The 111,577-nt window shown below is 72.0% G+C and carries 102 protein-coding genes (2 of these 102 only partly in view); 60 read left to right on the forward strand and 42 right to left on the reverse strand.

Annotated features, from left to right (window positions below):
* Positions 1-87: the 3' portion of a hypothetical protein gene (locus tag ACWXWW_RS04730; RefSeq protein WP_455969167.1), read on the forward strand. It extends 687 nt beyond the left edge of the window; 87 of the gene's 774 nt are visible here — the last part of the coding sequence; the start codon falls outside the window, past its left edge; it ends in the stop codon at positions 85-87.
* Between the two features lies 1 nt (position 88).
* Here ACWXWW_RS04730 and ACWXWW_RS04735 read toward each other — a convergent pair whose 3' ends face one another.
* On the reverse strand, positions 89-457 hold the full coding sequence (locus ACWXWW_RS04735) for a YchJ family protein (protein WP_455969038.1): 369 nt from the start codon (positions 455-457) through the stop codon (positions 89-91).
* A gap of 52 nt (positions 458-509) precedes the next feature.
* Positions 510-1,121, reverse strand: a complete 612-nt coding sequence (locus ACWXWW_RS04740) for a hypothetical protein (protein ID WP_455969039.1) — start codon at positions 1,119-1,121, stop codon at positions 510-512.
* A gap of 88 nt (positions 1,122-1,209) precedes the next feature.
* Between ACWXWW_RS04740 and ACWXWW_RS04745 the strand changes: the two genes are divergently transcribed.
* The gene (locus ACWXWW_RS04745) at positions 1,210-1,776 is read left to right on the forward strand and encodes a MarR family winged helix-turn-helix transcriptional regulator (RefSeq protein ID WP_421074939.1); all 567 of its coding nucleotides are present in this window, start codon (positions 1,210-1,212) and stop codon (positions 1,774-1,776) included.
* A 213-nt stretch (positions 1,777-1,989) separates the two neighbouring features.
* Here ACWXWW_RS04745 and ACWXWW_RS04750 read toward each other — a convergent pair whose 3' ends face one another.
* On the reverse strand, positions 1,990-4,308 hold the full coding sequence (locus ACWXWW_RS04750; RefSeq protein WP_455969041.1) for an immune inhibitor A domain-containing protein: 2,319 nt from the start codon (positions 4,306-4,308) through the stop codon (positions 1,990-1,992).
* Between the two features lie 269 nt (positions 4,309-4,577).
* Between ACWXWW_RS04750 and ACWXWW_RS04755 the strand changes: the two genes are divergently transcribed.
* Positions 4,578-5,789 (forward strand): MFS transporter, encoded by a 1,212-nt coding sequence (locus ACWXWW_RS04755; protein ID WP_282980385.1) that lies wholly within the window; start codon positions 4,578-4,580, stop codon positions 5,787-5,789.
* A gap of 12 nt (positions 5,790-5,801) precedes the next feature.
* On the opposite strand, the gene ACWXWW_RS04760 is transcribed toward ACWXWW_RS04755, so the two are convergent.
* The 3 genes from ACWXWW_RS04760 to ACWXWW_RS04770 are packed head-to-tail and all read right to left on the reverse strand — an operon-like array spanning position 5,802 to position 8,981.
* Positions 5,802-6,686: a helix-turn-helix transcriptional regulator gene (locus ACWXWW_RS04760; RefSeq protein WP_455969043.1), complete on the reverse strand. Its 885-nt coding sequence runs from the start codon at positions 6,684-6,686 to the stop codon at positions 5,802-5,804.
* Between the two features lie 42 nt (positions 6,687-6,728).
* Complete coding sequence (locus ACWXWW_RS04765; RefSeq protein ID WP_455969045.1) at positions 6,729-7,559, reverse strand: Cof-type HAD-IIB family hydrolase; 831 nt, start codon at positions 7,557-7,559, stop codon at positions 6,729-6,731.
* Positions 7,560-7,583: 24 nt separating this feature from the next.
* A complete protein-coding gene (locus ACWXWW_RS04770; RefSeq protein ID WP_455969169.1) occupies positions 7,584-8,981 on the reverse strand; it encodes an MFS transporter in 1,398 nt (465 codons plus the stop codon).
* 351 nt (positions 8,982-9,332) lie between these two features.
* Here ACWXWW_RS04770 and dnaK point away from each other — a divergent pair, with 351 nt between their 5' ends.
* The 4 genes from dnaK to ACWXWW_RS04790 all read left to right on the forward strand — a co-directional run bounded on the left by dnaK (position 9,333) and on the right by ACWXWW_RS04790 (position 13,353).
* Entirely contained in the window at positions 9,333-11,192 is a 1,860-nt protein-coding gene (gene dnaK / locus ACWXWW_RS04775; protein ID WP_271174608.1) for a molecular chaperone DnaK, read from the forward strand.
* On the forward strand, positions 11,192-11,812 hold the full coding sequence (locus ACWXWW_RS04780) for a nucleotide exchange factor GrpE (protein WP_282980380.1): 621 nt from the start codon (positions 11,192-11,194) through the stop codon (positions 11,810-11,812). The genes dnaK and ACWXWW_RS04780 overlap by 1 nt, the downstream gene beginning before the upstream one ends.
* Before the next feature lie 77 nt (positions 11,813-11,889).
* Positions 11,890-12,870: a DnaJ C-terminal domain-containing protein gene (locus ACWXWW_RS04785; RefSeq protein ID WP_282980379.1), complete on the forward strand. Its 981-nt coding sequence runs from the start codon at positions 11,890-11,892 to the stop codon at positions 12,868-12,870.
* Between the two features lie 45 nt (positions 12,871-12,915).
* Positions 12,916-13,353, forward strand: coding sequence for a heat shock protein transcriptional repressor HspR (locus ACWXWW_RS04790; protein ID WP_282980413.1), 438 nt, complete (start codon positions 12,916-12,918; stop codon positions 13,351-13,353).
* 26 nt (positions 13,354-13,379) lie between these two features.
* Here the strand turns inward: ACWXWW_RS04790 and ACWXWW_RS04795 are convergent, their stop codons facing one another.
* A complete protein-coding gene (locus tag ACWXWW_RS04795; RefSeq protein WP_455969046.1) occupies positions 13,380-14,045 on the reverse strand; it encodes a DUF998 domain-containing protein in 666 nt (221 codons plus the stop codon).
* 80 nt (positions 14,046-14,125) lie between these two features.
* Here ACWXWW_RS04795 and ACWXWW_RS04800 point away from each other — a divergent pair, with 80 nt between their 5' ends.
* Positions 14,126-14,599, forward strand: coding sequence for a MarR family winged helix-turn-helix transcriptional regulator (locus tag ACWXWW_RS04800; RefSeq protein ID WP_455969047.1), 474 nt, complete (start codon positions 14,126-14,128; stop codon positions 14,597-14,599).
* A 65-nt stretch (positions 14,600-14,664) separates the two neighbouring features.
* On the opposite strand, the gene ACWXWW_RS04805 is transcribed toward ACWXWW_RS04800, so the two are convergent.
* Genes ACWXWW_RS04805 through ACWXWW_RS04815 form a run of 3 tightly spaced genes read right to left on the reverse strand, consistent with a single transcriptional unit; the run spans position 14,665 to position 17,280 of the window.
* Positions 14,665-15,243: a flavin reductase family protein gene (locus ACWXWW_RS04805; protein WP_455969049.1), complete on the reverse strand. Its 579-nt coding sequence runs from the start codon at positions 15,241-15,243 to the stop codon at positions 14,665-14,667.
* Positions 15,230-16,270, reverse strand: a complete 1,041-nt coding sequence (locus tag ACWXWW_RS04810; protein WP_455969051.1) for a methionine synthase — start codon at positions 16,268-16,270, stop codon at positions 15,230-15,232. The genes ACWXWW_RS04805 and ACWXWW_RS04810 overlap by 14 nt, the downstream gene beginning before the upstream one ends.
* A gap of 17 nt (positions 16,271-16,287) precedes the next feature.
* Positions 16,288-17,280, reverse strand: a complete 993-nt coding sequence (locus ACWXWW_RS04815) for a DUF1852 domain-containing protein (protein WP_455969053.1) — start codon at positions 17,278-17,280, stop codon at positions 16,288-16,290.
* Positions 17,281-17,400: 120 nt separating this feature from the next.
* On the opposite strand from ACWXWW_RS04815, the gene ACWXWW_RS04820 reads away from it, so the two are divergent.
* The 5 genes from ACWXWW_RS04820 to glgX all read left to right on the forward strand — a co-directional run bounded on the left by ACWXWW_RS04820 (position 17,401) and on the right by glgX (position 23,033).
* Complete coding sequence (locus ACWXWW_RS04820) at positions 17,401-18,342, forward strand: LysR family transcriptional regulator (RefSeq protein WP_271174602.1); 942 nt, start codon at positions 17,401-17,403, stop codon at positions 18,340-18,342.
* Positions 18,343-18,401: 59 nt separating this feature from the next.
* On the forward strand, positions 18,402-18,761 hold the full coding sequence (locus tag ACWXWW_RS04825; RefSeq protein ID WP_455969054.1) for an ArsR/SmtB family transcription factor: 360 nt from the start codon (positions 18,402-18,404) through the stop codon (positions 18,759-18,761).
* 1 nt (position 18,762) lies between these two features.
* A complete protein-coding gene (locus ACWXWW_RS04830; RefSeq protein WP_455969056.1) occupies positions 18,763-19,752 on the forward strand; it encodes an SRPBCC family protein in 990 nt (329 codons plus the stop codon).
* Between the two features lie 154 nt (positions 19,753-19,906).
* Complete coding sequence (locus ACWXWW_RS04835) at positions 19,907-20,794, forward strand: ribokinase (RefSeq protein WP_455969058.1); 888 nt, start codon at positions 19,907-19,909, stop codon at positions 20,792-20,794.
* A gap of 82 nt (positions 20,795-20,876) precedes the next feature.
* A complete protein-coding gene (gene glgX / locus ACWXWW_RS04840) occupies positions 20,877-23,033 on the forward strand; it encodes a glycogen debranching protein GlgX (RefSeq protein ID WP_455969059.1) in 2,157 nt (718 codons plus the stop codon).
* 21 nt (positions 23,034-23,054) lie between these two features.
* Here the strand turns inward: glgX and glgP are convergent, their stop codons facing one another.
* Positions 23,055-25,625: an alpha-glucan family phosphorylase gene (gene glgP, locus ACWXWW_RS04845; RefSeq protein WP_455969060.1), complete on the reverse strand. Its 2,571-nt coding sequence runs from the start codon at positions 25,623-25,625 to the stop codon at positions 23,055-23,057.
* A gap of 226 nt (positions 25,626-25,851) precedes the next feature.
* Here glgP and ACWXWW_RS04850 point away from each other — a divergent pair, with 226 nt between their 5' ends.
* The 11 genes from ACWXWW_RS04850 to glgB all read left to right on the forward strand — a co-directional run bounded on the left by ACWXWW_RS04850 (position 25,852) and on the right by glgB (position 39,678).
* Complete coding sequence (locus ACWXWW_RS04850) at positions 25,852-27,585, forward strand: dihydroxyacetone kinase family protein (RefSeq protein ID WP_455969061.1); 1,734 nt, start codon at positions 25,852-25,854, stop codon at positions 27,583-27,585.
* 25 nt (positions 27,586-27,610) lie between these two features.
* Positions 27,611-28,066, forward strand: a complete 456-nt coding sequence (locus ACWXWW_RS04855) for a ribose-5-phosphate isomerase (protein WP_374727757.1) — start codon at positions 27,611-27,613, stop codon at positions 28,064-28,066.
* 3 nt (positions 28,067-28,069) lie between these two features.
* Positions 28,070-28,864 (forward strand): triose-phosphate isomerase family protein, encoded by a 795-nt coding sequence (locus ACWXWW_RS04860; protein ID WP_455969063.1) that lies wholly within the window; start codon positions 28,070-28,072, stop codon positions 28,862-28,864.
* Positions 28,865-28,883: 19 nt separating this feature from the next.
* On the forward strand, positions 28,884-29,594 hold the full coding sequence (locus tag ACWXWW_RS04865; protein WP_455969065.1) for a GntR family transcriptional regulator: 711 nt from the start codon (positions 28,884-28,886) through the stop codon (positions 29,592-29,594).
* Between the two features lie 154 nt (positions 29,595-29,748).
* Positions 29,749-30,705 (forward strand): sugar phosphate isomerase/epimerase family protein, encoded by a 957-nt coding sequence (locus ACWXWW_RS04870; RefSeq protein WP_455969067.1) that lies wholly within the window; start codon positions 29,749-29,751, stop codon positions 30,703-30,705.
* A complete protein-coding gene (locus tag ACWXWW_RS04875) occupies positions 30,702-31,679 on the forward strand; it encodes a 3-hydroxyacyl-CoA dehydrogenase family protein (RefSeq protein ID WP_324012965.1) in 978 nt (325 codons plus the stop codon). Before ACWXWW_RS04870 ends, ACWXWW_RS04875 begins: the two co-directional genes overlap by 4 nt.
* Positions 31,676-32,443 carry an SDR family NAD(P)-dependent oxidoreductase gene (locus ACWXWW_RS04880; RefSeq protein ID WP_421074971.1) on the forward strand — a complete coding sequence of 256 codons (768 nt, stop codon included), beginning with the start codon at positions 31,676-31,678 and terminating at the stop codon, positions 32,441-32,443. Before ACWXWW_RS04875 ends, ACWXWW_RS04880 begins: the two co-directional genes overlap by 4 nt.
* A gap of 175 nt (positions 32,444-32,618) precedes the next feature.
* Complete coding sequence (locus ACWXWW_RS04885) at positions 32,619-33,977, forward strand: MFS transporter (RefSeq protein ID WP_271173409.1); 1,359 nt, start codon at positions 32,619-32,621, stop codon at positions 33,975-33,977.
* A 25-nt stretch (positions 33,978-34,002) separates the two neighbouring features.
* On the forward strand, positions 34,003-35,334 hold the full coding sequence (locus tag ACWXWW_RS04890; RefSeq protein ID WP_455969171.1) for a four-carbon acid sugar kinase family protein: 1,332 nt from the start codon (positions 34,003-34,005) through the stop codon (positions 35,332-35,334).
* A 94-nt stretch (positions 35,335-35,428) separates the two neighbouring features.
* Positions 35,429-37,459 carry a maltotransferase domain-containing protein gene (locus ACWXWW_RS04895; protein WP_455969068.1) on the forward strand — a complete coding sequence of 677 codons (2,031 nt, stop codon included), beginning with the start codon at positions 35,429-35,431 and terminating at the stop codon, positions 37,457-37,459.
* Positions 37,456-39,678 carry a 1,4-alpha-glucan branching protein GlgB gene (glgB, locus tag ACWXWW_RS04900; RefSeq protein WP_455969070.1) on the forward strand — a complete coding sequence of 741 codons (2,223 nt, stop codon included), beginning with the start codon at positions 37,456-37,458 and terminating at the stop codon, positions 39,676-39,678. Before ACWXWW_RS04895 ends, glgB begins: the two co-directional genes overlap by 4 nt.
* A 324-nt stretch (positions 39,679-40,002) precedes the next feature.
* Here the strand turns inward: glgB and ACWXWW_RS04905 are convergent, their stop codons facing one another.
* The 5 genes from ACWXWW_RS04905 to ACWXWW_RS04925 form a co-directional block, all read right to left on the reverse strand.
* The gene (locus ACWXWW_RS04905; RefSeq protein WP_455969072.1) at positions 40,003-41,688 is read right to left on the reverse strand and encodes a glycoside hydrolase family 13 protein; all 1,686 of its coding nucleotides are present in this window, start codon (positions 41,686-41,688) and stop codon (positions 40,003-40,005) included.
* A gap of 58 nt (positions 41,689-41,746) precedes the next feature.
* The gene (locus ACWXWW_RS04910) at positions 41,747-43,420 is read right to left on the reverse strand and encodes a glycoside hydrolase family 13 protein (RefSeq protein ID WP_455969074.1); all 1,674 of its coding nucleotides are present in this window, start codon (positions 43,418-43,420) and stop codon (positions 41,747-41,749) included.
* 77 nt (positions 43,421-43,497) lie between these two features.
* Positions 43,498-44,397, reverse strand: a complete 900-nt coding sequence (locus tag ACWXWW_RS04915; RefSeq protein ID WP_455969076.1) for a carbohydrate ABC transporter permease — start codon at positions 44,395-44,397, stop codon at positions 43,498-43,500.
* Positions 44,397-45,308, reverse strand: coding sequence for a carbohydrate ABC transporter permease (locus tag ACWXWW_RS04920; RefSeq protein ID WP_271173414.1), 912 nt, complete (start codon positions 45,306-45,308; stop codon positions 44,397-44,399). The genes ACWXWW_RS04915 and ACWXWW_RS04920 overlap by 1 nt, the downstream gene beginning before the upstream one ends.
* Positions 45,305-46,603, reverse strand: coding sequence for an ABC transporter substrate-binding protein (locus tag ACWXWW_RS04925; RefSeq protein ID WP_455969078.1), 1,299 nt, complete (start codon positions 46,601-46,603; stop codon positions 45,305-45,307). Before ACWXWW_RS04925 ends, ACWXWW_RS04920 begins: the two co-directional genes overlap by 4 nt.
* Positions 46,604-46,720: 117 nt before the next feature.
* Between ACWXWW_RS04925 and ACWXWW_RS04930 the strand changes: the two genes are divergently transcribed.
* On the forward strand, positions 46,721-47,950 hold the full coding sequence (locus tag ACWXWW_RS04930) for an ROK family protein (RefSeq protein ID WP_455969079.1): 1,230 nt from the start codon (positions 46,721-46,723) through the stop codon (positions 47,948-47,950).
* A gap of 87 nt (positions 47,951-48,037) precedes the next feature.
* On the opposite strand, the gene ACWXWW_RS04935 is transcribed toward ACWXWW_RS04930, so the two are convergent.
* The 3 genes from ACWXWW_RS04935 to ACWXWW_RS04945 form a co-directional block, all read right to left on the reverse strand.
* On the reverse strand, positions 48,038-48,304 hold the full coding sequence (locus ACWXWW_RS04935) for a GlsB/YeaQ/YmgE family stress response membrane protein (RefSeq protein ID WP_271173417.1): 267 nt from the start codon (positions 48,302-48,304) through the stop codon (positions 48,038-48,040).
* 115 nt (positions 48,305-48,419) lie between these two features.
* Positions 48,420-49,274, reverse strand: a complete 855-nt coding sequence (locus tag ACWXWW_RS04940) for an endo alpha-1,4 polygalactosaminidase (RefSeq protein WP_455969080.1) — start codon at positions 49,272-49,274, stop codon at positions 48,420-48,422.
* The gene (locus tag ACWXWW_RS04945) at positions 49,274-49,852 is read right to left on the reverse strand and encodes a hypothetical protein (RefSeq protein ID WP_271173419.1); all 579 of its coding nucleotides are present in this window, start codon (positions 49,850-49,852) and stop codon (positions 49,274-49,276) included. The genes ACWXWW_RS04940 and ACWXWW_RS04945 overlap by 1 nt, the downstream gene beginning before the upstream one ends.
* 30 nt (positions 49,853-49,882) lie before the next feature.
* Here ACWXWW_RS04945 and ACWXWW_RS04950 point away from each other — a divergent pair, with 30 nt between their 5' ends.
* Positions 49,883-50,944 (forward strand): VanZ family protein, encoded by a 1,062-nt coding sequence (locus tag ACWXWW_RS04950; protein WP_455969082.1) that lies wholly within the window; start codon positions 49,883-49,885, stop codon positions 50,942-50,944.
* A 13-nt stretch (positions 50,945-50,957) separates the two neighbouring features.
* Here ACWXWW_RS04950 and ACWXWW_RS04955 read toward each other — a convergent pair whose 3' ends face one another.
* The gene (locus ACWXWW_RS04955) at positions 50,958-51,092 is read right to left on the reverse strand and encodes an LAETG motif-containing sortase-dependent surface protein (protein WP_271173421.1); all 135 of its coding nucleotides are present in this window, start codon (positions 51,090-51,092) and stop codon (positions 50,958-50,960) included.
* 81 nt (positions 51,093-51,173) lie between these two features.
* Here ACWXWW_RS04955 and ACWXWW_RS04960 point away from each other — a divergent pair, with 81 nt between their 5' ends.
* Positions 51,174-51,701, forward strand: coding sequence for an adenine phosphoribosyltransferase (locus tag ACWXWW_RS04960; protein ID WP_282979267.1), 528 nt, complete (start codon positions 51,174-51,176; stop codon positions 51,699-51,701).
* A gap of 78 nt (positions 51,702-51,779) precedes the next feature.
* Complete coding sequence (locus tag ACWXWW_RS04965; RefSeq protein ID WP_455969084.1) at positions 51,780-53,288, forward strand: nucleobase:cation symporter-2 family protein; 1,509 nt, start codon at positions 51,780-51,782, stop codon at positions 53,286-53,288.
* A 253-nt stretch (positions 53,289-53,541) separates the two neighbouring features.
* On the opposite strand, the gene pucL is transcribed toward ACWXWW_RS04965, so the two are convergent.
* The 4 genes from pucL to ACWXWW_RS04985 are packed head-to-tail and all read right to left on the reverse strand — an operon-like array spanning position 53,542 to position 56,004.
* Positions 53,542-54,459, reverse strand: coding sequence for a factor-independent urate hydroxylase (pucL, locus tag ACWXWW_RS04970; protein ID WP_455969086.1), 918 nt, complete (start codon positions 54,457-54,459; stop codon positions 53,542-53,544).
* A gap of 3 nt (positions 54,460-54,462) precedes the next feature.
* On the reverse strand, positions 54,463-54,774 hold the full coding sequence (gene uraH / locus ACWXWW_RS04975) for a hydroxyisourate hydrolase (protein WP_455969088.1): 312 nt from the start codon (positions 54,772-54,774) through the stop codon (positions 54,463-54,465).
* Positions 54,774-55,328 carry a 2-oxo-4-hydroxy-4-carboxy-5-ureidoimidazoline decarboxylase gene (uraD, locus tag ACWXWW_RS04980; RefSeq protein ID WP_455969089.1) on the reverse strand — a complete coding sequence of 185 codons (555 nt, stop codon included), beginning with the start codon at positions 55,326-55,328 and terminating at the stop codon, positions 54,774-54,776. Before uraD ends, uraH begins: the two co-directional genes overlap by 1 nt.
* Positions 55,329-55,380: 52 nt before the next feature.
* A complete protein-coding gene (locus ACWXWW_RS04985) occupies positions 55,381-56,004 on the reverse strand; it encodes a helix-turn-helix domain-containing protein (RefSeq protein WP_324012930.1) in 624 nt (207 codons plus the stop codon).
* A gap of 176 nt (positions 56,005-56,180) precedes the next feature.
* Here ACWXWW_RS04985 and ACWXWW_RS04990 point away from each other — a divergent pair, with 176 nt between their 5' ends.
* From ACWXWW_RS04990 to ACWXWW_RS05030, 9 genes are all read left to right on the forward strand, one after another.
* On the forward strand, positions 56,181-57,854 hold the full coding sequence (locus ACWXWW_RS04990) for an NCS1 family nucleobase:cation symporter-1 (RefSeq protein WP_455969090.1): 1,674 nt from the start codon (positions 56,181-56,183) through the stop codon (positions 57,852-57,854).
* Positions 57,854-58,606, forward strand: a complete 753-nt coding sequence (locus ACWXWW_RS04995; RefSeq protein ID WP_324012927.1) for an aspartate/glutamate racemase family protein — start codon at positions 57,854-57,856, stop codon at positions 58,604-58,606. The genes ACWXWW_RS04990 and ACWXWW_RS04995 overlap by 1 nt, the downstream gene beginning before the upstream one ends.
* Complete coding sequence (gene allB, locus ACWXWW_RS05000; protein WP_455969092.1) at positions 58,603-59,955, forward strand: allantoinase AllB; 1,353 nt, start codon at positions 58,603-58,605, stop codon at positions 59,953-59,955. Before ACWXWW_RS04995 ends, allB begins: the two co-directional genes overlap by 4 nt.
* Complete coding sequence (locus tag ACWXWW_RS05005; protein WP_455969093.1) at positions 59,952-61,109, forward strand: acetamidase/formamidase family protein; 1,158 nt, start codon at positions 59,952-59,954, stop codon at positions 61,107-61,109. Before allB ends, ACWXWW_RS05005 begins: the two co-directional genes overlap by 4 nt.
* On the forward strand, positions 61,102-62,679 hold the full coding sequence (locus ACWXWW_RS05010; protein WP_455969095.1) for an AtzH-like domain-containing protein: 1,578 nt from the start codon (positions 61,102-61,104) through the stop codon (positions 62,677-62,679). Before ACWXWW_RS05005 ends, ACWXWW_RS05010 begins: the two co-directional genes overlap by 8 nt.
* Positions 62,680-62,725: 46 nt before the next feature.
* Positions 62,726-63,970: a pyridoxal-phosphate-dependent aminotransferase family protein gene (locus tag ACWXWW_RS05015; protein WP_455969097.1), complete on the forward strand. Its 1,245-nt coding sequence runs from the start codon at positions 62,726-62,728 to the stop codon at positions 63,968-63,970.
* Positions 63,967-65,259, forward strand: coding sequence for an allantoate amidohydrolase (locus tag ACWXWW_RS05020; RefSeq protein ID WP_455969099.1), 1,293 nt, complete (start codon positions 63,967-63,969; stop codon positions 65,257-65,259). Before ACWXWW_RS05015 ends, ACWXWW_RS05020 begins: the two co-directional genes overlap by 4 nt.
* A 97-nt stretch (positions 65,260-65,356) precedes the next feature.
* A complete protein-coding gene (locus tag ACWXWW_RS05025; RefSeq protein ID WP_455969100.1) occupies positions 65,357-65,542 on the forward strand; it encodes a hypothetical protein in 186 nt (61 codons plus the stop codon).
* Positions 65,539-66,255 (forward strand): hypothetical protein, encoded by a 717-nt coding sequence (locus tag ACWXWW_RS05030; protein WP_455969102.1) that lies wholly within the window; start codon positions 65,539-65,541, stop codon positions 66,253-66,255. Before ACWXWW_RS05025 ends, ACWXWW_RS05030 begins: the two co-directional genes overlap by 4 nt.
* A 50-nt stretch (positions 66,256-66,305) precedes the next feature.
* Here ACWXWW_RS05030 and ACWXWW_RS05035 read toward each other — a convergent pair whose 3' ends face one another.
* Positions 66,306-67,739 (reverse strand): NCS2 family permease, encoded by a 1,434-nt coding sequence (locus tag ACWXWW_RS05035; protein WP_374727779.1) that lies wholly within the window; start codon positions 67,737-67,739, stop codon positions 66,306-66,308.
* 172 nt (positions 67,740-67,911) lie between these two features.
* On the opposite strand from ACWXWW_RS05035, the gene ACWXWW_RS05040 reads away from it, so the two are divergent.
* Positions 67,912-68,664 (forward strand): SDR family NAD(P)-dependent oxidoreductase, encoded by a 753-nt coding sequence (locus ACWXWW_RS05040; protein ID WP_374727761.1) that lies wholly within the window; start codon positions 67,912-67,914, stop codon positions 68,662-68,664.
* Here the strand turns inward: ACWXWW_RS05040 and ACWXWW_RS05045 are convergent.
* Genes ACWXWW_RS05045 through ACWXWW_RS05055 form a run of 3 tightly spaced genes read right to left on the reverse strand, consistent with a single transcriptional unit; the run spans position 68,649 to position 73,308 of the window.
* The gene (locus ACWXWW_RS05045; RefSeq protein WP_455969104.1) at positions 68,649-71,375 is read right to left on the reverse strand and encodes a molybdopterin-dependent oxidoreductase; all 2,727 of its coding nucleotides are present in this window, start codon (positions 71,373-71,375) and stop codon (positions 68,649-68,651) included. The two genes, ACWXWW_RS05040 and ACWXWW_RS05045, sit on opposite strands and share 16 nt — an antisense overlap.
* Positions 71,372-72,208: an FAD binding domain-containing protein gene (locus tag ACWXWW_RS05050; protein WP_455969106.1), complete on the reverse strand. Its 837-nt coding sequence runs from the start codon at positions 72,206-72,208 to the stop codon at positions 71,372-71,374. Before ACWXWW_RS05050 ends, ACWXWW_RS05045 begins: the two co-directional genes overlap by 4 nt.
* Positions 72,199-73,308: an XdhC family protein gene (locus tag ACWXWW_RS05055; RefSeq protein WP_455969108.1), complete on the reverse strand. Its 1,110-nt coding sequence runs from the start codon at positions 73,306-73,308 to the stop codon at positions 72,199-72,201. Before ACWXWW_RS05055 ends, ACWXWW_RS05050 begins: the two co-directional genes overlap by 10 nt.
* Positions 73,309-73,382: 74 nt before the next feature.
* Here ACWXWW_RS05055 and ACWXWW_RS05060 point away from each other — a divergent pair, with 74 nt between their 5' ends.
* Positions 73,383-73,937: a nucleotidyltransferase family protein gene (locus ACWXWW_RS05060; protein WP_271173445.1), complete on the forward strand. Its 555-nt coding sequence runs from the start codon at positions 73,383-73,385 to the stop codon at positions 73,935-73,937.
* A gap of 63 nt (positions 73,938-74,000) precedes the next feature.
* Here the strand turns inward: ACWXWW_RS05060 and ACWXWW_RS05065 are convergent, their stop codons facing one another.
* The 5 genes from ACWXWW_RS05065 to ACWXWW_RS05085 form a co-directional block, all read right to left on the reverse strand.
* Positions 74,001-78,809, reverse strand: coding sequence for a lamin tail domain-containing protein (locus ACWXWW_RS05065; protein ID WP_455969109.1), 4,809 nt, complete (start codon positions 78,807-78,809; stop codon positions 74,001-74,003).
* Positions 78,810-78,962: 153 nt separating this feature from the next.
* Positions 78,963-79,892 (reverse strand): 2-hydroxyacid dehydrogenase, encoded by a 930-nt coding sequence (locus ACWXWW_RS05070; protein WP_455969110.1) that lies wholly within the window; start codon positions 79,890-79,892, stop codon positions 78,963-78,965.
* A 66-nt stretch (positions 79,893-79,958) separates the two neighbouring features.
* Positions 79,959-80,666, reverse strand: coding sequence for a phosphoribosylformylglycinamidine synthase subunit PurQ (gene purQ / locus ACWXWW_RS05075; protein ID WP_271173448.1), 708 nt, complete (start codon positions 80,664-80,666; stop codon positions 79,959-79,961).
* Positions 80,663-80,911: a phosphoribosylformylglycinamidine synthase subunit PurS gene (gene purS / locus ACWXWW_RS05080; protein ID WP_282979291.1), complete on the reverse strand. Its 249-nt coding sequence runs from the start codon at positions 80,909-80,911 to the stop codon at positions 80,663-80,665. Before purS ends, purQ begins: the two co-directional genes overlap by 4 nt.
* Before the next feature lie 104 nt (positions 80,912-81,015).
* On the reverse strand, positions 81,016-82,842 hold the full coding sequence (locus tag ACWXWW_RS05085; protein ID WP_455969112.1) for a gamma-glutamyltransferase family protein: 1,827 nt from the start codon (positions 82,840-82,842) through the stop codon (positions 81,016-81,018).
* A 142-nt stretch (positions 82,843-82,984) separates the two neighbouring features.
* Between ACWXWW_RS05085 and ACWXWW_RS05090 the strand changes: the two genes are divergently transcribed.
* From ACWXWW_RS05090 to ACWXWW_RS05120, 7 genes are all read left to right on the forward strand, one after another.
* Positions 82,985-84,256 carry an ABC transporter substrate-binding protein gene (locus tag ACWXWW_RS05090; RefSeq protein ID WP_271173451.1) on the forward strand — a complete coding sequence of 424 codons (1,272 nt, stop codon included), beginning with the start codon at positions 82,985-82,987 and terminating at the stop codon, positions 84,254-84,256.
* 109 nt (positions 84,257-84,365) lie between these two features.
* Complete coding sequence (locus ACWXWW_RS05095; protein ID WP_271173452.1) at positions 84,366-85,400, forward strand: carbohydrate ABC transporter permease; 1,035 nt, start codon at positions 84,366-84,368, stop codon at positions 85,398-85,400.
* Positions 85,397-86,278, forward strand: coding sequence for a carbohydrate ABC transporter permease (locus tag ACWXWW_RS05100; RefSeq protein WP_455969114.1), 882 nt, complete (start codon positions 85,397-85,399; stop codon positions 86,276-86,278). Before ACWXWW_RS05095 ends, ACWXWW_RS05100 begins: the two co-directional genes overlap by 4 nt.
* Positions 86,279-86,286: 8 nt before the next feature.
* Positions 86,287-87,702, forward strand: coding sequence for a GH1 family beta-glucosidase (locus ACWXWW_RS05105; protein ID WP_455969115.1), 1,416 nt, complete (start codon positions 86,287-86,289; stop codon positions 87,700-87,702).
* A 120-nt stretch (positions 87,703-87,822) separates the two neighbouring features.
* Positions 87,823-88,857: a LacI family DNA-binding transcriptional regulator gene (locus tag ACWXWW_RS05110; protein WP_455969117.1), complete on the forward strand. Its 1,035-nt coding sequence runs from the start codon at positions 87,823-87,825 to the stop codon at positions 88,855-88,857.
* A gap of 38 nt (positions 88,858-88,895) precedes the next feature.
* A complete protein-coding gene (locus ACWXWW_RS05115) occupies positions 88,896-89,501 on the forward strand; it encodes a GNAT family N-acetyltransferase (protein ID WP_282979297.1) in 606 nt (201 codons plus the stop codon).
* Positions 89,502-89,516: 15 nt separating this feature from the next.
* Positions 89,517-89,870, forward strand: coding sequence for a PLD nuclease N-terminal domain-containing protein (locus tag ACWXWW_RS05120; protein WP_309299969.1), 354 nt, complete (start codon positions 89,517-89,519; stop codon positions 89,868-89,870).
* A gap of 3 nt (positions 89,871-89,873) precedes the next feature.
* Here the strand turns inward: ACWXWW_RS05120 and ACWXWW_RS05125 are convergent, their stop codons facing one another.
* Complete coding sequence (locus ACWXWW_RS05125) at positions 89,874-90,263, reverse strand: VOC family protein (RefSeq protein WP_271173458.1); 390 nt, start codon at positions 90,261-90,263, stop codon at positions 89,874-89,876.
* A complete protein-coding gene (locus ACWXWW_RS05130) occupies positions 90,260-90,676 on the reverse strand; it encodes an MmcQ/YjbR family DNA-binding protein (protein ID WP_455969119.1) in 417 nt (138 codons plus the stop codon). The genes ACWXWW_RS05125 and ACWXWW_RS05130 overlap by 4 nt, the downstream gene beginning before the upstream one ends.
* Before the next feature lie 81 nt (positions 90,677-90,757).
* Between ACWXWW_RS05130 and ACWXWW_RS05135 the strand changes: the two genes are divergently transcribed.
* A complete protein-coding gene (locus tag ACWXWW_RS05135; protein WP_455969121.1) occupies positions 90,758-91,183 on the forward strand; it encodes a GNAT family N-acetyltransferase in 426 nt (141 codons plus the stop codon).
* 3 nt (positions 91,184-91,186) lie between these two features.
* Here ACWXWW_RS05135 and ACWXWW_RS05140 read toward each other — a convergent pair whose 3' ends face one another.
* The 3 genes from ACWXWW_RS05140 to ACWXWW_RS05150 form a co-directional block, all read right to left on the reverse strand.
* Complete coding sequence (locus ACWXWW_RS05140) at positions 91,187-92,140, reverse strand: squalene cyclase (RefSeq protein ID WP_455969122.1); 954 nt, start codon at positions 92,138-92,140, stop codon at positions 91,187-91,189.
* Between the two features lie 54 nt (positions 92,141-92,194).
* On the reverse strand, positions 92,195-92,668 hold the full coding sequence (locus ACWXWW_RS05145) for a hemerythrin domain-containing protein (protein ID WP_455969124.1): 474 nt from the start codon (positions 92,666-92,668) through the stop codon (positions 92,195-92,197).
* 147 nt (positions 92,669-92,815) lie between these two features.
* Positions 92,816-94,201, reverse strand: a complete 1,386-nt coding sequence (locus ACWXWW_RS05150) for a uracil-xanthine permease family protein (RefSeq protein WP_271173461.1) — start codon at positions 94,199-94,201, stop codon at positions 92,816-92,818.
* 230 nt (positions 94,202-94,431) lie between these two features.
* Between ACWXWW_RS05150 and ACWXWW_RS05155 the strand changes: the two genes are divergently transcribed.
* A complete protein-coding gene (locus ACWXWW_RS05155; RefSeq protein ID WP_455969126.1) occupies positions 94,432-96,405 on the forward strand; it encodes a BCCT family transporter in 1,974 nt (657 codons plus the stop codon).
* Between the two features lie 15 nt (positions 96,406-96,420).
* Here the strand turns inward: ACWXWW_RS05155 and ACWXWW_RS05160 are convergent, their stop codons facing one another.
* Positions 96,421-97,314, reverse strand: a complete 894-nt coding sequence (locus ACWXWW_RS05160; RefSeq protein WP_455969128.1) for a phosphoribosylaminoimidazolesuccinocarboxamide synthase — start codon at positions 97,312-97,314, stop codon at positions 96,421-96,423.
* 51 nt (positions 97,315-97,365) lie between these two features.
* Positions 97,366-98,301: a hypothetical protein gene (locus ACWXWW_RS05165; protein WP_455969129.1), complete on the reverse strand. Its 936-nt coding sequence runs from the start codon at positions 98,299-98,301 to the stop codon at positions 97,366-97,368.
* Positions 98,302-98,475: 174 nt separating this feature from the next.
* Between ACWXWW_RS05165 and ACWXWW_RS05170 the strand changes: the two genes are divergently transcribed.
* The 5 genes from ACWXWW_RS05170 (at position 98,476) to ACWXWW_RS05190 (ending at position 104,226) form a co-directional block, all read left to right on the forward strand.
* On the forward strand, positions 98,476-99,732 hold the full coding sequence (locus ACWXWW_RS05170) for a sensor histidine kinase (RefSeq protein WP_455969131.1): 1,257 nt from the start codon (positions 98,476-98,478) through the stop codon (positions 99,730-99,732).
* Between the two features lie 25 nt (positions 99,733-99,757).
* A complete protein-coding gene (locus ACWXWW_RS05175) occupies positions 99,758-100,459 on the forward strand; it encodes a response regulator transcription factor (RefSeq protein WP_455969133.1) in 702 nt (233 codons plus the stop codon).
* Positions 100,460-100,548: 89 nt separating this feature from the next.
* Positions 100,549-102,408: a DEAD/DEAH box helicase gene (locus tag ACWXWW_RS05180; protein ID WP_455969135.1), complete on the forward strand. Its 1,860-nt coding sequence runs from the start codon at positions 100,549-100,551 to the stop codon at positions 102,406-102,408.
* Positions 102,409-102,706: 298 nt separating this feature from the next.
* Positions 102,707-103,765 carry a DUF998 domain-containing protein gene (locus ACWXWW_RS05185; RefSeq protein WP_455969136.1) on the forward strand — a complete coding sequence of 353 codons (1,059 nt, stop codon included), beginning with the start codon at positions 102,707-102,709 and terminating at the stop codon, positions 103,763-103,765.
* Positions 103,766-103,809: 44 nt separating this feature from the next.
* On the forward strand, positions 103,810-104,226 hold the full coding sequence (locus tag ACWXWW_RS05190; RefSeq protein ID WP_455969138.1) for a DUF2695 domain-containing protein: 417 nt from the start codon (positions 103,810-103,812) through the stop codon (positions 104,224-104,226).
* A 64-nt stretch (positions 104,227-104,290) separates the two neighbouring features.
* On the opposite strand, the gene purD is transcribed toward ACWXWW_RS05190, so the two are convergent.
* Both purD and ACWXWW_RS05200 read right to left on the reverse strand, forming a co-directional pair.
* Positions 104,291-105,562, reverse strand: a complete 1,272-nt coding sequence (purD, locus tag ACWXWW_RS05195; RefSeq protein ID WP_455969139.1) for a phosphoribosylamine--glycine ligase — start codon at positions 105,560-105,562, stop codon at positions 104,291-104,293.
* A 48-nt stretch (positions 105,563-105,610) separates the two neighbouring features.
* Positions 105,611-106,363 (reverse strand): helix-turn-helix domain-containing protein, encoded by a 753-nt coding sequence (locus ACWXWW_RS05200; RefSeq protein ID WP_455969141.1) that lies wholly within the window; start codon positions 106,361-106,363, stop codon positions 105,611-105,613.
* Positions 106,364-106,424: 61 nt separating this feature from the next.
* Between ACWXWW_RS05200 and ACWXWW_RS05205 the strand changes: the two genes are divergently transcribed.
* The 7 genes from ACWXWW_RS05205 to ACWXWW_RS05235 form a co-directional block, all read left to right on the forward strand.
* Positions 106,425-106,955, forward strand: coding sequence for a VOC family protein (locus ACWXWW_RS05205; RefSeq protein WP_455969143.1), 531 nt, complete (start codon positions 106,425-106,427; stop codon positions 106,953-106,955).
* Between the two features lie 4 nt (positions 106,956-106,959).
* Complete coding sequence (locus ACWXWW_RS05210; RefSeq protein ID WP_282979309.1) at positions 106,960-107,328, forward strand: sterol carrier family protein; 369 nt, start codon at positions 106,960-106,962, stop codon at positions 107,326-107,328.
* A gap of 62 nt (positions 107,329-107,390) precedes the next feature.
* Positions 107,391-107,714 (forward strand): potassium transporter Trk, encoded by a 324-nt coding sequence (locus ACWXWW_RS05215; protein ID WP_271173472.1) that lies wholly within the window; start codon positions 107,391-107,393, stop codon positions 107,712-107,714.
* Between the two features lie 35 nt (positions 107,715-107,749).
* Positions 107,750-108,889 (forward strand): phosphoribosylformylglycinamidine cyclo-ligase, encoded by a 1,140-nt coding sequence (purM, locus tag ACWXWW_RS05220; RefSeq protein ID WP_421075017.1) that lies wholly within the window; start codon positions 107,750-107,752, stop codon positions 108,887-108,889.
* A 6-nt stretch (positions 108,890-108,895) separates the two neighbouring features.
* On the forward strand, positions 108,896-110,368 hold the full coding sequence (purF, locus tag ACWXWW_RS05225; RefSeq protein WP_271173474.1) for an amidophosphoribosyltransferase: 1,473 nt from the start codon (positions 108,896-108,898) through the stop codon (positions 110,366-110,368).
* Between the two features lie 41 nt (positions 110,369-110,409).
* The gene (locus tag ACWXWW_RS05230; RefSeq protein ID WP_282979311.1) at positions 110,410-110,772 is read left to right on the forward strand and encodes a TIGR02611 family protein; all 363 of its coding nucleotides are present in this window, start codon (positions 110,410-110,412) and stop codon (positions 110,770-110,772) included.
* 79 nt (positions 110,773-110,851) lie between these two features.
* Positions 110,852-111,577, forward strand: the 5' portion of a protein-coding gene (locus ACWXWW_RS05235; RefSeq protein ID WP_455969145.1) for a CPBP family intramembrane glutamic endopeptidase. The gene runs 189 nt beyond the window's last position; only the first 726 of its 915 coding nucleotides appear in the window; the start codon lies at positions 110,852-110,854; the stop codon falls past the right edge of the window.

Here is a 111,577-nt window from a genome sequence, read left to right on the forward strand (position 1 = left end):
GTCGACCTGTTCGAGGTCGGCGGGCGCGGCGGCTCCTACCCGAAGACGGCGCGGCTGCACCGCGTGCGCGGCTGGAGCGGCGCGTGACTCAGCCGGCGACGTCGCCGTCGACGTAGACCCAGCGGCCGCCGCGGCGCGCGAAACGGGAGCGCTCCTCGAGCCGGCCGGGGCCATCCGCCGTCGTGAAGTGCGCGACGAACGCGACCTCGTCGCCCGCAGCCTCGAGGATCTCGAGGCGCGTCCATGTCGTGCTGTCGTCGAGGGCGAGGTCGGCGGGGCGTGTGCGCGGGTGCCAGGTGCGCGCGAGGTAGTCGACATCGCCCTTCGCGAAGGCGCTGTATCGCGAGCGCATGAGCTCTTCCGGGGTATCCGCGAGGCGCGCGCCGGAGTGGAGGGCGCCGCAGCACGACGGATACGGCCGCCCGCTCCCGCACGGGCAGGTCTCGGCGAAGCTCATGACTCGAGCCTACGGTCCGGGGCCGAGACCGCCCGTGCGCGGGGAGACCGCGTCACGACGCGTCGCGGTGGTCGTGGTGGAAGCCGCGCGCGCCGAAGCGGTGGGGCCCGAAGCCGTGGCCGTGGCCGTGGGGCCCGAACCCGTGGCCGTGGGGCCCGAACCCGTGGGGCCCGAAGCCGTGGCCGTGCGGGCCGAAGCCGTGGCCGTGTCGGCCGCGGGGACGCTTGCGGCGGGGCAGGGGCTTGCCCTCCTCCCAGCCGAGCTCGCGCGCGATGGCCTCGAGTGAGGCGAGGGTCGTGGCGAAGTCCTCGGGAGAGACCGCGGCGGCGACGCGCTCGCGCACGGCGGCGACCCGGGGCGCGAGCTGATCGAGCGTCGTGCGCCCCTCGTCGGTCAGGGTCCATTCGCCGTCGACGAGCTCGACCCATCCGTGCTCGGCGAGCATCGTGACGCGGTGGGGCTTGCGGGCGAGTCGGTCGTGCAGACCCGGCGCGTCGGCCGTGCCCGCGAGTGCGTTCAGCAGCCGCCAGTCGCGGTGGTCGATGCCCTCGCTCTCGAGCGCGGCGTCGATCTGCTGGGAGAGCAGGGAGTCGACGGCCTTCAGCCAGAAGCCGAGGGGGCGGCCGTCGTCCTGCGGGGTGCGGTGTGTGGTGTCGGTGTTCATGGAGGTCTCCAAATCAATGTCATCGTGCATGTATATGCAGGATGACATGCATCGGATCTCCATGTCAAGTGTCATGTACTTTAGAGGGGTGGCAGAGCCGACCGATCCCGCAGCCCGCATCGCCGCCGCCCTCGCGCGGCTGCGGCTCGGGCGCCGCGGCGGGGAGGGGCCGTTCGAGCACGGGCATCCGCTTCACGGCGGCCCGTTCGGAGGCCCCCACGCCGGGCCGCACGGCGGTCCGCTCGGTGCGCACCACGGGCACGGCGGCCCGCACGGCGATCACCCGCGCGGTCCGTTCGGACGCTCGATCGCACGTCTGCGGCTGCTGGAGATCCTCGCCACGGCGGATGGTCCGCTGTCGGTCGGGCAGATCGGCGAGCGCCTCGGCGTCGATCAGCCTCGCGCGAGCCGGCTCGTGCAGGCCGTCGTGGAATCGGGACACGCTCGCCGGGAGGCCGATCCTGCCGATGCGCGTCGGACGCTCATCGCGCTCACCGACGAGGGCCGCGCGATCGCGGCGCGCACGCACGGCGCGCGCACGGAGGCCGTCGAGCAGGCACTGGCCGGCTTCACCGCCGAGGAGCGCGCGCAGCTCGCGGATCTCCTGGGGCGCCTCGCCGACGCGTGGCCCGACCCGCGCCGTCCGCAGGGCTGAGCCGGCCCGGGCTCCGAGCCGAGCCATCCCGCTCCCGCCCCGGGACACACCGCAGGAGTTCCTTGCCACCGCGCGCTGACCATCCGCGGGATCACGCGCCTCGGGCGCGCACGCGTGCGAGATTCTCCTGCGTCGTGTCCCGCTCGCAGCCCCGCTGACGCGGAGAGGCCGGGCCGCCCGGAGGGGCGACCCGGCCTCGGTGTCGTGCCGTCGTCAGGACCCGGCGTTGACCTCGATGGTCATCGTGCCCTCGCGGCGGTCAGCGCCCACGACCTGGATGGTCGTGCCCGTGCCGCCGACGATGACCGAGTTCTGCGGGTTGGCCTCGTCGTAGTAGGCGTACGGGTCGGAGTCGTCGAAGAGCGACACCGGCTTCTGCTTCTTGAGCTCGAGGGTGGTCATGCCCTCCTCGGTCTCGCGGTGCAGCGACAGCTTGTCGGTCTTGTCGAGCCCGAACGTCGCGTCGAACGTCTGGATGCGGTTGCGCGCGATCGTCCCGTCCGTCCAGGTCAGCGCCTGCGCACGCGCGTCGACCGGCAGGGCCTGGCCGCCGCCCGGGTGCGCCGAGGTGTTGTTGTCCTCGTAGAGCCCGTTCACGTACCAGATGAGCAGGCCGTCCTGGAACGGGAAGTGCTCGACCCGGTTCGGGTTGGTCTGCGACCAGCCGAAGTTGTACGGGCCCTCGGCGAGCGTCGCGTCGTAGCCGCCGTACACGCGGTTCTCCGCGATGTAGCGGTGGTCGTACTGCACGGTGTACCCGCCGTCCTCGATGAGCTCGAAGCCCGCGCGCTCCCAGTCCGCTGCGCCGTCCTCGACGTCGGTCGACAGCGCGTCGCCCACGGCGATGTCGTCGACCTTGAAGCCGGGGTTGTTGACCGCGCCGTCGGTGACGTACCGGAAGCGGATCTGCGCGGTCTGCCCCGCGTAGGCCGCAAGGTCGGCGGTGAGGGCCGTCCAGCCCTCGGTCGCGCCCGTGATGCCGTTGCCGAGGTTCGCCCCGTTCGGGTCCTCGGTCGTCGAGTGGTCGGTCGCGAGCGGCGTCCAGCTGGCCCCTGCGTCGGTCGAGATCTCGGCGTAGGCGTAGTCCCAGTCGGCTTCGATGTCGTAGTCGACCTGTGCGGTCAGCGCGGCGCCTGCCGGCACCTCGAACGCAGGGCTCGTGACGGTGCTGTCGAGCCCAGCGCCGCTGCCCGAGAAGAAGTACTTCGTGCCGGATGCCGCGGGCCCGGTCTCGACGAACTGCTCGCCGGGAGGCAGATTGACGATCACGGCCTGCGGGCGCGTCGTCGCGTGGAAGGCCGGTCCGAGGTTGACGGTCGCCGACCCGCCCGCCTCGACCGTCTCGTAGTCGAGCCAGCCGAGGAACAGCTTCTCGGTCGCGCCCATGTGGTTCGGGGTCGTGCCGATCGTGCCGTCGCCGTGCCCGAGCCACGAGCCCGAGCTCATCAGCGTCCAGAAGGCGGTGCCGTTGTCGCCGCCGTCGGTGTCGTAGTAGTCGGGAAGGCCCAGGTCGTGCCCGAACTCATGGGCGAAGACGCCGAGGCCGCCGTTCTCGGGCTCGGTCGTGTAGTCGCGGATCCAGATGTCCGTGTCGCCGATGCGGACGCCGCCCGCCTTCGGGTGGTCGGCCGGTCCGTCGACGCCGAGGCCTGCCTGGTTCGCCGCCCAGCGGTGCGACCAGATCGCCCACTCGGGAGCGCCCGCCTCCTCGCCCTCGCCGGCGTGGATCGCCTGGAAGTGGTCGATGTAGCCGTCGGGCTCGTTCGTGATGCCGTCGCCGTCGAGGTCGTACCGGTCCCACACGTCGAACGTCTGGAGGTACGCCACGATCTCGTCGTGCGTCTTGCCCTGTGCGAGCTGGTCGGCGTACCAGGCGTCCGCGGAGTCCTGGATGAAGCGCGTCATGTCGTCCTGCGACTCGGTCTGCCCGTACGACGCCTCCGCGTACGGCACGGTGACCCAGTCGGACACGTCGCCCTGCAGATCGAAGCGGCCGGACGACATCTCGTCGTAGACGCCGCGGAACGACTCCCCGCCCTGGTCCTCGAGGCCCGTGAAGAACATCTCGAGGAAGTGCTCGCGCGAGAAGTCCTCCTCCCAGTAGGTCGAGTTGTCGTCGGCGGCGGGCTCCGGGATCTCGTTGTGCAGCGGACCCGCGGCCGGCGCCTCGGGGAACCGCTCGTCGGGGGTGTCGCCGAACTCCACGAGGATCGAGAACAGCTGGGCCGTCTCCTCGACGCCGTACTCCACCCAGTCATCGGGGGCGATCTCCACGACGCGGGTCTTGTTCTTGCCCTTGCCGCGCTCGGTGACCTCGGCCTGGCCCGTCGCGACCAGCTCGGCCGCCCGCATCTTCTCCGCCGTGCGCTTCTCGGCGAGCGGATCGGGGCGGTCGTCCTGCTGTGCGGGGACGGTCGGGTCGAGCGGCGGAGCCGTGTCGGTGTCGCTCGGTGCCGCGGTGGCGGCCGTCGGTGCGAGCGCCCCGGCGAGCAGGATCGCTGCTCCCAGTGCGCATGCGGTGCGTGACTTCACTCTTCCTCCAGGTTTCACGCGTCGACCGCGAGGTCGGCGCCCGGATGCCTGCGACACGGCGTCGTCGCCGTGCGCAGACGGATGAACCCAACCTAGAGACCCAGGTGTTTCACAGAAATGACATTCTGTAGAACCGCGATGGGGAGTTCTGCCCATGAGGTGCCCATTCGGTGCGTCGTTCCGCTCATCCACGCGGATGCGGACGATCGGTCGGATGGCCCGGACGCGCGGTCGGGCAGCGAGCGCCGGGCCCCGCGACGCTGGAGGGCATGACGAACACCGCCTCGCTTCCGACCGTCGACGAACGCCTCTCACCTCCGCGCGAGCGCCTCCGCTACGGCGCGCTCGTGACGATGATGGTCATGAGCTTCGTGCTGGTGACCGCGGAGTTCCTTCCGAACGGCGTGCTCACCGAGTTCGCGCGCGACCTCGGTGTGACGGCGGGCCAGGCGGGACAGGCGGTCACCGTGACCGCCCTCGTCGGATTCCTCGTCGCCCCGACGATCGGCCTCCTCGTGCCGCGCCTCGACCGCAGGGACCTGCTCGTGTGGCTCGCGGTCGCGGCCGCCGTGTCGAACCTGCTCGTCGCGCTCGCGCCGTCCCTGGGCATCGTGCTCGCGTCGCGGGTGCTGCTCGGCGCGGCGCTCAGCGGGTTCTGGTCGATGTCGCTCACGGTGGCGTCGCGCATCGCCGGCCCGGAGCGGCTCGGGCGCGCGGTCATGTTCACGACCGCCGGGACGTCGCTGGCGACAGTGCTCGGGGTTCCGCTCGGCGTGCTCCTCAGCACGTTCGCCGACTGGCGCGCCGTCTTCGCGGGCGCCGCCGTCGTCACGGCCGCCGTCGCCGTCGCGCTCCGCGTGCTCCTGCCGAAGGTGCCGGCGCAGAGCGCAGCGAGCCTCGCCATCCTCGGCAGCACGCTCCGCCGACCCGGGATCGCACTGGGCCTCGCCGGCCACGTGCTCACGGTTCTCGGCCACTTCACCGCGTACACCTACATCCGGCTCGCACTCGAGCGGATCACGGAGGGCCCCCAGCGCACGCCGCTCGACGAGGGGGCGATCGTGCTCCTCCTCGCCCTCTTCGGCGTCGGCGGGCTCGTCGGCAACGTCGTCACCGGCGTGATCGTCGACCGCCACCTCGGCCTGCTCTCGGCTGCCGTGCCGGTGCTCGTCGGCGCGCCGATCGTCGCGGTCATCCTGTGGCCGACCTCGCTCGCGGTCGTCGGCGTCGCCGTGGTCGTGTGGGGTGTCGCGTTCTCGGCGTGGCTCATCGTGCTGAACGCCTGGATCGGCCGCCGCCTGCCCGACCGCCTCGAGGCCGGCGGAGGCCTGGTCGTCGCGGGATTCCAGCTCGCGATCATGCTCGCGGCCGGCATCGGCGGGGTGCTCGTCGACGCCGCGGGAGTCGACGCGGCCTACATCACGGGAGCCGTCGCGGTCGCCCTCGGCGCCGTGCTGTTCGGCCTCGCCGGTCGCCGGTAGGGCCGGTCGCGGCTACGCGCGGACGAGCGCTCGCGCACGCCACGCCGACGGCGTGACACCCGTGTGGCGCCGGAATGCGCGGCTGAAGCCCTCGTCCGACGCGTAGCCGAGGCGGCGGGAGACCTCGGAGACCCCGGCACCGCCCGCGAGCAGGTCCTGCGCGGCCGCCATGCGCACCTCCGTCAGGTATCCGAGCGGCGACCGTCCGACGACCGAGCGGAACCGCTCGGCGAAGACCGAGCGAGACATGGCCGCGATCGCGGCCATCCGCTCGACCGTCCAGTCGCGCCCGGGCTCCGCGTGGATGGCCTCGATCACGCGCGCGAGGAACGGATCCGCGGTGCGCGCGGGCCATCCGTCGGGTGCGCAGCCGGCGACGGCCCACGCGCGCAGCGTCGCGAGAGCGAGCGTCGTCGCCATGAGGCGGCAGATCACGGGAGCCGCCCCGGCGTACGGGCTCGTCACCGCGGGGAGGCCGAGGTGGGCTGCGAGCGCCGCGGCGGCGGGCTCGATGCGCGAGAATCCGCTGACCGACACGAGATCCGGCACGATCGCGAGCTGCCGCTGGACGGACTCGGATGCGCTCAGCCGCGAGACGATCACGAAGGCTCCGTCGCCGCGGATCCGCATCGGCTCGCGGCCCAGGGAGAGAAGCGTGTCGCCCGCGACGAGCTCCGTCGGCGGGGCTCCGTCGCGCGCACCGCAGTCGTAGGCGCGCGGCGGCAGGGCCAGTGCCCCCTCGAGCACGTACACGAGCGCGGCATCGCCCGTGCCGAGGGCGATCTCCCGCTCGATGCGGAGCCGGTCGGTGCTGCGCACCTCCCACTCGAGCGACGACAGCAGGCGCTCGAGCGCATCGCCGTCGCGCAGTGCGGGGAGCGGGGTCAGCAGCGTCACACCGGCGTGAACCGCGGTCGGCGCGCCCCTATTCCGTCTGCGTCAGAGGAGACCGTGCCGCGCGAAGGCCTTCGCGAGGCCGTCCTCGTCGATCGGAGCGGTCACCTCGTCTGCCGCCTCCTTCGCCTGCAGCGTGCCGTTGCCCATCGCGATGCCGACGCCCGCGAGCTCGAGCATCTCGAGATCGTTGTTGTTGTCGCCGATCGCGATCGCGTCGGCGAGGTCCATCCCGATCCGATCGACCAGCTCGCGGATCGCGCTGCCCTTGGTCACCGCGGGCATCGACACCTCCCCGCTCGCCGTGCCCATGCCGGGGATCGTGCCCGTGATGACCGTGAACTCGGCGCCCACGGCACGCTGCACGGCGTCGTAGGCCCCGAGGTCGTCGCCCGAGAACACGGCCTTCGCCGTGCGGTCGTGGCGCAGCGGCGGGATCTCGCCGAGGTACCGGCCGAGCCCGCGATCCGAGACGCCCTCGCCATCCGAGACGCCGAGCTGACGGCGCAGGTGCCGCTGCATGCCCGTGGTGGCATAGAAGTACTCGCGCCCCTGGAGCACGTAGTCCAGCCCGAGCGCGTCGAACTCCTCGCGCAGCCTCCGGCAGGACGCCTCGGGCATGAGGCGCTCGATGATCCACTCGCCGTCGTACTCGACGAACGCGCCGGCGCCCGCGACGATGCCGTCGAACCCGATGTCGGTCACCTGCACGTCGACCTCGTACGGCGTCCGCCCCGTCGCGAGCAGCACGAGGTGGCCGTTGGCGCGAGCGCGGCGGATGGCATCGGGCGTCGAGGGCGGGATGGTCCCATCGTGGTCGAGGATCGTCCCGTCGATGTCGAGGAACACGATGCGACGGCGGGCGGTGCGGGGCATGCTCCCGACGCTACCCGCCCCGGATCACCGCGCGGCCTTCACGGGCAGCAGCAGGAGGAATCCGAGCAGGAGGACGAGCACGAGGCCGAGGATGCCGAACGTCGTCTGGTGCGTGACGGTGATGAGGAGCGCCCACGCGGCCGAGGCCATCCAGCTCGCGGCGCGCCCCGTCGTCGCGTAGAGGCCGAAGATCTCGCCCTCGCGGCCCGCGGGCGTGACCCGGGCGAGGAACGACCTCGACGCCGCCTGGGCCGGTCCGACGAACACGCACAGGATGAGCCCGCCGATCCAGAACACGGTGCGCCCGGCATCGGCGAGTGCGAAGACCGCGAGCCCCGCGAGGGTCATCGCGCCGAGCGAGAAGAGGATGATGCGCTTGGGCCCGAACCGGTCGTCGAGGCGACCCGAGATGATCGTCGAGACGCCCGCGATGACGTTAGCGGCGACGCCGAAGATCATGAGCTCGAGCGTGCCGAAGCCGAAGACGGTCGCAGCGATCACCGCGCCGAACGTGAACACCCCGGCGAGGCCGTCGCGGAAGACCGCGCTCGCGAGGAGGAACCAGAAGGTCGGGCGCGTGGCGGGGGAGCGGTAGAGGCCGGCGACATCCTTCACGAGCAGCGCGTACGACTGCACGAAGCCCACGCGGCGCTCGGGGCGCCCGAGCGAGGGCTCGGGCACCTTCACGAAGATCGGGATGGCGAACGCGATCGTCCACAGCGCGCAGCCGACCGCGATGACGCGGAACGGGAGGCCGCCCTCCGACGAGAGCCCGAACCAGTCGCCCAGGTAGAAGACGATGACGAGAGCGAGGGCGACGATGCCGCCGAGGTACCCGAACCCCCAGCCGAGGCCCGAGATGCGCCCGATCGTCTTCGGCGTCGCGATGCCGACGAGGATGGCGTTGGAGTTGACGGCCGCGATCTCGCCGAACACCATGCCCGCTGAGATCAGCGCGACCCCCAGCCAGAACAGGGTCGGGGTGGGCTCGACGAACCACAGGCCGAGCATGCAGACGATGAGCGCCCCCGTGCCGATCCCGAGCCACAGCTTCTGCCGGCCCGCGGCATCCGCCTGCTGTCCGAGAACCGGCGCGAGCAGGAGGATGAGGAGGCCCGCGACCGTGGTGCCCCATCCGAGGCCCGACGCGAGGTCGGCGAGAGCCGCGACCTTGACCGGGTCCTCGTCGGCGAGACCCTGCACATCGGGCGGAAGGAAGGCGTCTGTCGTCAGGTAGAGCGCCGTGAAGATGAACGTGAGGATGACCGTGTTGAACGGCTGGGTCGCCCAGTCCCAGAGCGCCCAGGCGAAGACGGTGCCGCGCGATGCGGGAGCGCGCTGAGGGAGCTCGAGCCCCATCACGGTCAGCGCGGCGGTGTCGGCGGCCGCGGGCGGCGCGGAGGGGCGGGCGGGCTCGGGCATGTCGGTCACGCTAGGCCTCCTCGGTGAACGCGCGGTGGCGCGCCGTCGCGCCGTCTGCCGCCCGTTCTCCCGCTGAGACTAGTGTCCGGCGTCGAGACCTGTGTTCCCGACACCGGTCTCGACGACCGGCGCTAGTCTCGGACGCCCGCTACACCGGTCTCGACGACCGGCGCTAGTCTCGGACGCCCGCTACACCGGTCTCGACGACCGGCGCTAGTCTCGAGGGCGCGGGGTGAAGTTGAGTCGGGCTGTATCAAGTTTCTTGACTTCCCCCGGCTGTCGCCGTACGCTTGAGTCAGCGCGACTCAAGATCGCGCGCAGACTTCAGGCAGCGACAGAAGGAGAAGCAACATGGCACGTGCTGTGGGTATCGACCTCGGGACGACCAACTCGGTCGTCTCGGTCCTCGAGGGCGGCGAGCCGAAGGTCATCGCCAACGCCGAGGGCTTCCGCACGACCCCGTCGGTCGTCGCGTTCACCAAGGACGGCGAGGTGCTCGTCGGCGAGACCGCGAAGCGCCAGGCCGTCACCAACGTCGACCGCACCCTCGCGTCGGTCAAGCGCCACATGGGCACCGACTGGACGTTCAAGGTGGACGACAAGTCGTACACGCCGCAGGAGATCTCGGCGCGCATCCTCCAGAAGCTGAAGCGCGACGCCGAGCAGTACCTGGGCGACACGGTGACCGACGCCGTCATCACCGTGCCCGCGTACTTCAACGACGCCGAGCGCCAGGCCACGAAGGAGGCCGGCGAGATCGCGGGCCTCAACGTCCTGCGCATCATCAACGAGCCCACGGCCGCCGCCCTCGCGTACGGTCTCGACAAGGGCAAGGAGGACGAGCTCATCCTCGTCTTCGACCTCGGCGGCGGAACCTTCGACGTCTCGCTGCTCGAGGTGGGCAAGGACGACGACTTCTCGACCATCCAAGTGCGTGCCACGGCGGGCGACAACCGCCTCGGTGGCGACGACTGGGACCAGCGCCTCGTCGACTACCTCATCAAGCAGTTCAAGGACTCCACGGGCGTCGACGTCTCGAACGACAAGATCGCCCTGCAGCGCCTCAAGGAGGCTGCGGAGCAGGCGAAGAAGGAGCTCTCGAGCTCGACGTCGACGAGCGTCAACCTGCCGTACCTGTCGCTCACGGAGAACGGCCCCGTGTCGCTGTCCGAGACGATCTCGCGCGCGAAGTTCGAGGACCTCACGAAGGACCTCCTCGAGCGCACGAAGAAGCCGTTCCAGGACGTCATCCGCGAGGCGGGCATCAAGGTCTCCGACATCGCGCACGTCGTGCTCGTCGGCGGCTCGACCCGCATGCCCGCGGTCAGCGAGCTCGTGAAGAGCGAGACGAACCAGGAGCCCAACAAGGGCGTCAACCCGGACGAGGTCGTCGCCGTCGGCGCCGCCATCCAGGCGGGCGTGCTGAAGGGCGAGCGCAAGGACGTCCTCCTCATCGACGTCACCCCGCTGAGCCTCGGCATCGAGACCAAGGGCGGCGTGATGACCAAGCTCATCGAGCGCAACACGGCCATCCCGACCAAGCGCAGCGAGACTTTCACGACCGCAGACGACAACCAGCCGTCGGTGGCCATCCAGGTCTTCCAGGGCGAGCGCGAGTTCACCCGCGACAACAAGCCGCTCGGCACCTTCGAGCTCACCGGCATCGCGCCGGCGCCCCGCGGCGTGCCGCAGGTCGAGGTCACGTTCGACATCGACGCGAATGGCATCGTGCACGTGTCCGCCAAGGACAAGGGCACGGGCAAGGAGCAGTCGATGACCATCACGGGCGGCTCGTCGCTCTCGAAGGAGGACATCGAGCGGATGGTCCGCGACGCCGAGGAGCACGCGGCCGAGGACAAGAAGCGCCGCGAGGCTGCGGATGTCCGCAACCAGGCCGAGACGCTCGCGTACTCGATCGAGAAGCTCATCTCGGAGAACGACGACAAGCTCCCCGCCGACGTGAAGGACTCGGTCAAGGCCGACGTCGACGCGCTCAAGACCGCGCTCGCGGGCGAGGACGACGACGCCGTGAAGGCCGCGTTCGAGAAGCTCAACGAGAGCCAGACCAAGCTCGGCGAGGCGATCTACCAGCAGGCTCAGGCCGCGCAGGAGCAGGCGCCGCAGGACGCCCCGGCCGGCGAGCAGAGCTCGGCGGATGAGGACGTCATCGACGCCGAGGTCGTGGACGACGAGGACGAGAAGAAGAGCTGATGACGGACAAGGACTTCGAGGAGCCCCAGGGCGAGCAGCCCGACGGCGACGAGGTCCAGCCGGACGCCGAGGGGTCGGAAGCCGCCGCTTCCGACCCCGCGGCGCAGCCGGCTGAGACCGCGGAGGAGGGCGACGGCCTGACGGTCGACGACATCCTCGGCGCCGAGCAGACCGACGAGGCGGCGGAGGCGGAGAAGAGCGACTACGAGACGCAGCTCCTGCACGACCTCAAGCGCCTCCAGGCGGAGTACGCGAACTACCGTCGCCGCACCGAGGAGCAGCGCGAGATCGAGATCTCCCGCGCGAGGGGCGAGGCCGTGAAGGGCCTCCTCCCCGTGCTCGACGACCTCGACCGCGCCGAGAAGCACGGCGACCTCGCCGAGGGCAGCCCGTTCTCGGCCGTCGCGGCCAAGGTGCGCGGCGTCGCCGAGCGCCTGGGCGTCGTCGCGTTCGGCGCGACCGGCGAGACGTTCGACCCGCAGCGCCACGAGGCGATCTTCCAGCAGCCGGTCCCCGGCACGACCGAGAGCACGATCCTCGAGGTCGTCGAGGTCGGCTACCTGCTGGGCGACGTCGAGCTGCGCCCCGCCAAGGTCGTCGTCGCCGTCCCGGCGGAATGACTCCCGGTCGGCCCCGCTGCGGCGGGGCCGACCGCTTTCCGGATCACGCGTAGAGCATTCGCAAGAAGAAGGTGCAGATGGCCAGTCAGGACTGGTTCGACAAGGACTTCTACAAGATCCTCGGCGTCGACAAGAACGTGAGCGACGCGGATCTGAAGAAGACCTACCGCAAGCTCGCGCGCAGGTACCACCCTGACTCGAACCCGGGCGACGCGGCTGCGGAGTCGCGGTTCAAGGAGATCAGCGAGGCGTACTCGGTGCTCTCCGACCCCGAGCAGCGCAAGGAGTACGACGAGCTGCGCGCGATGGGCTCGGGTGCGCGGTTCACCGCGCCCGGCGGCGCCGGCGGCGGGTTCGACGACGTCTTCAGCCGGTTCACGCAGCAGCGCACGGCGTCCCCCGGCGACTTCGACGACATCTTCTCGATGTTCTCCGGCGGGGGCGGAGGCTTCGGCTCCGGCCGCTTCGGGCAGTCGACGGGCGGGTACCGCGGCTTCGGCGGCCCCCAGCGCGGCGCCGACGTGCGTGCGCGCACGACGATCGACTTCACGACGGCCGCCAAGGGCGAGACCATCACGCTCCAGGGCGAGGACGGCAAGCCGTTCAAGGTCAAGATCCCCGCGGGCGTCGCGGATGGCCAGAAGATCCGCCTGCGCGGGCGCGGGCGTCCCTCGCCGGACGGAGGGGAGAGCGGCGACATCGTCGTCGAGGTCGCCGTCCGATCGCACCCCGTCTTCACGCGCGACGGCCTGAACGTCCGCGTGACCGTGCCGATCACGTTCACCGAGGCGGTGTTCGGCGCGACCATCGAGGTTCCGACGCTCGGTGGCGACCCCGTGAAGCTGCGCGTCGCCCCCGGCACGCCCTCCGGCCGCGTGCTCCGCGTCAAGGGACGCGGCATCGCGTCCAGCAAGGGCACGGGCGATCTCCTCGCCGAGGTGCAGGTGGCTGTGCCGTCGCATCTCGACGACGCCGCGCGCGAGGCGCTCCTCGCCTACCGCGAGGCCGAGCCGAAGGAGAACCCCCGCGCTGAGATGATGGCGAAGGCGAAGCAGTAACCCGCTGCCGCCATCCGCCCCCGACACCTTCAGGAGGTGAGCACCATGCCGATCCCGGTCGACCCGGCCGACATCGACCCCGATGCGCCGATCTTCCCCATCGCGGCGGCTGCCGAGCTCGCCGCCATGCACCCGCAGACCCTGCGGCAGTACGACCGCATGGGCCTCGTCGTCCCCGGGCGCACGCGCGGCGGATCGCGGCGCTACTCCCTGCGCGACATCGAGCAGCTGCGCGAGGTCGCGCGGCTGTCGTCCGAGGGTGTGCGCCTCGCCGTCATCGAGCGCATCCTGCACATGGAGAACGAGGTGCAGGAGCTGCGCGGCCGTGTCCGGGAGCTCGAGCGCGAGCTGCGCGCCGAGCGCGAGCAGCGTCCGGGCGCGCGCGTGTTCGCGACGAGCGCGAACGGCGCAGTCGTGACGCTGCGCGCGGGCACCCGCGTGCGCCGGCAGACCGACGTGGTGCTCTGGCGTCCCACCGACTGACGCCCGCAGGCGTGCGCGGCCCCGCGCTACACGAGGCGCTTGTCGGCGTCGGGATGCGGGACGGTCCGGTATGCCCAGACCGAAGCAGCGAGCAGCCAGGCGAAGCTGATGACGACGGCGAGCCACAGGAGGGCGACCCCCACGGGCGCGGTCGCAAGCGCCGCCCCGGCCAGGAACGCGGCGACGACGGCGATGCCTGCGATGCGCGAGAGCAGAGCGTGTCGCCGCTCTCCGCGTGCTCGGAAGAGCCGCGCGAGCAGGAGGGCGGCGACCGCGAACGCGGCGAACTCGAGCGCGCCGAGGACGAGATGCAGGATGCCGCTCGCGCTCATGCTCATCTCCGAGCCCGGCGGGAATCCGCCTGCGGGATCGGGCCGGAAGATGCCCGCCAGCGCGATCGAAGCCCCGGCGACGATCACGGCGACCCCGACGCCGCGAGCGCGACCATCGGGCGTGCGAAGGAGGCCCCAGCCTGCGATGACCACCATGAGGCCGGTGAGGGCGAAGTTCACGACCTGAAGCCAGCCGACGTCGCCGAGGGTCAGCAGGCTCAGGGCGTGCCGCGAGAGGTCGAACCCTTCACGGGTGAGAGCCAGGGTCAGGCCGAAAAGCAGATAGAACGGCCCTGCGACAGCACCCCAGCCGAGCATCGATCGGGTGACCGCCGCGCGTGCATCGAAACCGTTGGTCATGATCGAACCGTAGCGGATTGCTACGAAAACCGAAAGACTTCTCCGCGGGAACGGACACGGGGCCCTGCGAGGATGAGACGGTGTCCGAATCCGTGCCCGATATCAACAGCGGCGATTCCGGGGTGTGGCGCGTGCTCGACCGCTACCGGGAGCTGGAGCTCCAGCTTGCGATTCTGGGGCACCATCTCAGTGCGCAGGTCGGACTCCGCCCGGTCGAGCTGCAGTGCTTCAACCTCGTTCACCGCCACGGACCTGTCCCGATCGGCGAGCTGTCGCGCATGCTGGCTCTCCCACCGGCGACGACGACCGGGATCGTCCGTCGTCTGGTCGAGCAGGGATGGGTGGCGCGCGAGCGCGCGGAGGCCGATCGCCGGACGGTGCTCGTGCGGCCTCTCCCCGATCACCTCCCGAGGCTGTTCGGTCTGCTCGCACCCCTCGGCGAAGACCTGAACTCGGCACTGGCGGGGCTCGACGAGCACGCGCTCGGGGTCATCGCCGATTTCCTCGGCCACGCCGCTGCGGCGACGGAGCGGGCGAATGCCCGGTCCGTCTGATCCGCCCGCTCACGCGGGATCCAGGCCCCGAGCGTGTCGACGCCCAACGATCGAGGACGACGCCGTCAGGGCTCGATGCGCGAGTGCTCGCCGAGGCGGTGCCACGTGCGGTTGTGATAGACCAGCGCGTCGCCGACGTCGCCCGGGTGGATGTCGCGCTCGATGTGCGACTGCAGTGCGTGGGCCGCGACGACCGTCGACGTGCCCGCATCCATCCGGTCGATGACCGCGCAGCGCACCCACGCGCGCACGCCCTCGTACACGGGCTCGCCCGTGGCGAGGCGCGTCCACGGGTGCTCCTGGGCGAAGCGGTCGACGCCGCTCGCGGCGCCGAGCTTCGCCACCTCCAGATCGTGAGCGTCGAGGAAGTGCACGACGACGGTCTCGGCGCGCGAGAGAACGTCCGACGCCGACGACAGCGCCGAGATCGAGAACACCAGGAGCGGGGGCTCGGCGCTCACCGACGCGACCGAGGTCGCCGTCAGGGCGACGGGCCCGTCGCCGGCATCCGCCGTGATGACGGTGACGCCCCCGGGGTGCCCCCGGAAGAGGGCCTTGAAGTCGTCGGGCGACAGCGACGGCGCGAAGCCGTGACGCGGGGTCTCGGCAGGCACGTCGGCGGGTGACGCCTCAGACGCGCGCATCGGCCAGCTCCTCGCGCAGGATGGCCGCGCCCGCGCTGAGCGCGCTGAGCTTGCGCAGCGCGACCTCCCGGGGGAACGGCGCCATGCCGCAGTTCGTGCTGGGCACGAGCTTGTCCGCGTCGACGTAGGCGAGCGCACGGCGGAGGGTGTCGGCGACCTCCTCGGGGGTCTCGACCGTCTCATCCGCGACGTCGATCGCGCCGAGCATGACCTTCTTGCCGCGGACGAGCTCGACGAGCTCGAGCGGGACGCGGGAGTGGTGGCACTCGAGCGAGACGATGTCGACGGCCGACCGCTGCAGAAGCGGGAACGACTCCTCGTAGTGGCGCCACTGCGAGCCGAGCGTCGCCTTCCAGTCGGTGTTCGCCTTGATCCCGTAGCCGTAGCAGATGTGCACGGCGGTCTCGGCGCGCAGCCCCTCGCACGCGCGCTCGAGGGCGGCGACGCCCCAGTCCTTGACCTCGTCGAGGAAGACGTTGAAGGCGGGCTCGTCGAACTGGATGATGTCGACGCCCGCGGCCTCGAGCTCCCTGGCCTCCTGGTTGAGGATGGTCGCGAACTCCCACGCCAGTTTCTCGCGGCTGCGGTAATGAGCGTCGTAGAGCGTGTCGACCATCGTCATCGGGCCCGGCAGCGTCCACTTGATCGGGCGGTCGGTGCTCGCACGGAGGAACGCCGCGTCGTCGACGAACACGGGGTGCTCGCGGTGCACCGCGCCGACGACCGTCGGAACGCTCGCGTCGTAGCGGTCGCGGATGCGCACGGTCCTGCGCTGTGCGAAGTCGACGCCGTCGAGGTGCTCGATGAACGTCGTCACGAAGTGCTGGCGCGTCTGCTCCCCGTCGCCGATGATGTCGATGCCGCGGCGCGTCTGCTCCTGGACGGCGATGCGCATCGCATCCTGCTTGCCCTCGGTCAGCGCGGCGCCCTCGAGCTTCCAGGGGGACCAGAGCGTCTCCGGCTCGGCGAGCCACGACGGCTTGGGAAGGCTGCCGACGATCGAGGTCGGCAGGAGCGCGGGGGTCATGGATGGTCCTCCGGGGGTCATGCGACGAGAACGGGGTCGCCGGCGGTCCACTGCTCCAGCAGCTCGCGGTTCGGCTCGATGAAGTGCTCCTGCGCGTACTTCCCCTGCGTGACGGCGAGCTGGCTGCGCTCCTCGCGGTCGTAGGAGATCTGCGTCCGCGAGAAGTCCTGCGCACCCAGGCTCGGGCGGTAGACGGCGGCGGCGGCCGAGTTCGCGTTGTAGATCTCGGGGCGGTAGATCTTCTGGAACGTCTCCATCGTGCTGATCGTGCTGATGAGCTGCAGGTTCGAGTAGTCGTTCAGCAGGTCGCCGCGGAAGTAGAACGCGAGCGGCGCGACGCTTCCGCGCGGCATGAAGTAGCGCACCCGGAGCCCCATCTTGCCGAAGTACTCGTCGGTCAGGGAGTGCTCGTCCTGCTGGTACTCGACGCCGAGGACGGGGTGGCTGTTGCCGGTCTGGTGGTAGGTCTTGCTCGTCGAGACGCTGATGCAGATGACGGGCGCCTGCGGGAAGCGCTGCCGGTAGACATCCGAGTCGAGGAAGTGCTGGAAGAGCCTGCCATGGAGGACGCCGAAGTCGCGGGGGAGCGCGGGCGCCCCCGCGCCATCCTTCGCCGCGGGCAGGACGACGCTGAAGTCGTAGTCACGGATGTAGGACGAGAAGTTGTTGCCGACGATCCCGTGGTGGCGGGCGCCCGTGTGCCGGTCGATGATCCGCGTGTCGAGGACCTCCAGCAGCGGGAACGGCTGAGCCTCGTCATCCGCCGACGTGCGCAGCTGCACGGAGACGATCTCGAGTTCGAGGGTGTAGCGGTCGCGGGTCGGGTTGTCCCAGTGCGCGAGGTCGTTGAACCGCCGGTCGATCATGGTCAGGGTGCTGCGGAGGTTCTCCTGACGGCGCTCGCCGCGCGCGAGGTTGGCGAAGTTGGTCGTGATCCGGGAGCTCTCCGATGGCGTGTAGTCCTCGTCGAAGGGGGTGGTCGTGATGCTGAACTCGAATGCGCTCGCCATGGGCCAATCCAGGGGTGATGAGGGTCGGGTCGATCCTCGGTCGTCGGAGCCTCCATCGTGCCGGGATTCGGGCGATATCGGGTAAGAAGACGACGCTATCCCTCCATATAGTCTTTGGCTATGGCACAGGGAACGAGCGGTCTCACGCTGCAGCAGCTCCGCTACTTCATCGAGGTCGCCGCCGAGGGCTCGATCTCGGGTGCCGCCGACCTGCTCTACGTCGCGCAGCCGACGATGTCGGCGGCGATGAAGGAGCTCGAGGCGCGCGTGGGGCGCACGCTCCTCGTGCGCTCGGCACGCGGCGTGACGCTCACCCTCGACGGGGCGGAGTTCCTCGGCTATGCGAGGCAGGTCGTCGAGCAGGTGGAGCTCCTCGAGCAGCGCTACCTCGACCGGCCCCCGTCGCGGCGTCTGCTCGGCATCTCGGCGCAGCACTACTCGTTCGCGGTCGACGCGTTCGTGCGGATGGTCCAGGCGAGCGGGGCGGCCGAGTACGAGTTCTCCCTGCGGGAGACCCGGACGGGCGACATCATCGAGGATGTCCGCACGCTCCGCAGCGAGATCGGCATCCTCTACCGGAACGACTTCAACCGGAAGGTGATCGACAAGCTGCTCCGGGACTCGGGGCTCGCGTTCCATCCGCTGTTCCTCGCCGAGCCGCACATCTTCATCTCACGGCGCAACCCGCTCGCCTCCCGGAAGCGCGCGACTCTCGCCGACCTCGAGGATCTGCCGCGACTCACCTTCGACCAGGGGGCGGACAACTCCTTCTACTTCGCCGAGGAGATCCTCTCCACCATGTCGAGCAGGCGCGAGATCCGGGTCTCCGATCGGGCGACGATCTTCAACCTCATGATCGGCCTCGGCGGGTACACGATCTCGACCGGCATCATCAGCGACGAGCTCGATCCGGAGATCGTCGCGATCCCGCTCGACGTCGACGAGCGCATCGAGATCGGGTGGATCGATCACGCCGCGATCCCGCTGACGGAGCAGGCGCAGCGCTACCTCGACGAGGTGCGCGCGGTCGTCGCCGGGTTCGGTGTGGAGGTGCTGGGATAGTAGCGAGGAGGAAGAAGGCCTCTTGACACCCGCCCTCCGCACCCCTAACGTACAACCAAATGGTTGCACAAACGGAGTTGAGCGAGACGGAGATCGACCGTGTCTTCCACGCACTGGCGGCGGCAACGCGGCGCGACATCCTGCGTCGGACGATCGAGCGTGAGCAGTCCGTCTCCGCACTGGCCCGCGACTACGACATGTCGTTCGCCGCGGTCCAGAAGCACGTGGCCGTGCTCGAAGAGGCGCGGCTCATCGTCAAGCGCGCGGAGGGGCGCGAGCGGCTCGTCCGCGCGAACCCCGAGATGATCGCGCGCGCCAGGGCCCTGCTGGGTCGATACGAGCAGCTGTGGCGCGCCCGCATCGCGCGCCTCGACGACCTGCTGGCCGAACCGCACGACACCACTGGATCAGGAGATTGACATGCCCGTCACCGATGTCACCACCGACGCCGAGAGTCTCACGATGACCGTCGTCGCAGACTTCGCAGCGCCCATCGAGCGCGTGTGGAGCGCCTACGCCGACCCGCGCCAGCTCGAGCGCTTCTGGGGTCCTCCCGGCTGGCCCGCGACGTTCACGGCCTTCGACCACACGGTCGGGGGAATGGCGCAGTACACGATGGCCGGCCCGCGCGGTGAGCGCTCCTCGGGGTCGTGGGAGTTCCTCGAGATCGACGAGCCGCGGGGGTTCGCGGTGATCGACCGGTTCGTCGACGACGAGGGCCGTCCGCTCGAGGGCTTTCCCTCCCTGCGCATGACGTTCTCCTTCGAGGAAGCGGGCGACGGCACGCGGATGGTCACCACGAGCCACTTCGACTCGATCCAGGCGCTCGAGCAGGTCGTCGAGATGGGCGCGATCGAGGGCACGCGGATGGCCATGGCTCAGCTGGACGCCGTGCTCCAGGACCTGCGCGCCTACGCGCAGGGGAAGGGGACACGCGTCGAGGAACTCGACGACACCCATGTGCGGATCACGCGCCTCGTGGAGGGCCCGCGGGAGCTCGTGTGGCGGGCCCACCACGACCCCGACCTGCTGCGGCAGTGGATGCTCGGTCCCGACGGGTGGGAGATGACCGAGTGCGTCGTCGCGCTCGCTCCCGGTGACCGGCACAGCACGTCGTGGGCGCCGGTCGGCGAGACCGAGGGCGAGGCCTTCGGGTTCGAGGGGGAGGCGCTGCTCGTCGACGCGCCTCGGCGCGCCGTCTCGACGGAGCGCATGAAGGGCACCGACGGGCCCGAGACGCTCAACGACCTCAACCTGTACGAAGAGGATGGCGCGACCCTCATCACGCTCCTCATCGAGTACCCCGACAAGGAGACGCGCGACATGATCCTCGCGACCGGGATGGCCGACGGCATGGAGGCCTCGTACGCCCGCCTCGAGAGGGACGTGCTCGTCGCCTCCGGTCGCTGACTCGCCGCGGCCGCGTCACCCGAGGTGGCGCGGCCGCGTTCTGGGGTCGGCCCGTTCCGGGAATCGGATGGCTGTGGCTGGTGTGCGCGTGTCGTCCTCGCCCGGCGACACACGCACCGGCGATCCGAATCCCGGTACGCGATAGCGTGGCGAGGTGACTCAGATCGTCGTCCTCGGCAGCGCCAACATGGACCTCGTCACGCGGCAGCCGCGTCTCCCCGAGCCGGGCGAGACGATGGCCGGCTCCGACTTCTCGACGGGCGCCGGCGGCAAGGGCCTCAACCAGGCCGTCGCCGCCCGCCGCGCCGGAGCCGATGTCGCGTTCGCGGGCGCGGTCGGCGACGACGGGTTCGGGCGCGAGCTCCGCGCCTTCCTGGAGGGCGAGCGCATCGCGACCGCCGCGCTGCGGACATCCGCTGCGCCGACGGGCATCGCCCAGGTCAGCGTGCTCGACGGCGGCGAGAACAGCATCGTCATCGTCGCGGGCGCGAACGGCGAGGAAGAGCTGACGGATGGCGACCGCGCGCTGATCGCGTCGGCTGCGGCCCTCGTCGTGCAGCTCGAGCGCCCGCTCGCCCTCGTCGAGCGCGCCCTCGCCGCGGGTCGTCAGGCCGAGGCGCTCACGGTGCTCACCCCCGCCCCGGTCGACGCCGAGGCGGCGCGCCTGCTGCCGCTCGTGGACATCCTCGTGCCGAACGAGTCGGAGGCGCTCGCCCTGTCGGGCGCGTCCGATGTCGAGACCGCGGCACGGCGCCTGAGCGAGCAGGCGTCGACGGTCATCGTCACGCGCGGGTCGGCGGGCGCCCTCATCGCACGCGGCGGCGACATCGTCGCCGCGGTGCCGGCGCACGAGGTGGAAGCCGTCGACACGACGGGCGCCGGTGACACGTTCGTCGGCGTGCTCGTCGCGTGGCTCACCCGCGGCGAGCCGCTCGAGGCGGCGGTCGAGGCGGCGACGGCGGCTGCCGCGATCGCGGTGACCCGGCCCGGGGCCGCGCCCGCGATGCCGACGCGCGAGGAGATCGATGCCGCGCTCGGGTGACCGGCGCGCATTGTGTCCGTACTGTGGCCATCCGGTTACCGGAACGGCGGGTTCTGTCATCTGAGCCTGGGACAATCGCCCTGTGAGCCCGGAGATCTGGACCCGCATGGGTGAGACAGCCGCCATCTGGCCAGGACGCAACTGGCCGCTCGGAGCGACCTGGAGCGAGGAGTCGACGAACTTCGCGGTCTACGCGCCCAACGCGACGCGCGTGTGGCTGTGCCTGTTCGACGAGAACAACTCCGAGACGCGGCACGAGCTCACCGAGCACTCCCAGAGCATCTGGCACGGCGCCCTTCCCGGCATCCGCCCCGGGCAACGCTACGGCTACCGCGTCGACGGCCCGTGGGATCCGGCGCAGGGCCTCCGGCACAACCCGCAGAAGCTCCTCCTCGATCCGTACGGTCTCGCCACGAGCGGCACGATCATCGCCGAGCAGCCGATCTTCGGCGTCCGCGAGGACGACCCGGCCGTGCGCGACGACACCGACTCGGCCGCGTACACGGCGCGGAGCGTCGTCGTGGACCCGTCGTTCGACTGGGGCGACGACGAGCCGATGAAGACGCGCTGGCGCGACACGGTCATCTACGAGCTGCACGTGAAGGGGTTCACGAAGCTGCACGACCGCGTCCCCGAGCACCTGCGCGGCACCTACGCGGGCCTCGCCGAGCCGGCGGTCGTCGAGTACCTCCGCGACCTCGGCGTCACGGCCGTCGAGCTGCTGCCCGTGCAGCAGTTCTTCTCGGAGCCGGGCCTCCTCGAGCGCGGGCTCGTCAACTACTGGGGCTACAACACCCTGTCCTACTTCGCGCCCGATGCGGCGTACTCGTCGTCGGGCGATCGCGGCGAGCAGGTCGACGAGTTCAAGCGGATGGTGAAGGCGCTGCACGGAGCGGGGATCGAGGTCATCCTCGACGTCGTCTACAACCACACGGCCGAGGCCGGTCCGCACGGGCCGACCCTCTCGTTCCGCGGGCTCGACGACCGCGGCTTCTACAAGCGGCTGATCCCGGGGAACGGCGGGTTCGACGACACCTACTGGGATGTCACGGGCTGCGGCAACACCGTCAACACGGGCGACCCCTACGCGCTGCGCCTCATCCTCGACTCGCTGCGCTACTGGGTCACCGAGATGCACGTCGACGGGTTCCGGTTCGACCTCACCTCGGCGCTCACGCGCACGGGCTACGACATCGACTTCGCGTGCGCGTTCCTCATCGCGGTCGACCAGGACCCGGTGCTGCGTCATGTCAAGCTCATCGCCGAGCCGTGGGACGCGTCGATGGACGGCTACCTCGTCGGCCGGCTGCCGCAGCCGTGGGTCGAGTGGAACGACAAGTACCGCGACACCATCCGCGACTTCTGGCGCGGGCACGCGCAGATCAAGGACGTCGCGACGCGGCTCGCGGGCTCGAGCGACCTCTACGCCGACGACGGCCGCTCCGCGTACAACTCGGTGAACTTCATCACGGCGCACGACGGCTTCACCGTGCGCGACCTCGTCAGCTACGACCACAAGCACAACGAGGCGAACGGCGAGGACAACCGCGACGGCACCGACAACAACCGGTCCTGGAACCACGGCGTCGAGGGCGAGACCGACGACGCCGAGATCGTCGCGCTGCGCCGTCGCCAGGCCGCGAACCTCATGATGACGCTGTGCCTGTCGAACGGCGTGCCGATGATCACGGCCGGCGACGAGCGCGGCCGCACGCAGCGCGGCAACAACAACGCCTACTGCCAGGACAACGAGATCTCGTGGATGGACTGGCGCCCCGACGACGCGTGGCTCGACGTGTACGAGCTCACCAAGGCGGCGCTCAGGCTCCGGCGCGAGCACCTGGCGCTGCGGCAGCGGCACTGGTTCGAGGGCTCGCCGACGATCAAGGGCGGCCCGGCCGACCTCGTCTGGCTGCACCCCGAGGGGCGCCGCATGCGCACGGCCGACTGGGCGGATGGCGGGCTCAGGACCATCGGGATGTTCCTGTCCGGCGGTCCGCTGCGCGAGCCGGGCCCGCACGGCGAGCAGCTCGTCGACCACTCGTTCCTGTTCTGGTTCAACGCGGGCGAGACCGAGGTGACGATCACTTTCCCCGAGAACGAGTGGATCAGCATGGGCGACGTCGTGCTCTCGACCGATGAGGCGGTGCCCCCGGGCACGCGCGTCACGGTGGAGGCGCCGCTCGTCATGGCGCCGCGCACCGTGGTCGTGATGCAGTCGCTGCAGGCTCCGCTCTGACGCGGGCCGGGCCGCTCGACCCTACGCGGTGACGACCAGGCCCAGCTCGGCGACCGAGGCGAGGTGCTCCTCCTGGGGCACGACGCGCACGGTGTACCCGAACGCGCCCGATCGGTCGAGGGTGATCCCGCCCGCGAAGCAGACCCGTCCGCCCTCGTAGCTCTCCACCGGCGAGAGCGCCGTGTACGTCGGGTCCGCGATCTCGTCCTCGCCGACCGCGCGCCCCGAGACGAGCTGCACCGCGACATCCGCCGGCCGAAGGTCGCCCAGCGCGACGAACGCGCGCACCGACAGCTCGCCGCCGACCTCGGCGGCGTCGCCAGGGCCACTCGACTCGACGTGCTCGACGCGCACCGCGTGCCATCCGGCCGCGACGTGCGCCTTCCAGGCCGCGAGGTCGATCGCCGCGGCGAAGCCGTCGTCGAGCGCCCGCCCCGACACTGCGGCCGGCGCGTAGAGCTCGGTGACGTAGTCGCGCACCATGCGGGTCGCGAGCACCTTCGGGGCGAGCGACACGAGCGTGTGCCGCACCATCTCGAGCCAGCGGATGGGCAGGCCGTCGCCGTCGCGGTCGTAGAAGCGCGGCGCGATCTCGCGCTCGACGAGGTCGTAGAGCGCAGCGGCCTCGAGGTCGTCGCGCTTGTCGGGGTCGTCGAGGCCGTCGGCCGACGGGATGGCCCAGCCGTTGTCCCCGTCGAACCACTCGTCCCACCATCCGTCGAGGATCGAGAGATTGAGCCCGCCGTTCAGCGCGGCCTTCATGCCGCTCGTGCCGCAGGCCTCGTAGGGGCGCAGCGGGTTGTTGAGCCAGACGTCGCAGCCGGGGTAGAGCGGCAGGGCCATCGCGATGTCGTAGTTGGGCAGGAACACGATGCGGTGGCGGACCTCGGGGTCGTCGGCGAAGCGCACGAGATCCTGGATGAGCTTCTTGCCGCCGTCGTCGGCGGGGTGCGCCTTGCCCGCGACGACGAGCTGGATGGGCCGCTCGGGGTCGAGAAGGAGGCGCTTGAGCCGCGCGGGGTCGCGGAGCATGAGGGTGAGGCGCTTGTACGAGGGCACGCGCCGCGCGAAGCCGATCGTGAGCACATCCGGATCGAGCGCGTCGTCGATCCAGCCGAGCTCGGCCTCCGCTGCGCCGCGCTTGCGCCACGAGGCGCGCAGCCGATCGCGCGCATCGAGGACGAGCCGCTCGCGCATCGCGCGCTTGAGCTCCCACATGCGACGCGACGGCGCGGTGTCGATCGCCTGCGCGAACTCCGCGGGGTCGCCGTCGGGGTCGGCGCCGAGCTCGGCCACGAGCTGCTGGAACTCGCGAGCCACCCACGTCGGGGCGTGCACGCCGTTCGTGATGGAGGTGATCGGCACCTCCGCCTCGTCGAACGCGGGCCACAGGCCGTGGAACATCTCGCGGCTCACGTGCCCGTGCAGCTGCGAGACGCCGTTCGCGCGCTGCGCGAGGCGGAAGCCCATCACGGCCATGTTGAACACGCCGGGGTCGCCGCCCGGGTAGCTCTCGGCGCCGAGCGCGAGGACCCGGTCGAGCGGCACGCCCGGCGTCGCACCGTCGGATGCGAAGTACTGCTCGATGAGCGTGCGGGGGAAGCGGTCGATGCCCGCGGGCACGGGCGTGTGCGTCGTGAACACGGTCGAGGCGCGGCACACCTCGAGCGCCGCGTCGATGTCGAGGCGCGGGCCCGCGGCGTCGACCGTGAGCTCGCGGATGCGCTCGAGCCCCTGGAACCCGGCATGGCCCTCGTTGGTGTGGTACACCTCGGGCACGGGCGCGCCGGTCAGGCGGCTGTAGGCCCGCAGGGCACGCACGCCGCCGACACCGAGCAGCAGCTCCTGCCGGAGCCGGTGCTCGCTGTTGCCGCCGTACAGGCGGTCGGTGACGGCGACGTGATGATCGGGGGCGCCCTCGACCGCCGTGTCGAGCATGAGCAGCGGCACGCGGCCGACCTTCGCGACCCAGATGCGCGCGACGAGATCGCGGTCGCCGGGCTGGGCGATCGAGATCGTCGCGGGCGTGCCGTCCGGCTCGCGCAGAGCCGTGATCGGCAGCTCGTCGGGGTCGAGCAGCGGGTAGCTCTCCTGCTGCCAGCCCTCGCGCGACAGGGCCTGCGAGAAGTAGCCGTGTCGGTAGAGCAGGCCCACGCCGACGATCGGGACGCCCAGGTCGCTCGCCGCCTTGAGGTGATCGCCCGCGAGGATGCCGAGGCCCCCGGAGTACTGCGGCAGCACCGCCGTGATCCCGAACTCGGGGGAGAAGTACGCGATCGCGCGCGGGCCATCCGCGACCTGGCGCTGGTACCAGCGGTCCTCGGCGAGGTAGCGCTCGAGGCTCGCCTCCGCCTGCCCGAGGCGCGCGAGGAAGCCGTCGTCGCCGGCGAGCTCCTCGAGCCGCTCGCGCGAGACCGATCCGAGCACGTGCACGGGATCGTGGGTCGCGGCCCACGCGTCCGGCGCGACCTCGGCGAAGACATCCTGCGTGGCGGGATGCCAGGACCATCTGAGGTTCCCGGCGAGGCTGCCGAGCGCCGCGATCGGGGCGGGGAGGACGGGGCGAACGGTGAAGCGACGGATGGCGCGCATGCGCACACGGTAGTGCATGGACGTAGCCATGTCAGCACAAGGGGGTTGACACGAGGTGTCGGAGCGTGCGGGACCGTGAGCCCCTCCGCACACATTCTGCGGGGCGAAGGGCGCCCCTGCGGGCGAGCCCATGTGCGGTGGTCGAGAGCAGCGCTGGATGATGTGGAAAATATCCTATAGGATCGTGCTCGACCACGGATGACGACGTCCACGAGGAGGCGGCGCGATGACGCGACTGTTCAACGACCCTGCGGCGTTCGCCGACGAGATGACGGAGGGCTTCGCCGATGCGGCCGCGCGCTGGGTGCAGCGCGTGCCGGGCGGCGTGGTCCGCGCCACGGCGGCCGATGAGCCGACCGTCGCGCTCGTCGTCGGCGGCGGCAGCGGTCACTATCCGGCCTTCGGCGGCCTGGTCGGGCCCGGCCTGGCGCACGGAGCGGCCATGGGCAACCTGTTCGCCTCGCCCTCGGCGCAGCAGGTGTACTCGGTGGCCAAGGCCGCCGATCAGGGCCGCGGCGTCCTGCTGTCGTACGGCAACTACGCCGGCGACGTGCTGCACTTCACGCAGGCGCAGGACCGCCTGAACGCCGAGGGGCACGACGTGCGCACGGTGCTCGTGACCGACGACGTCTGGAGCGCCCCGGCCGATCAGCAGGAGAAGCGCCGCGGCATCGCCGGCGACCTCGTCGTGTTCAAGATCGCGGGTGCCGCGGCCGAGGCCGGCATGGACCTCGACGACGTCGAGCGCCTCGCCCGGCACGCCAACGCCCGCACGCGCTCGTTCGGCGTCGCGTTCGGCGGGTGCACGATGCCGGGGGCCGACGCCCCGCTCTTCGAGGTGCCGAAGGGGCGGATGGCCGTGGGCCTCGGCATCCACGGCGAGCCCGGGATCGACGAGGTGGACATCCCGACGGCCGAGGGCCTGGCCGGGATGTTCGTCGCGAAGCTGCTCGAGGAGCTGCCCGACGGCGTGACCGTCGCCGGCTCGCGCGTGGTGCCGCTGCTGAACGGCCTCGGAAGCGTGAAGAGCGAGGAGCTCTTCGTTGTCTACCGCACCGTGCACCGCCTGCTCGACGAGGCGGGCGCGACCGTGGTCGAACCCGAGGTCGGCGAGCTCTGCACGAGCTTCGACATGGCGGGCTGCTCGCTGACCCTGCTGTGGCTGGACGACGAGCTCGAGCGCCTGTGGGCGGCGCCCGCCGACAGCCACGGGTACCGGAAGGGAGCGGTCGCTCCGCAGCGTCGCGTCGAGGTCCACGTCGACGAGGAGGATGCGCAGCTGCCGATCGGCCCCGCGTCCGAGGCCTCGCGGGCCCTGGGCGACGTGATCGCGAGCGCCCTCGCCGATGTCGCGCAGGCCCTGGACGACGCCGCCGACGAGCTCGGCCGCATCGATCGGGTGGCCGGCGACGGCGACCACGGCATCGGCATGCAGCGCGGGTCGCATGCTGCTCGCGACGCCGGTCACCGCGCGAGCGAGGCCGGCGCCGGCGCCCAGACGGTGCTCGCGCATGCCGCCGAGGCCTGGAGCGACAAGGCGGGCGGGACCTCGGGGGCGATCTGGGCCGAGATCCTGAAGACCGTCGGCACGGCCCTGACCGACGACGAGGCCGTCACCGCGCAGCGGGTCGCCGACGGCGTGCGCGCCGCGAGTGACGCCGTGCGGGCGTTCGGCAAGGCCGAGGTGGGTGACAAGACGATGGTCGACGCCATCGTGCCCTTCGCCGAGACGCTGAGCGCCGAGGTCGCCGCCGGCCGCCGCCTCGGCGACGCATGGGCCGCCGCGACCGACGCCGCCGAGGCGGCTGCCCGGTCGACCGCCGACCTCGTCGCGACGCTGGGCCGCGCTCGCTCGCACGGCGAGAAGTCGATCGGCACGCCCGACCCGGGCGCGGTGTCGTTCGCGCTCGTCTGCCGCACCGTCCACCGCGCCTTCGTCGACGCACCCGCGACGACGTGATCCCCACGAGACCGAAGGAGTGACCATGGCCCTGCGCCTCATCGTCGGCTGCGACGACGCCGGCTACCAGTACAAGGAGATCCTCAAGGGAGACCTCGAGGCGAGCGACCTCGTCGAGAGCGTCGCCGACGTCGGCGTCGACGCCGACGGGCACACGTCCTACCCCCGGATCGCGATCGAGGCGGCCGAGCGCATCGCGCGCGGCGAAGCCGACCGGGCCATCCTGATCTGCGGCACGGGGCTCGGTGTCGCGATCGCCGCCAACAAGGTCAAGGGCATCCGCGCCGTGACCGCGCACGACTCGTTCTCGGTCGAGCGCTCGATCCTGTCGAACAACGCGCAGGTGCTCTGCATGGGCCAGCGCGTGGTGGGCATCGAGCTGGCGCGCCGTCTCGCCGCGGAGTGGCTGACGTACACGTTCGACCCGTCCAGCGCGTCGAACGACAAGGTCAACGACATCTGCGCGTACGAGGGCGACTGAACGGTGGCGCGCTTCGTCGTCGGCGCGAGCCTGAAGGCCTACTTCGGGCGCGAGCGCACGATGGCCTGGGCCCGCGCCGTGGATGAGCTGAGCAGAGCGCATCCCGCCGTGCGCTCGGGGGCGGTCGAGCCGTTCGCGATCCCGGGGTTCCTGTCGATCGCGGAGGTCGCGGCGGTCGCCGCCGACGGGCCGCTGCGCGTCGGCGCGCAGGACGCGCACTGGGACGACGGCGCGTTCACAGGGGAGGTGTCGCCGCGGCAGCTCGCCGAGTTCGGGGTGAGCCTCGTCGAGGTCGGCCATGCCGAGCGGCGTCGCCACTTCGGCGAGACCGACGAGACCGTCGCGCGGAAGACGGACGCCATCCTCGCCGCGGGGATGACGCCGCTCGTGTGCGTCGGTGAGGAGAGCGAGGGGGCACCGCAGGATGCGGCGCGTGCGGCCGTGCGGCAGCTCCAGGCGTCGCTCGCCCCCGCGCTCGCCGCAGGACGCGACGGGCGGGTGCTCGTGGCATACGAGCCGGTCTGGGCGATCGGAGCGCCGGAGCCGGCGCCCGACGAGCACATCCGCGTCGTGTGCGCGGAGCTGCGCGCGGCGCTGCGGGCGATGGGGATGGCCGTCGATTCGGCCGTCCTCTACGGCGGCAGCGCCGGGCCGGGGCTGCTCTCGCGCATCGGCGCGGCCGTCGACGGGCTCTTCCTCGGTCGCTTCGCACATGATCCCGAGGCGTTCGGCCGTATTCTCGACGAAGCGGGATCCCTCGCCCAGAGCGACGGGGTCCGGCGGCCGGGAACGGAGTGAGCACCGAGGAGGAGCACGCGTGAGCAGTCTGCCGCTGGGACGCGTCGTCGAGATCGAGCGGCGCGGTCTGCGAGACCGTGTCTACGATCTGATCCTCGAGATGCTGCTGACCGGCGAGGTCGAGCCGGGTGCGCGCCTGTCGATCGACTCGATGGCCCGCCTTCTCGACGTGTCGCCGACGCCCGTGCGGGAGGCGATGGTCCAGCTGGAGCGCACCGGCCTCGTGACCCGCGAGGCGCTGCGCGGCTACCGCGTGGCTCCTCCGCTCGCGCCCGAGGAGCTCGAGCAGCTGTTCGACGCGCGCCTGGTCATCGAGACGGCTGCCGCTGGCGGCGCCGTCAGGGGAGGCGCTGCCGCGGTGACCGCGCTGCGCGCAGCGCACGGGGGGCACGTCGACGCGGCCGAGGCGGTCATCGCCGCCCACGACGACGCGGGCGTGCCGCTCGAGGTGACGAAGGCCTATTTCGCCGCGGACGGCGAGTTCCACCGGCAGCTGTTCCTCGCGAACGGGAATCACTACCTGCTGGAGATGCACGACGGGCTCGGCGCCCTGACGCATCGGATGCGCCAGGCCGTCATGGGCGGGCCCGACGACGTCCGCGAGGCGGTCGCCGAGCACGAGACGATCCTCGACGCGGTCGAGCGCGGCGACGCCGAGGCGGCCGTCGCCTGCATGCGCGCGCACCTCGAGAAGGTGCGGGCGCGCTCCCTGCGCGACACCGACCGCTGATCCCGCGCGCACGGTCGCGCAGCCGCCGCGTCTGACGGCGGGGTCTCCGCTGATCCCTCGGATCCTCGGATCCGGCCTTGACGCGTCCTAGCAAAGATCCTATAGGATCGATGATGCGCCGCCGATGGCGCAAGAACGCAACGGAGCACACCACATGGCGACTGCATACGAGTACACCCGCGAGGGATGGCCGATCGCGACCTGCCTGCACGGATTCCCCACGGTGGGGCGCGACGGCACGGCCCTGCACGACGCGGCCCCCGAGGTGTGGGACGACATGTTCGAGCAGATCGAGGAGGTCGGCTTCGACCTCGCCGAGCTCGCCGACAGCCACGTGCGCCCCGCCGATCTCGAGCCGAGCCGCCGCGACGAGCTCCTCGCGATCGCCCGATCGCACGGCGTGCGCATCCCCAGCGTGCACCTGCAGCGCCGGAGCGTGATCTGGCCGGGGCGCGAGGACGAGAACCTCGCGTACGCACACCGCACGATCGATGCCGCGGCCGAGTGGGGCATGGACGTCTTCTCGACCGGTCTCCACCAGCCCTTCAGCGAGGCCCAGCGGAACGCGCTGTGGTTCTGGACCGCGCAGGGTCCGAAGGACCCGGATGACCCGGAGGTCTGGAAGGCGGCCGTGTCGCGTCTGCGGGAGCTGGGCCGGCACGCGGCAGAGGTCGGCCTGCAGATGTCGCTCGAGATGTACGAGGACACCTACGTCGGCACAGCCGACAGCGCCGTCCGGCTCATCGAGGACATCGGCCTCGACAACGTCGGCATCAATCCCGACATCGCGAACCTCATCCGCCTGCATCGCCCGATCGAGGACTGGCGCGAGATGTTCGCCAAGACCCTGCCGTACACGAACTACTGGCACGTCAAGAACTACACGCGCGACGAGGCGGGCGACGGATCGTGGGCCACGTCGGTCCCGACGAGCATGGAGCTCGGCCTCATCAACTACCGCCAGGTCGTGCGCGAGGCCATCAACGAGATCGGCTTCCGCGGCATCTTCCTCATGGAGCAGTACGGCGGCGACTCGCTCGGCGTCTGCGCCACGAACGCGCGATACCTCCGCACCCTCATCCCCCGCAACATCAAGGAGCGTCAGCAGTGACCACCATCGCCATCGTCGGATCGGGCTACATGGGCGGCGGCATCGCCCAGGTGCTCGCGCTCGCCGGCTACGACGTCCGCATCGCCGACGTCTCGGCGGAGATCGCCGCCGCCAACCTCGAGCGCCTCCTCACCGAGGCCGGGCAGTTCGTCGCAGACGGACTGTTCCCGGCGGACGCCGTCGAGCGGATCCAGGCGCGCCTCACAGCCGCCGCATCCATCGAGGAGGCCGTGGCGGGCGCCGACCTCATCGAGGAGGCCGTGCCCGAGAAGATCGAGATCAAGCACGCCACCCTGTCCCGCATCTCCGCCGCAGCCCGGCCCGACGCCGTCATTGGATCCAACACGTCGACGATCCTGATCGCGTCGCTCGCGACCGCCGTGGAGCATCCCGAGCGCTTCCTCGGGGTGCACTTCTCGAACCCCGCTCCGTTCATCCCGGGTGTCGAGATCATCCCCCACGAGGGCACCGACGAGGCCATCCTGCCGTTCGTCGAGGAGGTCGTGCGGGCCACGGGCAAGCAGACCGCGCGCGTGAAGGACTCGACGGGCTTCGTGCTCAACCGCCTTCAGTACGCGCTGTTCGCCGAGGCGTCGCAGCTCGTCGAGGAGGGCGTCGCGTCGGCCTCCGACGTCGACACGATCGTGCGCACGACGTTCGGCTTCCGCCTTCCGTTCTTCGGCCCGTTCGCGATCGCCGACATGGCCGGGCTCGACGTCTACGCCTTCTGCTACGAGTCGCTGCAGACCCGGTGGCCCGAGCGCTTCGCCACCCCGGCCGCCCTGCAGGAGCTCGTCGACGCCGGCAAGCTCGGCACGAAGTCGGGCGGGGGATTCCTCGACGTCCCCGCCGAGCGCACGCCCGAGCTGGTGGCCTACCGCAACAGGGCGTACGTCGCGATGCAGAAGCTGCTCGACGAGCTGGGCCCCGCCCCGATCGAGCCCGCGGCGCAGGCCTCGGAGGTCGTCCGATGAGCGCGTTCCCGGCAGAGCGCACCGTGATCCTGACCGGCGCGGCGTCGCCGCGCGGCATCGGCCGGGCCACGGCGCACTACCTCGCCGAGCGGGGCTGGAGCATCGGCATCATCGACCTCGACGAGGCGGCCGCGCAGGGCGTCGCCGACGAGATCGCCGAGCAGCACGGCGTCACAGCCGCGGGAGCCGGGGCCGACGTCGCCGACGAGGTGCAGGTGCGCGCCGCCTTCGATGCGCTCGAGCCGCGGCTGCCGACGCTCGTCGCGCTCGTGAACCTCGCGGGCGTCTCGTCGCCGGATCCGTACCTCGAGGTCACGCCCGAGGAGTGGAACCGCGTCATCGCGATCAACCTCAACGGCGTGCACTACGCCACACGGCGGGCCGCGGAGACGATGACCGCGAACGGGCTCGGCCGCATCGTGAGCATGTCGTCGATCTCGGCACAGCGCGGCGGCGGCACGTTCTCGAAGACCGCGTACTCCGCGGCCAAGGCCGGGGTCATCGGCTTCACCCGATCGGTCGCGCGCGAGCTCGGGCGTCTCGGCGTGACCGTGAACGCGATCGCTCCTGGCCCCATCGACACCGACATCATGGGCGGCACCCTCACCGAGGAGCGGAAGACGGCCATGGCCGCCGACGGCGTGCTGCCCCGCATCGGCTCCCCTCGCGACATCGCCGCGGGCGTCGCCTACCTGATCAGCGAAGACGCCGGCTATGTGACGGGCCAGACCCTGAACATCGACGGCGGCACCTACATGCACTGAGGAGTCCTCCATGACCACCGGCAGCTGGAGCAAGTCCCGCCTGGCGTTCCTCGCCCTCGGCATCGTCCTCGTCGGCATCGGGATCTGGCAGATCCTCGCGGTCTGACCCGCACCGACGACCTCGACCCGACACCCCCCAACCCGTCCGTAGCCATGCTCGAAGGAGAGTCCATCTATGGCTGACACCGCCACCCTGAGGACGGAGCCGCTCGCCAGCGCCGTCCGCAAGGCGACCCGGCACCTCATGCCGATGCTCGTCATCCTGTACTTCGTCGCGTTCCTCGACCGCACCAACGTCGGCTTCGCCGAGGCCGCGCTGCAGACCGACCGCGGCATCTCCGCGGGAGCGTTCGCGCTCGGCGCCGGCATCTTCTTCATCGGCTACGCGATCTTCGAGATCCCGTCGAACCTCGCGCTCAAGAGGTTCGGCGCCCGATGGTGGCTCGCGCGGATCGCGATCACGTGGGGCCTCGTCGCGGCGGCGTTCGCGTTCACGACGAACGACACGATGTTCATCATCCTGCGGTTCCTGCTCGGCGTCACCGAGGCCGGGCTCTTCCCCGGCGTCATCATGTTCCTGGCCGAGTGGTTCCCGAACAAGGTGCGCGTGCGCATGTTCGCGATCTTCTACCTCGCTCAGCCGTTCTCGCAGATGCTCGGCGCTCCGCTCTCCGGCGGCCTGATCAGCTTCGGCGACCAGTACACGCCGTGGGCGGGCTGGCAGGTGATGTTCTTCAGCGAGGGCATGCTCGCGGTCATCGCCGGTGTGGCGGCGATCTTCCTGCTCATCGACACGCCGCAGAAGGCCAAGTGGCTGAACGACGACGAGAAGCGCGCCCTCATCGACGTGATGGCGCGTGAGGACGCTGTGCGCCAGGAGGACGGCCCGACCGGCATCTGGCGCGCGATGGCCAACTGGAAGGTCTGGTACTTCACGGTCATCTACTTCTGCCTGCAGATCGCGGTGTACGGCACCACCTTCTACCTGCCGCAGCAGGTGGCCGGGCTCCTGGGCCAGGACGTCGGATGGCAGGTCGGCCTCGTCACGGCGATCCCGTGGCTCGTGGGCCTGTTCGCCTGCTACTACTTCGGCAACAAGGCCGACACGGTGAGGCGCCGTCGCAACTGGGGCGCCACGTTCTACGTCCTCACGGGGGCGTTCATCGTCGGATCCGCGTGGGCGGGGGCGACGGACCAGCCGCTCCTCGGCATCCTCTTCATCACCGTCGCGGTCGCGAGCTTCCTCTCGGTGGGCCCGATCACGTGGTCCTTCCCGACGGCGTTCCTCACCGGCACCGCGGCCGCGGCCGGCATCGGCCTCATCAACTCCCTCGGCAACCTCGGCGGCTTCGTCGCCCCGCTCATGCGCACGGCCTTCAACGAGGCGATGCCGACCGAGAGCGGCGCCTGGGGCGTGGTCTCGCTCGGGGTGTTCGCGTTCCTCGCGGCCGCCATGATGCTCGGCACGCGCTTCTTCCGCGCGAAGGCCGACGACCTGCTCGACGACGCGCCCGCGCAGACCCCGGCCCACTGAGGAGGACCCCACGCCCCGCCCTGTCATCGTCCTCGACGACGACCCCACCGGCACGCAGACGATCCGCGGCGTCCCCGTCCTGACGCGGACGGACCCCGACGATCTGCGGTGGGCGTTCGATCAGGGCGGGGAGGGGTTCTTCATCCTCACCAACACCCGCAGCCTCGGACCCGCCGAGGCCGCGGAGCGCGTGGCCGGCGTGGCCGCCGCCGTTCGCGGAGTCGCGGCCGAGCTCGGCGTCGATCCCGTGTTCATGGCGCGCGGCGACTCGACCCTGCGCGGGCACTTCCCGCTCGAGACCGACGTGCTCGCGGCCTCCGAGCCGCGGCCCGTCAACGCCGTGCTGCTCGTCCCCGCCTACATCGACGCCGGGCGCATCACGGTCGACGGCGTGCACCTCGTCGTCGGCTCCGACGGCACGCGCACGCCCGTCGGCGAGACCGAGTTCGCGCGCGACGCGACGTTCGGCTTCCGCGAGTCGGCGCTGCCGCGCTGGGTCGAGGAGCAGACGGGCGGGCGCGTGCGCGCATCCGACGTCGCGCAGATCCGCCTGTCCGACATCCGCGAGGGCGGGCCGGATCGCGTGCGCACCATCCTCGACGAGGCGCGGGACGGGCGGGTCGTGGCCGTCGACGCCGAGCACGACGACGACCTGCGCGTCGTGGCGGAGGCGGTGCAGCGCGCGGAGGCGGACGGCCGGAGGCTCGTCTACCGGTCGGGGCCGTCCTTCGTGCGGGCGCGGCTCGGCCAGCGCGCGAGCAGCCCCGTGGCGGACCACGAGCTCGCGGCGCCCGAGGGCGGCGCACCAGGCGGGCTCGTGGTGGTCGGATCGCACGTCGCGATGACGACCCGCCAGCTCGAACGGCTGGTCGCGAACCGCGAGCTGCCGATCGTCGAGCTCGACGCGGCGCGCCCGTCGGACGCCGCGCACCGGCGCGCCCTCGCCGACGCGATCGTCGCGGCGCTCGAGCGCGGCACGGTCGTCTTCCGGACGAGCCGCGCCCTGCGGCGCGGCGACGACGCCGAGGGCAGCCTCGCGATCGCCCGCGAGGTGAGCGCCGCGGTCGTCGACGTCGTGCGCGAGGTGCTCGAGCGCCGGCAGCCCGCCTTCCTCGTCGCGAAGGGAGGCATCACGTCGTCCGACGTCGCGACCGAGGCGCTCGGGATGAGCCGCGCCGAGGTCGTGGGCACGGTGCTGCCCGGCATCGTCTCCGTGTGGCGCCCCGTCGACGGCCGCGCGCCGGGGCTGCCGTACGTCGTGTTCGCCGGCAACGTCGGCGGCGACGACGGCCTCGTGCGCGTCGTCGGCCGCCTCGAGCAGGCGGCCGCGCGGACCGGCCGCCGCTCCGCGGGCTGAGCGGCGCACTCTACCGTGTCGACCGAACGCGGTCGGGAACTCTCCGGACACCGTCGACACGCGCGGGAACGCGGGTAGTCGCCGGGTGCTCCGGATGGCTAGGTTGGGTGCCATGGTCGGACGCATTCCCGTGATCGACGTCCATCCGCTCATCGAGGGCGGCGAGCTGCCGGCGAAGGCGACTCGGGGCGAGCCCCTTCCCGTGCGCGCGACGGTCTTCCGCGAAGGCCATGACCGTCTCGGCGCCGAGGTGGTGCTGATCGATCCGGATGGCGCCCGGCGCCCGCCGGTGCGCATGCGCGAGATCGCGAAGGGCACCGACCGCTACGAGGCGTGGGTCACCCCCGACGTCGAGGGCGCGTGGACCTTCGAGGTGCACGGATGGTCCGACCCGCTCGCGACGTGGGAGCACGCGGCGAGCGTGAAGATCGCCGCCGGCGTCGACGTCGACCTCATGTTCCTGGAGGGGCGGCTGCTGCTCGAGCGCATCGACGCGGCGGCGCTGTCGGCCGCCGAGCGCGAGGTGCTGCAGGGCGCGCTCGAGGCCGCGACGGATGCGTCGCGGCCGGCGGAGGCGCGGATGGCCCAGCTCGCGAGCGAGGAGGTGCTCGCGCTGTTCCGCGCCCATCCGCTTCGCGACCTGATGACGGTCGCGGGGCCCTACCCGCTGTACGCCGACCGTCCGCGCGCGCTGTTCGGCAGCTGGTATGAGTTCTTCCCCCGCTCCGAGGGCGCGAAGGTCGACAGGAAGACCGGCAAGGTCGTCAGCGGCACGTTCAAGACCGCGGCCAAGCGCCTTCCCGCGGTGGCCGCGATGGGCTTCGACGTGCTGTACCTGCCGCCCATCCATCCGATCGGCGAGATCAACCGCAAGGGGCCGAACAACACGCTCACGCCCGGGCCGGACGACGTCGGATCGCCCTGGGCGATCGGCTCGAAGGACGGCGGGCACGACGCCATCCACCCCGATCTCGGGACCTTCGCGGACTTCGACGCGTTCGTGAAGAAGGCGAACAAGCTCGGCCTCGAGGTCGCGCTCGACCTCGCGCTCCAGGCCGCCCCCGACCATCCGTGGGTGAAGGAGCATCCGGAGTTCTTCACGACGCGGGCCGACGGGTCGATCGCGTACGCGGAGAACCCGCCCAAGAAGTACCAGGACATCTACCCGATCAACTTCGACAACGACTTCGACGGCATCTACGCCGAGGTGCTGCGCGTCGTCCGGCTGTGGATGAGCCACGGCGTGCGGATCTTCCGCGTGGACAACCCGCACACGAAGACCGTGCAGTTCTGGGAGAAGCTCCTCGGCGAGATCCGCCGCACCGACCCCGACGTGCTCTTCCTCTCGGAGGCGTTCACGCGCCCCGCGATGATGCACACGCTCGGCGCGGTCGGGTTCCATCAGTCGTACACGTACTTCACGTGGCGCACGGCGAAGGGCGAGATCGAGGACTACCTGCGCGAGGTCGCGACCGAGAGCGACCACCTCATGCGGCCGAACTTCTTCGTGAACACCCCCGACATCCTCCACGGGTTCCTCCAGTACGGCGGGCCCGCGGCGTTCCGACTGCGGGCGGCGCTCGCCGCGACGGGCTCGCCCTCGTGGGGCGTGTACGCGGGCTACGAGCTCTTCGAGCACGTCGCGGTCAAGCCCGGCAGCGAGGAGTACCTCGACAGCGAGAAGTACCAGATCCGCATCCGCGACTGGGAGGGCGCGGAGCGCGAGGGGCGCACGCTCGCGCCGTACCTCACGCGGCTCAACGAGATCCGTCGGGCGCACCCCGCCCTCCAGCAGCTGCGCAGCCTCGTCATCCACTGGACGGACGATGACCACGTGATCTGCTTCTCGAAGTCCGATCGCCAGGGCGACACGGTCATCGTCGTCATCAACCTCGATCCGCACGGGACGCGCGAGACGATGGTCCACCTCGACCTCGCGGCGGCCGGCCTCCCCGAGACGTTCGCCGTCCGCGACGAGATCACCGGCAGCGAGTGGACGTGGGGGCGCGACGCGTACGTGCGGCTCGACCCCGGCCACGAGGTGGCCCACATCCTCGCCGTGCGCGACCCGCACGCCGAGCCGGCGCCGAGCCCCGCCGCCGACATCCCGAGGGGAGCGTCATGACCGCGTCATCGCCATCCGTCCTGCCCATCGATCCGGCGATCCTCGCGCAGATCGCCCACGGCGAGCACGGCGATCCGCACGCCGTCCTCGGGCCGCACCCGCACGACGGCGGCGTCACGGTCCGGGTGCTGAAGCCGCTCGCGAAGTCGGTCACGGTGCGCTATCGCCTGCCCGCGCCGACACGCAAGAACCCCGACGGATGGGCGGCGGTCGACCTCGCGCACGAGCACGAGGGCGTCTGGGCCGGGGTGCTGCCCGTGGCCGACGTCCCGGCGTATCGGCTCGAGGTCGCCTACGAGGGGTCGGAGCCGATCGAGTGCGACGACCCGTACCGGTTCCTGCCGACGCTCGGCGAGGTCGACCTCCACCTCATCGGCGAGGGGCGGCACGAGCAGCTGTGGACCGTGCTCGGCGCGCACGTGCACCGCTACGACGGCCTCGGCGTCGCGCCCGACGTCACCGGCACGGCGTTCGCGGTCTGGGCGCCGCGCGCCCGCGCCGTGCGGCTCAAGGCCGACTTCAACAGCTGGGATGGCCGCGAGCACCCGATGCGCCAGCTCGGCAGCTCGGGCATCTGGGAGCTGTTCGTGCCGGACGTCGGCAGCGGCACGACCTACAAGTACGTCATCCTCGGCGCCGACGGCGTGTGGCGCGAGAAGGCCGACCCGATGGCCGCATGGGCCGAGGTGCCGCCGCAGACCGCGTCGCGTGTGTTCGACTCGGCGTACGAGTGGGGCGACGACGAGTGGATGGCGGCGCGCGCGTCGCGCGGCCAGGTCGACGCGCCGATGTCGATCTACGAGATGCACCTCGCCTCCTGGCGCCGCGACCGGTCGTACGCGCAGCTGGCCGACGAGCTCGTGCCGTACCTCTCCGACCTCGGTTTCACGCACGTCGAGCTCATGCCGGTCATGCAGCATCCGTTCGGCGGATCGTGGGGCTACCACGTGACGGGCTACTACGCGCCCGACAGCCGGTTCGGCGATCCCGACGGCCTGCGCCTGCTCATCGACCGCCTGCACCAGGCGGGCATCGGGGTCATCCTCGACTGGGTGCCCGGCCACTTCGCGACCGACCCCTGGGCGCTCGTCCAGTTCGACGGCGCACCGCTCTACGAGGACCCGAACCCCCAGCGCGGATGGCACAAGGAGTGGGGATCGCACATCTTCGACTTCGGGCGCCGCGAGGTGCGGAACTTCCTCTACGGCAACGCGCTGTACTGGCTCGAGGAGTTCCACGCCGACGGGCTCCGGGTCGACGGCGTCGCATCGATGCTCTACCTCGACTACGCGCGCGAGCCGGGGGAGTGGACCCCGAACATCCACGGCGGCCACGAGAACCTCGAGGCCGTGCAGTTCCTGCAGGAGCTGAACGCGACCGCCTACAAGCGCGTGCCGGGCATCTCGATGATCGCCGAGGAGTCGACCGCGTGGCCCGGCGTCACGCAGCCGACGAGCGCGGGCGGCCTCGGATTCGGCTTCAAGTGGAACATGGGATGGATGCACGACACGCTGCAGTACCTGCAGCGCGACCCCATCCACCGTGCGTACCACCACGGCGAGATGACCTTCTCGCTGGTCTACGCGTGGAGCGAGAACTACGTCCTGCCGCTGTCGCACGACGAGGTCGTGCACGGCAAGGGCTCGCTGCTGCGCAAGATGCCCGGCGACCGCTGGCGTCAGCTCGCGACGCTGCGCGCGTACTACGCGTTCATGTGGGCCCACCCCGGCAAGCAGATGCTCTTCATGGGCTCGGAGTTCGGCCAGGAGGCGGAGTGGGCCGAGTCGCGCGAGCTCGACTGGTGGCTGCTCGACCACCCCGAGCACCGAGGCCTGCGTGACGCGCTCCGCGACATCAATGCGCGGTACCGCGAGTCGCCCGCGATCTGGCGATCCGACGCCGACCCCGGCTCGTTCGCGTGGGTCGAGGCCGACGATGCGGCGGGGAACGTGTTCGCGTTCGTGCGCCGCAGCGGGGACGACGAGATCCTCTCGGCGACGAACTTCGCGGCCATGCCGCACCACGGCTACCGCCTCGGCTTCCCGGGTGACGGGGAGTGGGAGGAGTGCCTCAACACCGACGCCGAGGCGTACGGCGGCTCTGGCGTGGGCAACCTCGGCGCGGTCACGGCGGTCGCCGGCGAGCACAAGGGATGGCCCGCGCACGCGGAGGTCGTGCTGCCGCCGCTGTCGACGGTGTGGTTCCGGCGCAAGCGCTGACGCGGGGTCGGCCGGGGTGGGCCCGGTGGGGTGGGCGTGTCTCGGTTGCCGTGGGTTTGGGCGGGGTATTCCGGCGTGGCGTGAGACATCGTGTGCCCGGTGGGGTGGGCGTGTCTCAACCGCGGTGGGTATGGGCGGGGTATTCCCGCGTGTCGTGAGACATGGTGTGCCCGGCGGGGTGGGCGTGTCTCAACCGCGGTGGGTATGGGCGGGGTATTCCCGCGTGTCGTGAGACATGGTGTGCCCGCGGCCACGCAAGCGTGTCTCACTCGTCGCGGGTATCCGGAGGCGGAACCCGCGACGAGTGAGACACGTGGGGCGGCGTCAGCCGCGCTGGAGCCAGACGGTCGTCGCGCCGGGGAGCTCGTCGCCCTCGAGCGGCCAGCTCGAGAGGAGCACCTCGCCCTCAGGCAGCGGAACCGGGGTGTCGCCGAAGTTCGTGACGCTCGTCCAGCCGCCCGGGCGCGAGAACGCCAGCACGTCGCCCGTGGTGAGCTTCTCATCCCACGTCAGCGCCTCCGCCGCCTGGAGCTCGTGCCGCAGGCGGAGCGCCTCGCGGTAGAGGTTCAGCGTCGACGCGGGGTCGTCGTCCTGCGCCTCGACCGAGACCTCGGCGAACCAGGCCGGCTGGGGCAGGTGCGCGCCGTTCGGGCCGAAGCCGAACGACGAGCCGCTCGTCGTCCAGGGCAGCGGCACGCGGCATCCGTCGCGGCCCACCTCGACGCCCTTGTTACGGAAGAACGACGGGTCCTGCCGCGCCTCGTCGGGGATGTCGCCGACCTCGTGCAGACCCAGCTCCTCGCCCTGATACAGGTACGCCGAGCCGGGAAGCGCGAACTCGAGCAGCGTCGCCGCGCGTGCACGGCGCACGCCGAGCTCGCGGTCGAGCTCCTCCTCGGGGGCGCCGCGGAGCAGCCAGTCCTTGCTGGGGATGGCCATGATCTCCGACGTCTCGACCTTCTCGGTCGGCGTCGGCAGGCCGTAGCGGGTCGCGTGCCGGACGACGTCGTGGTTCGAGAACACCCACGTCGTCGACGAGCCCGACGCCGCCGACAGGGCGAGATTCTCGGCGATGATCGTCCGGAACTGCGCGGCGTCGAAGTCGGCCTGCAGCAGGTCGAAGTTGAACGCCTGGCCGAGTCCCTCGGCGCTCGCGTACCGCGGGCGGCGCGACGTCTCGACCCATGCCTCCGCGACGGCGATGCGCGGCGGGTCGTACTCGTCGAAGACCTTCCGCCAGTCGGCGTAGATGTCGTGCACCTCGTCGCGGTCCCACAGGGGGTGCTGACCGGGCTCGGTGATCGCCTTCATCTCCTCCTTGGAGGGCAGCTCATCGGGGAGGTGCTTGGCGAGGCCGTGCGCGACGTCGACGCGGAACCCGTCGACGCCCCGGTCGGCCCAGAAGCGCAGCGTCGCGCGGAAGTCGGCGCGGACCTCCTCGTTGTCCCAGTTGAGGTCGGGCTGCTCCTTCGCGAAGAGGTGCAGGTACCACTGCCCGTCCTCGACGCGCGTCCACGACGGGCCGCCGAAGATGCTCTCCCAGTCGGCGGGCGGCAGCTCGCCGTTCTCGCCGCGTCCGTCGCGGAAGATGTAGCGGTCGCGCGCGGGCGACCCCTTGGGCGAGCGCAGCGCCTCCTGGAACCACGCGTGGCGGTCGGAGGAGTGGTTCGGGACGAGGTCGACGATGAGGCGGATGCCCGCGGCATGGAGCTCGCGGACCATCTCGTCGAACTCCTCGAGGGTCCCGATCTTCGGGTCGACGTCGCGGTAGTCGTCGACGTCGTAGCCGCCGTCGGCGAGGGCCGACGGATAGAACGGGCTGAGCCACACCGCATCGATCCCGAGGGCGCGCAGGTACGGGATGCGCGAGATGATGCCGCGCAGGTCGCCGATGCCGTCGCCGTTCGCGTCCGCGAAGGAGCGGGGGTAGATCTGGTACACGGCGGCCTGGCGCCACCAGTCGGCCTCGCCGAGGAGGGTGGGTTCGGATGTCGCGGTGAGCGTGGTCAAGGGATGTCTCTCCTCAATGCGGTGCGGATCGCGGGTCGTGCGGTGTGCGGATGGCGGGTCATGCGCGGGTCAGCCAGGCTGTCGCCGCGCCGGGGAGGAGGTCGCCGTCGAGCGGTGCGCTCGCGAGGACGACCTTCCCGTCGGGAAGGGCGACGGGAGCGTCGCCGAAGTTGGTCACGCTCACCCACCCGCCGGGGCGGGAGAAGGCGAGCACATCGTCTCGTCCGAGCTCATCGTGCCATGCGAGCGTCTCGTCCGACTGGAGCTCGCGGCGCAGTCTCAGGGCCGCGCGGTACAGGCTGAGGGTCGAGGCGGGATCGCCCTCCTGCGCCTCGACGGAGACGTCGCCGAACCAGGCCGGCTGCGGCAGATGCGCGCCGTCGGAGCCGAACCCGAACGATGAGCCCGAGCGTGCCCAGGGGAGCGGCACGCGGCATCCGTCGCGCCCGAGCCCGTCGTAGCTCCAGGCCGGCTGTCCGACGGACCGGTGGTACGCGGGATCCTGCCGCTGCTCGGCGGGGATCTCGCCGACCTCGTGCAGACCGAGCTCCTCGCCCTGATAGAGGTACGCGCTGCCGGGGAGGGCGAGCAGGAAGAGCGTGGCGGCGCGCGCTCGACGCAACCCGAGCGCGAGGTCGACGCCATCGGCGGGCGCGCCCGCGAGCATCCACTCGACGCCCTGCTTCACGCGGCGTCCGTTCAGCGGAGGCAGGCCGTAGCGCGTCGCGTGGCGCGTCACGTCGTGGTTCGAGAGGACCCACGTCGACGACGAGCCCGTGGCCGCGGACTGCGCGAGGTTGTCGGCGACGATGCGGCGGAACGCGCCGGCGTCGAAGTCGGCCGTGAGCAGATCGAAGTTGAACGCCTGGCCGAGGCCGGCGGGGGAGGCGTAGCGCGCGCGGCGAGCGGGGGAGTCGACCCACGCCTCGGCGACCGCCGTGCGCGGCGGGTCGTACTCGTCGAAGACCGCGCGCCACTGCGCGTAGACCTCGTGCACCTCGTCGCGGTCGAGCAGCGGATGGCGTCCGGAATCGCGGTCGAGGGCGTCGAGCTCCGCCTGCGAGGGCAGCGGGTCGGCGAGCTCCTTCACGAGCAGGTGCGCGACGTCGATGCGGAAGCCGTCGACACCGCGATCCGACCAGAAGCGCAGCGTCGTGAGGAAGTCCTCGCGCACCTCCGCGTTGTCCCAGTTGAAGTCGGGCTGCTCCCTCGCGAACGTGTGGAGGTACCACTGGCCGTCGCCGACCGGCTCCCATGCGGATCCGCCGAACACCGACGGCCAGTCGGCGGGCGGGAGCTCGCCGTTCTCGCCGAGACCGTCGCGGAAGATGTAGCGGTCGCGCGCAGGCGAGCCCTTCGGCGCGGTCAGGGCCTCGCGGAACCACGTGTGCTGGTCGGACGAGTGGTTCGGCACGATGTCGACGACGACGCGGATGCCGGCCTCGTGCAGCGCGGCGACCATCTCGTCGAACTCGGCGAGCGTGCCGATGCGCGGGTCGACGTCGCGGTAGTCGGCCACGTCGTATCCGCCGTCGGCGAGCGCCGACGGATAGAACGGGCTCAGCCACACGGCGTCGACCCCGAGCGCGCGGAGATACGGCACGCGCGAGACGATGCCGCGGAGGTCGCCGATCCCGTCGCCGTTCGCGTCGGCGAACGACCGCGGGTAGATCTGGTAGACGGCGGCCTGGCGCCACCAGTCGGCGCCGGCGGGCGCGATCTGCTCTGACATGACGTGGGATCCCCCCTGGGAGCAAGGGGCGGATGAGCGGGCGCGGCCCGCTCATCCGCCCGTGGACGGTTCGGCGCTCAGCCCTTGACGGCGCCCTGCGTGACGCCCTCCATGACCCAGCGCTGCGCGAACAGGTAGGCGATGATCGCGGGCGCCATCGCCATGAGGTACGACGCGAACGCGACGTTGTAGTTGCTGCTGAACTGCGTCTGGAACAGGTTCTGGCGCACCGGCAGCGTCTGCAGGTTCGCGTCGGAGATGATGAGCGACGGCATCATGAAGTCGTTCCACGCGTAGAGGAACGCGAAGATGCCGACCGTGGCGCTCATCGGGGCGAGGAGCGGGAAGATGAGCTTCCAGAACGTCTGCCACGTCGAGGCGCCGTCGATGCGCGCGCTCTCCTCGAGCTCGAGCGGGATCGATCGCAGGAACGCGGTGAACAGCAGCACGCTGAAGCTCAGCTGGAACATCGTCGCGAGCAGGATGACCCCGAGCGGGTTGTCGAGGCCGACCCGGCCCGTGAGCTGGATCTGCGGGAGGGCGACGACGGGGAACGGGATGAACATGGCCGCGAGCAGGTAGAAGAACGACCAGCGGAACAGCTTGCGGTCCCAGTTGCGGACGATCGCGTAGGACGCGAACGCCGCGAGGATGATCGTCGCGACGACGGTGCCCGCGGTCACGATGAGCGACATCGCGAAGCCGACCGGGAACTTCGTGAGCTGCCAGGCGTCGATGAACCCCTGGATGCTGAACGGCATCGGCAGCGAGAACGCGTTGCCGTCGACCGCCTGCGAGCTCGTCTTGAACGCCATCGAGACGGTGACGTAGAGGGGCAGGAGCACGGTGATCGCGCACAGGAACAGGATGACGGTGGCCGACCAGTTCACGCGCTCCATGCGGAAGCGCGGGGCCTTGCCGGCGGCGCTCGTGACGATGGCTCTCGTGCTGCCGGTGGGGGCGGTGTACGTGGACATCAGAGTGCGCTCCTTCCGCGCGTCACCGACAGCTGCAGGACGGCGATGATGACGGTGATGATGAAGAACAGCGTCGCTGTCGCCATCTGGTAGGCGTAGTCGCCCGTCTGGAAGCCGCGGATGATCGTCATCGCGATCGTGCGGGTGGAGGTGCCGGGGCCGCCGTTCGTGAGGCCGACCACGATGTCGTACGAGTTCAGGAAGTTCTTGAAGCCGAGGATGACGTTGATGACGACGTAGCCCGCGACGAGGGGGAGCGTGATCCGCAGCAGCTGCTGCGGCTTGGACGCGCCGTCGATGTCGGCGGCCTCGTAGACCTCGCCGGGGATCGACAGGAGCCCCGCGATGTAGATGAGGAGCGTGCCGGGGATCGACTGCCACGCGGTCACGATGACGATGCCGAGCCAGGCGAGGTCGGGGTTCGCGAGGATGCTCTCCTCGAGGAACGGGATGCCGAGCGCGGCGCCGGCGCCGGGCAGCGAGTTCTGGAACAGGAACTGGAAGACGTACGCGATGATGATGCCCGACACGACCATCGGGATGACGAAGATCGCGCGGAGCCCCATCTTGAAGCGGATGCGCGCCGTGAGTCCCACCGCGAGGAGGAACGCGATCACGTTCACGACGACGACCGTCACGAGCGAGAACCCGAAGGTGAACAGGAAGCTCGAGAGGATGGCCGGGTCGCTGAAGGCCGCGATGTAGTTGGTGAAGCCGATGAACTTCCAGTCGCCGAGCCCGATGGAGTCGGTGAAGCTGAAGACGATGCCGATGACGCCGGGAAGCGTGATCGCGAGCGTGAACAGCAGCAGCGACGGCAGCAGGAAGAGGTAGTAGATCGGCTCGACCCGCTTGCGGCTGCGGCGCACGCGGCGGTCGCCGCCGGTCACGATCGTCGTGGTGGTGCTCATTCTGCCGTCTCCTCGGTCGAGACCGCCGGCTGGCGGAAGGCGAGGCGGGCCCAGTCGGCGTCCATGGTCTGCAGGACCGAGGAGGCGTCGGCACCGAGGACGAGCGACTGCGCGTAGTTCTCGGTCGGGATGGCCCGCGGGTTGAGGACGCCGGGGCCCTGGTAGACCGCGCCCTCGTTGTAGTAGCCGATCATCCCCTCGACGCGGGGGTCGCTCGGGTCGTCGCCGGTCGTCGTCGGCACGAAGCCGAGCTGCGACTCGTTGTACTCCTGGATGAGCTCGGGCTGGAAGAGGTGCTCGAGGAACGCGAACGCGCCCTCCTTGTTCTCCGCCTCCTCGGGGATCATCGTGACGAGGTCCATGTTGACGCGCACCTTGAGGTCGGCCGGGTCCTCGGTCATCGGGAGCGGGAAGGTGCCCAGCTCGAGGTCGGGGTTCGTCTTCGCGATCTCGCTGAAGGCCCACGGCCCCTGCAGGTACATCGCGCCCTCGCCGTTCGCGAAGGCGACATTGCCCGCGTCGTAGCCGCGGCTGCTCGCGTTCGGCTGCGTGTAGGTGCTCGCGAGGAGCTGCATCTTCTCGATCGGCTCGAGGAAGTCCTTCTGGAAGGACACCGGCGAATCCGGGCCGACGTCGGTGCCCTGCGCGGCGAGCTGGTCGTAGAAGTCGAGCACGTCGAGGGATCCGCCGATCGCGTAGTCGAACCATCCCTGGTTCGCCGTCCAGGCATCCGCGAACGTCGCGTAGAACGGCGCGACGCCCGCGGCCTGCAGGGTGTCGCAGACCTCGATGAGCTCGCTCCACGTCTGCGGGACATCGAGGTCGTGCTCCGCGAAGATCTCCTTGTTGTAGATGACCGATGCGGCCATCACCGAGTACGGGAGCGCGGTCGTGCGGCCCTCGCAGACGCCGTACTGGTCGAGGAGGGGCTGCATCTCGGGGCGGATGTCGGCGGCCGCCTCGGTCTCGGACAGGTCCGTGAGCGCGCAGCGCTGCACGAAGCGCGCGACCTCCTGATTGTAGTTCGCGAGCATGAGGTCGGGCGGATTGCCGCGGACGAAGCTCGCGGCGATGACGTCGGGGCCCGACGTGTCCATGACCACCTCGTACTCGTCCTGTGACGCGTTGAACTCGTCGACCACCTCGGTCATGAACGAGATCGCCTCGCGCTTGCTGAACGTGAAGTGGACGGTCTCCCGTCCGCCGGCGGAGCAGCCGGCGAGCAGCGACGCGGTCACGGCGACGCCGATCCCGGCCGCGGCGACCCTCGTCGCTCTTCTCAGTCCCAAAGACATCGTCGTCCTCTCCTGCGTCTCGATTTATTCAGCGAGTAAATCTAGACTGCGAATATAACGGGGACACTCTCTCACCGCCAGTCGGGCGGCGTCAAGACCCCCAGTAAGGTCGAGGACATGGCTCACGGCACGGCGAACTCGCCCCAGGTGCTGCGCCGGATGAACTCCGGCGCGGTGGTGCGCTTCGCCCTGCGCGTCGCGGAGTTCACGGCGGCCGAGGTGATGGCGGAGACATCGCTCACCCGCGCGACGGTGCTCGGCGTGTGCGACGACCTCGTCGAGGCCGGATGGCTCGTCGAGCTCGAGGACAGCCGGGCCGCCGGCCTGACGAGCAAGGGGCGCCCGGCGCGGCGCTACCGTCTGCGCGACGAGGCGGGGGTCGTCGCCGGCATCGACGCGGGCGAGCACCGCTTCACCGCCATCGTCGCCGACCTCCGCGGGAAGGTGCTCGGCGAGGTCGGCGCCGACGCGCCCGCCGTCGATCGCCGCCCCGGTACCGCGGCCGAGCGCAGTCGCGCCGAGGCGGCGGACGAGCGCCGCGCGCTCGCCGTGCGCCTGCTCGACGAGGCCCTCGCGGCGGCGGGGGCCCGGCGTGACGATCTGCTCGTCGTCGTCGTCGGCGTTCCGGCGCCCGTCGACGCCGACGGGCGCTCGCCCGCGGGAGATCGGGACTACTGGAAGATGATGAACCCGGGCTTCGCGGACGCGATCCCCGGCCCGTCCGTGGTCGTCGAGAACGACGCCAACCTCGCGGCGGTCGCCGAGCAGAGCCAGGACGGGCAGGCCCACACGGCGAACGTCGCGACGCTGCTCTCGGGGGAGCGCCTCGGCGCGGGCGTCATCGTCGACGGCCGGCTGCTGCGCGGAGCGCGCGGCGGAGCGGGCGAGATGCGCTTCCTCGACATCGTGGAGGGAGCGGGGAGCCCCGACGGCGTCGGCGCGCTCGCCCGGATGTGGGCGCAGGACGCCGTGGCGCACGGGGAGCGGAGCGCCCTGGCCGAGCTCCCCGTCGACGAGATCACGGCGCGCGACGTCTTCCGCGCGGCCGCCGACGGCGACGCGCTCGCCGCGGCCATCCTCGATCGGCTCGGCGACCGCATCGCGCGGGTCGCGCTCGTCCTCGCGAGTCTCCTCGACATCGAGCGGATCGTCATCGCCGGCGCGATCGCGGAGGCGGTCGAGCCGGTCCTCGCGCGTGCGCGGACGGTGCTCGCGGAGGAGTTCTACCCGCCCGTGCCCGAGCTCGTCGCGAGCACGCTGGGTCGCGACATCGTCGTCCGAGGCGCGGTCGAGTCGGCTCGCGCCCGCATCCGCGAGGAGCCGCTCGCCTTCGAGCCGCGCCGCTGACACGGCGATGGCCGGCGCATCCCCCGACGCGCCGGCCACCTGTGCCGCTCGATTCCCGGCACGCTCACATGCCGTGCACGCTCACACTCAGTTCGTCTTGCGTCGACCCGTGATGAGTCCCCAGATGAGGAGGACGATGATCGCTCCGCCGATCGCGAGCAGCCAGCTGCCGAGATCCCAGAACTGGTCGACACCCACTCCGAAGAGGGCCGTTCCGATCCATCCGCCGAGCAAGGCTCCGACCACGCCGAGGATGAGGGTGGCGATCCAGCCGCCGCCCTGGTTGCCCGGCAGGATGGCCTTCGCGATGGCTCCGGCGATGAGGCCGAGGATGAGGAATGCGATGAAGCCCATGACTGCTCCCTTCTCAAAGCGGTGCGCGGATGTGCGCCGCTGATGCAAACCTAGGGGCGACGGCGGCAGCGGCGCATGGGCTTGACAGCGATGACTCGGCGGCGGTAACCGGGCCTCAGCAGTGCGCGAACACGTGCGCGGGGTCGCCGCGCGGGGTCGCGTCGCGGTCGCGGAGGGTGATCGGATGGTCGCCCGAGCGACGGGCGCACGCCCATTCGAACGCGGTCCGCGTGATGCCGTCGCGCTCGACGGCGCCCGTGTCGTCGTACTCGATCTCGAGGACGCGGCCCGGGTAGCGGTAGTCGGCGCACTCGTCGTGGAGCTCGCACTCCTCGGCGACGGCGAAGTCGAAGCCGAGCTCGGGGCCGGACGCCCCGAGCTCGGCGGTGTTCTTCTGCGCGACAGCCAGCCCGAGCCGGTGCGCGAGGGGGATGACCTCCGCCATGTAGGCGAGTGCGTGGTCGAGGGTCTGCAGCCCGTGCGAGCGCTCGTGCTGATCGAGGTTGTCGGGCTCCACGGCGTCGTACCCGTCGTCGGCGCACCCGCGCAGCCACGCCGACTGGATGGCGAGCAGCGCCTCGCGCGTGGCGGCGGTCCGGATGTCGAACAGGGCCTCGTTCCACTCCTCGTCGACCACGAGGGTGCCGTCCGCGTCGCGCAGCAGCAGCTCGGGGTGGACCGCGTCCCACCACGCGGTCGTGCCCTCGAGGGCGGGGTCGGGCCCCGACGCGGGGTCCGGCTGGGTCTGGAAGAGGTTGACGTAGCAGACGCCGTAGGCCCCGGCCGCGGGCGCCTCGGTGCGGTCGCGCACGACGATCGTCACCTCCGGGGCGGGCGCGTACGCGCCGCCGAGCTGGTAGTCGAGCACGCCGTCCGGAGGGGGAAGGCGGATGCCGTCGTCGGCCGCCGCGCATCCCGCGACGAGCGCGGCGGCCGCGAGCAGCGCGGCGGCTCCGCCGGTCCGCCGCATCAGGCGGGCGGGAGCCGGAGGATGTTCGACTCGCCGACCTCGAGGTCGTCCGAGAGGCGGATGGTCCGGGCGAGGTCCTCGATCGCCGGCAGCAGCGTGCGGAAGCGCTCGCGGTCGGGCGAGGCCGCCTGCAGCGTGACGAGCTGCGTGCCGGTGTCCCACGTGTAGGTCGCCGAGAGGAGGGAGCGCTCGCCCTGCGGCATGTCGATGACGAGCTTCTCGCCCTGCCCGAGGAACGGCGACCGGAAGTCCTCGGTGTCGTCGTACTCGATCGGCATCATGGCGCGGGCGGTCCGCAGCTGCGCCGTGAGCTCCTGGACCTGGGCGATCGCGACGAGGAGCTCGGGGTCGTCCTTCCAGACCCACGCGAGGATCCGGCCATCCGATCGGCGCATCATCGCGCGCGCCGCGCGATTGGCGATCCACGCGAGGAATCCCGACCCGGGAGCGCCCTGCGGGAGGCCGGCGCTCCCGAGGAGCATGCGGATGGCCGCCTTCCGGTGGCGGCCGCCGCGGAGTCCGCGCCCGGTCACGGGCACCCAGCGGGTCGAGTCGGCGTCGGCGAGCAGGCGCGTCATGGGTCCAGGGTAGGGGCTCGGATAGCGTGGATGCCTGTGAACGGTCAGGTGCTCCCCGCTGTCGTCGCCGTCCTGCTCGGGGCGGTGTTCGCGGTGCTGCTGTTCGTGCCGTTCGTCGCCGTGCAGTATCGGCGGGAGGGCCGGCTCACCCTCCGGCAGCTGCTGCTGTGGGGCGCCTTCCTCGTCTACGGCCTCGCGCTGTGGACGTACACGCTGCTTCCGCTCCCCGACCCCGACGCGATCCGCTGCGCGGCGCCGCAGCTGCGGCCGTTCCAGTTCGTCGACGACATCCTCGACTACCCGGTCGGCTCGCTCTCCGCCCTGCGGCACAATCCCGCGGTCATGCAGGTCGCGCTCAACGTGCTCCTGTTCGTGCCGCTGGGGTTCTTCCTGCGCCTCATCTGGCGGCGCGGCGTGCTCGTCTCGACGCTCGTCGGGTTCGGGCTGTCGCTCGCGATCGAGACGACCCAGGTCACGGGCGTCTGGGGCATCTACCCCTGCGGGTACCGTCTGTTCGACGTCGACGACCTGCTCGCCAACACCGCGGGAGCCCTGCTCGGCGGTGCCCTGTCGCTCGCGGTGCGCCCGCTTCTCGCCCGCCGCGACGCACGGCCCGCGGCAGACGCCCCGCGCCCGGTGACGATCTGGCGGCGCCTGCTCGGCATGCTGTGCGACGTGCTCGCGGTCGCGCTGACCGGCGGCGCGGCGGGGATCGCGGTGAACGCGTGGCAGCTCTACGTCGTCGGCGCCCCGGCTGCGCAGCTGGATCCCGCCGCCCCGAACGCCGCGGCGACCGCCGTGCCCTTCGTCCTCCTGGGGGCAATCGTCCTCGTGACGGGCGGCACGGTGGGCGACCACGCCGTCCTCGTCCGGTGGGAGGGCGGGGTCGGGCCCGCGCCGGCGGCCCGCGCGCTGCGCTATCTCGCGGGCATCGGCGGCTGGCAGCTCCTCGGCATGCTGACGTCGCCGCTCGACGCGCTGTTCGCCGTGGCGAGCATCGTCGCGCTCGTCATCGCGACCGAGCGCGGCGGACTGCCGGGCGTCGTCTCCAGGATGCGCCCGGTGGATGCGCGCGCAGGGGCTCGGGTCTAGGCGGCCCCGCGCGTCACTGCCGGCGGCGGAGGACCAGGAGCCCGGCGCCCGCGAGCACGAGCACCACGGCGCCGCCCACGATCCAGGGCACGAGGTCGTTGCCGGTGCTCGCCAGCGCGGTCGAAGCGGAGAGGAGGGTCGTCGTCACGCGCCCAGTCTGCCTCATGCCCGCCCCGAACCGGGAGCACCGCACCCGCGGCCGTCCAGGCGGCGCCGGTAGCCTGGGCAGGTGAACGACGCCCTCGCCCGTGCCGAATCGCTCATCGACCTCACCCCGGACTACCCGGAGCCGGGCATCCTGTTCCGCGACATCTCGCCGCTGCTGGCCGACCCCGAGGCCCTCCGCGTCGCGTGCGCCGCGCTCGTCGAGCCGTTCGAGGGCCGGTTCGACATCGTCGGCGGCATCGAGGCGCGCGGGTTCCTGCTCGCGGGGTATGTCGCGGCCGTTGCCGGAGTCGGGGTGCTGCCGATCCGCAAGGCCGGGAAGCTGCCCAAGCCGGCGGCCGCCGTGTCGTACGACCTCGAGTACGGGTCGGCGGCGATCGAGGCGCCGGGCGTCCTCAAGCCGGGGGAGCGCGTCCTGCTCCTCGACGACGTGCTCGCGACCGGCGGGACACTCGCGGCCGCCCAGCAGCTCATCCGGGACCTCGGCGCCGAGGTGGCCGGGTCGGCCGTCGTGCTCGAGCTCGTCGATCTGGGCGGCCGGGCCGTCGCGGGCGACGTGCACACGCTCTTCACGGCGCACGAGTCCGCCTGACGCGGCCCGTGAGGCGCTCGTCATGAAGTGACTCCTTCACGAAACGCCCGGGCAACACCGCGTCATTAGCGTCGCGGCATGACGACCTCCTCCCGCGACGCGAACACCGTCGACTCGATCCCGCCGCTCGCGCGGCTGTTCCCTCTCGGCCTCCAGCACGTGCTCGCGATGTACGCGGGCGCCGTCGCCGTCCCGCTCATCGTCGGCGGCGCGATCGGCCTCGGCGGCGCCGACCTCGCGTACCTGATCAGCGCCGACCTCTTCGTCGCGGGCATCGCGACGATCGTGCAGTCGATCGGGTTCTGGCGGTTCGGCGTGCGCCTGCCGCTCATGCAGGGCGTCACCTTCGCCGCGGTCGGCCCCATGATCGCGATCGGAACGCAGCACGGCATCACGGCGATCTACGGTGCGACCATCGCCTGCGGCCTCTTCATGATCCTCGTCGCGCCGTTCTTCTCGCAGCTCCTGCGCTTCTTCCCGCCGCTCGTCACCGGCACCGTCATCCTCATCATCGGCCTGTCCCTCATGGACGTCGCGGCCGGCTGGGTGATCGACGGCGCGGAGGACGGCGCTGCCGACCCGCTGAACCTCGCCTTCGCGGCTGGGACCCTGCTCTTCATCGTCCTCGTCGAGCGGTTCGCTCCGCGGGCGCTCGCCCGCATCTCCGTGCTCCTGGGGCTCGTCGTCGGCACCCTCGCCGCACTCGCCGTCCCCGGGATGGTCGACTGGTCGGGCGTGGCCGACACGGCGTGGTTCGGCATCGTCACGCCGTTCCACTTCGGACTGCCGACCTTCGAGATCGCCTCGGTCGTCTCGATGCTCGTCGTGGGCCTCGTCATCATGACCGAGACGACGGGCGACATGATCGCCGTCGGCGAGATCGTGGAGCGCCCCGTGGGCCGTCGTCAGCTCGCCGACGGGCTGCGCGCCGACGGGCTCGGCACCGTCATCGGCGGTGTCTTCAACACCTTCCCCTACACCGCGTTCGCCCAGAACGTGGGGCTCGTCTCGCTCACGGGCGTGCGCTCGCGCTGGGTCGCGACGATGGCGGGCGGGATCCTCGTCGTCCTCGGCCTGCTGCCGCCGGTCTCGGCGATCGTCGAGGGCGTCCCGCGGGCCGTGCTCGGCGGCGCGGGGATCGCGCTGTTCGGGATGGTCGCGGCCAGCGGCATCCGGACGCTCGCGAAGGTCCGCTTCGACAACCGCAACGTGCTCGTCGTCGCGGTCTCGGTCGGCGTCGCCCTGCTGCCGACGGTCGCGCCGGAGATCTACGCGCGCTTCCCCGACGCGTTCACGCTCATCTTCGACTCGGGCATCTCTGCGGGCGCGATCGCGGCCATCCTCCTCAACCTCCTGCTGAACTCGCGGTCGGCGAAGGAGAAGTACGGCGCCGACCCGGTCGTGGGGTCCTACGACGGCGTGCGCTCGACCGCCGCGATCGCCCTCGTCTCCTCCGAGGCCGTGGGGGCGGGTCTCACCCCTGTGCGGTTCCGCGACGAGAGCGGTCAGGAGCTGCCGGCCGTCGACAAGGACGGCAACCCCGTCGAGGCGCACGTCGCGGCGCCCGAGGGCGACCCCGGCCGCTGAACGGCCGCCCTCCCCGACACCTGGGCGAGCAGGGTCTCGCCGGGGTCGCACTTCGCGTCCGTAAGGGGGCTTTTGGGGACGCGGAGTGCGACCTGGGCGAGGAGGGTCTTGTCCGGGTCGCAGTTCGCGTCCGTAAGGCGGCTTTTGGGGACGCGGAGTGCGACCTGGGCGGGAGAGGCGGGGGAGAAGAGAGGACGACGGACTGGAGGGAGGGGCAGACCGAGGGACGAACCGACCGAGGAGCGGCGCGACGTCAGATGAACGTCGGGACGTCGGCCCAGGCCGCGGGTGCGTCGTCGATGCCGTCGCGCACGACCGTCCCCTCGATGAGCCCGTAGGGGCGGTCGTCGGCGATGAACACCTCGCCCTCGTTCTCGAGGTCGAAGCGCGCGAGGTCGTAGAGGAAGTGGTGCCGGTTCGGCATCGCGAAGCGGATCTCCGCGAGCTCTGGCCGCGCCTCGATCGCCGCGCGCCCCATCGCGAAGAGGGTCTGCTGCAGGGCGAGCGAGTGCACGACGGCGAACCGCTCGAGGAGCACGGCCGTGACCTCCTCGTACACGCCGTTGTAGTCCACGCCCTCCGCGACCGCCTCGGGCAGGAAGCGCCAGCGCGCCGTGACCGACGTCGCCATGATGCGGTCGTCGGTCTCGGCGAGGGTCGTGAACGGCGTCCTCGGGAACCCGCGGAACTCCGATCCCGTCGACTTCAGGACGACGAGGTCCTTCACGCCGCCGAGGACGTGGGTGCCGCCATCCGCGACCTGGACGGCGGCGAGCCGCGTCCCCCGCCCCGTGCGGACGAACGCGTGATCGTGGCCGGAGCCGTCGACGACGATGCGCTCCCACACGTGCTGCTCGGCCTGCCACAGCCCGCCCTCCACCCATTCGAACTCGGTCGTGAAGTGCTCGGCGAGGAGGGAGAGGAAGCGCTCGGGCGAGCCCACGCCGTGCGTCTTCGCGAACGCGAACACCGTGTTCTTCTGCGTGTCGGTGGCGATGACCTTCGCGTTGTCGCCGGTCAGGAACGAGTCGGCGAACGCCTCGCCGCGCAGCTGCGAGGTGACCGTGAGGTCCTCGATCTCGTGCCGGGCGGTGTCCCGCGTGATCCGCACGAGGCGGTTCTCGGCCTTGCCGTACTTGTGCGGTCCCAGGTGCACGGACACGTCGCTCATGGATCAGCTCCCTCGATAGGTGGAGTACGCGAACGGGCTCAGCAGGAGCGGCACGTGCGCGTGCGGCTCGCCGTCGACCCGGAAGGCGACGGCGACGGACGGATAGAACGCCTCGACGCCGCGCGCCGCGAACCACGCGCCGGTGTCGAAGACCAGCGTGTGCTCGCCCGCGCCGAGCTTTCCCAGCGCCGCGCGCCCGTCGGCGTCGGTCTCGGCCGTCGCGACGACGGCGCCCGCCGTGCGCACGGCGACGGCCATGCCGGCCGCAGGGCGTCCGCTCGCGGCATCCAGCACATGCGTCGTCAGCTCGGTCATCAGATCTCCTCGGATGGCGCGGCAGATGGCGCGGTCTCGGATGGCGCGGCGGCGGATGGCGCGGCGAAGGCCGCGCGGATGCGGGCGAGGGCGATCTCGAGGAGCTGCCCGCACGCCTCGCGGACCTCGGCGGCGTCGTCGTTCGCGAGCCGGCGGTCGAGCTCGCCGAGCATCTCGACGGGGGAGCGGCCCGCGGCGCGGATGAGGAACACCCGGCCGAAGCGCGCCTCGTAGGCCGCGTTGCCCTCGGCCATGCGCGCGGCGACCTCGGCGTCGGCGTCGGCCATGGCCGCCTGCTCGCGCCGGGAGGCGGCCGCCTCCGCACTGTCTCCCGTCGGACGATCGCCGATCCGCGGATGGCGCGCGAGCGCCGCGTCGAGCTCGCCCTCACCCCAGGTCGCGGCCTCCTCGGCCGCCCTCGCGAGCAGCGCGTCGAGCGACCCGTGCGGTCGGGACGCGACGAGCGCGTCGACCCAGCTCGGGACATCCGCCCACACCCGCGCGACCGCCGCGGCGTCGGGAGCGGGCGCGCGGTCGAAGTCCTCCAGGAGCATGCCGCCACGCTAGGGGCGGCGTATTTCGGCGCGGTAACGCGCGGCGGTTCGCTCAGTCGGCCGAGGGCGGATGGACGATGAGCCAGCGGGCGACGGCGGGTTCATCGCCCGTGTTGTGCAGGCGGTGCGGCTTGTCGCAGGGGTACCGGATGGTGTCGCCCGCGCGCAGCACGACGACCTCGTCCGAGAAGTCGATCGTGAGCTCGCCGGAGAGCACCTCGCCGACCTCGTACCCCTCGTGGCGGAAGAGCTGGTCCTTCGACGACGCCGTGCTGCCGGGCGGGTAGATCGACTCGAAGTAGTCGATGCCGGGGCTGTCGCCGGGAGCGAGGCGGCGGAAGACGACGCCTCCGCCGAGCTCGAGGTACGCGGCGTCCGCGGCGCGCTCGAGAGCGTACGACCCGTCGTCGGGCCCCGTGGCGACCGACCCGGAGAGCACCGTGGCGAGCGGGACGCCGAGGGCGTCGGTGATCGCGATGAGGCGCGAGACGCTCGGCTGCATGACGCCGCGCTCGATCTGCGAGACCGCGCTCGTGGAGATCCCGAGGCGCCGGGCGAGGGCGGATACCGAGAGCCCGGTGAGCGTCCGGGCCTCGCGAAGCCGGCGCCCCACGAGGGTGCGCGGGTCGGGTGCGTCCCCGACGCCGGCAGCGGGTCCGGGGGCCGAGAGGGTCACGCCGACATGCTAGCCCGCGCCGCAAGCGAGCCGCGGTCGGGATTTACGCCGCCGAAACATGAGGGACACGGCGCGGGAAACGTGAAGGGATAACTTCACACCACGCCTCTCGTCCGGCAAGCCTCCATCGGCCGGAGCACCACCGACACCGCATCCTCCTCTCGAAAGGCACCATCGTGTCGCAGAGCAGCTCCCCCACCCGGCCGCAGGACGTCGTGGAGGCCGCGGGCCACCCCGTCGGCTCCGGCAACATGCGCCCCGGCTACGACCCCCGCCTCGCCAACGAGGACCTCGCCCCGCTGCGCCGCCAGCGCTGGACGAGCTACAACATCTTCGCGTTCTGGATGAGCGACGTGCACTCCGTCGGCGGCTACGTCACCGCCGGCTCCCTGTTCGCGCTCGGCATCGCGAGCTGGCAGGTCCTCGTCGCCCTCGTCGTCGGCATCCTCATCGTCCAGTTCTTCACGAACCTCGTCGCGAAGCCGAGCCAGCGCACGGGCGTGCCCTACCCCGTCGTCAACCGCTCCCTCTTCGGGGTCAAGGGCGCGAACATCCCGGCCATCGTCCGCGGCGTCATCGCGATCGCCTGGTACGGGGTGCAGACGTACCTCGCCGCCGAGTCCCTCACCATCGTCTTCCTCAAGTTCATCCCGGCGTCGGCCGCGCTCCTCGAGCCGAGCTTCCTCGGCCTCGACGCGCTCGGCTGGATCTCGTACGCGATCCTCTGGGTCGCGCAGGCCGCCGTCTTCTGGAACGGCATGGAGGCCATCCGCCGCTTCATCGACTTCGCGGGCCCCGCCGTGTACGTCGTGATGATCGTCCTCGCGGTGTATCTCGTGAGCCAGGCGGGCTGGGAGAACATCAGCCTCGACCTCTCGAGCGGCGAGCCCCTCGACCTGTGGGCCTCGATCCCCGTCATGCTCTCCGCCATCGCGATCGTCGTGTCGTACTTCTCGGGGCCGATGCTGAACTTCGGCGACTTCGCGCGCTACGGCCGCAGCTTCCGCGCCGTGAAACGCGGCAACCTCTGGGGCCTGCCCGTCAACTTCCTCTTCTTCTCGATCCTCACGGTGGTGACGGCGTCGGCGACCGTGCCGGTCTTCGGCGAGCTCATCACCGACCCCATCCACACGGTCGAGCGCATCGACCACTCGTTCGCCATCCTGCTCGGCGGGCTGACCTTCGTCACCGCCACGGTCGGCATCAACATCGTCGCGAACTTCATCTCGCCGGCGTTCGACTTCTCGAACGTCGCGCCCCACCGCATCTCGTGGCGGATGGGCGGGATGATCGCGGCCGTCGGGTCGGTGCTCCTCACACCCTGGAACTGGTACGCGAACGACCAGGCCATCCACTACACGCTCGGCATCCTGTCGGCCCTCATCGGCCCGCTGTTCGGCATCCTCATCGCGGGGTACTACGTGGTGGCGCGTCAGCGGATCCGCGTCGACGACATGTACACGATGTCCGAGCAGGGCGCCTACTGGTACCGCCGCGGCTACAACCCGAACGCGCTGTGGGCGGTCGCGGGCGCGGGTGTGCCGACCATCCTCCTCGCGATCGTGCCCAAGTCCCTCGTGTTCGCCGGAGCGATCGACCCCGCGTGGGGCGCGATCGGCGACTTCACGTGGTTCATCGGGTGCGGTCTCGGCTTCGCCATCTTCACGCTGCTCGAGCGCGCCCGACCGACCGTCCCCGTGTTCGACGGCGAGACCGCCGGCGTCTCCGACGGCACGGCAGAGGACGTGCTCGAGGAGTACCCCGACACCGCGACCGCCTCGCTGGCGGTCGCGCAGGCCGAGGCCGCGCTCGCGGCCTCCGACGAAGAAGAGGACGCCCAGGTCCGCTGATGCGCATCACCCTCATCAACCCCAACACCTCCCGGGCCATGACGGCCAAGATCGCCGCCGCGGCCCGGGAGGCGGCCGCCCCCGACGTCGAGGTCGTCGCCGTGTGCCCCGCGGAGGGCGACGGCCCGGCCGCGATCGAGAGTCACCTCGACGAGGTGCACGCGGCGGCCGCGGTCGTCGACGCCATCCGGCGCGACCAGGCGGCGGGCGGCAGCGACGGCTACATCGTCGCGTGCTTCGGGGACCCCGGCCTCGACGCCGCGCGCGAGCTCGTCGACGCACCCGTCGTCGGGATCGCGGAGGCCGCGATGCACGTCGCCGCCCTCACCGGGCGGACCTTCGGGATCGTCACGACGCTCTCGCGCACGCTCGGCCGCGCCGAGGACCTCGTGCTCCGCTACGGGTTCGAGCGCGCGTGCGTCGCCGCCTACGGCACGGGCATCCCCGTCCTCGACCTCGAGGAGGCCGACCCCGCGGCCGTCGAGCGCATCGCCGCGTGGTGCGAGCGCGTCGCGTGGGAGGACCGCGCCGACGCCGTCGTGCTCGGCTGCGCAGGCATGGCCGACCTCTGCGCGCACCTGTCCGAGCGCGTGGGCGTCCCGGTCGTCGACGGCGTCGCCGCGGCGGTCGGGCTCGTCTCGGCGATGGCGCGGATGGGTGTCGGCACGAGCAAGCGCGACGAGTACGCGACGCCGCCGCACCGCGAGCCCCTGGCGCGCGACGCGGCTGTCGCGGGGAGCGTGACCGCATGAGCGGCCCGGTCTCTGCCATCGCCGCGCGGCGCGTGCTCGTGGGCGGCGCCTTCGCGGCCGCCACCGTGCGCATCGCCGACGGCCTCGTGGCCGGCGTGGAGCCGTACGACCCCGACGCCGAGGTCGTGCTCGCCGACGCGGAGGTGCTGCTCCCTGGCCTCGTCGACAGCCACGTGCACCTCAACGAGCCGGGGCGCACCGCGTGGGAGGGCTTCGCCACCGGCACGGCGGCGGCCGCCGCGGGCGGCGTGACGACGCTCGTCGAGATGCCGCTCAACTCGGTGCCCGTCACGACGACGCCCGCCGCGCTCGCCGCGAAGCGGCGGGCCGCGGCCGGCAAGCTCGCGGTCGACGTCGCGTTCTGGGGCGGCGCCGTGCCCGAGAACCTCGGCGCCCTCGGCGCTCTGCTCGACGCGGGGGTCGTCGGTGTGAAGTGCTTCCTCGCCCCGAGCGGGATCGACGAGTTCGGGCACCTCGACGCCGCTCAGCTGGAGACGGCGCTCGCCGAGCTCGCCGCGCGCGACGGCCTGCTCATCGCGCACGCCGAGCTCGAGGAGCACCTGACCGAGGCCGCGGGCCCCGTGTTCACCGATTTCGTGGCATCCCGCCCTCCTCGCGCGGAGGTCGAGGCGATCCGCCTCGTGATCGAGGCGGTCCGGCGGACCGGGGCCCGCGTGCACATCGTGCACGTCTCGGCCGCGGAGGCGCTCGACCTCGTGCGCGCGGCCCGCGCCGACGGCGTCCGCATCACCGTGGAGACGTGCCCGCACTACCTGACCCTGCGCGCCGAGGAGCTGCCGGACGGCCAGGGCCGCTTCAAGTGCTGCCCGCCCATCCGAGACGGCGCGAACCAGGACGCCCTGTGGGCGGGCGTCCTCGACGGCACGATCGCGGCGATCGTGAGCGACCACTCGCCCGCGACCTTCGATCTCAAGGGCGTCGCCGACCTCGGGCTCGCGTGGGGCGGGATCGCGGGTGTGCAGACCGGGCTGTCGGCCGTGTGGACCGAGGCGCGCCGCCGCGGCCTGCCGCTCGAGGCCATCCTGCCGGCGTTCACGACCGGGCCAGCGGACCTCGTGCGCCTGGGCGACCGAGGCCGCATCGCCCCGGGAGCGCCGGCCCACCTCGTCGTGTTCGACCCCGAGGCCGAGTACGTGCTCGATGCCGCATCGCTCGCCTACCGGAACCCCATGTCGCCGTGGGAGGGCGCGCGTCTGCGCGGGATCGTCCGAGAGACCTACCTGCACGGCGAGCTCATCCACGCGCACGGCACCGGACTGCGCGCACGACGCGGGCACGAGGTGCTCGCCCCCACGACGACCGCGACCCTGACGGAGGCCAGCGCATGACCATCGACACCGCCGAGCGGAACCGGTTCGGAGCGGCCGCAGCGCCGGCGCGCTTCGCCGACATCCCGATCCTGCAGCCCGGTCGCGGCCTGCCCGACGGCGCGACGTACCTGACGTCGTCGCCCGAGACCGTGCGGTGGGGGCGGCTCCCGAGCGGCGAGGACGAGCCCGTCCTCACGATCGCGTCGGGCGAGACGATCATCGTCGACACGGTCAGCCACGAGGGGCTGCTGCCCGACCAGGGCCAGGACCCGGTCGCGTTCTTCGCGCAGCACGGCGTCCCCGCGGGCGCCGTCCTCGACGACGCGGTCGCGATCGCCGCATCGGTGCCGCGCGACCCCGTCGCCGACGGCCCGCACGTCGTCACCGGTCCCATCCGCGTGGAGGGCGCGCAGCCGGGCGACCTCCTCCGGATCACCGTCGTCGCGCTCGAGCCGCGGGTTCCGTACGGCGTCATCTCGAATCGACACGGCAAGGGGGCGCTGCCCGGCGTGCTGCCGCGCAGCGGCCGGACGGTCAGCGTCTTCGCCCCGGTCGAGGAGCGCGCAGGCGGCCTCGTCGCAGCGCTCCCCGCGACCGAGGGCGGAGCGCGCGACGTCGTCTTCCCGCTCGCGCCGTTCCTCGGCACGATGGGCGTCGCGCCGGCCGGGCCGGAGCGCGCGCATTCAGTCCCGCCCGGTGCGCACGGCGGCAACATCGACATCAACCTCCTGACGGCGGGCTCGTCGCTCTACCTCCCCGTGCAGGTCGAGGGCGCGCTCGCGTACGTGGGCGACCCCCACTTCGCGCAGGGCGACGGCGAGGTCGCGCTCACGGCGCTCGAGGCCTCGCTGCGGGCGACCCTCCGCTTCGACGTCGTGCCCGCCGCCGCGGCCGAGCGCGCCTTCGGGCGCATCGCCGGCCCGCTCGTGCGCACGGCCGACCACCTCGTCCCGACGGGCCTCGACCCGGATCTCGACGCGGCGATGCGGGTGTGCACGACGGAGGCGATCGCGCTTCTGCAGGCGCGATGGGGGATGGACGAGCATCTCGCCTACGCCTACCTGTCGGCGGCGGTCGACTTCGACATCTCGCAGGTCGTCGACGTCGTGTGCGGCGTGCACGCGCGAATCCGCGAGGCCGACTTCGCCGCGATCGAGGCCGCCGATGCGTGACGCGACGGCCGTGCAGGCGCCACCGCGGATCCCGGGCGACGAGACGGTTCCGGCCGAGCTGCTCGACGCGTTCCACGCGTACGAGCGGGCCGTGGTCGCGAACGACCTCGATGCGCTCGATGCGTGGTTCGACGACGCCCCCGACACGCTGCGCGGAGACGAAGGCGGCCTCCTCGTGGGGCACGACGCGATCAGCGCGTTCCGCGCGCAGCGGGGCGGAGTCGCGCCGCGCGCCATCGAGCGGATCGAGCACCGTCCGCTCGCCGACGGGACGGCCCTGCTCGTCTCTGTCTCGCGCTTCGACGCGGGCGGGCGAGGGCTGCAGACCCAGATCTGGCGCCGCAGGGCGGCAGGATGGCGCATCGTCGCGGCGCACGTCTCCGCGCGGCCGCGGGCGTTCGACCGCGCGATCTGGCGCGAGGTCGGCGAGCCCCTCGCGCCGGCGGCGGCCGACGGCCCCCTCTCGGGCCTCTCGTTCGCGGTCAAGGACCTCTTCGCGATCGCCGGGAGCAGGGTCGGCGCGGGCAATCCCGCCTACCTCGACGAGGCACGGCCCGCCACGACGACCGCGCCCGCCGTGTCGACCCTGCTCGGCGGGGGCGCTGCGCTGCGCGGGATCGCGCGGACCGACGAGTTCGCCTACTCGATCGCGGGCGACAACGCGCACTACGGCACCCCGCCGAACGGGGCCCTCCCCGGGGCTCTCCCCGGCGGGTCGTCGAGCGGGCCCGCGTCGGCCGTCGCGCTGGGCCAGGCCGACATCGGCCTCGCGACCGACACCGCGGGCTCCATCCGCGTGCCGGCGTCCTATCAGGGGCTGTGGGGCCTGCGGACCACGCACGGCCGGGTCCCGCGACGCGGCGTGCTGCCGCTCGCGCCCGCGTTCGACACGGTCGGATGGCTCACGCGCGACGGCGAGACGCTCGAGCGGGTGGTCTCGTGGTGCCTCGACGGCGACGCCGAGGCGCCGCTGCCGTGGCGCTTCCGCGTCCCCGTCGAGGCGCTCGAGCTCGCCGAGCCCGCCGTGCGCGAGGCGTTCGAGGAGCTGCTCGCGGCGCTCGGCCGCACCGCGCCGATCGAGCGCGTCTCGATCGGCGACCTCGCGGCCTGCCACGAGCGGTTCCGCACGGTCCAGGCCGCCGAGGCCTGGCGGGTGCACGGGGCGTGGCTGGGCGCGCATCCCGGGGCGCTCGGCGGAGCCGTCGCCGCCCGCTTCGCCGCCGCGGCGGAGGTGACCCCGTTCGCCGAGCAGGCGGCGCGCGAGCAGCTGCGCCCGTTCGCCGCGCGCGTGCGCGCGCTCGTCGGTGACGCGGTGCTGATCCTCCCCGTCGTCCCCGGCCCCGCGCCGTCCCGCACCGTCGAGCCCGACGAGATCGACGCCATCCGCACCGCCACCCTCCGGCTCACGGCTCCCGCCGCGGTGGCGGGAGCGCCCTCGATCTCGGCTCCGCTCCTGACCGTCCCGTCCGCCCTCGGTCCTGCTCCCGTCGGGGTGGGGCTCATCGGGCGGGCCGGCTCCGACCTCTCCCTCGTCCGCCTGGCGCGGGCGCTCGCCGACGCCGTGTCGTGAGCCCGCGCCGTCCCCTCCCGACCGCCCCACTCGGAAGCAGCACATCATGACGATCACCGCCCCGCTCGACCCGCCCGCCCGCCTCCTCATGGGCCCCGGCCCCATCTCGGCGTATCCGCGCGTCCTGCGCGCGATGTCGGCGCAGCTCGTCGGGCAGTACGACCCGTTCATGACCGCGACGATGCGCGAGACGCAGGAGCTCTACCGTCGCGTGTGGGCGACGCGGAACGACGCGACGCTTCTCGTCGACGGCACCGCGCGCGCCGGCATCGAGGCGGCGCTCATGTCGCTCATCCGCCCGGGCGACCGGGTGCTCGTGCCGGTCTTCGGGCGGTTCGGGCATCTGCTCGCGGAGATCGCGGAGCGCGCGCTCGCCGAGGTGCACGTCGTCGAGGTCCCGTGGGGCCAGGTGGTGCCGACCTCGCTCATCGAGGAGGCCGTCGCGCGCGTGAAGCCGGCGGTGCTCGCGCTCGTCCAGGGCGACACCTCCACGACGATGAACCAGCCGCTCGACGAGATCGGCGCGATCTGCGAGCGGCACGGCGCGCTCTTCTACACCGACGCGACGGCCTCGCTCGGCGGGAACGCGTTCCTCGCCGACGCCTGGGGGGTCGACGCCGCCACCGCGGGGCTCCAGAAGTGCCTCGGCGGGCCCAGCGGCTCGGCGCCGCTCACGCTCTCGGAGCGCGCCGTGTCGGTCATCCGCTCGCGCTCGCGCGTCGAGGCGGGCATCCGCGAGGACGCCGACGCGAGCGCCGCCGACTTCGTCCGCACGAACTACTTCGACCTCGGCATGATCCTCGACTACTGGGGGCCGCGACGCCTCAACCACCACACCGAGGCGACCTCGATGCTCTACGCGGCGCGGGAGTGCGCGGCCGTGCTCCTCGAGGAGGGGCGCGAGGCGGTGATCGAGCGGCACCGGCTGGCGGGTGCCGCGATGCTCGCAGGGGTCCGCGGTCTCGGGCTGGGCGTCTTCGGCGATGTCGCGCACCGGATGAACAACGTCGTCGCGGTCGAGGTCCCGGATGGCGTGCCGGCGGACGCCGTGCGCGAGGCGCTGCTCGACGACTTCGGCGTCGAGATCGGCACGTCGTTCGGGCCGCTGCACGGCCGGGTCTGGCGGATCGGCACGATGGGCTACAACGCGCGCAAGGACGCGGTGCTCGTCACGCTCGCGGCGCTCGAGGCGGTCCTGCGCCGCTTCGGCGTCGCCGTCGCTGCGGGCGGCGGGGTCGAGGCAGCCGGCGACGTCTTCCGCGCCGCGGTGCGCGAGGAGGTGCTCGCATGATCGTCTCGCGTCTCGCGCTCTCGACCGAGCAGATCGCCGCGGCCGCCCGCCGCGTCATGGCGCGCTGCGACGAGCTCGCGCGGATCAGCGCCGACAGCGGAGCCATCACGCGCGTGTACCTCTCGCCCGAGCACGCGCGGGTGAACGCGCTCGCCGACGCGTGGATGCGCGAGGTCGGGATGACCACCCGGCAGGACGCCGCGGGCAATCAGCTCGGGCTCCTCCCCGCGGCCGATCCCGACGCGCCCGTGCTCATGCTCGGCTCGCATCTCGACACCGTGATCGACGCGGGGCGCTTCGACGGCATCGTCGGCGTGCTCATGGCGATCGAGGTCGTGCGCATCCTCCGGGTCGCGTCGGCGGACGGCGGGTGGCGGTCGCCGTTCCCGTTCGGGATCGAGGTGGCGGCGTTCGCCGACGAGGAGGGCACGCGCTTCGGACGCGCGCTGCTCGGGTCGTCGGCCGTCGCGGGCACCTGGGACGACGCCTGGTGGGATCTGGAGGACGCCGACGGGATCACGCTCCGCGACGCGCACCGCGCCTTCGGACTGGACGCGGCCGCCATCCGCGACGCCGCACGCGCCCCCGGGCAGCTCGTCGGCTACCTCGAGGCGCACATCGAGCAGGGGCCCGAGCTCGATCGGCGCGACGAGCCGCTCGCCGTGGTGTCGTCGATCGCCTCGGCGCGGCGGTTCCAGGTGGTCGTCGAGGGCGAGGCCCGTCACGCGGGCGGCACGCCCTACGACATGCGGCGCGACGCCCTCCTCGGAGCCAGCGAGGCGGCTCTCGCTGTCGAGCGCATCTGCTCATCGGAGCACCACATCATCGGCACCGTCGGGCAGCTCGAGGCGTTCCCGGGGGCGGTGAACGTCATCCCCGGCGAGACGCGGATGAGCATCGACCTGCGCGGCGAGTTCGACGGCGCGCGCGACCGCGTGTGGGAGCGGATCTCCCGCGAGCTCGACGAGATCATGGGCAGGCGACGGCTCAGCTGGCACGCGCGCGAGGTGCACAGCGCCCCCGCGCTCTTCTGCGCACCGCTCCTGCAGGACGTCGTGCGCGAGGGCATCCGCGCGAGCGTCGCGAGCGCCGAGCCGGCGTCGCTGTTCAGCCCGGCCGGGCACGACGGGATGACGCTGGGCGCGCTGACGGATGTCGGGATGCTCTTCCTGCGCAATGCGGACGGCATCAGCCACCACCCGGCCGAGTCCGTCCTCGGCGGCGACGTCGCGCTCGGCATCCGCGCGCTCGCGGAGGCCGTCGCGCACCGCGGCGCCGAGCCGAGCTGACCGGCGTCCTGCCGCGTGTTCCCCGTCTCGAGCCATTGCGGGAGAATGTCCGCAGTCGGTGGTGAGATCGTCTCAAGGCTGAACGAAGGAGGGTCGCATGGCTCCGGTCATCAAGCATTCCCGGGAGGAGCTCCTCGCGCAGCGGCGTGCGTTGGAGGAGGCCGTCGGCATGTCCGCGGCGGAACTCAAGGAGTATCACCGGACGCACTCGTTGAGCGGCGAGCAGTGGGAGGCTCTCTGGGCGATCCAGGACCTCGACTTCCTGCTCGGCGAGAGCGAATGAGCGAGGCGGAGCGTCTCGACGCCGCGTCCGCCGCGTTCGCGGCCGACGTCGAGACGCTCCTTCGAGCCACGTTGCCGGGAGAGCACGAGGTCCGCTCACGAGAAGAAGGCGGGCGATACGTCGTCTCCCCACCCGTGGGACCGAGCTCCAAGCCTGCCACGGTACCCCTCTTCGTCGACGGCGAGGAGCTCGCGAAGCTGCACTTCAGCTTCCGCCTCGGAGTTGACAGCGCGGGGGAGTACCTCAAAGCGACCCGGGCCGACTTCCATGTCCTCTCGACGTTGGACTCGAAGCCTCTTGCGAGGTTGGAGTACCAGTCGGACATCCACACTGCGCCGATCGCCCACTGGCAGGTGCATGGCGAACGGGGCGCTCTGACGCACCTGATGACTCACGCCAACACCGTGCGTCCGCGACAGGTCGCCCGACCCCACGACATGTCTTCGCTGCATTTTCCCGTCGGCGGCGAGCGATTCCGCCCGTGCCTTGAGGATTTCATCGAGTTCCTCATCCGAGAACTCGGTGTCGACCGAGTCAGCGGGTGGGACGACGCGATCGCCTCAGGACGAATGGCTTGGCGACGCAAGCAGCTGCGTGCAGCAGTGCGCGATCTGCCCGCTGAGGCCGCCGACATCCTTCGGACGCTCGGCTGGCATGTCGCCCCACCTGGCGACCAGATCTTCGCGAACGAGGCTGTGCTGACGAAGTGGTGACGTCGAAGGCGCGCCCTCGGACATCCGGGGGCACGCCTTCGGAGTGAGCGCTACGCCCCGAGCAGCGCCCGGATCGGCTCGATCGTGAAGTACACGACGAAGAGCGCGCCGACGAGCCACATGAGCCAGTGCACGTCGCCGACCTTGCCGCGGGCGAGCTTCACGATGATGTAGGCGATGAAGCCCGCGCCGATGCCGTCGGCGATCGAGTACGTGAACGGCATGATGACGATCGTGAGGAAGGCCGGCAGGGCGACCTCGATGTTCTTCCAGTCAATGCCGGCGACCTGCGTGAGCATGAGGAAGCCGACGAGCACGAGCGCGGGGGCTGCGGCCTCGTAGGGCACGAGCGCGACGAGCGGCGCGAAGAGGGTCGAGAGCAGGAACGCGATGCCGGTGACGACCGACGCGAGGCCGGTTCGCGCGCCGTCGCCGACCCCCGCGGTCGACTCGACGAAGGCGGTGTTCGAGGACACCGAGCCCACGCCGCCCGCGACGGCGCCGAGCGAGTCGACGATGAGGATCTGCTTCGTGCGCGGCGGGTTGCCGTTCGCGTCGAGCAGCTTCGCCTCGGCGCCGATCGCGACCATCGTGCCCATGGTGTCGAAGAAGTCGGCGAGCAGCAGGGTGAAGACGAGCAGCACGAGGGTGACGATGCCGATGCTCTGCACCGAGCCGAGCAGGTTGAACTGCCCGATGAGGGAGAAGTCGGGCACGGCGATGACGCCCGAGAACGTCGGGGGCGAGTTGAAGCCGCCGGGGTTCTCGTCGCCGCGCGCGCCGATGTGGAGGGTGTTCTCGAGGAGGATCGCGAGCGCGGTCGCGACGAGGATCGAGATGAGGATGGCGCCCTTCACCCGGCGCGCGTGCAGGACGATCGCGAGGACGAGCCCCACGACGAAGACGAGGATCGGCCACGTGCCGAGGTTGCCGAGGGCGAGGATGGTCGCGCCGTCGCCGGTCACGAAGCCCGCGTTCGCGAGGCCGATGAGCGTGATGAACAGGCCGATGCCCGCCCCGATCGCGGTCTTCAGCGGCGTCGGGACGGCTCGGAAGACGGCCTCGCGGAACCCGGTGAGCACGAGGAGCAGGATGAGCAGGCCCTCGATCACGATGACGCCCATCGCGTCGGCCCAGGTCACGCCAGGGATCGCGGCGATCGAGTAGGTCACGACCGCGTTGAGGCCGAGGCCCGCCGCCATCGCGAGCGGGAAGTTCGCCACGACGCCCATGAGGATCGACATGATGCCCGCGATGAGAGCGGTCGCCGACGCGATCATGCTGAGGTTCGGAGCGTCGCCGCCGCCGAGGAACTCTCCCGTGCCGTCCGCCGACGTGCCGATGATGAGCGGGTTCAGCACCACGATGTACGACATCGCGAAGAAGGTGACGAGGCCGCCGCGGATCTCGGTGCCGACGGTCGAGCCGCGCTCGGTGATGCGGAAGAAGCGGTCGAGGGCGCCGCGGGGCGCAGGGGTGCTCATCATAGGGTCATCGTTCCATCGGGGTGAGGGGTGGAGCCGCACGGGTCACGGGTTCAGGATGGCAGTTGCGGGCTGCGCGCGCATCGACCCGCCTGTCTTCGACAGGCGTAGTCTAGATGTCAGGATTCATGCAAAGGCATGGATCTTCGCGCAGGAGATCGAAGGGAACATTATGTCATTCGACGGAAGGGTCGCCCTCGTCACGGGCGGCGGATCGGGCATCGGCGAGGCCATCGCGAAGGACCTGGCGGCCCACGGCGCGAAGGTCGTCGTGACCGACATCGACCTGGATGCCGCGCAGCGCGTGGCCGACGACATCGCCGCTGCCGGGGGCGAGGCCGCGGCGTTCCGCGCCGACACCTCGGTCGCCGAGGACAGCGAGAAGGCGGTCGCGTTCGCCAAGGAGACGTTCGGCCGCCTCAACTACGCGGTCAACAACGCCGGGATCGGCGGCCGCCAGGCGCCGACCGGCGAGATCGACGTGGACGACTGGAACCGCGTCATCGGCATCAACCTCGACGGCGTGCTCTACGGCATGCGGCACCAGATCCCCGCCATGCTCGAGGCCGGAGCCGGCGAGAGCGCGATCGTGAACATGGCGTCGATCCACGGGATGGTCGCCGCACTCGGCAACTCCGCGTACACGGCCTCGAAGCACGCGGTCGTCGGCCTCACGAAGAACGCCGCCGCCGAGTACGGCGCGCAGGGGCTGCGCATCAATGCGGTCGGGCCCGGCTACATCGACACCCCGCTTCTGCAGAAGCTGCCCGCCGAGGCGCTCGAGGCGCTCAAGGCCAAGCACCCGCTCGGGCGGCTGGGCCGGGCAGAGGAGGTCGCGAAGGTCGTCCGGTTCCTCCTCTCAGACGACGCGTCGTTCGTGACCGGCGGCTACTACCTCATCGACGGCGGCTACACCGCCGTCTGACCGTCCTGCAGCAGCCGCCACACGCGCTCGCGGGTGAACGGCTGATGGAAGGGGCGCCGGCCGATGGCGCGCGCGATCGCGTTGCCGATGGCCGGCGCCACGGGGTTGTAGGGGGACTCGCTCATCGACTTGGCCCCGAACGGGCCGAGCGCGTCGGCGGTGTCGGCGAAGAGCACCTCGGTGTCGGGGATGTCGGCCGACTGCGGAACCCGATACGTACGGAACATCGGATTCCGCACGACCCCGTCCTCGACGAGCACCTCCTCGTAGAGTGCCCCGCCGATGCCCTGGGCGACGCCTCCCTCGACCTGGCCGCGGCACTGCGCGGGGTTCATGACGAAGCCCGCGTCGGCCGCGTGGACCGACTTCAGGATGCGGACGACGCCGGTCTCCGGGTCGACGGCGACGCGGACGGCGTGCACGTCGAACGCGAGGGAGCGGCGGTCGCCGTGCTCCTCGCCGGCCGCGGTGATCCCGTCGGGCCCCGCGAGCTCCGCGAAGGGGATGACGCCCGCCGGGGTCGCGACGCCCTCGGCCGTGGGCGCGCACTCCGCCGGGGAGGCGCCCGTGCGCGCGGCAGCGAGCCCGACCATCCGCTCGCGCAGCGCGAGGCAGGCGGCGTGGAGCGCCTTGCCGGCGACGGTCGTGCCGGCCGACGCGAACGCGCCGGTGTCGTGCGGAACGAGCGCCGTGTCGGCGTGGGCGAGCCGGATCATGGAGAGCGGCACGCCGAGCGCGCTCGCCGCGATCTGCCGGTGGACGGTGGTCGTGCCGTTGCCGAACTCGGCCGTGCCCGTGCGCAGCTCGAAGACCCCGTCGGGCCGCAGCGATGCCGACGCGTGCGCCACGTGGCCGAAGGGCGCCATCGTCGCGATCATGGCGGCGGCCATCCCCTCGCCGACGAGCCAGCCGTCGGGCGCGGGCTCGCCGTCACCGCGCTGCATCGCCTCCTGGGCGAGGTCGAGGCACTGATCGAGCCCGTAGCTGCCCCACACGAGGTCGTCCTCGACGTGGCCGTCGGCCGCGAGGATCGGGTCCCCCTCGCGCACGGCGTTGCGGCGCCGGACCTCGAACGGATCGAGACCGAGCCGCTCGGCGAGCATGTCCATGGCCGACTCGATGCCGAGCATGACCTGCCCGAGGCCGTATCCGCGGAAGGCCCCCGACGGCGGGTTGTTCGTGTAGACGACCTCGGCGTCGAGCCGGAGCACGGGCGTGCGATAGATCGTGACCGACTCGGCGACGCCGTGGAAGAGCACGCCGAGCGCGTGGTTGCCGTACGCGCCGGTGTCGCTCAGCACGTCGAGGCGCATCGCCGTGAGCCGGCCGTCGGCATCCGCGCCCAGCTCGACGCTCACGCGCATCGGATGCCGCACGGGCGCGCGGAGGAACTCGTCCGCGCGGGAGAACTCGTATGCGACGGGGCGCCCCGTGCGCAGCACGGCGAGCGCGACGAGGTCCTCCGCGAGGAGCTCCTGCTTGCCGCCGAAGCCGCCGCCGACGCGGGGCGCGAAGACGCGGACGCGCTCGCGCGGCAGCTCGAGGATGCGCGCGAGCTCGTCGCGGGTGAGGAACGGGACCTGCGTCGACGAGCGGATGGTCAGGACGTCGCCCTCGAGCCATCCGACCGCGCCGTGCGTCTCGAGCTGCGCGTGCGACGTGCGCGACGTCTGCCAGGTGCCCGCGACGGTGACGGCGCTCGCCGCGAGCGCGGCGTCGATGTCGCCGCCCCGCCCCGTGTGGACGGCGCCGACGACGTTGCGCGCGGCATCCGCGACGCGGTCGTCGGGCGTGCGGTCGGAATGGATGGCCGGAGCACCCGGTGTGCGCGCGGCCTCGGGGTCGAAGACGGCGGGGAGCGGCTCGTAGGCGACCGCGATGAGGCCGCAGGCGCGCTCGGCCGCCGCCGCGGTCTCGGCGACGATGGCCGCGACGCGCTGGCCGATGTGCCGCACGACGTCGTCGAGCATGCGCGTGTCGTCGGGGTCGTCGGTGCGGTGCTCGTGGCGCCCCGTCGAGTAGCGGATGCCGGGCACGTCGCGGTGCGTGAAGACCGCCACGACGCCCGGCACCGCCTCGGCCGCGGTCGTGTCGATGGACGTGATGCGGGCGTGCGCGTGGGGCGACGACAGGACGCGCAGGATGAGCGCCCCGTCCGGCACCTCGTCGAACGTGTACGGCTCGCGCCCCTGCACGATCCGGCGGGCGGCCTCCGGCACGACGGACCGGCCGACGCCGCCGGCCTCCTCCTGGGACGAGCCGGGCCCGGTCTCGCGCACGGCCGTGAGCGTCGACGCGATCGCCTCGCGGATCGGGCGGTATCCCGTGCAGCGGCAGAGGTTGCCCTTGAGGCGCCGGTCGAGGTCGCGCTCGTCGCCCGGGTGCAGGCACGACGCGGTCACGCTCATCCCCGGCGTGCAGAACCCGCACTGGAACCCGAACCCGGTCGCGAGCGCCTCCTGCACGGGGTGGAGCTCGTCGCCCGGAGCGAGCCCGGCCGCCGTCGTGACCGCGACGCCCTCCGCGCGCACGGCGGGGATGAGGCACGAGTGGACAGGGACGCCGTCGACGAGCACGCCGCACGCGCCGCAGTCGCCGGCATCGCAGCCCTTCTTCACCTCGGTGTGCCCGTGCTCGCGCAGGAGCGTGCGCAGGCACTGACCGGGGCGCGGATCGGCGTCGACGGGGGAGCCGTTGACCGTGAACCTCATTCCGCGTCTCCTTCCGCGAGGGCCGCGCGGCAGCGCTCCGCGAGGACGACCGAGACGCCGCGGCGCCAGTCGGCGGCGCCCAGGGGGTCGGTGTACCAGCCCTGGGCCCCGGCCACCGCGGCCCTCAGGTCGGCCGCGCTCGGGAGGGATGGCCAGCGCAGCACGACGGGGCGCTCGACGCTCGCCGTGATGCCGAACACCGCGGCTCCGCCCTCGTCCACCCGGCCGGTCACGACGGCGCCCGAGCGTCCGAGCTCGGCGAGCGCGATCCGACGCAGCGCGGCCCGCGACCGCAGGGCCCGCGCGGGGATGTCGATGGCGCGGATGATCGCTCCCGCACCGAGCGAGCTGAGGCCGTTCCCTGCCGGGATCTCGGCCACGGGCATCCGGCGCTCGCCTCCGTCGGGGGTCCAGATGAGCGCCTCGGCGTCGAGGGCCGCGCCGAGCGCGACCATGGCCGCCGCGGCGTAGGACTGGGCGATGTTGCCGCCGACCGTCGCGCGGTTCCAGATCTTGAAGGAGGCGAGGAGAGCGTGCGCGGCGTCGGCGAAGAGCGGCACGGCCGTCCAGGTCGGATCGGGGCGCAGCGCGTCGCGGCCCTCCGCGAACGCGACGAGGCGCGCGATGGGGCAGGTCGCGCCGATGCGCAGGCCGTCGGCCGACGGCTCGAGATCGGGCCAGCCGAGCGTCGTGAGGTCGACGAGCCCCGTGATGAGCGGGCTCGGCGCGCTGAAGAGCAGCGTGCCGCCCGCGAGCGGCACCTCGCCCGGCGCGAGGGCGAGGTCGGCGCGCGAGCGTGCGCGCCGGTAGGTCTCGACGGCGTTCAGATCCATGACGCCCGCTCCGCCTCGCGTCGGACGTCGCGGGGCGCGGAGATGCAGGCCTCGGCCGCCGGGCGGTCGCGGTGCAGCGGCCCGGTCCGCTCGCGCAGCGGCGCGCCGGTTCCCCCATGCCGGGCGGCGAGGATCTCCGCGAGGATCGCGACCGCCGTCTCCTCGGGCGCGGAGCCGCCCAGATCGAGCCCGAGCGGGGCGTGCAGCCGCGCGAGGTCGGCGTCGGAGACGCCCTCCGCTCGCAGGAGCTCGGCGCGCCGCGCGACGGTCGCGCGGGCGCCGAGCGCACCGACGAACCCGATCGGCAGGGCGAGGGCCTGGCGGATGGCCGGCACGTCGAGCCGCGCGTCGTGGGTGAGCACGCACACGGCCGTGCGCGCGTCGACCGCGCTCTCCGGAAGGCGCGCGAGGTGCTCGTGCGGGAGGGCGACGACGAGGTCGTCGGCATCGGGGAACCGCTCGCGCGTGACGAGCAGCTCCCACGGATCGACGACGGTCACCGCGAAGCCCGCCGCCGCGCCGACACGGCAGAGCGCCGCGGCGTGCTCGGTCGCGCCGGCGAGGATGAGGCGCGGTCGCGGGGCGCTCGAGACCGCCAGCACCGCCGGACGGCCGACGACCCGCGTCTCGGCGAGGAGCGCCGCGGCATCGAACGCGGCCGACGACGCGGGGCCGAGGTCGCGCGAGGCCGCGATCCGACCGCGGTCCGCGCCCTCCAGGACGATCCCGGCGGTCGCCGCGCGGCCATCCGCCGCCCGCTCGAGCGCCCGCATCGCGACGGGGTCGGCGGCGCGGACCTCGTAGGCGATGACGTCGACCTGGCCGCCGCACGCGAGGCCCGCCGCGTGCGCCGTCCGGTCGTCGAAGCCGAAGGTCGCGGTGCGGGCGACGCCGTCGGCCAGCACGGCGTGCGCGAGGACGACCGCGTCGCCCTCGACGCATCCGCCCGAGATCGAGCCCACGACCTCGCCCTCATCCGTCACGGCCATCGACGCGCCGAGACCCCGGGGCGCGCTGCGCGCGACGCGGGTCACGGTGATCACGGCGGCGCGTCGGCCGCGCGCGAGCCGATCGAGGAGAGCCGACGCGAGTTCGAGCATGCTCCACGCTATCCCTCCGCATGTTTCACGGAGAAGACAGGAGCGCTGTGAGATCGGCGCGCTACGGTCGGAGGATGGCGGGGATCTGCGGGATCGTGCTCGCGGGCGGCGCCGGCACGCGCTTCGGCGGGCCCAAGGCGCTCGCGCGCACGGCGGATGGCACGCCCTGGCTCGCCCGCGTCGTCGCGGCGCTCGAGGAGGGCGGCTGCGATCGCGTGGTCGTCGCCCTCGGAGCGCGGGCCGCAGCGGCGCGCTCCCTCGTGCCGGATCGCGCCGACATCGTCGTGGCATCCGACTGGCAGGACGGCATGTCCGCCACCCTGCGCTCCGCGCTCGCCGCGTCTGCGGGCGCGGACGCGGTCGTCGTCGCGACCGTCGACGTCCCCGAGCTGCCGAGCACGGCCGTCCGGCGCGTGCTCGCGGCCGCGGGCGATCCGCCGACCGCCCTCGCGCAGGCCGTCTACCGGGGCCGGCCCGGCCATCCGGCCGTCATCGGCTCCGCGCACGTCGACGCGCTGACGGCCTCGCTGTCGGGCGACCGGGGAGCGCGCCCCTACCTCGTCGCGAACCGCGTGCGCGAGGTCGAGTGCGGCGGCCTGTGGTCGGGCGAGGACATCGACACGCGCTGAGGGAGGCGAGAGACGCCGAAGTGGCCGGATCCATCGGGATCCGGCCGCTTCGGGTGCGCGGTGTCAGCTGCGGCGCGTGCGGGCGCGGGCGACGAGCGCCGTTCCGAGCGCGATGAGCGCGAGCGCGGCGGCCACGAGCGTCGCGGCCATCGTGATGCCGGTCGGCTCGAGCTCCCGCTGCTCGTCCGCGGTCGGCTCCTCGGGTGCGTCCTCGGGTGCCGTGTCCTCGGGGGCAGCCTCGGGCGTCGACTCGGCCGGCGGAACCGGCTGCTCCGACTCCGGGGCCTCCGATTCGGGCGACTGCTCCGGGGCAGGGGCCTGCGGCGCCGGCGTCTCGTCGGGGCGCGGAGCCTCGGGCGCGGGCGACCCCTCGGGCTTCGGCGTCTCCTCGGGCTCGGGGGTGCCCGCGGGCGCCTCCGGCTCGGGCGTCTCCTCGGAGTCCGGTCCGCCCGGGCCCTCGCCGAAGTCCGGCGTCTCCTCCGGCCGGGGCGTCTCGCCCGGCTGCTCGGACCCGGGCGTCTCACCCGGACCGGGCGTCTCACCCGGACCAGGCGTCTCGCCCGGCTCCTCGGTGCCGGGCGTCTCGCCCGGCTCCTCGGTCGCCTCGATGAGGGTGAAGGTGCGCACGGCCGAGACCTCGACGGCGCCGTGCGGGTCGCGCGTCTCCACGAACCAGCCGTGGTCGCCGAGCACCTCGAGCGGCCACTTGACCGCAGCCACGGCGCCGCTCTCGACGCCGGCGAGGGCGTCGATCTCGTTCGCGGTGAGGATCTCCGCCGTGAACCCGGAGGTCGCGAGCGTCTTGTCGCTCGGCGCGATCCCGAGATCCGCGTAGGGCACCTCGAAGTCCTGGTGCAGGTAGGGGTCCTCGGCGGGGCCCAGCAGGCTCGGCTCGTCGGAGTTGTAGCGCTGGAGCGACGGCGAGAACGTGCGCACGGCCATCCGCTGCCCGACGTTGTCGAACTGCAGCAGGCGCAGGAAGCCCTGACCGCCCTCGGGCAGGCCCTGGTAGTCGAACAGCATCGCGTGGACCTTGCGGTCGGCGACGCCGTCGCCGTCGTCGTCGAACTCGTCCACGCGCGTGAACGCGTCGTGGTAGTGCCCCGAGAAGACGAGCCGCACGTTGGGGTTGGTCGCGACGACCTCGTCCATGATCTGCTGCGGCACGGGTCCGAGTCCGCCCGTCGTGAGCATGAACTCGTGCAGGTTGATGATCGCGATGCGCTCGGGGTGCTGCGCGAGCACCTCGTTCATCCAGTCGATCGCGCTCTGCTGGGGGTCCCATCCCATGTAGAGCATGATGAAGTCGATCCCGCCCGCGGTGATGAGGTCGTAGTGACCGCGGTTGTCCTCGAAGCTCTCGCCGTACCAGGGCCGGTCGGCATAGCGCGCCTCGCCGAAGTACCGCGAGAAGTTCGCGTAGTCGCTCACGCCGTGCCCGACGTCGTGGTTGCCCGCGAGCACGCCGTAGGGCAGACCGGCGTCATCGAGCCGCGCGTACTGCGGGGAGGCGTTCAGCCACTGGTACTCCTGGTCGTAGTCGTCCACGACGTCGCCCGTGTGGATGAGGTACTGGATGTTCTGCGCCTCGCGCTGCCCCAGCACGTAGTCGTGGATCGCCGCCTGGTGCTGGGTGAACTCCTCGTTGTAGTACTGCGTGTCCGACTCCCACGCGATCGTGAAGTCGTACTCCGAGCGGGGCGTGTCGTCGGGGTGCGCGGGGGCGACCTGCGACTCGCGCGTCGAGAGGTTCGCGCCGGCGAAGCCCTCGGAGTGCTGCACGAGCGCCGTGATCACGCCGTCGTGCGCGGCGTCGGCCACGGGGATCGAGCCGGTGAGCGTGAACTCCTCGCCCTCCGCGGCCGTGAGATGACGCGAGATCTCGATCCACGAGGCGCCGTCGGCCGCGAGCGCGTACAGGATGACCTGCGCGTGCGCGTCGGCCGAGCCCGACCAGGTGAGACGCGCGGTCGCGCCCTCGCCCGCGTCGTCGGGGACGGCGACGTCGAACGTGTAGTACGGCAGCGCGTCGGTCGACGTCACGGGGGCGAGCCCCGTGGTCGTCGGCAGGTCCGCTGCGGCCGCTGCGGCACCGGCGGATGGCGCGGGCTCGGCCGACGGCTCGAGGTCGCGCTCGAGGGCCGACGCGTCGTGCGTCGTGCCGCTCGCCGCGGTCACCTCCTCATCGCCCAGCTCGAAGCGGTGCCCCTCGCGGAACGAGACGTCGAGCGGATCGCCCGTGGGGTCGGTGACCGTCGCCTGCAGGATGACGTCGCCGGCCTCGACCTCGGCGCCCTCATCGGGGGCGAAGCCGTCGGCGCCCGGCTGCTCCTCGGGCACCGTGAAGGTCGTCGTGGACTCGCCCGCGTTGCCGACAAGGTCGGTCGCCGTGACGGCGAGCACGTGCTCCCCGGCTGCGAGCTCGACGGAGGAGGTCCGCGTGCCGAGCTCGACCGGCTCGCCGTCGAGGGTCGCGACGACCTCCGCGACGCCCGAGCCCGCGCCATCCGACACCTCGGCGTCCAGGACGATCTCGCCCTGGTGCACGCGCCCGTCCTCGATCGCGGGTGCGATCTCGGGGGCCGTGTTGTCGACCGTGACCTGCGCGGTCGCGGCGTGCGTGCCGTCGGTCGCGCTCACCTCATGGGCGCCGTCGGCGGTCGCCGTCGTGTCCCAGTCGTGTGCGACCGCCGTGAACGCGTCGTCGGGGATCGCGAAGACCGATGCGAACATGTCGTTCTTGCCCGCGCTGTCGCCCATCTGGATGATCCGCGTCGGGTCGTCGTAGCCCTCGGGGCGCAGCGTGCGCCCATCCGGCAGGACGAGCCGCATGCTCGAGATGACGAAGTCGTCGTTGTTCTCGAACTCGTCGATCCACGGGCCGGCCTTCGTGCCCGCCCAGATGTCGACCGAGAGCGGCGCACCCTGCGCGATGTGCTCGAGCGGCACGGGGACGGCGATCGTCTCGGTGCGCTCGTACGTGCCCTCGTCGAAGATGTGCAGGATCTCCTCGCCGATCCGCACGCCGTTGCGGAAGTAGAAGTCGGTCTGCGACGTCTCGAACACGAACTGCGGCTCGTGCTCGAGCGACGCGCGCGTCGGCACCGACGCGCCGTCGATCGCGAGGTCGAGCGCGGGCGGGAAGTCCTCTCCCGCCGCCGACACGGTCGTCGTGCCGCCCACGAACTGCCCGTCCGACACATTGAGGCGGACGGGATCGGTCGACGCGCCCGCGACCGGGACGCGGCGGGTCTCCGTGCGGATCTCGTTGACGCCGTCGGTCGCGACGACGGCGTACTCGTACCAGCTCTTGCCCATGAGGTCGGCGGCGCCGACGGTGTGCCGGTAGGCCGCCTCGTCGTCCGCGGCGTGGACGAGGTTGACGACGCGCGACTCCGGGTCGACGTCGTTGCGGATCTCGAGCGAGACCGTGCGCACGCGCACGTCGTCGGTCACGGAGAGATCGACCGTGAAGCCGGCGGCCGGGTCGATCTCGGCGACCGTGCGGTCGGCGAGAGACGGCGCGACCGCGTCGTCGGCCACGACCGCGAGGCCGGACGGCACCTGATCGACCTGGACGCGACCCGGCGACGCCGCGCGCGCATCGACGATCGACTGCAGGGCGAGGTCGTCCGAGGCCGTGTAGCGGATGCCGCGATCGGCGTCGACGTCGTCGGCTCCCGCCATGTTGTAGTAGGCGCGGTTGACGCTGAAGCCCGTGTTCGTGCGGATGTCGAGACCGCGCGCCGAGCCGTTGGCCATGCCCGCCGACGCGATCTCGACGAGGCTCTCGCCGGCGACGAGGTCGGTGCCGAACTTCGCGTTGAAGTCGGCAGCGCCGAGACCCGCGTTGCCGGCGTTCTTGATCCAGAGGACGAGCGTCTCGCCGCCCGGGATCACGACGTCGCGCGGCGACGACGGCCACAGCGCCTCGTTGGTGTTCGTCTCGTAGTCCTGCGGGTACAGGTAGGTGATCGCGTAGTCCGCGAAGTCGATCGGAGCGCTCGTGGCGTTGTAGACCTCGATGAACTCGTAGCCGTCGGCGCCGCCGACGTTCTCCGAATCCGGGAGCACCTCCGTGATCTGCAGCGGCGCGGCGACGACCGACGGGTCCGGCTCGAGCACGCCGATGTCGGCCGGATCGCCCGGCGTCGGCTCAGGCGTCGCGGTCGGCTCGGGCGTCTCGGTGGGCTCGGGCTCGGGCGTCGTGGGCGTGAGCTGCGCGGGCGAGACCGCGCCGGGGGTCATCGCCGTGCGGGTCGCCACGACCGGGGCGGGCTCGCCCACGGCGGATGGCACCGAGAAGTCGACGCCGAGATCGGTCGCCATCGAATCGGTCGGGTAGAACGACCACGAGAGGATGCCGTGGGCGTCGCTCACGCGGATGCCGCGCCCGCCGCCGTTGGCCATCCCCGGCTGTCCGGTCACGCGGAGCACCTGCGTGCCCTCGGGCGTGCCGGTGGCCGCGCGGAACTCGTCCGCCGTGCGCGCGAAGGAGTCGAGCGTGCCGTCGCTGTTCGCGTAGCTCACCCACAGCACGACCGACCCGCCGGGGGCGATCGTCGCGTCGCCGTCCACCGTGAGCGCGACATCGCGCGCCGTGTCGGCCGAGTCGACGTAGGTGTACGCGAAGGAGAGGCTCGAGAGCGGCACGCGCGCATCGGTCGGGTTGGTGACCTCGATGTACTCGAACTCGTCGGCTCCCGCGGGATTCGCGAGGATCTCCGACACGAACACGGGCGGCGTGGCACCTCCTTCCGCCGCGGTCGCCGAGACGGGGACGAGGGCAGCGCAGCCCGCGAGGATCACGGCGGTCGTCGCGAAGGCGAGCGACCGCGTGAGCCCCGGGCGCGCCGAACGATGTTCGGGCATGAGGGTGCTTCCGGAGAGATGCGGGAGAGGGGCCGTCGAGACGGCGATGACCCGCACGCTAGCGATCCCGGTCAACCTCACGGTGACGCCCGCTGTCCCAACGGTGAACGACAGGTGTCGAAAGGGGGCCCGCACCGAGGCGTGCCTCCGTGATCAGGTCCGGATGACGACGTTCTCGGGCTCCTCACCCCGCGCCATCCGCTCGGCCTGCCGCGCGATCAGGCGCGCGATCCGCGGGCGCATCGCGCCGCTGTTGCCGCCGACATGCGGGGAGATGAAGACGCCGTCGAGCGACCAGAGCGGATGGCCCTCCGGCAGGGGCTCGGGATCGAACACGTCGCTCGCCACGCGGATGCGCCCGCGGCGGACGTGCTCGACGAGCGCGTCGGTGTCGACGGTCGGCCCGCGGCCGACGTTCACGAGGAGCGCGTGCTCGGGGAGTCGCCCGAGGACAGCGGCGTCGATGAGGTGGCGCGTCTCCTCTCCGCCCGGGAGCGCGTTGACGAGGATCTCCGCGCCGGGAAGCAGCTCGTCGAGCTCGTCGAGCGCGTGGACGTGCAGCCCGTCCTCGTCGCGCGCGCGGGAGGCGACCGGCACGAGGTCGACCTCGAAGGCCGCGAGGCGACGCGCGATCGCCTTGCCAACGCCGCCGAAGCCGAGCAGCACGACCCGGCGATCGGCGAGCCCGGGCATCCGGAAGCTGTGCCATTCGCCGCGCTCCTGGCTGTGCACCATCCGGTCGAGACCGCGCTGCGCGAGGATCATGAGCCCGACCGCGAGCTCGGCGGTCGCGGTCTCGTGGACGCTCGCCGCGTTCGCGTAGACGGTCCCCGGAGGCAGGCGCTCCTCGACGCCGTCGAAGCCGATGGCCTGCGCCTGCACGAGACGGCACTCGAGCTCGGGCAGCCGCGCGAGCATTCGGCCCTGGCGCATGTACGGCGGCACGACGATGTCGATGCGGTCGCGCGGCGGCGCATCCTGCCCGTCCCACAGGACGACGTCGATGTCGAGCGCCGGGTCGAGCAGCGCCGTCACGTCGGCGACGAGCTCGTCGGTGGGAACGGAGAGCGTCAGTGCAGTCACGCTTCGAGGCTACCGGCGCGGGCATGCCGAAGCCCCGGGGAGATCCCCGGGGCTTCGGACGGCGCGCTACGCGGTCTGCGCGACGACGGCCGCGATGGCCGACTCGAAGAACCGCAGCCCGTCGATGCCCGAGCGCATGGCGGCGGGGGTGCCGGGGCCGAAGCCGGGCTCCACGGCGTGCTCGGGGTGGGGCATGAGGCCGACGACGTTCCCGCGCTCGTTCGTGAGGCCGGCGATGTCGTCGAGCGAGCCGTTGGGGTTCACACCGAGGTAGCGGAACGCGACCTGGCCCTCGCCCTCGATGCGCTTGAGCGTCTCGTCGTCGGCGATGTAGCCGCCGTCGGCGTTCTTGAGCGGGATGACGATCTCCTCGCCCTGCTCGAACGCGTTCGTCCAGGCGGTCGACGCGTTCTCGACGCGGAGGCGCTGGTCGCGGCGGATGAACTGCTGGTGCGCGTTGCGGATGAGGCCGCCGGGAAGGAGGTGCGCCTCGACGAGCATCTGGAAGCCGTTGCAGATGCCGAGCACCGGCATGCCCTTCGCCGCGGCGTCCGCGACCTCGGCCATGATCGGCGCATGCGCGGCGATGGCGCCCGCGCGCAGGTAGTCGCCGTACGAGAACCCGCCGGGGAGGATGACGGCGTCGACGCCCTCGAGATCGTGCGAGCCGTGCCAGAGCGCGACCGGCTCGGCACCCGCGATTCGCACCGCGCGCTGGGCGTCGCGGTCGTCGAGGGAGCCGGGGAAGGTGATGACCCCGATGCGGGCGGTCACTCGACCACCTCGATGTTCACGACATCCTCGATGACGGCGTTCGAGAGGATCTCGTCGGCGACCGTCTTGGCCTCGGCGAGCACCTCGTCGGTGACCTCGCCCTCGACCGTGAGCTCGATGCGCTTGCCGATGCGGACGTTCTGGAAGGCGCCGTGGCCCAGACGGGCGAGCGACCCGGTGACGGCCTTGCCCTGCGGGTCCAGCAGCTCGGCCTTGGGCATGACGTCGACGACGATGGTGGGCATGAGATGAGCTCCGGATGTCGCGGGCGGGGAATCGGGACCATTCTAGTCGCCGCGACCCGCGCCATCCGCCGCGCTGCCGTGGGTCGCTGGTCGCGGTGCTCCGCTCAGCGCCCCATGGCGTAGCCCTGGGCGCCGCGCGGGTTCGCCGCGGCGCCGAGCAGCCCGGTCCGCGGGTCGCGCGTGACCGCGGAGAGGCGCCCGAGGGCCCATGCGCCGGCGCGCGTCACGGCGTGGCCGCGGCGCTCGAGGCCCGCGATGACGTCGTCGCCGAGTCGGTCCTCGACGACCGCGCCACCGGGCGTGCCCGTCCGCGGCCAGAACGAGCCGGGGAAGGCCGTCGTGTGGAAGGCCGGCGCGTCGATCGCCTGCTGCGGCGACCATCCGCCCACGAGCACCCGGAGCAGGAAGAGCAGCTGCCACTGATCCTGCTGATCGCCCCCGGGGGAGCCGAGCGCCATGACCGGCTCGTCTCCCTCGAGCACGAGGGTCGGCGTGAGCGTCGTGCGCGGTCGCGCGCCGGGGCGGAGCGCCGACGGCGACGTCTCATCGAGCCAGGTCATCTGCAGGCGCGTGCCGAGGCAGAACCCGAGGCCGGGAAGGGTCGGCGACGACTGCAGCCAGCCGCCCGACGGCGTCGCCGAGATGATGTTGCCCCACCGGTCGACGACGTCGACGTGGCACGTGTCGCCGCGGGCGACCCCGCGGGCGTCGGTCTCGAGTCCGCTCTCGGAGGGCCGGGCTCCCGGGACGGTCGGCTCGCCGACGCCCGCTGCGAGCTCGGCCGCGTCGCGGTGCAGCGGTCGGATGGTCGGGGCCGGGCGGCCGGGCAGGCGTCCGGGGCGCGGGGCGAGTGCCGCCCGTTCGCCGATCAGGGCCCGCCGTTCCGCGGCATATGCGTCGGAGAGCATGTATGCGAGGTCGTCCGAGGAGAGCTGCTCGCCGTACCAGGCCTCGCGGTCGGCGAAGGCGAGCCCCAGCGCCTCGAGGATCGTGTGCGCTCCGAGCTCGGTCGACGGGTCGAGTCGGTCGTCGTCGAACCCCTCGAGGATCTTCAGGGCCTGCAGCAGGACGGGGCCCTGCCCCCATGGCCCGGTCTTCGCGATGGCCCGCCCGCGGAAGGTCGCGGTCGTCGGATGCTCCCAGCTCGCCGAGAACGCCTCGACATCCGCGCGAGAGAGCACGCCGGCGTGATCGCGGCCGTCGGAGTGGCGGTGCGGTGTGCGAGCGAGCTCCTCCGCGGCGCGGCCGAGGATCTCGCGCCACCGCACCCGCGCGGCGTCGATCCGCGCGACGCGGGTCCCCGCGACGGCCGCGGCGTGGGTCGCGACCTCCTCGAGCACCGCCGCGTACTCGGGGTTCGTCACGATCTCGCCCGGGCGGGGGATGCGGCCGCCGGGCATCCACCGCTCGGCCGAGGTCGGCCAGTGGTCCCGGAAGAGCGCCGACACGCCCTCGATCGTCGTGACCACGTTGCGGAGGACGGGATGGCCCTCCCTGGCGTACCCGATCGCGTAGGCGAGAGCATCCGCCGGCTCCCATGTGCCGTGGTCGCGCAGGAGGAGGAGCCACGCGTCGACGGCACCCGGGACGGCCGCCGCGAGCGCGCCCGCGCCCGGGACGAGGTCGAGGCCCTCCGACCGGAAATGCGCGACCGAGGCGGCCGCGGGCGCCGGGCCCTGGCCGACGAGCACGCGGGGAGGGGCGCCGGCAGGTCGGATGATCGCAGTCAGGTCGCCGCCGGGCCCGTTGAGGTGCGGTTCGACGACGTGGAGCGTGAAGGCCGCGGCGACCGCGGCGTCGAAGGCGTTGCCGCCGCGCTCGAGCACCGACTGGGCGACGCCGGTGGCGGTCCAGTGCGTCGAGGCGGCCATCCCGAACGTGCCGGTCAGGTCCGGTCGCGTCGTGAGCGCAGCAGGTGTCGAGAACGCCATGTCCTCCACCCTCGCATCGAAATTTCGACCAGCGCCGTCGAAATATCGACTTGACGGATGTGAGAGCGCTCCCATAGAGTCCGTGAGCGTGTCGTGGGAGCGCTCTCACGACAGGTCCCACACCCACCACAAAGGAGTGACAGTGAACACTCGTGCCTTCCGCCGCGGAGCCGCCGCGGTCAGCGCCCTCGCCATCGGCGGTCTCGCCCTCGCGGGCTGCTCCGGCTCGTCGCAGGGCGCCGACGCCGCCGATCCCGACGCTCCCGTCGAGATCTCGATCTCGACCTTCAACGACTTCGGCTACACCGACGAGCTCCTCCAGGAGTACATGGACGAGCACCCGAACGTCACGATCGTCCACAACAAGGCGGCGACCTCGAACGACGCCCGCGCCAACTTCTTCCAGAAGCTCGGGAACACGGGCCTCGCCGACATCGAGGCGGTCGAGGTCGACTGGTTCGCCGAGATGATGGAGTACGCCGACCTCCTCGCGCCGGTGCCCGAGGACCTCAAGGGCCGCTGGCTCGACTGGAAGGAGGCCGCGGCGACCGACGCCGACGGCAACCTCGTCGCGTACGGCACCGACATCGGCCCGCAGGCGGTCTGCTACCGGTCCGACCTCTTCGAGGCAGCGGGCCTGCCGACCGATCGGGCCGAGGTAGCGGGCCTGTTCACGACCTGGGACGACTTCTTCGCCGTGGGCCAGGAATACGTCGACAAGACGGGCAAGCCGTTCATCGACTCCGCGAACTCGGTGCTGCAGGGCCTCATGAACCAGATCGAGGTCACCTACGAGGAGGCCGACGGCACCGTCGTCGCCACCGAGAACCCCGACGTCCAGGAGGCGTACGAGACGGTCGTCGAGAAGGCCGTGCCGATCTCGGCCTACGCCGGCCAGTGGAGCGAGGACTGGTACGCGTCGATGGCCAACGGCGAGTTCGCCGCGATGCTCTGCCCGGGCTGGATGCACGGCATCATCTCGGGTGAGGCGCCCGACATCGAGGGCTGGGACATCGCCGACGTCTTCCCGGGCGGCGGCGGCAACTGGGGCGGTTCGTACCTCGTGATCCCGGCGAACGGCGAGAACGTCGCGGCCGCGCAGGAGCTGGCCGACTGGCTGACGTCGCCCGAGACGCAGGTCAAGGCGTTCGTGAACGCCGGCACGTTCCCGAGCCAGCCCGAGGCGTACGAGGACGCCGAGCTCACCGGCTTCTCGAACCCGTACTTCAACGACGCGCCGACCGGCGAGATCGGCATCGCGCGCGCCGAGGCCGTCGAGGTCTCGCCCGTGAAGGGGCCGAAGTACTTCCAGTTCCACGACGCGCTGCAGAACGCGGTCACCCGTGTGTTCGACGGCATCGAGGACGCCGACACGAGCTGGGACACGTGGGTCGAGGAGGTCTCGGCGTTCTGACGCCCCTCCGTCTCCCCGACGCGGGCGGCCGGCCCCGGCCATCCGCCCGCGTCGGGGGCAGGCGACCGCCAGCCCCGACCATCCGCCCGCTCCTTCCGAGGGAACCTCCGTGACCGTCACCGCCACTCGCCCGACGCGCGCCGACGCGCCGCCGCCGGATCGGCCCATCCGCGTGCTGTCCTTCTCCCAGCGCCTCAGCCGCTGGGACCTCAAGCTCTCGCCGTACCTCTACATCTCGCCGTTCTTCGTGCTGTTCGCGATCGTCGGCCTCTTCCCGATCATCTACACGGGCGTCATCTCGTTCATGGACTGGGACCAGGTGCGCCGATCGGGCGAGTTCATCGGCTTCGACCAGTACGCGTGGATCCTCACGCAGCCGAAGTTCTGGACGGCGCTCGGCAACACCTTCAGCATCTTCCTGCTCTCGAGCGTGCCGCAGCTCATCCTCGCGATGTTCATCGCGGCGATGCTCGACCGACACATCCGCGCGCGGACGTTCTGGCGGATGAGCGCCCTCCTGCCCTATGTCGTCGCACCCGTCGCGGTGGGCCTCATCTTCAACGCGCTCTTCGCGGACAGGTCCGGAGCGATCAACGGCTTCCTGTCGCTCGTGGGGATCGGTGCGATCCCGTGGCACGTCGAGCCGTTCTGGAGCCACGTCGCGATCGCCACGATGGTGAACTACCGCTGGACGGGGTACAACGCGCTCATCCTGCTCGCGGCGATGCAGGCCATCCCGCGCGACTACTACGAGGCGGCGACGGTTGACGGGGCGAACGCGTTCCGGCAGTTCTGGAGCATCACGCTCCCGTCGCTCAAGCCGACGCTCATCTTCGTGATCATCACCTCGACGATCGGCGGCCTGCAGATCTTCGACGAGCCGCGGATGTTCGACCAGTTCGGGCGCGGAGGCTCGGCCCAGCAGTGGCTCACGATCACGCTGTACCTGTACGACATCGGGTGGGGCGAGTGGAACTTCGGGCGCGCAGCCGCGATGGCCTGGATCCTCTTCCTCATCATCCTGGCCATCGGCCTCATCAACCTGCTCATCACCCGGTCGCTCGTGCGCGACGAGGGGACGCGCGGGCGGCAGCTGTCGCGACGCGAGCGTCGAGCCCTGAAGCGAGCGGAGGCCCGCCGATGACCGCCACGTCCGCACTCGTCCTCAAGGAGGCACCGCGCCGCACGGTGCGCATCCGCGGCGCCCGGCCGGGCTTCTGGGTCTACGCCGGACTCGCCGTGGTCCTCGTCGCGAGCCTCTTCCCGCTGTACTTCTCGTTCCTCATCGGATCGGGCGACTCCACGACGCTCCGCGACCCCGCGCGGTCGTGGATTCCCGGGGGCAACTTCATCGCCAACGCGCTGAGCGTGATGAACGATCCCGCCGTGAACTTCTGGCTCGCGCTGTGGAACTCGCTCTGGAGCTCCACGGTCATCGCCGTGAGCGTCGTCGTGTTCTCGACGCTCGCCGGGTGGGCGTTCGCGAAGCTGCGCTTCCGCGGCGGCAAGGTGCTCCTGTCGTTCGTCGTCGCGACGATGGCGGTGCCGCAGCAGCTGGGCGTCGTGCCGCTCTACATCCTCTTCAGCGAGATCGGATGGACGGGGCAGATCGGCGCGATCGTCGTGCCCGCTCTGACGAGCGCCTTCGGCGTGTTCTGGATGACGCAGTACCTCCAGCAGGCAGTGCCCGACGAGCTCATCGAGGCCGCTCGGATGGACGGCGCCTCGATGATCCGCACCTTCTGGACGGTCGGGGTGACGGCAGCGCGGCCTGCCGCCGCGATGCTGTTCCTCTTCACGTTCGTCACGGCGTGGAACAACTTCTTCTGGCCGTTCATCGTGCTCGACCGGCAGAACCCGACGCTGCCCGTGGCGCTCTCCCTGCTGCAGTCGAACTACTTCGTCGACTACTCGATCGTGCTCGCGGGGGTCGTGCTGGCGACGCTTCCGCTGCTGCTGCTGTTCGCGGTGGCCGGCAAGCAGCTCGTCAGCGGCATCATGGCCGGCGCGGTGAAGGGATGATGTCCTTCATGACCCGAACCTTTCCGGACCACTTCCTCTTCGGCGCGGCCACGGCGGCCTATCAGATCGAGGGCGCGGCGTTCGAGGACGGACGCACCGCATCGATCTGGGACGCGTTCGCACGCGTGCCGGGAGCCGTGATCGACGCCGACAACGGCGACGTCGCGTGCGACCACTACCACCGCTACCGCGATGACGTCGCGCTCATGAAGGACCTGGGCCTGCAGGCCTACCGGTTCTCGACGTCGTGGTCGCGCGTGCGCCCCGACGGCGGGGCGCCCAACGCCCGCGGCATCGACTTCTACAGCCGCCTCGTCGACGAGCTGCTCGAGGCCGGCATCCTGCCGTGGCTCACGCTCTACCACTGGGACCTGCCGCAGGCGCTCGAGGAGAAGGGCGGATGGACCGCCCGCGACACCGTCGACCGCTTCGTCGAGTACGCGATCACGATGCACGAGGCGCTCGGCGACCGGGTCACGCACTGGACGACCTTCAACGAGCCGTGGTGCTCGTCGTTCCTGTCGTACACGGCCGGCGCTCACGCCCCCGGCCGGCAGAGCGTCCGCGACGGCCTGCTCGCGTCGCACCACCTCCTGCTCTCGCACGGGCGCGCCGTGCAGGAGCTGCGGGATCGCGGTGCGCAGGAGCTCGGCATCACGCTCAACCTCACGAACGCCGAGCCGGTGGACCCCTCGGATCCGGCCGACCTCGACGCCGCGCGGCGCATCGACGGCCAGTTCAACCGGTGGTTCCTCGAGCCCGTCTTCCACGCGACCTATCCCGGCGACATCGTCGAGGACATCCGCGCGGTCGACGCGGCTGCGGTCGACGAGTTCCAGGCGGCCGTGCGCGACGGCGACCTGGCGACGATCTCGACGCCCCTCGAGTTCCTCGGGGTGAACTACTACCACGGGGAGTACGTGTCGGGGCGGCCGTCGTCGACGCCCGTTCCGGGCGGCGACGCACCCACCGATCGGCACATCGAGCCCGCCTTCCCGTCGCACGACGGGATCCACTGGCACGAGCGCGGGTACGAGCGGACGAACATGGGCTGGGAGATCGACCCGGCCGGGCTCACACGGCTCCTGCAGCGCGTCTCGGACGAGTACGCGGGCGCGGCCGGCGTGCCCCTCTACGTCACCGAGAACGGCGCGGCGGGCGACGACGCCATCGCGGATGGCCGCATCGACGACGCGCAGCGCGTCGCGTTCGTGCGCGACCACGTCGAGGCGGTGGGCGCGGCGCTCGACGAGGGCGTGGATGTGCGCGGCTACTTCTACTGGTCGCTCATGGACAACTACGAGTGGGCGTGGGGCTACGCGAAGCGCTTCGGCATCGTGCACGTCGACTACGAGACGCAGCAGCGCACGGTGAAGGCATCCGGCCGCGCCTACGCGCGCATCATCGCCGATCGCGCGGTCTGACCGCCGCCCGGAGGCGCCGTGCTGCGGAGCGCGGCGCCTCCCGCGAGGTGCCCGGATGGCGGGGGTGCGCGGCGGGGCCCGGTCGCGAGAAGATGTCCTGAAGACAGAAGGAGCCTCCCGATGAGCGCGGATGCCGACGCGGGGCGCGTCCCGGCGACGCTGGAGCAGGTCGCCGCGCGCGCGGGGGTGTCGCGCTCGACCGTCTCGCGCGTCGTCAACGGCGGGGAGCGGGTGAGCCCCGAGGCGCTGGAGGCCGTGCGCCGCGCGATCGCCGAGCTCAACTACGTGCCGAATCGCGCAGCGCGCTCGCTCGCGAGCCGGCTGACCCATGTCATCGCGCTCGTCGTCCCCGAGGACACGACCCGCTTCTTCGGCGACCCGTTCTTCGCGGCGATCGTCACCGGGATCAGCAACCGCCTGTCGCGGTCGGATCACATGCTGAACCTCATCATCGCCTCGGACGATCCGGGCGACAAGGCGACGACGTTCCTCGCGGGCGGCAACGTCGACGGCGCGCTCGTCGTCTCGCACCACACGAGCGACACGTACATCGACCGGATCTCGGCCTCGGTTCCCGTCGTGTTCGGCGGGCGCCCCGCGCGCGAGCGCGTCGACGACTACTTCGTCGACGTCGACAACGTCGCGGGCGGCCGCGTGGCGACCGAGTACCTGCTGAGCCGAGGGCACCGCCGCATCGGCACGATCACCGGCCCGCGCGACATGCCGGCCGGCGTGGACCGGCTCACGGGCTTCCGCGACGCGCTCGCGGAGGCCGGGATCGAGGCGGGGCCGGTCGTCGACGGCGACTTCACCTCGGTCGGCGGCGCGGCCGCGATGCGCCGCATCATCGAGAGCGTCGACCGGGGCGAGGCCGAGTGGCCCGACGCCCTCTTCGTCGCGAGCGACCTCATGGCGCGCGGCGCGCTCGAGGTGCTCGCCACGGCGGGCAGGCGCGTCCCCGACGACATCGCGATCATCGGGTTCGACGACTCGCCCGTCGCGACGAGCGTCGCCCCCGCGCTCACGACCATCCGCCAGCCGTCGCTCGAGCAGGGCGAGGCGATGGCCGACATCCTCCTGGCGCGGCTCGCCGGGCAGTCGCCGCCGCGCGTGACCATCCTGCCCGCCGACCTCGTCGTGCGCGACAGCGCGTAGGGCTGTCGGATGTCGGCGGTGCGCGGGATGCTGTCGACATGGACATCGAGGTGCGCCCCGCGACCGTCTTCGACGACGTCAAGGTGCTGCTGGGCCCGAAGCGCCCCGATGCGAGCGTGTGCTGGTGCCTGAGCCACCGCCTGCCCTCGAAGGTCAACAGCGCCCTGCACGGCCCCGAGCGCGGCGCCTTCGTGGCCGAGATGTGCGCATCCGATCTGCCGCCGGGCGTCGTCGCATATGACGACGGCGAACCGGTCGGATGGGCGGGGGTCGCTCCCCGCGCGCACACGCAGTTCGCGCGGAGCACGAGGATCCCGCACGTCGAGGGCCCCGAGCCGTGGTCCATCTGGTGCCTGAGGGTGCGCCCGGGGCACCGCGGCCGCGGCATCCTGCCGCCGCTGCTCGACGGCGCCGTGGCGTTCGCGATCGAACGCGGCGCCGCGGCGATCGAGGGGTATCCCGTCGACAACGGCGACCGGAAGGTCGATCTGACGATGGCCTTCGTCGGCTTCCGGTCGCTGTTCGAGCGGGCCGGCTTCCGCAAGGTCGCCGACACCGACTCCGTGTCGGGCGGCATCCCGCGCGTGCTCATGCGGCTCGAGGTGGCCGGCTCGCCCTCGACGGAGGCGGAGGGTGCTCGCTAGCGTGAGAGCGTGCCCATGCTCTTCTCGCTCCTCGTCCTGGCCTTCTCGGTCGTCACGCTGATCGACATCATCACGCGCGAGGAAGGGCAGGTGAAGCACCTCCCGAAGTTCGGATGGGTGATCATCGCGATCCTCATCCCCCTGCTCGGCGGCGCCCTGTGGTGGGCGATCGGCCGCGAGTACCCCGAGCGCGTCGCGCGCCCCGCGCTCTTCACGCGACCCGCGGCCGAGCAGCCTCAGGCCGCGCCCGCGCGCCCCGTGGACACGCGCACGACGGAGCAGCAGCTCGCCGACCTCGAGCGCGAGGCCGAGGAGGAGCGGTTGCGCGCCGAGATCCTCCGCCGCAAGCGCGAGCGCGGCGAGGCCTGAGCCTCACGCGGTCGCGACGATCTCGGCCTTGAAGCCGCCCGGCCCCTCGATCCAGCCGGCGTAGTGGTCGGGGCCGCCCGCGTGCGGATACCGCTCCGAGTACAGGGGCGCCCACCGGTGCGCGGGCGCGGCCGCGATCACGGCGTCGACCTCCTCCTTCGTGCCGCCCTCGAAGGCGAGATGGTTGAGCCCGGGGCGACGTCGGTCGTGGAGGTGCCCCACGAGGTTGGGCGACTCGGTGAAGGTGAGGTAGGCGCCGTCGGACACGAAGGTGAAGCCGCCGTCCCACGCGGCGTCCAGCAGCCATCCGAGCCGCTCGAGCAGCCAGGTCCACTCTTCGCGCGCGTCGGCGGCGTCGGCGACCCAGATCTCGACGTGGTGCAGCCCGCTCATCGCTCCATCATGCCGTTCTCCTCGAGCCAGTCCCGCGCGATCCGCTTCGGCGCGCGGAGCAGCCACGACTCGACGACGAGCTCGCGCAGCAGGTCGACGGGCGTCTCCGGAAGGCGCAGGAGCACCGCGGGATAGCCGTCGAAGTGCGGGATCGTGAAGGCGGCCCGCGGGTTCGCGGCGAGCACCTCGCGCTTGCCCTCCTCGCCGTCGACGCGGACCCCGAGCACCGCGTCACCCGGCTCGTCGCCCTGCGCGCGCATCCACTCGAGGTCGCGCCCCCGCACCGGTCGCGACCACGCGAACATCGCGCCGCCGATGATCCGCCAGCTCGGGCCCATGTGCCATCCGCCCTCGCGCTCCTCCGTGCGGGGGAGGGCGAGGGCGATCGTCCGCACATCGTCGAACGTGGACATGACACCAGTGTGGCCCCGATCGGGCCACCGGTGTGCGATCGGACCGGGAACCCGCTGCGGACGCCTTGCCAGACTGGGACGATGGACGACGCGCTGTACGAGTTCTCCGCCGACGCCGCCCGGATCGACGCGGCGTGGGTGCACGAGATGCTGAGCACCCACGCGTACTGGGCCGTCGGCCGCACGCGCGCACAGCAGGACGCGGCGAACGCGGGCTCACGCTGCTTCGGGGTCTACCGACGGGCCCGAGGCCGCCAGGTGGCGTTCGCGCGCCTCGTCACGGACGGGGTGACCTTCGGATGGCTCGCCGATGTGATCGTCGACCCGGCCCTGCGGGGCGAGGGCATCGGGAAGGGCCTCGTCGAGGGCATCGCGGCGGAGGCCGACGCCCTGGGACTCAGACGGACGCTGCTCTTCACGAAGGACGCGCACGCGCTCTACGCCCGCAGCGGCTGGGAGCCCGTCACACCGCCCGAGAGCTGGATGGTGCGCTGGCGGAGTGAGTGAGCGTCACGCCGTGTCGTCCCACCAGGAGAGCACGCGCAGGGCGAGGAACGTCACCCAGGGGGAGGGCACCCCGGGTTCGACGTCGACGTGGAACCACACGCGACCCGGCTCGCGGAATGCCTGCAGCCAGGTGCCGTCCGGCTGGCGCGCGGCGCGGACCAGCTCCACCGCCTCGGAGAGCCGGGGGTCGGGCGACGCACCGGTCGCGAGGGAGGCCTCGCGGAAGTAGTCGAGCGCGTTGAGCACGCTGTAGCGCCAGCGCTGCGGGTATGCGAAGGCCGTTGTCCATTCCGCGACGGGCTCGCCCGTGGAGAGACGGCGATGCAGACGGCGCTCCAGGAGGTACTCCTCTCCGCCGCGCCGCGCCGCGCGTGACGCGTCGGTCCCTCCGGTCGTCCTCTCGTACGCCAGGAGGCCCTTGAGGCTGTTGAGCGTCGAGGGGAACGAGGAGCGCGTCGACCCCTCCACCCACTCGCAGTTCCATCCGCCGTCCGGCAGCCGATGGTCGACGAACCACGCGGCGTTCGCGGCGACGTCGACGCCGAGCCAGGCGCCGTTCGCGAGCGTCCAGGCGTTGATGCAGCAGTCGACCTCGCCGCCCCAGTACGGCAGGTCGTCGTACTCCCAGCGACTGTGCGCGGCGAGCCTCTCCGCTGTCCCCTCGAGGGCGCGGGCGTCGACGCCCCACTCGCGCAGCGCGTTCAGGGTCCAGGTCGTCGCGGTCCAGGGCTGGCCGTCCTCCGAGCCGTCGAACCCGCGCGGGAAGAAGGCGCCGCCCGCCCACTGGCCATCCTCATCCTGGAGGGCGAGGAGCCTCGCTCCGAAGCCCTCCCGCGCGACGCGGGCGCACGTCGCCCGCCACACGTCCTCCGGCGCGCCCGCGAGGTCGCGCTCCACCTGCCAGCGGAGGGCGGGATCCGTGTCGAGCAGCCACGCGAGGACGTCAGGGGAGACCATACGGCGGAGGGTACTCGCGACCTCCCATGAGCTCGACCCCTGACGCACTCGGCCTCAGAACGGCCCGAGCGCCTCCTCGGTCGTCGCGTCGAGGTCGAGCGCGTCGAGCACGACGAGCAGCTGTCGTTCCTCGAAGCGGACGTGCGACTCCATGATCGCGGAGACGCCCTCGAGGTGACGGAGCAGCTCGTCCGGCGAGCTGCCGCCGTCGACGGCCTGCTGCAGCCCGCCGAGGAGGTGCGCGATCATCGAGTGGTCCTGCTCGAGCTTGCGGATGGTGTCGCGCAGTTCGGGGTGCGCGCTCACGACCGCGGGGAACAGCGTCCGGTCCTCGGCGACATGGTGCGCCGTGAGCGCCGCGCAGAATCCGTGGCAGAACAGCAGCAGCTCCCGCGAAGCCGCCTCGGCCATCCGCTCGTCGGACGCGAGGGCCTCGCGCGTGACCTGAAGCGCCTTGCGCAGGCGCGCGTGCACGTCGCGCAGCTCACGCGCCCACGCGGCGAACCGTCTCTCGTCGCCCTGACTCATCTGCCTGTGAGACTAGCGCCCGTCGCCGAGCCCGGTGCCGGGAGCACTAGTCTCGACCACCGCCGCTAGTCTCACCGAGCGGGTGACCACCGCCGCTAGTCTCACCGGGGGGCGCCGGGGGCGTCACCGGGGGCGCCACCGGGGGCGTCACCGGGGCGCGTCACCACCGGCGGCGTCGCCGTCGAGGGGGTCGCCGCCGAGCGGGCCGACGGCGGGGATCGGGCCGCCGTCGTCGGCGCCCGTGCGCCGCGCGCGGGCGATGAGGTTGCCCAGGTGGTAGATCGCGAGAGCGGCGACCGTGCCGAGCACGATGCCGCCGAACGAGAACGCCCCCGCATCCAGGCTGAAGCCCGCGATCGCGATGACGAGCGCGACGGCCGCGGTGTACTGGTTGACGGGGCGCGAGAAGTCCACGCGGTTGTCGACCCAGATCTTGATGCCGATGATGCCGATGAGCCCGTACAGCGCGGTCGTGGCGCCGCCCAGCACCCCGGCGGGGATGGAGTTGAAGACCTCGCCGATCTTCGGCGAGAAGGCGAGCAGGATCGCGAAGCCGCCGGCGATCCAGTACACGGCCGTCGAGTACACGCGCGTCGCGGCCATGACGCCGATGTTCTCCCCGTACGTCGTCGTGCCCGAGCCGCCGAAGCCGCCCGCGAGCATGGTCGCGGCGCCGTCGGCGATGAGCGCGCGGCCGGTGTGCCGGTTGACGGACGCGTCCGTCATCGTCGCGACGCCGCGCACGTGCCCGACGTTCTCGGCGACGAGCACGAGCACGACGGGCAGGAACATGGCGATCGTCGTCCAGGTGCCGGGCGAGACGAAGTCGGGCAGATGGAACTCGGGCAGCCCGATCCACGGCGCATCCGCGATGAGCTCGGCCGGGGTCCGGTCCCCGCGCAGGGGATTCGGGATGTCGAACGAGCCCGTGAACGCCGCGTAGACGTATCCGACGACGACGCCGAGGAAGATCGAGATGCGGCCGAGGAAGCCGCGGAACAGCACCGAGAAGAGGATGACCGCGACGAGCGTGATCGTCGCCGTCGCGCCGTCGGCCTGGAAGTTCGTCCACGCGGTCGGCGCGAGGTTGAACCCGATGAGCGCGACGATCGCCCCGGCGACGACGGGCGGCATGAGCGCGTCGACCCACCCGAGCCCGGCGACCTGGACGACGACGCCGACGAGCGCGAGCAGCAGGCCGACCGCGACGACGCCCGCGAGTGCCGAGCCGGTGCCGCCGGCCGCGACGGCGGCCGTGATGGGGGCGATGAACGCGAAGGACGAGCCGAGGTAGCTCGGCAGCTGGTTCTTCGTGACGACGAGGAACAGCAGCGTCCCGAGACCGCTGAAGAGCAGCGTGGTCGACACGGGGAAGCCGGTGAGCGAGGGCACGAGGAACGTCGCGCCGAACATCGCGACGACGTGCTGCACGCCCATCGCGAGCGTGGCCGGCCACGACAGCCGCTCGGTCGGCGCGACGACGGCGCCGGGGGCGACGGTGCGTCCGTCGCCGTGCACGGTCCACAGGGGCATGGTTCTCCTTCGGGAAGCGGGAGCGCGCGCCGATGCGGATGGCCGGCGCGGGAGGAGCGGATGGCCGGATGCGGCCTCTGAAACGCTAGCGCCTCGCGCGGGCGGGCGGTGCGGGCGCCGCGCGTGCCCCTGTGTGATCGGGCCGTCGTCGCTATCGTGAAGCGCAGCATACGGACGGACGCATACGGAACGCAGGACGCCCCGCGGGGCGACGACGGCTTGGGGGAGACATGACCCAGAACACCGGCGCAGCAGGCGCCGCGCGCAGGAGCGAGCCCGGCAGGGAGAGCACGAAGCGGATCCTCCGGGAGGTGACGCATCCCGCGCTGATCCCCGGCATCGGAGTCGAGGACACCGGGAGATCGTTCAGCACGAACTGGACGGTGTTCGGCATCGCGGGCGTGCTCGTGTTCGCGGTGGTGCTGTGGGGCTTCCTCGCCCCCGACAGCATCAGCGAGGTCGGTGCGGCGTCGCTGGGCTGGGTGACCACGAACTTCGGATGGCTGTTCTCGCTGCTCGCGGTCGTCACGATCGTGTTCATGCTCGTGCTCGGCTACGGCCGTACGGGCGGGGTGCGTCTCGGCTCGGATGAGGAGGAGCCGGAGTTCTCGACGGTCTCCTGGATCGCGATGCTCTTCTCCGCCGGCATGGGCATCGGGCTGCTCTTCTGGGGGCCCGCCGAGCCTCTGGGCTACTTCAACGACGTGCCATACGGCTTTGACTCGGAGGCCGGCAGCCGCGACGCCATGCACGACGCGCTCGCGCAGTCGCTCCTCCACTGGGGCCCGATGGCGTGGGCCTTCTACGCCCTCGTCGGCGGCGCGATCGCCTACGCCGCGTACCGGCGCGGGCGCCCGCCGCTCATCTCGGCCATTTTCCATCCGATCTTCGGCCAGCGCACCGACGGATGGGCCGGCGCCATCATCGACGTCTTCGCGATCATCGTCACGCTCTTCGGAACGGGCGTCACGCTCGGGATGGGCGCGCTGCAGATCGCGAGCGGCGTCGAGTACGTCACCGGTGCAGGCCCGTTCGGCAATGCGGGCCTCATCATCATCGTGACGGTGCTGACGGCCGCGTTCGTCGCGTCGGCGGTGTCCGGCATCAAGCGCGGAATCCGCGCGCTGTCGAACATCAACATGGTGCTCGCGTTCGTCATCGCGGTGATCATCTTCGTCGTCGGACCCACGCTCTTCCTGCTGAACATCATTCCCGCGAGCCTGTCGGCGTTCCTCGAGGACCTCTGGACGATGCTCATGCGGAACCCGGCGCAGGGCGAGGACGCCGCCGCCTTCGTCTCGACGTGGACGAACTACTACTGGGCCTGGTGGATCTCGTGGACGCCCTTCGTGGGCATGTTCATCGCGAAGATCTCGCGCGGGCGCACCCTGCGGGAGTTCGTCACGGTCGTGATCGTCGTGCCGTCGGCCGTGTGCGCGATCTGGTTCGGCATCCTCGGCGGCACGACGATGTGGCTCGAGGAGGCCGGTCGCGGGATCAGCGAGGCCGGCGGGCCCGAGGCGATCCTCTTCGCGGTGTTCCAGCAGATGCCCTTCGGCGTCGTCCTGTCGGTGGTCGCGATGGTGTCGATCATCCTCTTCTTCGTGACCTCGGCCGATTCGGCCGCGATCGTCATGGGCTCGATGAGCCAGCGGGGCAAGCCCGAGCCGTCGACGTGGGTCACCGTGACCTGGGGTCTCCTCCTCGGCGCGGCGGCGCTGGCGCTGCTCCTCGCCGGCGGCGAGACCGCGCTCTCGGGCCTGCAGTCGATCATGGTCGTCTCGGCTCTGCCGTTCGCCTTCATCGTCATCGGCGTCATGATCGCGTGGGCGAAGGAGCTCGGCACCGACCCCTATATGCTCCGGCGGCGCTTCGCGAAGGCCGCGATCGCGCAGGGCGTGCGGCTCGGCATCGCCGAGCACGGTGACGACTTCGTCTTCGGCGCGACCGAGGTGGCGGCCGACGAGGGCGCGGGAGCCGGCATCGACACGGAGGACCCTGCGCTCACCGAGTGGTACGAGACGGCCACCGAGCAGCATCCGATCGTGACCGCGGAGGATGTGCGCCGCACGCTCGACCCCGGGCACATCCAGCCGCGCGGTCCGGAGAACCCCCGGCACACCGCCTCGGGCGATGCGTCGCTCACGGTGGGTGAGGAACGGCGTGCGCAGCGTCGGCCCCGCCGGGAGGACGAGGAGGCCTGAGCCCGGCGGTCGCCGTCAGGCGGTCATGCGCTCCAGCAGCTCGCGGTAGCGCGCGACCGTCCGCTCGACGATCTCGGCGGGGAGCGACGGCGGCTCGCCCTGCTTGTCCCAGTTCGCGGCGAGCCAGTCGCGCACGATCTGCTTGTCGAAGCTCGCCATGCGCTCGGCGGGCGTCGTCCCGGTCTTCCACGACGCGGCGTCCCAGTAGCGCGACGAGTCGCTCGTGAGCACCTCGTCGGCGAGCCGCAGAACGGCGTCGTCGTCGAGGCCGAACTCGAACTTCGTGTCGGCGAGGATGAGGCCCTTCGCCTCGGCGGCTGCGGCCGCTCGGCGGTAGATCTCGAGCGAGCGGTCGCGCAGCGCGGCCGCGCGCTCCTCGCCGACGAGGTCGACGGTCTGCGCGTAGGAGATGTTCTCGTCGTGCTCGCCCATCGGCGCCTTGTACGCCGGGGTGTAGATCGGCTCGGGCAGGCGGTCGCCGTTCTGGAGTCCCTCGGGAAGGGGGATGCCGCACACCGTGCCGCTCTCGACGTACTCGGCCCAGCCCGATCCGGTCAGGTAGCCGCGCACGACGCACTCGACCGGGAGCATGTCGAGCGAGCGGACGATCATCGCGCGGCCGGCGACCTCGGCGGGGATCTCCTCGGATGCGAGGTGGTTGGGGACGCGCTCGCCGCCATCCGCTCCCGCGAGCTGGTCGAACCACCACAGGCTGAGCGTCGTGAGGAGCTCGCCCTTGCCGGGGATGCCCGGAGAGAGCACGAAGTCGAACGCGCTGACGCGGTCGCTCGCGACCACGAGCATCCGCTCGGCGCGCTCGCCGTCCGGCGTGTCGGCCGGCACGTACAGGTCGCGGACCTTGCCGGAGTAGACGTGCTTCCAGCCGGGGATCTCGAGGGCGTCGCTCACGGGACCATTATCGCGGGTGCGGAGGAGGCCTCCGCACCCGCGTGATCGGCGTCACTGCACGGCGACGAACGCCGTGTCGGCGAAGAGCCCGGGGGTGACCGCGATCAGGCCCGACGCGGCGGTCGCGGACGGCACAGCGAGCACGACATTGCCGGTCACCTGCGCGCCGCTGTAGAGGGTCGCGAGGGTGTCGAGCGCATCGGGCGCGACGGCGATCGTGTCGTAGCCGGCGATGCTCACGCCGTCGGGCGTGACGTACTCGATCTGCACCTCCGCTGCCATGCCCTCGTCCTGGCCGGTGTAGGTCGCGGTGACGCCGACGAGGATGTACTCCTCACCCTCCGCAGGCGCCTGGTTGATCATGTTCTCCGCGAGCACGGCGTCCGTCGCGCCGAGCGTCACGCTGTTCACGGTGACCGTCCACTCGTCTCCCGAGACGGCGGAGCCGAGCGGGGCGGGATTCTCCCGGGTCCCCTCGGTCGGAGCGGGCTCGGCGACCGGCTCATCGACAGGCTCCTCGGCGGGCTCCTCCTCGACCGGGGCGCCCTCGGCGGGTGAGGCGACGCTCGTGGAGGCGCTCTCCTCGACGGCGGAGCCCACGGCGGCCGCGAGGGACCCCACGAAGACGACGACGCCGATCACGGTGCCCACGACCGACACGATGAGCGCCGCGACGCCCGCCGCCTTCCTGCCCTTCTGGAAGAGCGACACGATCGCGAGGATGAAGGCGATCGGCAGGAGGATCCAGCCGACGACGAGCGCGCCGGGGATCGCCGCGAAGACCGCGCCCACGACGGCCAGGGCGAGCGCGACGAGAGCGATCGTGTTGCGCGGCGGACGCGGCTCGCCCGTGCTCGACGGCGCGGACAGCGGATCGGGGGTCGCAGCGCCCGGCGCGGGCGGCGCGCCGAACGGCGCGGGAGGCGGGGTCGACGGCTGCGGTGCGGGGAGCTGCGGGCTGGACGGGTCGACAGGGGAGTGCGACATGACTGCTCATCTCTGCGATGCGGGTGCCGGTCACCCGGCGGGACCCTCCCACTGTCGAGGCGCGCACGGGCCGCGGACATCGGCCATCCGGCCGCTCGTGGCCAGCCGATCGGCTGGACATCCTCGGCCGCGCGGACGTCGCCCGGCGTCGGCGCCCACCCCTACGCTCGGATCATGCCCGAGACCGCCCCCGCAGCCGACGCATCGACGTCCCGCGCCTGGGAGCGGATGCGGCGGATCTTCACGGGCACGGGGCTCGTCGTGATCGGCTTCGTTGTCGAGACGGTCGGGATCGCCAACGTGCCGATCGCGACGGCGGATGGCCGCCTCACGCAGGCCGGGACGGTGCTGTGGCTCGTCACGACCGCGCTGTGGGCGACCGTGTTCGCGCGTCGCACCCATCCCGTCCTCCCGCTCATCGCGGGCGCGATTCTCGCGCTGATCGGCGTCGACTACCTCCTGCTGCTCGTCGCGACGCATCACCTGCTGCTGCGGCTCGACGGCGCCCGTGCCGTGCGTCTCGCGATCGGCGCATCCTGCGCCGTCGCTCTGTTCGTCGCGCGCGAGGTGCTGTCGACCTGGGGTGACGACGGTGTGCTCGCCCGCGGGCTCGCCGGCGACTCGGGCCGCGCGGATCCCGCGGCGCTCGCCGCGTTCGTCATCGTCATCGCGGTCGGCGTGCTCCTCGTGACATTCGGCGCCACGGTCATCCTGCGCTCGCGTCGGGAGAGCGACGTGCAGCGGGCCCGGGCGGACATCGCGCACGACCGGGCGGAGGCCCTCGGCGAGGAGGTCGTCCGGCAGGCCGAGCGCGAGCGGCTCGCGCGGGACATCCACGACGCCCTCGCGCACCGGCTGTCGGTCATCTCGCTGCAGTCGGGCGCCCTCGAGGAGGCATCGCGGTCGCAGGATCCGACGGTCGCGCGGGCCGCTCTCACGCTCCGCCAGCAGGCGCACCAGTCCCTCGAGGACCTGCGCGGCCTGCTGGGCGAGCTGCGGAGCGCGCCGCGCACCGAGCATCCGGAGGCGCCGCCCACGCTCGCGTCGATGCGCCAGCTGGGGCACCTCATCCGGAGCGTCCGCGAGTCCGGAGCGACGGTCGACGCGCTCGTGCTCATCGAGGATGCGGAGGGGGCGGGCGCAGCGCTCGATCGCACGGTCTACCGCGTGGTCCAGGAGTCGCTCACGAACGCGCTCAAGCACGCGCCCGGGGCGCCCGTGAGCGTCTACGTCGAGGCCTCGCCGTCGACGGGCGCGCGGATCCGCGTGAGCAACCCGGTTCCGATCCCGCCGTCCGGCATCACGCCTGGTGCGAGCCGCGGCATCGCGGGCATCCGCGAGCGCGTCGCGATCCTGCAGGGGACGGCGTGGATCGGCGAGGCCGACGGCCACTTCATCGTCGACGTGACGCTGCCGTGGCCCGAGGGGTGAGGCCGCGCGACCGTATCCTCGAGGCATGAGCGCCTCGGATCCGTCTTCCGCCGACGACCCTCGGGCCATCCGCGTTCTCGTCGTCGACGACGACGCGCTCGTGCGCCAGAGCCTCCGGTCGATCCTCGGCGCGGCGGCCGGCATCGAGGTGATCGGCGACGTGTCCAACGGGGCCGATGCGGTGGCGTTCGCACGCGAGCGGCGGCCGGACGTCGTGCTCATGGACGTCCGGATGCCCGGTCTGCCGGGCCCGGAGAGCACGGCCGCGCTCCTGGCCGAGGTGCCGAGCACGAGGGTGATCGCGATCACGAGCTTCGACTCGGAGGACTACGTCTTCCGGATGCTCGAGGCCGGCGCAGCGGGATTCCTCCTCAAGGACAGCGCGACGGCGCACTTCGCGGAGGCCGTCCGCTCCGTCCACGCGGGAGAGGGCTTCGTGTCGCCGCGCAGCACCGTCCATCTCATCGCGCGCTTCGCCGGAGGGCGCGATCACGCCGTGCGCCGCGAGGCGCAGGAGCGGTTCCAGACGCTGACGCGGCGCGAGCAGGACATCGCGGTGCTCGTCGCCGAGGGGGCCTCGAACAGCGAGATCGCTCACGCGCTCCACCTCTCCGTCGCCACCGTCAAGACGCATCTCGAGCAGGCGCGGCAGAAGCTCGGCGCACGGAACCGCGCTCTCATGTGCATCGCCGTCGAGCGCGCGGGGTTCGGCCCGGGCATGGTCTGACCCGACGAGCGCGCCGCATATCGGCCGATCCGCGGCGGGATCACGGCGAGGACGACGCGGAATCGGCCGGGGCCGCATACCGTGGACACATGGCTTCAACCGATCCGACCGACACGCCCATCGACGGCGAGGGCGAGAGCACGCCGACCTTCTCCGACCTCGGACTCGGCGACGCCGTCCTGAAGGCGCTCAAGGACGTCGGGTACGAGACCCCGTCCGCCATCCAGGCCCAGACCATCCCGCTTCTCCTCCGCGGGCGCGACGTCCTCGGCGTCGCGCAGACGGGGACGGGGAAGACGGCCGCGTTCGCGCTGCCCATCCTCGACCAGCTCGACACGACGCAGAAGACGCCGCAGGCGCTCGTGCTCGCGCCCACGCGCGAACTCGCGCTGCAGGTCTGCGAGGCGTTCGAGAAGTACGCCGCGCGCATGAAGGGCGTGCACGTCCTGCCGGTGTACGGCGGACAGGGCTACGGCACGCAGCTGTCGGCCCTCCGTCGCGGCGTGAACATCGTCGTCGGCACCCCGGGCCGCGTCATGGACCACCTCGACAAGGGCACGCTCGACCTGTCGGAGCTGCGGTTCCTCGTGCTCGACGAGGCCGACGAGATGCTCAAGATGGGCTTCGCGGAGGACGTCGAGACCATCCTCGCCGACACCCCCGACGACAAGCAGACCGCGCTGTTCTCGGCGACGATGCCCGCGCAGATCCGTCGGATCTCGCAGCAGCATCTGAACGACCCCGAGGAGATCACGGTCAAGAGCAAGACGACCACCTCGGCGAACATCACCCAGCGGTACCTCATGGTGTCGTACCCCCAGAAGGTCGATGCGCTCACGCGCATCCTCGAGGTCGAGAACTTCGACGGGATGATCGTCTTCGTCCGCACGAAGAGCGAGACCGAGACGCTCGCCGAGAAGCTGCGCGCCCGCGGCTACACGGCCGCGGCGATCAGCGGCGACATCGCACAGGCCCAGCGCGAGCGGACGGTCGAGCAGCTCAAGTCGGGCAAGCTCGACATCCTCGTGGCCACGGATGTCGCCGCGCGCGGCCTCGACGTCGACCGCATCACGCACGTCGTGAACTACGACATCCCCATCGACACGGAGTCGTACGTGCACCGCATCGGCCGGACGGGCCGCGCGGGCCGCACGGGTGACGCGATCAGCTTCGTGACGCCGCGGGAGCGCCGCCTGCTCGGCGCGATCGAGAAGGCGACGCGGCAGCCGCTGACCGAGATGCAGATCCCGACCGCCGAGGACGTCAACGTCACGCGCCTCAGCCGCTTCGACGACGCGATCACGGCCGCGCTCGCCGACCAGGAGCGGATCGCGGAGTTCCGCGACATCATCGCGCACTACGTCAACCACCACGATGTCGTCGAGTCCGACGTGGCGGCCGCGCTCGCGGTCGTGGCGCAGGGCGACACGCCGCTCCTGCTGCCGCCCGACCCGCCCCGGCGCGAGCGGGCGCAGCGCGAGGATCGCGAACGCCGCTTCGACGACGACCGCGGCGGACGCGAGGAGCGCCGTCCCCGCGGCGGCGGCCAGTACTCGCCGTACCGCATCGAGGTCGGGAAGCGCCAGCGGGTCGAGCCGCGCCAGATCGTGGGCGCGCTCGCGAACGAGGGCGGGTTGCGTCGCGACGACTTCGGTCGCATCGACATCCGCCCCGACTTCTCGATCGTCGAGCTGCCGGCCGACCTGCCGCAGGAGACGCTCGACCGCCTCGCCGACACGCGCATCAGCGGCCAGCTCATCGAGCTCAAGCCCGACCCGCGTCCGTTCCGCAGCACGGGCGGACCGCGTGGCGGCGGGCGCTTCCGCGACGACCGCGACGGCGGCGGGCGCGGCGGCTACCGCGGGGATCGGGATGGCCGCGGCCGCGGATCGCGCGACGGCGGCTTCCGCGACCGCGACGACCGGCCCCCGCGCAAGCCCCGGCACTGACGCTCGCGCCGCGGCGGCGACGGCCGCGGCGGTGGCGGCGCGGTGGCCGTTCAGGTCGCAGTTGGCGGCCTTGATCGGCCGGTTGGGCCGGTTTCTGCGACCTGGGTTGGGCGGCGCCGTTCGGGTCGCGGTTGGCGGCCTTGAGTGGCCGGTTTGGGCCGGTTTCTGCGACCTGGGTTGGGTGCCGGCTGTTCGGGTCGCAATTGGCGGCTTTGATCGGCCCGTTGAGGCCGCTTTCTGCGACCTGGGTGGGGCGGTGGCTCCGCCTGACGTCCGACGCGCGTGCTTCGATGGACGCGTGAACGACGTCGACGCCCTCCGCTCAGAGTCCGCCGTGACGGCGGCGTCGTGGGTGTGCTTCATCGTCGGCGCGCTTGCGGGGTCGGCGCTGCTGTGGGGCGTCGCGCGGCCGCTTGCCGGAGAGGGGTCGATCGGCTTCCCCGCGGCGGCCGTGACGGCGCTCGTCGCCGCGGGTGCGTTCGCGATGAGCACCGTGCGCTTCCGCGGTGCGGAGACCGCGGGCATGCCGCCGTGGCAGACCGCCGTGTCGCGTGTCTCGGATGCCGCGGTCGCCCTCGCTGTCGCAGGCGTGAGCGCGCTGGCGGTGCTCTGCGCGGGGGAGGTGCTCGCGATCGGCCTGCACGGGCTCGAGGTGCCGCCGCTCGGCGGAGGGCTCCTCACGGGCATCGCCTCGGCGGCGAGCGGAGGCTTCGCGTATGGCCTCGGCATGCGCCTGCGCACCCGCGAGCTCGTCACCCTGCTCTTCGCGTTCCTCATCACGGGGACGCTGTTCTCGATGCTCACCGCGGCCGACCCGCGGTGGTGGGAGCGCAACTTCTCCCAGCTGGGCGCGGGCGGGCAGACGTCCTGGGCCTTCAACGGCACGCTCGTCGTCGGCGGGCTCCTGCTCGCGACGGTCGGTTCGTACGTGGGCCGCGACCTCCACCGGATCCTCGGCGACGACGCACTCGGCCGCATCGGATGGATCGTCGTGCTGTTCGCGCTCGCCGGCGCCGCGCTCGCGGGCGTCGGGCTGCTCCCGGTCCACCGCGCGCAGCTCGCCCACAACGTCGCGGCCTTCGCCCTCCTCGCCCTCCTCGGCGCGCTGGCGGTGGCGACCATCCGGATCATCCCCGGCCGCCCTCGCGCCCTCGCCGTGACGTCGGCCGGCGTGGCCGTGGGCCTCGTCGTCGCGGTCCTGCTGTGGCGGCCGCTTGCGATCTACTCCGCGACCGGTCTCGAGGCCGTCGCGGTGGGGCTCGCGTTCGTGTGGCTCACGACGCTCCTGCGCACGCTCGCTGCACTCGCCCCCGAGGGCTCGAGGCCCTCCGCACGCGCGCGTCTCGCCGTGCGCTGAGCGGCCGATCCGCGGATGTCGGCGGTCGGCCGTACGTTCTGCGCATGGAGACGAAGGATGTCGGCGATGAGGCCGAGCAGATCGTCCGGGCGCTGTCCGACGGTCTGACGACACCGCGCGAGGTCGAGTGCCTGGTGTGCTACCTGAACCGGATGATGACCGAGTTCGGATGCGACGGGACGCTGCGGTTCGCGCGGCGGTTCCGAGACGAGCGCGCGCCGCGGGCGACGGGGCTCGAGGCGCGTCTGGAGGGGATGGGCGGCTTCTGCGACTGCGAGGTTCTCTTCAACGCGTACGCGCCTGCGCGCCATCTCTGGACGCCCGAGCACTGGAGCGTCGATGACGACGGCGAGCCCGTGCTGATCGAGGAGGCGGAGCCGGAGACGATCCCCGCGTGCGCGGGCGTGACGCGAGGCTCCTCGCAGCCCTGCCGCAACTGGGAGCGCGCCCGGCGATGGTGACGCGCACCCGCCGCGAGCAGCGTGCGCCTCCCGCCGTGCGCCTCCCGCCGTGCGCCTCCCGCGGCTACTGGGCGACGCGGGCCGCGATGTCGGTGCGGTGGTGGGAGCCTTCGAGACGGATCTCCGCAATGCCTCGGTAGGCGCGCTCGCGCGCCTCGCGGAAGTCGGCGCCGCGGGCGACGACGTTGAGCACGCGGCCGCCGGTCGCGATGAGTCCGCCGTCGTCGGCCTGCGCGGTCGCGGCATGCGCGACATGCACCCCGGCGATGGCCTCGGCCTCGACGATGCCCGTGATCGGCCGACCCGTCACGGGCGACTCGGGGTAGCCCTCGCTCGCGACGACGACCGTCACGGCGACGTCGTCGGAGAACGCGGGCGCGGGCTCGTCCTCGAGGGTGCCGGTCGCCGCCGCCAGGAGCAGGTGCGAGAGCGGCGTGACGAGGCGCGGCAGGACGACCTGCGTCTCGGGGTCGCCGAAGCGCGCGTTGAACTCGATCACGCGCACCCCCGCCTCGGTCACGATGAGTCCCGCGTAGAGGAGGCCGATGAAGGGGGTGCCCTCCTCGTCGAGGCGGCGGATGACCGGCAGCGCGACCTCGTCGGTCACGTGCTGGACGAAGGCGTCCTCGCCGCCGAAGCGCTCGGCGAGCCACGGGAGCGGCGAGTAGGCGCCCATGCCGCCGGTGTTGAGGCCCTCGTCGCCGTCGAGCGCGCGCTTGAAGTCCTGCGCGGGGCTCAGGGCGCGCACGGTGTCGCCGTCGCTGAGGAAGAAGAGCGAGACCTCCGGCCCGGAGAGGAACTCCTCGACGAGCACGGGCCCGGTCGGCAGGTACTCGGCGGCGTGGTCGAGAGCCGCCTGTCGGTCGGAGGTGACGATCACGCCCTTCCCGGCGGCGAGCCCGTCGGCCTTCACGACGTGGGGCGCTCCGAACGCGTCGAGCGCGGCGGCGACCTCGTCGAGCGAGCGTGCGTGCGTGGCGCGGCCCGTGGGGACCCCGGCCTCCTCCATGATCCGCTTCGCGAAGGCCTTCGAGCCCTCGAGCGCGGCGGCGGCCTTGCCCGGGCCGAAGACGGGGATGCCATGCTCGCGCAGCACATCCGCGACGCCGGCGACGAGCGGAGCCTCGGGGCCGACGACGACGAGGTTCACTCCGTGCTCGTTCGCGAACTCGGTGACCGCCGCGCCGTCGAGCATGTCGACGTCGACGATCTCGGCGTCGCGGGCGATGCCGGCGTTGCCGGGGGCGGCGAGCAGCTCGTGGCCCGCGTCCTCCGACTTCAGGGCGAGGATGATGGCGTGCTCGCGCGCACCGGAGCCGAGAACGAGGATCTTCACGCGCAGAAGCCTACCGAGGCGCTTCCGAGCGCGGAAACGCGATGACGCTCACGGCCCCGCGCGGTACTCCGACGGTGTGAACCCGAGGACCGACGAGAACTCGCGCGTGAGGTGGGCGTGGTCGGCGAAGCCGAACTCTGCGGCGATGTCGCGCAGCGGGCGATCCGGCGCGAGCCGGACGGCCTCGGCCGCGTCCTGCAGACGGCGGCGGCGGATGATCGCGGCGGGCGGCAGGCCGAAGCTGCGGCGGGCGAGGCGGTCGAGCGAGCGGACCGAGCGGTGCATGCGCTCGGCGAGGTCGGCGACGCGCAGCAGCGTCGGATCCCCTTCGACCGTCTCGAGGAGCGCGTTCGCCGCGAGATCGTCGTCATCGAGCCGCTCGAGCACGCGGCGGAGCGCCTCGGTCAGGGCTTCGCGCGCGGTGTCCGGCCGGTCGACCGCTCCGTCGACGGCGACCGGCTCCCACGTGTCGAGCAGTGCGGCGAAGGGGCGGGTCGCGAGGTGACGCCCGGCCGCCGGCGTGAGCAGCGCGCCGAGCGCCCAGCCCGTGCCGCGCAGCTCGCGGACCCCGTGCGTCGTGGTCGGACCGTACAGCAGCGCCGCGCCGTCCTCCGCGACGAGATTCGCGACGGGGTAGCCGAGCACGTGCTGCGCGCGCACTTCCCCGTCGGGCAGATCCCACGAGGGCTGCCACCACTGGCGCATGACCGGCGCGAGCTCCGCCGACGCCGCGACCCGCACCATCCGCACGTCGGGGCGCGGCGTGAGATCGCCCTTCCGGAACAGGGGGTCGTCGGCCACGCGTCCGAGTATGGCGCGAATCTTCAAGCGCGGCCTCGATCCCCCGACCTACCGTCTGGGCATGGCAGAGAACACGATCGCCGCGAACGGCGAGCACACCGACAACGGAACCCCGCGCACCGTCACCGCGCTCACGCCCTTCCTCGCGCTGCGGGATGCGCGCAGCGCCGTGCGCTTCTACACGGAGGCGCTCGGCGCCCGGCAGCTGTACGCGGTCGAGATGCCCGGCGAGGGCGGCGAGCCCGTCGTCTCGCACGCGACTCTCGACTTCGGCGGGCGCGGGCGGCTCGAGGTAGGGGAGGCGATGGCGGCCTTCGGCACCAGCCCGCAGCCCGATGGCGACGCGGCGCACTTCTCGATCGCCCTCTACGTCCCCGACGTCGATGCCGTCGTCGCGCGCGCCGTGGCCGCGGGTGCGACGGTGCGAGAGGCGCCGCAAGACTTCGTCTCGGGCGACCGGTTCGCCTCCATCCGCGACCCGTACGGCGTGCGGTGGTCGATCATGACGCGCATCGAGGACCTCTCCGACGAGGAGAGCGCCGACCGCGTGCTGACCTGGGCCGCGTCCTACGCGGAGGCGACCGTAAGCTGACGGGATGGCACGGAGGATCCCGACGGGCGACGGCCGCGAAGCGATCGCGGCCGTGCGCGCCGCCGTCGCGCAGGGGAGCCGGCCGCAGCGGACCGACCTCGCGACGGCCGTCCGCTACCTCCTGCAACTGCTCGAGGAGCGCGCGCCCGGCGGCAGCGTCGAGGTGCGCGTGCCGCCGTTCGGCGCCGTGCAGGTGATCGAGGGCCCGCGCCACACGCGCGGCACCCCGCCCAACGTCGTCGAGCTCGATCCGATCACGTGGATCGCGGTCGCGACCGGCGAGCGCAGCTGGGAGGACGAGGCCGCAGCGGGCCGCATCTCGGCCTCCGGCACGCGCGCCGACATCTCGATGCTCCTGCCGGTCCTCTTCTGACGGTTCCCGGCTCGTCCCCCGATGGGAGACGGTTCCCAGGATGCCGGGGGAGAATACCGACCATGGCCGAGACCTCCGCAGCGCACACCGACGCCGATGTGGCGAAGGTGCGCCGCGCCCCGAAGTACAGCGTGTTCGCCGCGCTCGGGGCCGCCGTCGGCATCATCGCCGCGCTCATCCTGTCGACCGTGTTCGACGGAACCGGGGAGGCGAGCCCCTTCACGAAGGTCGTCTACTCGCCGTCGCAGGCGTTCGGCTTCATCATGCTGTGGTGCGTGCCCGCGGGTGTGCTCCTCGGGATGCTCGTCGCGCTCGTGCTCGACTGGACGATCGGCCGGCGCACGCGCGAGGTGCACGTCGCGCACGAGCAGGTCGACGAAGCCTGAATCCGGGCACAGCGAGCGGCCGCTATCCTTGTCCGGTGGTCTTCGATCCCACCGCAGCTGCGGCTGAAACCCCCTCATCCACCTACGCCCAGGCCGGCGTCGACACGGCTGCCGGCGACCTCGCCGTCGAGCTCATGAAGTCGTCGGTGCGCGCCACGCACGGCCCCGAGGTCCTCGGCGGTGTCGGCGGGTTCGCCGGGCTCTTCGATGCGAGCGCGCTGCGCGACTTCCGTCGCCCGCTGCTCGCGACGAGCACCGACGGCGTCGGCACCAAGGTCGCGATCGCGCAGGCGATCGACAAGCACGACACGATCGGCCAGGACCTCGTCGGCATGGTCGTCGACGACATCGTCGTGGTCGGCGCCCGTCCGCTCTTCATGACCGACTACATCGCGTGCGGCAAGGTCGTGCCGCAGCGCATCGCCGACATCGTGCGCGGCATCGCCGAGGCGTGCGCGGCGACGGGGACGGCCCTCGTCGGCGGCGAGACCGCCGAGCACCCTGGCCTCCTCGGCGTCGACGACTACGACGTCGCGGGTGCCGCGACGGGCGTGGTCGAGGCCGACCGCGTGCTCGGCGCCGAGCGCGTGCGCCACGGCGACGCCGTGCTCGCGCTCTCCTCGAGCGGCCTGCACTCCAACGGCTACTCGCTCGTGCGGCACATCCTCTCCGGCGCGGGCATCGGCTACGCCGACCGCTCCGACGACCTCGGCGCGACCTGGGGCGAGGCGCTGCTCGAGCCCACGCGGCTCTACACCTCGCCGCTGCTGCGCCTCATCGAGTCCCTCGGCGACGACGTGCACGCGCTCAGCCACGTCACCGGCGGCGGCATCGCGGCCAACCTGGCCCGAGTGCTCCCGGTCGGCACGTGGGCCGAGGTCGACCGCTCGACGTGGTCGCCCTCGCCCGTCTTCCGCGTGCTGAGCGACATCGCCGGCACCTCGCTCGAGTCGAGCGAGGGCACGTGGAACCTCGGCATCGGCTTCCTCGCGGTCCTGGCCCCCGAGCGGGTGGACGCGGCCGTCTCGGCGCTCGCCGCCGACGGGATCGACGCGTGGCAGGTCGGAACGGTCAAGACCGGAGAGCGCCCCGAGGGCGCCTTCGAACAGGGCGCCAAGGGCGTCGACGGCGGTGCCGTCCGCCTGGTCGGCGCATACGCGGACGGAGCGAAGTAACCCCACATGTGCGGCATCGTCGGAGCGGTCGGGCGCGGCCCGGTCAACCAGGACATCTACGACGCCCTTCTCCTGCTGCAGCACCGCGGCCAGGACGCCACGGGCATCGCCACGGCCGAGCCGAGCGGCGTCATGCACATGAGCAAGTCGCGCGGGATGGTCCGCGAGGGCTTCCGCACGCGCGACATGCGCTCGCTCCTCGGGAACGTCGGCCTCGGCCACGTCCGCTACGCGACCAAGGGCACCGCCTCGAGTGAGGAGGAGGCCCAGCCGTTCTACGTGAACGCGCCGTACGGCATCATCCTCATCCACAACGGCAACCTCACGAACACCCGCGAGCTCACGCTCGACATGGCGCAGCGCGACCGCCGCCACCTCAACTCGTCGAGCGACACCGAGCTCCTGCTCAACGTGCTCGCGAACGAGCTGCAGGCGACGACGTCGCCCGTCGACCTCGACCCCGAGCGCATCTTCGAGGCCGTGGCGCGCACGCACAAGCGCATCGAGGGCGCGTACGCCGTCATCTCCGTCATCGCCGGGTACGGGCTCCTCGCGTTCCGCGACCCGTTCGGCATCCGGCCGCTCATCCTCGGACGTCGCACGGCGGAGGACGGCGGCGACGAGTGGGTCGTCGCGAGCGAGTCGCTCGTCCTCGAGAACGCCGACTACGAGGTCGTCCGCGACGTCGAGCCCGGCGAGGCGATCTTCATCACCAACGACGGACAGCTGTTCTCGAAGCAGTGCGCCGAGTCGCCGCAGCTGTCGCCGTGCTCGTTCGAGTACGTCTACCTCGCGCGCCCCGACTCGATCATGAACGGCATCTCGGTGTACGAGGCGCGCCTGCGGATGGGCGCGAAGCTCGCCGCGACGATCGAGAAGCACGTGCCCGAGGGGGCGATCGATGTCGTCATGCCGATCCCCGACTCGTCGCGTCCGGCGGCGATGCAGGTCGCGCGCGTGCTCGGGATCGAGTACCGCGAGGGCTTCTACAAGAACCACTATGTCGGCCGGACGTTCATCATGCCGGGCCAGGCCGTGCGCAAGAAGAGCGTGCGCCAGAAGCTCAACGCGATGTCGAGCGAGTTCAAGGGCAAGAACGTGCTGCTCATCGACGACTCGATCGTCCGCGGCACGACGAGCAAGCAGATCATCCAGATGGCTCGCGATGCGGGCGCCCGGTCGGTCACCTTCGCCTCGGCAGCGCCGCCCGTCCGCTACCCGCACGTGTACGGCATCAACATGCCGTCGAGCAAGGAGCTCATCGCGCACGGCCGGTCGATCCCCGAGATCGCCGCGGAGCTGGGCTGCGACCACCTCGTGTACCAGGAGGTCGAGGACCTCAAGGCCGCGATCCTCGAGGGAAGCACCGCGGGGCAGGGTCTCGACGACCTCGACATGAGCTGCTTCGACGGGCGCTACGTCACGGGCACCGTGTCCGAGGAGTACCTCGAATGGGTGGAGCAGACGCAGGGTTCCTGAACACCCAGCGCCCTTCGAGATATATCGTGTGGAATCCCGTCATGGAACGGGATGCGATTCAGGCGACCTCGACGGCGGGCGCCCACCTCGACGGGCCGGCTCCGCGGCCATCCGCCCTGGTGCGCGCCGGGCGCGCGACGCGCCGCGTGATCGGGCGCAGCCGCGCCGTCGAGCGCGCCTACCGGATCGCAGTCGGCACGGTGGGCGGCGTCCTCGCCGTCGGCGGCCTGCTGCTCGTGCCGCTGCCCGGGCCCGGGTGGCTCATCGTCTTCGCGGGCCTCGCGGTGCTCGGCACCGAGTTCGGCTGGGCGAAGCGCGCGGCCGGATGGCTGAGGCGGCAGCTCGAGCGGTTCTGGGCATGGTGGAAGGCGCGCCGGGAGCGGAAGGCCGCCGCCGCGCGCTGACCTCCGCCGTGCGGGGGATCCCCGGAACTCCGCCCCGAGGGGGAGGCGCGCCGGGCGCGCGGCCGGGCACGCTGGGGGCATGACGAGCGCAGAGAGCATGCCGGAGACCACCCGCGTCCCGTGGGGCGCGGTCGCGACCTTCCTCGTGATCGCCTTCGCCCTCGCCTGGGTGGTGACGCTGCCCCTGTGGCTCGGCGGAGAGGGGCTCCGCTCGCCGCTCGCGCTGCCGCTCATGGCCGCCATGATGTGGACGCCCACGGTCGCGGCGCTCGTCGCGACGTTCTTCGTGCGGCGACCGCGGCGGCGCGCGCACTACCTCGGGCTCGTGCCCTTCCGGCCGGTGGGCCGCAAGATCGCGCTGTTCCTCCTGTTCCCCGTCGCCTGGACCGGGATCGCCGTGGCGTCGCTGCTGCTCGCGGCGGCACTCGGATGGGCGCACCCCGACTGGAGCCTGTCGCAGATCGCGCCGTTCCTCCCCGAGGGCATGACGACCGACGTCTACATGGCCGTCACGCTCGCCGCCATCCCCGTCAACACGGTCGTCGCGACCGTGTCGGCGTTCGGGGAGGAGCTCGGATGGCGCGGGTTCCTCACGACCGCGCTCGCGCCGCTCGGATTCTGGCCCTCGGCCATCCTCATCGGCATCGTGTGGGGGCTGTGGCACGCGCCGGTCATCCTGCTCGGCTACAACTTCGCGCGCCCGGATGCCGCCGGCCTCGCGCTCATGGTCGTGTTCACGCTGTTCGTCGGCGTCATCCTGCAGTGGTCCCGGTACTGGACCGGCAACGTGTGGCCCGCCGCGGTC

Source organism: Microbacterium sp. KNMS (genome assembly GCF_053851835.1).

What these genes read in the sequence shown, in the direction of transcription:
- ACWXWW_RS05055 (WP_455969108.1), bottom strand. Translation starts at nt 73,308, where the DNA reads ATGCTCGAACTCGCGTCGGCTCTCCTCGATCGGCTCGCGCGCGGCCGA.
- ACWXWW_RS04950 (WP_455969082.1), top strand. Translation starts at nt 49,883, where the DNA reads ATGCCTGTGAACGGTCAGGTGCTCCCCGCTGTCGTCGCCGTCCTGCTC.
- ACWXWW_RS04895 (WP_455969068.1), top strand. Translation starts at nt 35,429, where the DNA reads ATGGCTAGGTTGGGTGCCATGGTCGGACGCATTCCCGTGATCGACGTC.
- ACWXWW_RS04940 (WP_455969080.1), bottom strand. Translation starts at nt 49,274, where the DNA reads ATGCGGCGGACCGGCGGAGCCGCCGCGCTGCTCGCGGCCGCCGCGCTC.
- ACWXWW_RS05035 (WP_374727779.1), bottom strand. Translation starts at nt 67,739, where the DNA reads ATGAGCACCCCTGCGCCCCGCGGCGCCCTCGACCGCTTCTTCCGCATC.
- ACWXWW_RS05165 (WP_455969129.1), bottom strand. Translation starts at nt 98,301, where the DNA reads ATGTCGCACTCCCCTGTCGACCCGTCCAGCCCGCAGCTCCCCGCACCG.
- ACWXWW_RS05050 (WP_455969106.1), bottom strand. Translation starts at nt 72,208, where the DNA reads ATGGATCTGAACGCCGTCGAGACCTACCGGCGCGCACGCTCGCGCGCC.
- uraH (WP_455969088.1), bottom strand. Translation starts at nt 54,774, where the DNA reads ATGACCGAGCTGACGACGCATGTGCTGGATGCCGCGAGCGGACGCCCT.
- ACWXWW_RS05010 (WP_455969095.1), top strand. Translation starts at nt 61,102, where the DNA reads ATGCGTGACGCGACGGCCGTGCAGGCGCCACCGCGGATCCCGGGCGAC.
- ACWXWW_RS04915 (WP_455969076.1), bottom strand. Translation starts at nt 44,397, where the DNA reads ATGTCCACGTACACCGCCCCCACCGGCAGCACGAGAGCCATCGTCACG.
- ACWXWW_RS04740 (WP_455969039.1), bottom strand. Translation starts at nt 1,121, where the DNA reads ATGAACACCGACACCACACACCGCACCCCGCAGGACGACGGCCGCCCC.
- ACWXWW_RS04780 (WP_282980380.1), top strand. Translation starts at nt 11,192, where the DNA reads ATGACGGACAAGGACTTCGAGGAGCCCCAGGGCGAGCAGCCCGACGGC.
- ACWXWW_RS04965 (WP_455969084.1), top strand. Translation starts at nt 51,780, where the DNA reads ATGACGACCTCCTCCCGCGACGCGAACACCGTCGACTCGATCCCGCCG.
- ACWXWW_RS05025 (WP_455969100.1), top strand. Translation starts at nt 65,357, where the DNA reads ATGGCTCCGGTCATCAAGCATTCCCGGGAGGAGCTCCTCGCGCAGCGG.
- ACWXWW_RS04805 (WP_455969049.1), bottom strand. Translation starts at nt 15,243, where the DNA reads ATGCGCGCGTCTGAGGCGTCACCCGCCGACGTGCCTGCCGAGACCCCG.
- ACWXWW_RS05100 (WP_455969114.1), top strand. Translation starts at nt 85,397, where the DNA reads ATGACCGCCACGTCCGCACTCGTCCTCAAGGAGGCACCGCGCCGCACG.
- ACWXWW_RS05085 (WP_455969112.1), bottom strand. Translation starts at nt 82,842, where the DNA reads ATGGCGTTCTCGACACCTGCTGCGCTCACGACGCGACCGGACCTGACC.
- ACWXWW_RS04995 (WP_324012927.1), top strand. Translation starts at nt 57,854, where the DNA reads ATGCGCATCACCCTCATCAACCCCAACACCTCCCGGGCCATGACGGCC.
- ACWXWW_RS04790 (WP_282980413.1), top strand. Translation starts at nt 12,916, where the DNA reads ATGCCGATCCCGGTCGACCCGGCCGACATCGACCCCGATGCGCCGATC.
- ACWXWW_RS04945 (WP_271173419.1), bottom strand. Translation starts at nt 49,852, where the DNA reads ATGACGCGCCTGCTCGCCGACGCCGACTCGACCCGCTGGGTGCCCGTG.
- ACWXWW_RS04880 (WP_421074971.1), top strand. Translation starts at nt 31,676, where the DNA reads ATGAGCGCGTTCCCGGCAGAGCGCACCGTGATCCTGACCGGCGCGGCG.
- ACWXWW_RS05020 (WP_455969099.1), top strand. Translation starts at nt 63,967, where the DNA reads ATGATCGTCTCGCGTCTCGCGCTCTCGACCGAGCAGATCGCCGCGGCC.
- ACWXWW_RS04765 (WP_455969045.1), bottom strand. Translation starts at nt 7,559, where the DNA reads ATGCCCCGCACCGCCCGCCGTCGCATCGTGTTCCTCGACATCGACGGG.
- ACWXWW_RS05215 (WP_271173472.1), top strand. Translation starts at nt 107,391, where the DNA reads ATGGCCGAGACCTCCGCAGCGCACACCGACGCCGATGTGGCGAAGGTG.
- ACWXWW_RS05030 (WP_455969102.1), top strand. Translation starts at nt 65,539, where the DNA reads ATGAGCGAGGCGGAGCGTCTCGACGCCGCGTCCGCCGCGTTCGCGGCC.
- ACWXWW_RS05205 (WP_455969143.1), top strand. Translation starts at nt 106,425, where the DNA reads ATGGCAGAGAACACGATCGCCGCGAACGGCGAGCACACCGACAACGGA.
- ACWXWW_RS04920 (WP_271173414.1), bottom strand. Translation starts at nt 45,308, where the DNA reads ATGAGCACCACCACGACGATCGTGACCGGCGGCGACCGCCGCGTGCGC.
- ACWXWW_RS05135 (WP_455969121.1), top strand. Translation starts at nt 90,758, where the DNA reads ATGGACGACGCGCTGTACGAGTTCTCCGCCGACGCCGCCCGGATCGAC.
- ACWXWW_RS04850 (WP_455969061.1), top strand. Translation starts at nt 25,852, where the DNA reads ATGACGCGACTGTTCAACGACCCTGCGGCGTTCGCCGACGAGATGACG.
- dnaK (WP_271174608.1), top strand. Translation starts at nt 9,333, where the DNA reads ATGGCACGTGCTGTGGGTATCGACCTCGGGACGACCAACTCGGTCGTC.
- ACWXWW_RS04825 (WP_455969054.1), top strand. Translation starts at nt 18,402, where the DNA reads ATGGTTGCACAAACGGAGTTGAGCGAGACGGAGATCGACCGTGTCTTC.
- ACWXWW_RS05060 (WP_271173445.1), top strand. Translation starts at nt 73,383, where the DNA reads ATGGCGGGGATCTGCGGGATCGTGCTCGCGGGCGGCGCCGGCACGCGC.
- ACWXWW_RS04925 (WP_455969078.1), bottom strand. Translation starts at nt 46,603, where the DNA reads ATGTCTTTGGGACTGAGAAGAGCGACGAGGGTCGCCGCGGCCGGGATC.
- ACWXWW_RS04755 (WP_282980385.1), top strand. Translation starts at nt 4,578, where the DNA reads ATGACGAACACCGCCTCGCTTCCGACCGTCGACGAACGCCTCTCACCT.
- ACWXWW_RS04735 (WP_455969038.1), bottom strand. Translation starts at nt 457, where the DNA reads ATGAGCTTCGCCGAGACCTGCCCGTGCGGGAGCGGGCGGCCGTATCCG.
- ACWXWW_RS05130 (WP_455969119.1), bottom strand. Translation starts at nt 90,676, where the DNA reads ATGTCCACGTTCGACGATGTGCGGACGATCGCCCTCGCCCTCCCCCGC.
- ACWXWW_RS05040 (WP_374727761.1), top strand. Translation starts at nt 67,912, where the DNA reads ATGTCATTCGACGGAAGGGTCGCCCTCGTCACGGGCGGCGGATCGGGC.
- ACWXWW_RS04870 (WP_455969067.1), top strand. Translation starts at nt 29,749, where the DNA reads ATGGCGACTGCATACGAGTACACCCGCGAGGGATGGCCGATCGCGACC.
- ACWXWW_RS05065 (WP_455969109.1), bottom strand. Translation starts at nt 78,809, where the DNA reads ATGCCCGAACATCGTTCGGCGCGCCCGGGGCTCACGCGGTCGCTCGCC.
- ACWXWW_RS05120 (WP_309299969.1), top strand. Translation starts at nt 89,517, where the DNA reads ATGCTCTTCTCGCTCCTCGTCCTGGCCTTCTCGGTCGTCACGCTGATC.
- ACWXWW_RS05045 (WP_455969104.1), bottom strand. Translation starts at nt 71,375, where the DNA reads ATGAGGTTCACGGTCAACGGCTCCCCCGTCGACGCCGATCCGCGCCCC.
- ACWXWW_RS05145 (WP_455969124.1), bottom strand. Translation starts at nt 92,668, where the DNA reads ATGAGTCAGGGCGACGAGAGACGGTTCGCCGCGTGGGCGCGTGAGCTG.
- ACWXWW_RS05190 (WP_455969138.1), top strand. Translation starts at nt 103,810, where the DNA reads ATGGAGACGAAGGATGTCGGCGATGAGGCCGAGCAGATCGTCCGGGCG.
- glgB (WP_455969070.1), top strand. Translation starts at nt 37,456, where the DNA reads ATGACCGCGTCATCGCCATCCGTCCTGCCCATCGATCCGGCGATCCTC.
- ACWXWW_RS05230 (WP_282979311.1), top strand. Translation starts at nt 110,410, where the DNA reads ATGGAACGGGATGCGATTCAGGCGACCTCGACGGCGGGCGCCCACCTC.
- ACWXWW_RS05170 (WP_455969131.1), top strand. Translation starts at nt 98,476, where the DNA reads ATGCCCGAGACCGCCCCCGCAGCCGACGCATCGACGTCCCGCGCCTGG.
- ACWXWW_RS04770 (WP_455969169.1), bottom strand. Translation starts at nt 8,981, where the DNA reads ATGCCCGAGCCCGCCCGCCCCTCCGCGCCGCCCGCGGCCGCCGACACC.
- purF (WP_271173474.1), top strand. Translation starts at nt 108,896, where the DNA reads ATGTGCGGCATCGTCGGAGCGGTCGGGCGCGGCCCGGTCAACCAGGAC.
- ACWXWW_RS05140 (WP_455969122.1), bottom strand. Translation starts at nt 92,140, where the DNA reads ATGGTCTCCCCTGACGTCCTCGCGTGGCTGCTCGACACGGATCCCGCC.
- ACWXWW_RS05110 (WP_455969117.1), top strand. Translation starts at nt 87,823, where the DNA reads ATGAGCGCGGATGCCGACGCGGGGCGCGTCCCGGCGACGCTGGAGCAG.
- ACWXWW_RS04930 (WP_455969079.1), top strand. Translation starts at nt 46,721, where the DNA reads ATGGCTCACGGCACGGCGAACTCGCCCCAGGTGCTGCGCCGGATGAAC.
- ACWXWW_RS05005 (WP_455969093.1), top strand. Translation starts at nt 59,952, where the DNA reads ATGACCATCGACACCGCCGAGCGGAACCGGTTCGGAGCGGCCGCAGCG.
- glgP (WP_455969060.1), bottom strand. Translation starts at nt 25,625, where the DNA reads ATGCGCGCCATCCGTCGCTTCACCGTTCGCCCCGTCCTCCCCGCCCCG.
- ACWXWW_RS05115 (WP_282979297.1), top strand. Translation starts at nt 88,896, where the DNA reads ATGGACATCGAGGTGCGCCCCGCGACCGTCTTCGACGACGTCAAGGTG.
- pucL (WP_455969086.1), bottom strand. Translation starts at nt 54,459, where the DNA reads ATGAGCGACGTGTCCGTGCACCTGGGACCGCACAAGTACGGCAAGGCC.
- ACWXWW_RS04815 (WP_455969053.1), bottom strand. Translation starts at nt 17,280, where the DNA reads ATGGCGAGCGCATTCGAGTTCAGCATCACGACCACCCCCTTCGACGAG.
- ACWXWW_RS04910 (WP_455969074.1), bottom strand. Translation starts at nt 43,420, where the DNA reads ATGTCAGAGCAGATCGCGCCCGCCGGCGCCGACTGGTGGCGCCAGGCC.
- ACWXWW_RS05175 (WP_455969133.1), top strand. Translation starts at nt 99,758, where the DNA reads ATGAGCGCCTCGGATCCGTCTTCCGCCGACGACCCTCGGGCCATCCGC.
- ACWXWW_RS05015 (WP_455969097.1), top strand. Translation starts at nt 62,726, where the DNA reads ATGACGATCACCGCCCCGCTCGACCCGCCCGCCCGCCTCCTCATGGGC.
- ACWXWW_RS05150 (WP_271173461.1), bottom strand. Translation starts at nt 94,201, where the DNA reads ATGCCCCTGTGGACCGTGCACGGCGACGGACGCACCGTCGCCCCCGGC.
- ACWXWW_RS05155 (WP_455969126.1), top strand. Translation starts at nt 94,432, where the DNA reads ATGACCCAGAACACCGGCGCAGCAGGCGCCGCGCGCAGGAGCGAGCCC.
- ACWXWW_RS04935 (WP_271173417.1), bottom strand. Translation starts at nt 48,304, where the DNA reads ATGGGCTTCATCGCATTCCTCATCCTCGGCCTCATCGCCGGAGCCATC.
- ACWXWW_RS05180 (WP_455969135.1), top strand. Translation starts at nt 100,549, where the DNA reads ATGGCTTCAACCGATCCGACCGACACGCCCATCGACGGCGAGGGCGAG.
- ACWXWW_RS05125 (WP_271173458.1), bottom strand. Translation starts at nt 90,263, where the DNA reads ATGAGCGGGCTGCACCACGTCGAGATCTGGGTCGCCGACGCCGCCGAC.
- ACWXWW_RS04885 (WP_271173409.1), top strand. Translation starts at nt 32,619, where the DNA reads ATGGCTGACACCGCCACCCTGAGGACGGAGCCGCTCGCCAGCGCCGTC.
- ACWXWW_RS05210 (WP_282979309.1), top strand. Translation starts at nt 106,960, where the DNA reads ATGGCACGGAGGATCCCGACGGGCGACGGCCGCGAAGCGATCGCGGCC.
- ACWXWW_RS04820 (WP_271174602.1), top strand. Translation starts at nt 17,401, where the DNA reads ATGGCACAGGGAACGAGCGGTCTCACGCTGCAGCAGCTCCGCTACTTC.
- ACWXWW_RS04795 (WP_455969046.1), bottom strand. Translation starts at nt 14,045, where the DNA reads ATGACCAACGGTTTCGATGCACGCGCGGCGGTCACCCGATCGATGCTC.
- allB (WP_455969092.1), top strand. Translation starts at nt 58,603, where the DNA reads ATGAGCGGCCCGGTCTCTGCCATCGCCGCGCGGCGCGTGCTCGTGGGC.
- uraD (WP_455969089.1), bottom strand. Translation starts at nt 55,328, where the DNA reads ATGCTCCTGGAGGACTTCGACCGCGCGCCCGCTCCCGACGCCGCGGCG.
- ACWXWW_RS04830 (WP_455969056.1), top strand. Translation starts at nt 18,763, where the DNA reads ATGCCCGTCACCGATGTCACCACCGACGCCGAGAGTCTCACGATGACC.
- ACWXWW_RS04810 (WP_455969051.1), bottom strand. Translation starts at nt 16,270, where the DNA reads ATGACCCCCGCGCTCCTGCCGACCTCGATCGTCGGCAGCCTTCCCAAG.
- ACWXWW_RS04855 (WP_374727757.1), top strand. Translation starts at nt 27,611, where the DNA reads ATGGCCCTGCGCCTCATCGTCGGCTGCGACGACGCCGGCTACCAGTAC.
- purS (WP_282979291.1), bottom strand. Translation starts at nt 80,911, where the DNA reads ATGCCCACCATCGTCGTCGACGTCATGCCCAAGGCCGAGCTGCTGGAC.
- ACWXWW_RS04785 (WP_282980379.1), top strand. Translation starts at nt 11,890, where the DNA reads ATGGCCAGTCAGGACTGGTTCGACAAGGACTTCTACAAGATCCTCGGC.
- ACWXWW_RS05105 (WP_455969115.1), top strand. Translation starts at nt 86,287, where the DNA reads ATGACCCGAACCTTTCCGGACCACTTCCTCTTCGGCGCGGCCACGGCG.